Here is a 114,593-nt window from a genome sequence, read left to right as displayed (position 1 = left end):
CGCCGGATTCATGCCGGTCACCGCATCGTGTCGGATTGCGTGCGCGAACATCTGCCGCAGCAACGTCCGCAGCATCTTCGCCTTGGCGGGCCTATCCGCGGCGACGTCGGCGACGAACCGGTCGAGCCTCGACGGCGACGCCTCGCGCAATTCGAGGTCGCCGATGCCAGCGGTTATGATCGCGACGTACCGCCGGTACTCGGCGATCGACTGCGGCGACACCTTGCCCCTGGTCTCGACAGCCCGAATCCACTGGTCGGCCAACGTCCGCACCGACGACGACGGTTTGAGCCCGACACCACAGTCGTCGGCGACCCGCGTCGCCCGTTCGAGCACTGCCGCTTCGGCTTTCGCGCCCGACGGCCCGATTGACTGCACTACGCGCACCTGCCCATCACGGCAGCGGACCCGGCACCGTGCACGCCACTGGTCCTTGCCGATCTGCACGCGCGTGACCTTGCCCGGCACCCCGATCTCGAGTCGACGCCTACCCACGGTTCGAACCCTTCCGTCTGCGTTTGCGATCGGGCGGCAGCCGATCCGCCCGTAGCCGCTGCAGGAGTGGCGACACGGACTCGCGTAGCCATTCTTCGTCGGCGTTCTGTCCGCGAGCCTTCGGGCTGTTCGCGAATGCTGGCGGTGTGATCCCGGCAAGGTCGTCGTCGGTTGCGCCCGCGTACCGCAGTAGCTCGACTACCTCGAACATTCGCACCTTGGTCAGCAAAGCCACTGCGTTCGGGCGGAATGGGTCACTCGCGTCGCCGTCGGAGAGCCCGAGGCCGGCGATGCTGACGTTGGGAAGGTCGGCGCCCTCAGCGAGTGCTTGAATTGATGCGACTACTTCGTGGGCATCGACCCACTGCTGCCGTTCGGCCTCGTACTCGCTGATCAACTCGTCGAGGCCGTTCGCCTCGTCGCCGAGCCGTTCGAGCAGAGTCGAGGCAATGCCCTCGGTGTGGATGCCGACGAGATCGGGCGTGGTGTCCAGCGCTGCAGCGAGTGCGTCAGCCTCGGAGAATCGTAGCGGCCGATCGCCGTTCTCGACCCGCGACAGCGTGCCCTGTGACCAGTTCACGCCGGCTTCGCGCATGCGTTGCGACAGATCGCCTTGCGACACACCGAGTTGCGCTCGGCGTCGCTGTATCCATCTCCCGATATCAGCATCAATCACGAGCGTCACAGTATCGCAATATGCAAAGGGTTGTCACTAGAGTAATGCCAATATGTGTATGGTTGGCAATACTGTCAACCCATCGAAGAATGGAATACTTCAATGACCGCACAAGCCAGTACCACCGACGTGCTACTCACCGCGAAGACTGCCGCTCAGCGACTCAGCGTTGGAGTCCAGACACTCGCAAAGTGGCGTAGCGAGAAAAAGGGGCCGCGCTACGTCCTTCTCGGCCGCTCGATCCGGTATCGCACCAGCGATATCGACGAGTTCATCGAACGCAGCATCACCGAAACCGCCTGACAGTCAAGCCACACTCCGATGCCCGCGAACGACGAAGGCCGGCGACGTGTGCCGGCCCTCGAACGCCTCTCCAACAAAGGCGTCGCCGAGTCTATCCGCCCGACAGCCTGCGAGGAATGGCGAGCGATCCCCGGCTACGCCGGCGTCTACGAAGCGTCCAACCTCGGCCGTATCCGATCCCTCGACCGCACGATGGTCAGCACCAATGGACGCACGACACACCGGACCGGGCAACTGATCTCACCCGCCCGAGACAGCGCCGGCCACCTCGTCGTCAGCCTCTATGGACGCGACCACAGCAAGCGCAGTGCCCGCGTCCACAGGCTTGTCCTGGCTGCGTTCATTGGGCCGTGCCCGGCCGGTCACGAAGCACTGCACCGCAACTCCCGAGCCGACGACAACCGGCTCGTCAACCTCACGTGGGGCACACGCGTCGATCTCGGGAGGCTCACGGTCGAGAACGGACGGCACCCGCTGGCCAGTCGCGCGCACTGCGCCCACGGCCACCGCTACAGCCCCGACAACACCCGAATCGTCCAGCGCTCCAACGGTCGCACTGCCCGCGTCTGTCGTGCCTGCCGAACCATCCGCGACAGGAGACCCCAGTCATGAGCCCACGCGCAGAGCGCCGCAATCGGCCACGCGCCGAGATCGCCGACGACATGCGACGAGTCCGCGCACACCAAGACCAGCAGACCGACGGGGCCCAGCAAGCCCGCGAACGCCGCCCAGCCGAAAGAGCGACCACCATCGGTACCGAGGCCGCAACCACCACGCTCGAAGCACTCAAGATCGACCCCGATCCCGACCCCGAGGGCATACCGCTGCCCGACGAACCTGCCGACGAAGGCGGCCTCTCTGCGCATGGCCCGCGTCTCTCCACGCGCACGTCTTTCGCCGATAGGCTGCTCACGCTCTCATCGCTCGCGCGACTCCGCGCACCGACTCCGCTCGTCGATCGATTGCTCTACCGCGGAACGCTCGCCCAGCTATCGGGTCCAGCGGGCAGCTACAAATCGTTCCTCGCGATTGCTGTCGCCTGCTCTGTCGCCGCCGGCACAGACCTCGACGGACAACCGGCAGGCCAACCGGAGCACGTCATCTACGTCGCAGCCGAGGGCGCTGCAGGACTGCGTGCCCGCATCCTTGCGTGGTGTGAACACCACGGCGTCGACCCTGGCGTACTCGATCCGACACTCCATGTTCTGCCCGTACCGGTACAACTCGGCCACAGGACCACCGACGTAGCTGAGGCGGCTGCACTCGCAGAACACCTGCGCGCCGCGCTCGTCATCCTCGACACCCGATCGAAATGCACCCTAGGCATGGAAGAGAACAGCAACACCGAGCAGGCCAAAGCAGTAGACGCCGCCGAACAGATATGCGCCGGCAGCGGAGCAACAGTTCTCGCAATTCACCACACCGGTAGAACCGGCAGCACCCCGCGCGGAGCGACCGCATGGGACGGCGGTGTGTGGTCCGATCTGCGCATTGTGCGAGGCAAAGACCTCGCGGTCACGGTCTGCTGCGAAAAGCACAAAGACGCCCCGTCCGGCTGCTCACACCGCTACCAACTCATCGAGCATCAGGTATCCGAGACCGCTATGCCGCGCCAATCCGAGAACGCGCGAAGCACCCTCGTTTGTGTCTCACGAATGGGTGAGACTTCCGCCTCGGTGAATCAGTCCGACATTCTCATCTGTGACGCACTGCGTCAGCGTCCAGGTCTTACCGCGACCCAGCTTATCGAGGCAGCCAAGGTCCCGAAGGCGACCGTTCATCGTCGCCTAAAGGCGCTGGTAGAGGCCGGAACAGTGGTCAAGTCGGGAAACCGCCACTCGCTTACGTCGACCGCAGTAGCTCAGTGGAAAGTCTCATGAGTCTCACTTCGGTCTCACCCAAGTCTCACCCCACGGTCACCAGTCTCACCCACCACACACCCTTAGGGGGTGGGACTGAGACTCGGGAAGTGAGACGGACATGGTTGGTTACGTTTCTGCTCCGCTCGTACCTCGCTCCGTGCCGCCACGAATCACTCCGCTAACGCTCCGCGATTCACGCCGGACGAAATCGGTGACGGTAGCCCTCTCGCACGCGCCAGCACTCTCACCATGAGCCAAGAGGTTCGCGGAGGGAGGAACGACCGGAGCGGTTCTCGCGGCAGCGAAGCGAGGAACGAGCGGAGAAGAGAACCCGACCACCCGAGCAACGAGACGGGCCGGACGGACCAGGGAACACCCACAGATGGGCAACCCCCACCAGAGAGGAAACACCCCGACGATGACCACGAACCCCGGCGGCTACCCGCCACCCGACGACGAGGATGACGACCAAATTGGGCAACAGTTCCTCGACGACCTCCGCGCCCGCCTCGACAACGCCGGCGAATACGGGTCGATTCCGTGGCGCACCGAACGCGACGCCCAAATGCACCGACTCGCCTCGCTCGGTTGGGCCGACACTGATCTCGCCGCTTACTACCGAATCGGCCGCCCCGCAGTCCGCGCAGCGCTCGCCCGTCACACAACGAACCCCACACCCGATCGGGAGCCGTCCGGCCACCGGCACAGCTATCGGGTCCGCATCCCCGCCTATGCGATCGGTCTCACCGTCGACTACGAAGCGGCCCAACAACTGCACGCCCTCGCCACGGATCACGGACTTGTCGCCCACATCAGCCGCCGCGACCCGAGCGCGGCTCGCAGAACGTTGTAGACGCACGACGGCAGGCCCGGCCGCATAGCGAGACGAACCCGATCGGTGGGCCACACAGGCCGCGACAGCCCCTTTCCCAACAGAGCGGCACAACCCCACAAAAACGGACAACCCACGCGTGCAGACACGCTCGGCGAGGCACTCGACGCAGGCCGGTTCCTGGCCACCACCGACGCCTCACGCCCCTCCGCGCCGGGTCTGGGTGCCCCTCGACTCTGCCGCGAGTCAGATAGCCGGATCAGAATTTGATCACCAAATGAACCGGAATATCCACCAGCGTCATAGCCACCACACCCAGCCCAGCGCAGGGTGAGCGCCGGCGGCCGGCGCGCGGCCGCTTCGACGTGCCTCTGTGTCCGACGACGGTCGCCGTTCTCACGCAATTTTGCAGACCGCGTAGGGCTCGGCCGGCTGCGAGTGGCGCTGTCAGTCGTCGCCGGCCTCGGCCTCGACGTGCGCTTGTCGACGCCGCTCGGCCTCCCGTAGCTGCCATGCGTCGTACTCACGCCGGAACGCCTCACGATTCCCGGTCGCCCAGATCCCGCCTAGTACTCGCCGTCCGGCGTACGGGTTACCGGCACCAGGCCGCGACCGCTGACCCTCCCGGTAGACCTCTAGCGCCTCAGCTGGCGTCGGCAGCGGCTGCAACCAGCGGTCACGCTCTGCGTTGGTCACCCGTCGTCAGTCCTTGTCCCACTCCGTGTCGGGCATCCACGCCTCGCGATGCCCGGCACCGTGCTCGGCGACATGGCGCCGTCGGTTTCCCATCGCGGCCCGCAGGATCTCGGCGTCAGTCGACCAACATGCCGCGGTGACCATCGCCCACCGCGCCGACTCGACCTCAGACCGTCGGCGAATCGGCGGCGGTGTCCACCCGACCGAGAGCGTGGCATCGCCGTCGAGATCGTCGACCGTGAGAACCGTCGACCACTCCACAGCACTACCCGGCTCGATGAACGCCACGAACCCGATCCGCTCTGCGTCACTGCCCGGTCGGTGGACGTAGACGACCACCCGGTGCGCCGGACCGTCACCGAAGTTGCTCACGGTGCCCGAGAACCGCAAACCGCCCTGCGCTGGCGTGACCTCGCCGGCGAACTCCCAGTCGACCGTCGAACGGTTCCACCACGCACGCCCGACGACCCCGGCGAGCGACGCGAACGAGATGCCGGCAGCGATCCACGACGACAACGTGCCCCAATCCATGCCGGAACGGTAACGGCATCTGCACGCCCGACGCGCGACACCCTCGCAGTGTCCTGAGAATGTCCCGACGCGCGGTAGATGTCGCCGAATCCGGCCCGGTCATCGCGTCGTCTTGGATTTGCGTCCGGTCTGCTCGTCGCTCAGGTGAACCGGCAACACCCCGACGGACTCGGCGAACAGCGCGTCGCACGCGGTCGTGATGGCTTCCAGACATACTGACTGCCGCGCCGCTGCGCGTATCCGTTCGTCCTCCGAGGCTTTCCGATCGACGACGGTCGCCGTGTGCTTGCCGCGTGACGCCTCGACCGCGGCCGCTACCTTGCCGATGTGGGATCGTAGGGCAGGGTCGAGGATTTCGATTTGGGCGTGTAGCAGCGCCCGGTCTCGATCGGCGATCAATTCGCGTTGTCTCTGACCGTGTGACCGCCATCGCCATGATCGACACCTGTGCGAGAGCCGAGTGCGCCCGCGCCGCGACGATCAGGTCAGCAACGATCGTCCGCTGCCGATCCCGACGCGCCTCGGCCCGCTGCCCCACGAATACCTCGCGGGTACGGCCAGCGCTGATCAGCACGCCGACGAGCGTCGCGCCGGCGACCACGCATGAGCCAAGGACCGGCAGCCAGTTCTGCCACCACGGCGCACCGCCATCGAGGACGACGTGCAGCGTCATTCGCTCGCCGCCTGCTCGAACAGCGATGCACCAGATGGCGCCGGCACGTCACCGTCGACGTACGCGTGGACGCTCATCGCCGGACACGTCATGGCTTGTGGCCCACCAGACAGCGACCCTTCCGAACCATGCACCGCAACGCGTTGTAGTCCGACGTGCACGTACCCAACAGCTCGGCGTGATCGGACCAACTCCACTTCAACCACCGGGCTGCGCATAGTCCGGTAACGCTCTGTGCGCCCGCGAGTTTCAGTGCAGCCGCTGCCGACTGAATGCTCGCGCCGGTGGTCCACGTGTCATCGACAACAAGGACGTGCCTGCCGCGGACCGCACTCTGCCACTCCGACGGGACTGCGAACCGGTCACGGCGAGGTACATGCGAGCAGCCGGGCGAATATCCAGGGCCGAGGCTCAACAGAAATCGCTCCACACCCGCCTCAGGATTAGCAACCTGGCTTACGGCTCGGGCCAGGTTCCGAACGGGATGATCGCCCGACCGTCCGCGTGAGGACGGGACGTAGGTCACCGAGTCCCACAGGTGCCCAAGTTCCAGCCGAATACAGTCACCATGCAGCAGCGTGCCGACGTTGATGATTAGACGCAGGTTGTCCATCGAGCGGGGATCGGGAGGCGTGGCCTTGTACGACTGCATGAGGTGAACGCTCTGGTGGATGCCGGACGCGTGCTCTCCCTGCGCATAGGTGAACGTGAGCGTGTGGTCACACGTCGCGCCGTCGAGCGTCGCCCGCATTGTGCGGCACTGACCGCAAACTGAGCCAGCTGCAGGTGCCCGGCAGACGTCGCACGTTCCCGCATGACCAATCGCGTATACGTTTCGCAGGAACCCGCCGACCCTGCCCGTGACGACCGCGGATAGCTTGGCCGCAGTATCCGCATCAACCAACGGACGCCAAGAGTTCCGTGACCTGTTCGTCGAGTTCGACGACCTGCTCCACATGACGCAGTGCTTCGTCAGGTGTGCGAGCAACATGCACGCCTGGCTGGCCCACCAGCGCGGCTCCCCACGACGTTGCGAGTGCGACGGACTCGCTCAGCACCACCGCGCGGCCATGTGCGACGGCCTCGCGAGCCTGAATCCGCGTGCCGCTGTGCTCGCCAGCCTCCACGATCACGGTCGCGATACCGTAGGCGCTCATCACCGCGTTGCGAGCAGGAAATGACCACTTGGTCGGCGCGAAGCCGGGAACGAACTGCGACAGCAACATTCCGCGCTGTCCGATCTCGGACTGCAGGTCGCGGTTCGATCGCGGGTAGAAGTAGTCGAGGCCGTTCCCGAGAACGGCGACCGTCCGTCCGCCTGCGCGCAGTGCGGCTGTGTGGGCTGCCGTGTCGATGCCCTCGGCGAGTCCAGCGACGACGGTCAGTTCGTAATCGGTTAGCAATTGCGCGACCCGCTCGGCGAACTGCAGGCCGCGAGCACTCGCCCGGCGCGAACCCACTACGGACACTGCGCGATCATCGGCCGCGACCTCGCCTTGCGTGAACAGCAGCGGAGGCATCTGGCGAACCGATCGCACTTGCTCGGGATAGCTCGCATCGAACAACGTGTGCAGAGTGAACGGCCCCGCCTCCCACTCGCGCAGGGTGACGCGAGCCTCCGCGAGCAGCCTCTCGGCATCGGCGTTGTCGAACAGGCCCGTCGGGTAGTGACGCTCCCACACTGTCAGCGCATCGCCTGCCTCGATGATCTCGGCCGTAAGCTCGGGATACGAGAGCCCGGCCGGCCGCGACTGAACGAGAGCAACGAGTGCGACCCGCTGGTCGTCGGCGTGATCTGCAGTCAACGGGTCGCCTCCTGTCTGTTTCCTGCTGTTCCGGAATGTTCTCACCCGCCACTGACAGACAGATTACGACAGCGACGGTCAGTCTCGGGAGTTGACGGGCGATCGGACGGTTCCGACCCCGGTCACCGAATAGTCACCGTTTTCGGTGGATATCACCGGGTATCTCAGTCTATCGGCGTGATTGTCGAGTCAGCCGTCGCTGCAGCTGAGCGGGTCTCCCGAGCGCTATTGGGATAGCCCGCGATAGCCCCGCTCTCTAGCAGAAGGTTTGGGGTTCGAATCCCTACGGGCGCACAGACAGAAACCCGCCACCGGTTCACAGTGGCGGGTTTCTTCGTCTGCGCCTCACCCGAGCAGGATCAGCTCCCGTGTCGCGCGCGTCATCGCCACATACCGGTCGACCGCGCCTTCGATACCGTTCCCGAAGGACTCCGGATCGACGAGCACCACGAGGTCGAACTCGAGCCCCTTGGCGAGAGTCGGGGTCAGTGACCGGACCCGCGCCCGCCCCTCGAAGTGCGGTTCTCCGATCACACAGACCGTGCCCTCGGCGTGCTCGGCCAACCAGCGGTCCACCACGTCGGCGAGATCGGATCGGTGTCCGTGCCGGACGGGAATTCCCGTGCGTCGCACAGAGGTCGGGACGTTCGTGTCGGGTAGCGCGGCGCGGATGACGGGTTCCGCCTCGCTCATGATCTCCTCGGGTGTGCGGTAGTTGATCGTCAATCCGGCCATGGTGACGTCGCCGAACCCGACCCGTAGCAACCTCTCCGACCACGACTCGCCGAACCCGTGGCGGGCCTGCGCGCGGTCGCCGACCACTGTGAAGCTCTTCGACGGGCAGCGGTGCAGGAGCATCTGCCACTGCGCGTCGGTCAGCTCCTGCGCCTCGTCGACGACGATGTGCGCGAACGGGCCCGCCAGACGGTCCGGGGTGCCGTCATCGGCGACAACGCCGTCGTCGAGCGTGTTGCGCAGATCCTCGCCGCGGAGCATGGTCATCAGGCCCTCGCCGTCGTCGTGCACCTCGGCGGCGATGAGATCGTCGACCACCTGACTCATCCGCTCGTGTTCGGCGTCGAGGGTCGCTCGTCGCCGGCGTCTGCGAAGGGCGGCTTCGGGATCCCCGATCCGGCGTCGCGCGGCGTCGAGGAGCGGGAGGTCGGCATCGGTCCAGGCCTCGGGAACATCGCGCTGCAGCGTCCGCACCTGGGCCGGGGTCAGCCACGGGGCGCACCGGCGCAGGTATGCGGGCACCGACCACAGGTCGCCGACGACCTCTGCAGGTTGCAGAACCGGCCATGCGCGGTTGAACGCCGACGTGAGTTCCCGGTCGGCGGCCAGAGCACGACGCAGTGCCCCGAACGGGACGTCGTCGTCATGCTTTGCGGCGATGATCGAGACGAGTTCCTCCCACACCTCGTCACGGCCGTCGTTGTGCGGCGTACCCGGCTCGGGGACATCGAACGCCTCCGCCCACTCTGCTGCGGTGAGAGTGATCTCTGCCCAAGGGGTTTCGACGACGAACGGCGTCGTCGGTGGTTGCTCGTAGAACGCCACCGCCGGCTCGACGGCCTCGACCATCAGCGCCGACGACTTCAGTCGTGCGACGTCGTCATCGGGTTCCGTTCTCGCCGAGACGCCTTCGGCGACAAGGTCGGAGAGCGTGCAGGTCTGCATACTGTCCTCGCCGAGGCTCGGCAGCACATCGGCGACATAGGCGAGATACGGGCGGTGCGGGCCGACGACGAGGAGCCCTCCGCGATTGCCGGCGAGCCGGGGGTCGGCGTACACCAGATAGGCCGCCCGATGCAGGGCCACCACCGTCTTGCCCGTCCCGGGGCCGCCGTCCACGACCAGCGCGCCACGGGAACCGGCGCGGATGATCGCGTCCTGGTCGGCGGCGATCGTGCCCAGCACGTCCCGCATCCTCGGGGAACGGACGGCACCGAGGTCGGCGATGAACGCCGACTGGTCGTCGAGCGTGGCATGCCGCCCGAGGACCGCCGGGTCGTCGACGAACACCTCGTCCCAGTAATCGGTGACGCGTCCTCGCGTCCATCGGTAGCGGCGTCGACTCACCAGGCCCGCGGGGTCACGCAGCGTGGCGGCGAAGAACGGCGCAGCGAGGGGCGTACGCCAGTCGACGAGAAGGGTCGCGCCGTCGGAACCAGTCAGGCCGAGACGGCCGATGTAGAGCACGTCACCGTCGGCGCCGACGATACGACCGAGGCACGCCTCGAGGCTGAAGCGCTGCAGAGCGCGCACGCGGGACAGGGTCTGGTGGATCTCCAGATCACGGTCGAGCGCTCGTCGTCCTCCTCCGCCGTCGGACCGGCGGAGCGTCTCGATCCGGGTGTCGGCCTCGGCGACGGAGCGGGTGAGGCTCATGGCGATCGCCGCGAAGTGACGGTCGTCCTCGTGGGTGAGATCCGGGTCGGCTTTGGCGGACAGTCGGGACGGCAGGTTGAAGAGGCTGTTCGGTGTGTGGGCAGCAGGGGCGGACGACAGCGGCAAGTGGCCTCCGGTGGTTCCGATGGTGCGGTGCGCGTGGGGTCTTCGGGCAGGTGGGAAGGCGATTCTGCACCCTGAGGGGGGTCTTGCGGCAAGGCCCCGTCCACCGCTTATGGTGAAGAGGGAAGAACAACCCGCGGACGCCCCATCTGTTGCACAGCGTTTCCAGATATGTGAAAGTGTTTTCAGTTCACCTGGTGAACGACTTCGGTGGGGTCTGTCAGGGGGCTGCCGCCCCCATGTACTGGGGGTAGGGGCGGCAGCACGGCGTCGGTCGATCTGTGGACTCAGACCAGGCGAGTCCGGCATCTGCCTGCGACGATCCTCCGCATGGAATTGCTCATCCTCGTGCCGGCCGCCCTCTCCGCCCGCCTCGAGAGTCGTCTGTAGATCTCATTCGTTCAACCGGTTCCGGAACGCCTCGCCGGCCGCCCGACCTGCGATTGGGGACCTGGCGCGGTCAGGTGCATGGACACCCGCCGTAAGGTCGAAGACAGACGACACTTCGACCGGAGGCCGACGATGGGACAGCCGTACGGCGGGCCGAACCGCGACGCCCGCGATCCGCGGGACCGTGGCGACGACCCGTATGGGCAGACGCCGGTGTCTCCGCGGCTGTACCCGCCGCTCGGCTATGCCCCGGACGGTACGGCCCTCTTCACCCCCGGGCAGCCCACGAACACCGAACTCCGGATCGCCGAGCATGCCGCGCGCGAGGAGGCCCGTGCCGAGGCCGCATCGTCGGACGGGCCGGGCGACGAGTCGCGCATCACGAAGGTCTCGACGTCGTCGCTGATCGTGTGTCTCGGCCTCGTCGTGCTGGTGGCCGTCGCGATCGTCGGGTTCAGCGGGATGTTCCGTAACGAGCCCACCGAGCCGCCGCTCGCCGACCCGCCGACCACCATCGACACCGTCCCGCTCCCGCGCACCTTCGAACCGCCGCGGCTGACCCCGGACGGTCCCGGCCAGACCGCGCCCGGCGGCCCCGACGAGCGCGTCAACCCGCAGGACAAGCCGGTGACCTACGACGTCGCCATCGACGGCCAGGCCACCATCCTCTATGTCGATTCGATGGGTCTGCGCTCCGAGTTCGCGCCGTCCAATCCGTGGAGCGTCGAGTTCACCGGTGGGGACAACCCCCTGCGCCTCCTGGTGATCGCGGGGACCGGGAGCGGCGCCAAGTGTTCGATCACCGTCGACGGCAAGGTGGTCGTGGAGGACACGGTGACGGCGTCGTCTCCCCGACGCACCGCCTCCTGTATCGCCTGACCCGGCGGTGACCGGCGTCTCGATGGTGGTCCACCGGGTGAGGTGACCAGCCCGTCCGATGTGTGATCGGGCGGTCGGCTCGCTACCGTAGTCGTGTGAGTTCCCCGCAGACAGCCCCCGAGAGCGGGCGGTCCTCCGCCGCCACGGACGAGTTCAAGACAGTGCTGACGTGGCGTGGCGAGGACACCGATCGACTCGAACAGGTGCGCCTGGTCGTCTCCGGCGCACGCCTGAAGGCCTACGGCCGGATCATCGCCGCCGCGACCGACGACCACGAGGCGTTCTCCGCGTCGTACGAGTTGCAGACCACGGATACGGGTGTGACCAAGCGCCTCACCGTGCATCTGATCCGCGAGGACGGCGAGACCCAGTTCGGCATCACCCGCGACAACGAGGGAACCTGGCTGGTCCGCCGGCCCGACGGCGAGGTCATCCAGTCGGACTTCGAGGGAGCCGAGGACGTCGATCTCGCTCTCTCGCCCATGTTCAACGCCCTGCCGTTGCGCCGCCGCCGGCTCGCCCCGGCGGACGGCACCGTCGATGTGCCGGTGATGTACGTCTACCTGCCCAGCGGTGAGATGAAGCCGGCCACGATGTCCTACACCGCCACCGCCGACGGCATCGACCTGGTGTCCCCGCTGGCCACCACGACCATCACGCTCGACGACAACGGGTTCGTCACCGACTATCCGGGACTCGCCCGCCGGGTGTAGCCACCCGACCTCGTCGGAGCTCTAGCCCACCCAGACCCGGCCCTGGTGGGCCTGGCGGCGGAGTTCTTCCTGCCAGCCCGGCTCGCCGATCGCCACGCCGCTGATGGGCTCCGGGCTGCCCTCGTGCAGTCGCTCGTACGCCGACCGTGCGCGATGGCCGTCGTCGACCAGGATCTCCGCGGTCCCGTGATCACGCAGTTCGTCGCGTGCGGCGATCAGCCGGTCGATGGTCTCGCTGAGCACGTTCAGGACGGCGGTTCCGTTGGCCTCGATCATCGCCCGCTGCAGCGCGGGTGCGGTTCCGGCGACCCGGGTGCCGTCGCGGAAACTGCCGGCGGCCAGACGCAGGGCGAGGTCGCTCTCGCCGGCGCCCACCGCCGCGGTCGCGGCCGCGGTCAGGTGCGGCATGTGTGAGATCGCCGCGACGGCGCGGTCGTGCGCATCGGGCGCCACGGGCACCACCTGCGCACCCGCCAGCCGTGCGATCGACGCGACCGCCAGCCAGTCGTCGGCGTCGGTGTGATCGGTCGTCGTGACCGCCCACATCGCACCCCGGAACAGGGTCGGGTCGGTCGCCGACCAGCCGGATCGGCTCGTCCCGGCCATCGGATGCCCGCCGACGTAGCGAGCACCGGGATGCGCCCGCGCGATCACCTTCTCGACTTCCTGCTTGACGCTGATGACGTCGGTCAGCAGGACCCCCGGTGCGTGTTCGGAGATGTCCGACACGATGGGTTCGATGGTCGTCACCGGCGTCGCCAGCACGACCACCGCGTCCGTCTCGGCGGCGCGACGCAGTGTGGCGACGAGATCCGTCGACGCCCGGTACCCGTCGGCGGTCGCCGCGTCGACGGTCGCCGACGACCGGTTGTAGCCGAACGCGTCGTGCCCGGCGTCGTGCAGGACCCGTAACAGCGAGCCGCCGATCAGCCCCAGCCCCAGCACGCACACCGGCGTCGTGGGCGCGGAAGGTGAGGACGACGAGTCAGCAGTCACGCTGACAACGTTCCCATACCTCGATCACCGCCCACACCTTGATCTCACCAGTCCGGGACTTGGGACGAGCGGTGATAGCGGCTACGGTTTGCTGCATGGCCGGTGCCGGATTTGGGAAGTCGGGGTCGAACGCGCAGGACGTGGACGACGACATCGACGGTTTCGCCGTTGCGGTGGTGCGCGACGAGAGTGGCTGGAAAGTCACTGCGCTGAAGCCGTCTGCGCTCTCCGATCTCGAGGACGCCGAGCGACAACTGCTCGAGCTCCGTTCCGCCGGTGCGGTCTTCGGTCTGCTCGACGTCGACGACGAGTTCTTCATCGTCGTCCGTCCCGCGCCGGCGGGCGCGCGACTGCTGCTCTCCGACGCGACCGCGGCGATCGACTACGACGTCGCAGCCGATGTTCTCGACGCACTGAACCTCGACGTACCCGACATCGACCCGGATGAGCTCGACACCGTCGACCCGTGGGAGGAAGGTGACCTCGCGGTTCTCGCCGACCTGGGCTTGCCCGACGCGGTCATGAGCGTCATCGTCGGCGACACCGACCTCTACGCCGACGAACAGCTCGGCATGATCGCCGCCCGACTCGGCTTCGCCGACGAACTGGGCAAGGTTCTCGACTCGCTCGGCCACTGACCGGCGTCGACGCACGATGAGTGCCCCCGCCTGGGAGAACATGGTCCGCGCGGCGCTCGAAGCCGCGTCGTCGTCGGGAACCGACGACGTCCCGATCGGTGCCGTGGTCTTCGACCCCGAGGGTGTCGAACTCGCGCGCGCGGCCAACCGTCGCGAAGCCGACGGTGACCCGACCGCTCACGCCGAAGTGCTCGCCCTGCGCGCCGCCGCCCGGGCGTTCGGCGACGGGTGGCGACTCCCCGGCTGCACGATCGCGGTGACCGTCGAGCCGTGCACGATGTGTGCCGGCGCCATCACGCTGTCCCGCGTCGACGCGTTGGTGTTCGGGGCGTGGGAACCCAAGACCGGGGCCGTGGGGTCCCTGTGGGACGTCGTGCGCGACCCACGGCTCACGCACCGCCCCCAGGTGAAGGGCGGCGTCCTCGAGGCCGAGTGCCGGACGCTGATGGTCGATTTCTTCGCCTCGCGACGGGACCGCTGAACCGGGCCGTCGGGGGTGCGGGGACAAAAGATCGGTGAGATCTCAGGGTCACGACCGATGGTCGGTGCGGCGCTGCTCTGGCAGATTGGACACGAAGTCCTGACCCCGATCCTCGAGGAGTAGCCATGTCCGACCCGGCCGACAAGGTCACCGCAGCCTTCGACACCGCCAAGGCCAAGATCAACGAGTTGGCCGAGAGCGGCAAGGTGCAGGAGGCACTGGGCACCGCCCGCGACAAGATCGACGAGCTCGTCGAGAGCAAGCAGGTCCAGGATGCGCTCGGCACCGCGAAGGACAAGCTGAGCGAACTCGCCGAGAACGAGAAGGTCCAGGAGGTCGTCACCACGGCCAAGGACAAGTTCACCGAGGTGGCCCAGAAGTTCAACAACCGCTGATCCGCCCTCTGACCTGCGGTCCTGCAGGGCAGGGAGCGGCTGTGGCACGGTGGAACACAGGAGTCAGCTCCTGCATGGCGACGCTCGCGTCGAGCCACCGGCGCGTGATCGGTCGCCGAGTTCTTCCACCTCGGCCGGCATCCGGCCGCGCCGAACCTCATCGAGGAGGCTTCATGGGAACCACTGACGACGCCAAGAACAAAGCCGAAGAGCTGAAGGGCCGCGGCAAGGAAGCCGCCGGCAGCCTCACCGACGACCAGGATCTGAAGAACGAGGGCAAGGGCGATCAGGCCCAGGCCCAGGGTAAGCAGAAGATCGCCGACGCCGCCGACGCCGTGAAGGGCAAGGTCGACGACGTCAAGGACAAGCTGACCGGCAACTAGGCGGCCCGCTGCACCCGTTTTATCGCTCTGACCAGCTGATTTAAGACTCACCGCCCTGCTGCGGTACAGTCTTTCGCGGTGGCGTGTCCGAGCGGCCGAAGGTGCAGCACTCGAAATGCTGTGTGCGGTAACCCCGTACCGAGGGTTCAAATCCCTCCGCCACCGCCAGAGATGGCCCCCGTCGTGTAGACGGGGGCCATCTTGCTTCTCGGATGCTGTGTCGTCAGCTGCCGGCGATGTCGTCCCGCAGTGTCCGGAGGGCGTCTTCGGTCTCGGCGGCCCGGTCTGCGCCGACCGCCGTCTCCCATCGCACGCGGATCCGCTCGAAGGCTGCGCTCCCGATCGCGATCGCCTCCCGTCCTCGAGCGGTGATTCTCAGGCTCTTGCGGCGGGCGTCGTCCGCGTCGGCGGCGCGTTCGATGTAACCCAGGCCCTCGAGGGTCGTGATGGTCTTGGCGGCGGCCTGACGGGAGACGCCGAGGCGACGCGCCAGGGAAGCGGCGTTGCCCGCCCCGTTGTCGATGGCCTCCATGGCGAGCTCATTCGACACCGTGAGGCCCGCATGCCCGGCCTGCGTCAAGTCCTCGACGACCTCGCGCGTCATCGCCTCGAAGGTCTCGACCAGCATCCGCGCGAACTGCGCACCATGGGAAACATCCACGTCGCGAGGCTACTGCGCACCGCCTCTATTGACAACCTGGTTGTCATGCCCCTACTGTCATTTGACAACCAGGTTGACAATCATGAGGAGTGGTCATGAGTACCGACACGCGCAGTCCGATCAGGGCAACCGTTCCCGGCGTCGAACATCACCTCGCGCACGTGAACGGAACGGTGCTGCACTATGTTTCGGCGGGAAGTGGTGGTTCACCCGTGCTGCTGGTCCATGGCTTCCCGGAATCGTGGTGGACGTTCCATGAACTGATCCCGTTGCTGGCGGCGAACCATCGGGTCTTCGCCGTCGATCTCCGTGGCTTCGGGGATTCCGCGATCGCGGATGACGATTTCGACAGTGCGACGGCGGCAGAAGATCTGCATCAGCTCATCCGGCATCTCGATGTGGATTCGGTACACGTTCTGGGACAGGATATTTCAGGTGGCGCGGTCTATCGGCTCGCCACGGCGAATCCCGGTCTCGTGCGTACTCTGATCGCGGTCGAGATGGGACTGGCCGGGTTCGGCCTGGAGGGATTCGGGGACGTCACCCACGGTGGTTCGTGGCACATCGGCACGTTGGCCGCGCCGGGCATAGCCGACCTGCTCTTCGCCGGCCGGGAGCGGGAAGTTCTCGGGGAGTGGGCTTTTCCGACGATGACGACCGTCCCCGGGTCGATCGGCGAGGAGGATCTCGACGAGTTCGTCCGGGTGTACTCCCGACACGGTGGTTGGCGCGGGGCGGCGGGTCTGTACCGGTCCATGCTTGCCGAGGGCGACGAGTTCCGGAGGAGGGCTGCCGTGCCGCTGACCATGCCGATGCTCGCGGTCGGAACCTCCGGCGGAGCGTTCACCGCTCAGACGCTCGCCCAGATCTCGGACGGACCGCCGTCCGCGATCGAGTTCGACGGGGTCGGGCATCACGTCGCGCTCGAGGCCCCGGATCGTCTCGCCGCGGCGATCGGTGAGTTCCTGGACGGCGTCGAGCGTTGATGTCGGCGTCTGCGAAGACGTACGAATGGCCTCCCGCGGCGATGCGCGGGAGGCCACGTGTTCGGTGGAACTGCCGGTCAGCCCAGGCTGAACGGCTTGCCGTAGACGGTGATCGTCTGTGAGGCCCGTTCGGTGGAGACGCTGATCTTGGCGTAGGAGCGTGCCTGTGCGTAGCCGGCACAGCCGTTCACCATCATGGTCTCGTCGGTATAGGCCAATGTGCCTTTGCCGCCGGCGAAGTTGATCGAGGACGAATGTCCGGCCGCGCCGAAGGCGTCCTTGTACTCGCGGTCGGTGATCACATAGTTGACCGCCTGGCCCGGGCCCAGGGTCACTCCGGCGCCGGTCTCGGCGGTCATCGAGGTGCTCTGGAGGTCGTACTGCGGTGCCGAACCGCCCGACCTGCTGTTCGAGTTGCCGCCGAGCGTCAGCTGACAGCCGACGATGTAGCCCGAGCCGACACCGATCTGCGCGGACTTGTCGGAGGTGCTCACGACGTACTTGCCGGAGACCCAGGCGTTCCGGTGCAGGGGAGTACCGCCCAAGGACGGGTTGATGCGGGCCGATTCGTTGCTGCGGGTGATGGTCACCGCCGTACCGTCTTTCAGCTTCTTGGTGACGGTCTGTCCGGGAAGGCGGACGGTGGTGTCGGCGCTGGCCGGCGCACCCACCATCGCGGGACCGGCCGTCGCACAGGCGAGCGCCAATGCGGATGCGACGATGCGACGGACGCGCGGGCTACGGCACTTGCTGACGGTCATGGAGGCCTCGATTCGACGAGTCGGGTTGCGGAACAAATGTTTTGCGGTCATCCGATGGAGAAGGGCTTGCCATACAGGTTCACCTTCTGATGCACCTCGCCGGTGGTCTCGATGGTGGTGAACGCGCGCGCTTGCGCGTAACCGGCGCAATCCTGCACATCGATCTGCGCATTGTCGTAACCCAGGTGATAGGTACCCGGCTTCTCGATGTTCTTGGTGCCCAACGGAACGAACTTGACCTCGCCCGCCGCCAGCGGGACGGTGAGGGTTCCCGACACGGAAGGCGCGGTGGGTGTCAGGGAGCCGGACAGCCCGCCCTGCAGTCCCTTGACGTTCACCTGGCAGCCGACGATGTAGCCGGTCGACAGGGTGGCGGCCGCCCCGTTGGTCGCTGTCCCGTTGCTGCCCGGGAGCTCGGACTCGCCGGCCGCACCAGCGCTGGGGCCGGCCTTCGAGGGCTTGAGATGGGGTGCGTACAAGGTGATCTGGCCGCTCACCCAAGTGGTCCGCGAGGTGCCGTTGGCGGCCATCGACGGGGAGACCCGCGCGGTCTCCTCGGAACGGACGATGCGGATGCCGTCGCCGGAAGCGGTGCCGTTCGGCAATCGGGTGAAGGCGTCCGCGCCTGCGGCGGCGGCGCCGGCGAGCAGGGCGGTCGTCACCGAGCCGCCGACGACCGCGGATATCCCGATCGTCCTCAGGGATGGGTGTGTCATGTGCGTGTTCTCCTCATTCATCTCCCCGGATGGGGTTGTCGCATGCATCGAGAACTCATCGCAGTGGGATGGCCCGACAAACTGCGGCAGGATCGTGAACGTGGTGAACGTACCCTAAGAAGCTGATTAGTGAAAAGCTATGTAAGGGGTTGACACATATGGGCGTAGTGAAGGTAGCCTAACCTCCACAAGGTGTTGCGAGCACCTTCGGTGCCGGCCGTTGCGGATCGCCGCGGATTCCGTGAGAAGCGTTGTTGTGCAAGGGAAGTCGCGACACATGATGAGGATGTGTGGACAAGGCGGGTGAGCCGCTGTCGGTGCCGAGCGCGGCCCACGGCTCTCTGGACGATCTGCGCGAAGCCGTGTGGCCTCAGCCGAGTGCTTCGTCGAGCAGGTCCGCGAGCGTGGGCTCCTTCCGCAACCGTACGAGTTCCAGAACATCCTCGCGACTGGAACCCGGAGGCAACCAGAGGGATTCGACCGCTATCTGCAGGAGGCGATTCGTGGAGATCCGGGTGGGTCGTCGACCGAGTCGGACCAGAACGTCCGCAGCCGTACTCCGGGAGTCGCCGATCCTCGCCCGGCGCACGTCGAAGGAGCCGGGTCCGAAATCCAGGAACACCGGCGTGCCGGATTCCAGTCCGAGGGCGTCGGTGAAGCGTTTGATGGAACCCGAACGTGCCTGCACCGACGCCCACGTGAATGTCTGTGGGCCGAGGGGAGACTCGAGTGTCACCGGTGACCCGGGTCCGACGCCCAGGAGCCCGGCCAGCGCGCTGGGGATGTTGAATCCGGTTCCGCGGCACTGGGCAGCGGTGACGGCCGTCGCCCAATGCACCACCTCGCCGTCGCGGTAGAGCCCGCGCGTCCGACCTGGAGATCGACGGGGGCGGACCGCTCGCTCGCGCCGCGTGACGATGCCCTCGCGCGTCTGGTATTCGCCTGCGCCGGCATAGGACCGGATGCTCGCCGGACTGATGTCGTAGCGGTCCCGAATGGTCGCGATGATGTCCTCGATCGGCGCCGATCCGCCGCGTTCGGCCACGATGGCGCCGATCTGGACGCGCACCGGCTCGTACCGCGGGAGGTTCCATCGCTCGAGTCCGTAGCGGGTGCGGTCGGTCTTGACGATGCGGGCGTCGGACGCCAGCACATTGCGGATGCTCGCCTCGGCGCGCGGCAACGGCGCTGTCGCGTCGACGATCTCGTCGAAGCCCAGCGGTTCCCCGGCGGCTGCGAGCGCACCGGTGAAGAGATCACCGGTCGACGCCGTCGCGGAGACCGCATGGCCGGATGCCTTCCCGCGCAGGATCTCGAAGCCGGTGCGTCGCAACCAGCGTTCGGTCGCATCGGGTGAGAGTCGGAGACGCCCGGCGATCGGCGCCACGGGTGCGATCCCGTCGCCGGGCGTCGCCTCGGCCACTATCGCCCTGGTGGTCTCGGCGACGTTCCGGAGCGGTCCGCGGATGATCCAGTCCTCGGTGACCCGCAGGCCGGACGCGGCGGCGACCACCCGCCAGCACGGGACACCCGCATCACCGAACGGGGCGCCGGCGTCCGGGTGGTCGGTCATGAGCGCGGCGACGTCGGCGACCGGTGCTGCCCGACGGCCGATCGTCGCCGACAGTGCTGCCAGTGCCGGTGTCGCCTCGATGACTTCCACGAGCCGCTGCCGAACGGAGCGTTCCATCTGGGTGACCCGCTCGCGGGAGATCCCCAGGAGCTCTGCGACCTCGGCCTGGGTGCGTGGTGTGGCCGAGTAGGCGCGCTCGGTCAGGATCGCGCGCTCCCGCTCCGACAGCGAGGCCTCGAGATCGGCGATCGCGGTCATCGGTGGCTTCCTCGGCGGGCGGCGGCGGGAGTCGCGGGTGGGAACGGTGGCCCCCGTGCGGCGGAGCACCGTCAGAGTACCGATGTCGCCCTCCGCGGATGCGTCGCGAGCCCTGTCCTGAAGTCACACCAGTTTGTGCGCCGAGCACAAACGCCCCTCCCAAGTCTGGCCTCCGAGGCCGTTCCAGATCACCTTGCGGTTGCTTAGTGTTCTGGATCACACGCCGGAGCACAACTGCCCGGCCGGATCGCAACTGTATGGAGGGCCTACCCGTGACCAGTTCCTACTTCGCCTGGGACCTGACGACGCGTGGCGACGCACCGTGCGTTCGCGACGACGCGACCGCTCTCGACTATGTCAACTTCGCCGAGCGTGTCGAAGCCGCGGCCGAGCAGTTCGCCGCGCGAGGCGTCGGCCGGGGTGATGTGGTGGCGACCTTCCTGCCCAATCGGGTCGAACTGCTGATCACCCTGATGGCCGCCTGGCGGCTCGGTGCGATCGCCACCCCGGTGAATCCGGCCTTCACGCCCGACGAGGCCGAGTATCAGCTCGCGGATTCCGGCGCGCGCCTCGTGGTCGGGGTCACTGCGGGCGGGACCGATCCCGACCGCGGCTTCCTCCCCGTCGACGAGCTCGCCACGTCGCCGGATGCGGGCTGGCGACCGCCGGTCGCGCCGAGCTTCGACGACGACGCCCTGCTCATCTACACGTCCGGCTCGACCGGCCGGCCCAAGGGTGTGCGCCTCTGTCACGGAAATCTGAACTACATGGGATCGGCCATGGCGCAGCACTTCTCGCTGACCGAGCGGGATCATGCCCTCCTCGTGCTGCCCCTGTTCCACGTGAACGCCATCTGCGTCAGCTTCCTGGCGCCGATGCTCGTCGGTGGGCAGCTGAGCATCACCGGCAAGTTCTCGCCGAGCCGATTCTTCGACGACGTCGCGCGACTGAGGCCGACGTACTTCTCCGCTGTCCCGACCATCTACGCGCTCCTCGTCTCGCAGCCCGGTCTCACCCCGGCCGCGGTCGGTTCGCTGCGATTCGCGGTCTGCGGGGCGGCCCCGATCTCCAAGGAACTGCTCGACCGGGTCGAACAGGCCTTCGGCATCCCGATCGTCGAGGGTTACGGGCTGACCGAGGGGACGTGCGCGTCGGCCTGCAATCCGATCGAAGGGGTGCGGAAACTCGGCACGGTCGGGCCCGCGCTTCCCGGCCAGCACATCGCCATCGTCGACGCCGAAGGTGCCCAGGTGCCGGCCGGTGAGACCGGCGAGGTCGTCATCAGCGGACCGAATGTCATGCGCGGCTACCTGAATCGACCCGACGCCACCACCTCGACCATCGTCGACGGCCGGTTGCACACCGGTGACGTCGGCCGCCTCGACTCCGACGGTTACCTGACCCTCGTCGACCGGATCAAGGACATGATCATCCGCGGCGGCGAGAACATCTACCCGAAGGAGATCGAGAACGCACTCGCCACCCATCCCGACGTTCTCGAATGCGCCGTCGTCGGCGCTCCCGACGAGCTCTACGGTGAGCTGCCCGTCGCCTTCGTGGTCGCCTACCCGGACCGGGATCCATCTGCCGGCGAGCTCGCCGGCCATCTCGCCGATCGGCTCGCGAAGATCAAGCAGCCCAGTGTGATTCACGTTGTCGAAGCTTTGCCGCGGAACCCCGTCGGCAAGATCGACAAGCCAACCCTGCGCAGCGAGTTGCGCAGTCCCCAACCCATCTGAGACGACCCCGCAGACGATCCACACCTCGCAGCCGTGCCGGCCGGCGAGGCGACCCCCCGTGCGCTCGGCCGCCGAGGCGCCCGAGCGCAAGTCAACTACCACCAAAAGGAGTGCACCGCAATGGGACTCACCCAACCGGATTTCCCCCAAGTGGACCCGGAGACCTTTCTCCAGAGACCCTTCTTCGACCGAATCCGAACACTCGGGGCTCACTGGGCCGACTACGGATTCGGCACGCCGAAGATGGTCCACATCATCTATCTGGCGAAGGTCTTCGTCTTCTACGTCGGCGTGGGGATGACGCTCGCGACCGTGACATCCGGGCTCAACCCGCTGCACGTCTCCGAGTGGTGGAACCAACCCATCGTCTACCAGAAGGCGATCCTGTGGACGGTGCTGGTGGAGATCCTCGGCATCGGCGGCTCGTGGGGTCCGCTGGCCGGTCACTTCAAGCCGATGACCGGCGGCGTCCTGTATTGGCTGCGGCCCAAGACCATCCGGCTCCCACCGTGGCCCGGCAAGGTGCCGTTCACCAAGGGCGACTCACGGACCCCGTTCGACATCGCCGTCTACGCGCTCATCCTCGCGAACCTGGTTGTCGCGATCGTGCTCCCGGGTGTCACGTCGAGCTCGCTCGACGCCGCGATGGGTGACAACCAGGGCCTGGTGAACCCCATGCTCATGTACCCGCTGATCGCGCTGCTCGTCGTGATCGGTCTGCGCGACAAGGTCATCTTCATCGCCGGTCGTTCCGAGCAGTACCTCCCCGCCCTGATCTTCTTCGGGATTCTCCCGTTCGTGGACATGATCCTCGCGCTGAAGCTGCTCATCGTCTCGGTGTGGGTCGGTGCCGGTGTGTCGAAGATGGGCCACCACTTCTCGATGGTGATCCCGCCGATGCTGTCGAACACCCCGTGGCTGCCCAGCAAGGCCATCAAGCGTGCGCACTACCGCAACTTCCCCGAGGACATGCGCCCGTCGAAGCTGGCCGGCGGCGTCGGGCACGTGCTCGGCACCATCGTCGAGATCGTCACGCCGCTGGTGTTGCTCTTCTCCACCAACAAGACGCTCACCGTGGCCGCGGTCGTGCTGATGGTGTGCTTCCACATCTTCATCCTGTCGACGTTCCCGCTGGCGGTGCCCCTCGAATGGAACGTGCTGTTCGCCTACGCGTCGGTGTTCCTGTTCCTCGGCTTCCCGGCCTGGGACGGCTACGCCCTCACCGACACGTCGATGCCATGGGCGATGGTGCTGATCGCCGCAGCCCTCTGCTTCTTCCCGGTCCTGGGCAACCTGCGCCCCGACCTGGTTTCCTTCCTGCCGTCGATGCGTCAGTACGCCGGCAACTGGGCGTCGGCGACCTGGGCCTTCGCGCCGGGCGCCGAGGAGAAGCTCGACCAGCACGTCGTGCGACCTGCCAAGAACACCCGCACGCAGTTGCTCGCGTCGTACCCGCCGGAGGTCGCCGACGTGGTGATGCACCAGCTGCTGGCCTGGCGCTCGCTGCACAGCCAGGGCCGTGCGCTGTACTCGCTGATGATGCGCCATCTCGGTTCCGACATCGACACCTATACTCTGCGGGAGGCGGAGTTCTCCTGTAACTCGCTGGTGGCCTTCAACTTCGGTGACGGACACCTGCACGACGAGCGGCTCATCGCCGCACTCCAGCGGCGCTGCAACTTCGCGCCGGGCGAGTTCACCGTCGCCTGGATCGAGTCCCAGCCGATCCACAGGGGAACTCAGCGGTTCAAGGTGATCGACGCCGCACTCGGTGTCATCGAGACCGGCACCTACCGGGTCGTCGATGCGATCAACGAGCAGCCCTGGCTGCCGAACGGGCCGATCCCGTTCGAGGTCGACTGGACTCTCGACGTTGACGCTCGCCGTGCGGTCACCGATCCTGAGGTGGTGCGTGAACCGCGGATGCGCCGCAACGACAGCGGCGCGTCGCCTCTACCGGCGACAGATCAGGTGCAGCAGTGACCACTGCTGTCGTGGTCGGCGGCGGGCCCAACGGGCTCGCCGCCGCCCTTCACCTCGCCCGCAACGGGGTGCAGGTGCAGGTGCTGGAAGCCGGCGACACGGTCGGCGGTGGCGCACGGTCCGGCGAACTGACGGTCCCCGGTGTCATCCACGACCATTGTTCGGCGTTCCATCCTCTCGGTGTGGGGTCGCCGTTCTGGGCCGAGGTAGGACTCGAGAAGTACGGGCTGGTGTGGAAGTGGCCGGAGATCGACTGCGCCCACCCGCTCGATTCCGGGGACGCCGCACTGCTGTACCAGTCGATCGCCGAGACCGCCGCAGGTCTCGGCGACGACGGGGCCCGCTGGCGGTCGATGTTCGCCGACCTCGCCGAGAACTTCGACGATCTGGGCGAGGACCTGCTCCGGCCGATCGTCAACATTCCCGGACACCCGATCCGGCTGGCCGCCTTCGGCCCTCGCGCGGTGCTGCCGGCCACCGTGCTGGCCCGCTGGTTCCGCACCGAGCGGGCGCGAGCTCTCTACGGGGGGATCGCGGCGCACCTGTTCTCCCGCCTCGACCGGCCGTTGACCGCGTCGCTCGGCCTGATGATCGCCGCGAGCGGGCACCGATACGGATGGCCGGTCGCCGAGGGCGGTTCCGGCTCCATCATCGCGGCGGTGTCGGCCGCGCTGCTCGACGCGGGCGGCAAGATCGAGACGGGCGTCCGTGTCAGCTCCCGTGCCGACATCCCGCCCGCCGATCTCGTCCTGCTGGATCTGTCACCGGCTCAGGTCCTTTCGATCTACGGTGACGACATGCCCGCGCGGGTTCGCCGTTCCTACCGGCGATATCGCATCGGGTCGTCGGCGTTCAAGGTCGACTTCGCCATCGACGGCGACATCCCGTGGACCAATCCGGATTGTGTGCGGGCCGGAACCGTCCATCTCGGAGGCGGCTTCGACGAGGTCGCGTACACGGAGAAGCAACGCGCCACCGGGGTCATGCCGTCACGGCCCTTCGTGCTGCTCGGTCAGCAGTATGTCGCCGACCCCGGTCGCAGTGCGGGCGGTATCAATCCGATCTATGCCTACGCGCACGTCCCCAAGGGCTTCGACGGCGACGCCACCGACCGGATCGTCGCGCAGATCGAGAGATTCGCGCCGGGCTTCCGAGACCGCATCGTCGCCACGTCGAGCACGGGAACCGAGGGCCTGCACCAGGGCAATGCCAACTTCGCGGCCGGGGACATCATCGGCGGCGCCAACGACGGGCTGCAGATGGTCCTGCGACCCCGCCTTGCGATCGATCCGTATGCGACAGGTGTTCCGGGTGTGTACATCTGCTCGCAGGCCAGTCCGCCGGGAGCCGGTGTGCACGGGTTGTGCGGGTACAACGCCGCGGAGTCGGCGCTCCGTCATGTCCGGGTGGGTTCGACCCGATGACCGGTTCGGGTTCGTTTCGCTCGATGTCGACGGCCGCCGGTGACGCCGCGCGGGACCGGTTGGCCGGTGTACCGGCGGCCGCCGGGTCCGAACTTCTCGAACATGCGGCGCTGGTCGCGAAGATGTTGCGGGAGAGTGAATCCGAGATCGTCGCGGAACTGAGCTCGATGATGGCGCGCGAGATCGACCAGCTCGACATCGACCCCAAACTCGTCGAACTCCTCGAGGCCAGTGTCCACGGCAACGTGTCGACGATCATCCATGTCCTGGCCAACGACATCCCCGTCGAGCATCTCCAACCGACCACTGCGGCAGTGGAATACGCGTTGCGTCTGGCGCAACGGGATGTCCCGTCGAACTCCCTCGTCCGCGCGTACCACATGGGCCAGAACAGCGTGATGCGCAGCTGCTACCGGATGGTCGAGGAGCTCGACCTCGACGCCGACGACTCGATGGCCCTGACCCGGCACATCTCCGACGTACTCTTCGGCTACATCGACTGGATCACCCTGTACGTGTTCGAGGCGTACGAGGACGAGCGCCGCCGGTGGCTGGGCGTCGAGGGCAACGTCCAGTCGGCCGCCATCCACGCGTTCCTCGACGGCCTCGACGCCGACGACCGCGACTTCGAGAGCGAGACCGGCTACCGCCTGGACCGGCGACATCTCGCGTTGATCGTGTGGTCGGCCGACGACGATCCGCTCGAGTTGGGTGTACTCACCCACACCGCACGGGATCTGGCCGTTCAGATCGGTGGGGGCGGGGATCCGATCGTCACCGCCATCGACCGGTCGACCGTCTGGGCCTGGATCCCGTTGGCGGCTCGAGGTGGTGACGAGAGCGTCACGCGGGCGTCGGTACCGCCCGGGGTCCGGGTGGCGTGGGGACTCCCGGCCTCGGGTGCCCGCGGATTCCGGCGTACACACGAACAGGCCCGCGCCGCGTACTCGGTCGCGACGGCGCCGGGTAGCTCGGCCGGCCAGGTCGTCGGCTTCGGTGACCGGGGCGTGGCCGTCGTGTCACTGCTTGCACGAGAGCTGGATTCGACTCGGGCCTGGGTCCACGAGGTGTTGGGCGGGCTCGCCGAGGACACCCCGAACGCGGCCATGCTGCGGGAGACGCTGTCGGTGTACTTCGCTACAAAGGAGAGCCACCTCCACACCGCCGAACGGCTGAACCTGCACCGCAACACGGTGAAGTACCGGGTCGGCAAGGCGCTGGCCGAGGTACCGCGCGACCGCGATCGCCTCGACCTCGCCCTGGCGCTCACCGTCTGCGAGTTCCTCGGGCCCACGGTGCTCGACCGCTGACCGGCCGATCGTCGGTCAGTCACACGCGGTGGCTGCCGAGGCCTCCCGTAGCGGCGCGATCTCCTTCTCGATGCGTTCGGTGATAGCCACTCGTCGGTCGAGTGCGTCCTGGCCGATCGGAAGATGCAGGGGCAGTGGATCGTCCGACGACACGATCCGGTGGATGAACGCGGCGCCCTTGACCGGATCGCCGAGCTGGGAGTGGTTGGTCTCCTCGGCCCATTCGAGCGTCGCATGGGCGGGTGTACCGTCGTACGCCGCAACCTGATTCGCCGGCAGCTGCAGCGAGCTGGCGTCGAGGAAGTCGGTGCGGAACACACCGGGTTCGACGACGGTGCTCTGGATTCCGAACGCAGCCAGCTCACCGGCGAGGGATTCGCTGATGCCCGCGACCGCGAACTTGGTTGCCGAATAGAGTGCGACGCCCGGCTCGCCCTCGAGGCCGCCACGCGACCCGATGTGCACGAGTTTGCCGCGACCGGCGGCCCGCATCAGCGGTACGACCGCACGAGTGGCGTTCAGGAGCCCGAAGACGTTGACGTCGAACACCGACCTGGCCTCGGCATCGGTGACCTCTTCCACCGCGCCGAGGAGGCCGCGGCCGGCATTGTTGACCAGGACGTCGATGGCGCCGAAGCGCTCGACGGTCGACGCGACCGCGGTGTCGACCTGGTCGATGTCGGTGACGTCGAGGGGCACCGGGAGGACGTCGGGATGGTTGCGGACGTCGTCGGGGATGGAGTCGGTGTTGCGTGCACAGACGGCGACGCTGTCGCCGGCCCGAAGAGCGGCCCGTGCGATCTCGAGGCCCAGTCCGCGGCCCGCTCCGGTGATCATCCAGACAGACATGTTCGTGTGCTCACTTCCTGTTGGGGTGTGGTGAATCGCCGTCGAGGCGATGACACCCATCGTCGGCGACCCGCCACCATCGGTGAAGAGAGAGTTCTTCCTGGGACAAATTGGGCCACCCTGACCCTTTGACGCAGTTCGGCAGAGTCCGGAGGATGGGGACATGCCCGATCAGCTGGAACCGTCGCTCGCCGACTTTCTCCGCGCGGCCCGTGGCCGGTTGTCACCGGACGACGCCGGGATATCGGACGCGGGTCGTCGCCGGGTCGACGGTCTTCGTCGTGAAGAACTGGCAATGCTCGCCGGGGTGAGCGTCGACTACTACACGCGCCTGGAGCAGGGGCGGAGCAAGAGTGCGTCCCTCGAGGTTCTAGACGCCATCGCCGACGCCCTGCAGCTCGACGACAGCGAACGCACCCACCTGCACACGATCGCCCGGCGCGAACCGACCAGGAGGCGCCGTGCCGACAAGCCGCAACGCCTCCACGAGTCGACCCGGGAGTTGCTCGCCACCTTCGACACGGCGCTGCAACCGGCCTTCGTGCTCGGGCGCCGGCTGGATGTGCTGGGCCACAACCGACTTGCCGGCCTCCTCGTCGCCGACTTCGAGAACATGCCTGCGGCGGTACGCAATCAAGCCCGTTTCGTCTTCCTGGACCCGCATGCACGTGACCTGTACAGCGACTGGGACGGCGTGGCCGCGGATACCGCGGCCATGTTGCGCATGGACGCGGGCAAACATTCCGACGACCCGCGCCTCGGAGCGCTGGTGGGCGAACTGTCCATCCACAGTCCGGAATTCGTCAAGCTCTGGGCCCGTAACCGCGTGCACGAGCGGAGCGTCGGCACCAAGCGGTACCACCATCCGGTGGTGGGTGATCTGACCGTCGCCTATCAGGCCCTGACACCGGGCGACGATCCCGAGCAGACGATCTTCGTCTACCGGACCGAGCCGGGATCGGCGTCGCGGCATGCGTTGCAGCTTCTGTCCGGGATCGCCGACGTGCCGTCGGCTCTGCCTGCGACAGAGACTGCCGTCCGGCGCACTCCCGACGCGGGCGCCTGACCGGCGGTCCGGGTCGGCCAGGTCAGCCGATTGCGGTTTCGTGTTCCTGCGGGGCGGTTCGTCGTGCCGATCCGACGGGAGACAGCGCCAAGGCGATGGTGCCGGTCACGACCAGGTGCGACGGGATCTCGGCGTGCAGGGTGCGGCGGTGGCGGGACAGGTCGACAACGGTGATGTCGACCATCGACCGGTCCGAACCGGCCCCGGGGAACGCGACATCGAGAATCGACGAGTGCAACGGAAGAGCGGCGTCGATGGAGACGACCGCGCGTCCATGGGAGATGACCGCCGAAGTCATCCGGGTCACCAGCGTCGGATACCACTCCGCAGGCGCGCACGAGGACTGGCACATGGGGAGTCCGTCGGCGTCGAGGTAGAAGGCGACCTTGCGCCGCAGGGATTCCTCACGCAGTGAGAGCTCGCCGGCGAGGACGTCGTCGCCGGCGACACAGAGCTCGGCTCCCCAGGTGGCTGCATCGAAGATTCTGGTCACTTCTGACCCCTCTCGGCGAAGGCTGCTGTTCTCACAGTGTGACCGATGAAGGCTCGTTCCGCACGTCGACGCGGCGGAAAGATGTTCGACGACAGGGGGTTTCAGGATCGAATCCCGCGGGAGGGCGGCACGCCGGACCTGGCGTCGATACGACGCGCACGACGATCGGGTGCTCGGACCGCTGATCCCGGCGTGTGCCTTCGATCATGGCGCAACACTCCGGTCTGCGCATCTCGGACACGCCGTTCCCGGTCGTTCGGGTGAACGCCGATACCGGCCGGCAGGTAGGCGAAGGGGCGATGGCGGTCACCTTCGTCCACAGCCGGCTGGCGTCGACCTAGCCGGGCGAGTCCGCGTGGGTCCCGTCGGCACGCCACGTCACCGTCGTCGGGACCTCGTCGTCCCAGGGCTGCCGGGTGACGAGATCGGCGACGCGGACGTAGCCGCGTTCGAAGACGCCGGTCGCCGGATCGATCAGGCGGTACTCCTGGGTCTGACGATGGATGGGCTGGGCGTCGAGCAGAACGATCCGCACTTCGCCCGGCTCGAAATGACAACGCCGCTGCAGTGATTCGATCAGCTGCTCGTTGGAGAGGTGGCCGTCGCCGAAGTTCCAGCCCATCGCGGTGCTGCAGATCCGCTCACCATCGGTGAGCATGAACTGTTCCTCGGGGATTCCGTTCATGGCGCGATGAGCCAACGTGAAGAGCGCGCGACCGTGACTGTTGAAGGAGCGGAACGCATATCCCATGTAGAGCGGGATCTGCGCCGCTTCGGGACTGCCGTAGAACCGTTCGAGTTGGGCGGCCGGCATCGACGCGATGGCGACGACTCCCGCTTCGATCTTCGCCGACGCCGACGGTTTGATGCACCACAGCCCGGTGTCCCAGTTGCCCGCGTAGTACCGCATGCCGGGTAGGAAGGACACCTTGCGCGGCATCAGGTTTCCCACGATGACCGTCGTGGCGGAGACGGCGAACAGGACCACCGGCCAGGGGGATCGGAGATCGGTGAGCCCGACGCCGGGGTGTCCGACGAAGATCGCGAGGATGCCGAACATCATGAAGACGTTCCACTCCAGCGGCACACCCATCGGGATCGACGACAGGATGCCGAAGTGGAAGAGGATCATGATCGCGGCGGCGATCCCGCCGACCCAACCGCCGTGGGAGAAGAACAGCACGATCGGGACGAGCCCCTCCACCGCAGTGGAGAAGTGGGCGATCCAGCGGGAGCGGCGGCCGGGCCGCAGGTCGTCGGGAAAGCTCTCGAAGAACTTCCGTTTGATCTTCGGTGACCGCCAGATCGGGTTGTTGGACATCATCGTCGCGATGACGAAGGGGAAGTGCTTGTTCAGCTTCGACGTCGCCGCACCCAGCCAGATGCACAGGAACACGAGCTTGGCGCCGATGATCATGTCGACGCCGCCGAACAGGAACGTCACGGTGAGTGCGCCGTACACCTCGCCGCGTGCGGCCAGGAAGATGGTCTTGTCGCGTAGCCCGATCGCGGCGAGAAGTGCGAGGATCGTCCAGATCTGCCACGCGGGCAGGACACCGACGGTCGTGTCGAGGTCGGGGATGGCGCCGGACCCGGGGCTGAACAGGGCGATCAGCACGACGGCGATCAGCGCGGCGTAGAGCAACACGTCGACCGGGGTCCTGGTGTCGCCCGCGGTCAGTGGGATGCGCGGCCAGGGTGGTTGCCGGATTGTCTTGGGGCGCAGCCAGTAGAGGATCGACCCGAACGGTGGGAAGAAACGATTGTTCAACGGCCCGAACCCGCAGCCGAACCCCACGACCTCGAAGAGCATGGTGTACAGCACGATCTTCTGGAAGACGATCGGCTCGTTGTACCAACCGGCGACGTCGAAGAAGCCGTCGATACCCGGAGTCGTGATGACGACCGCCCATCCGACGAGGATGAACACGAGGATCTTGCCGACGTAGAACAGGTGCAATGCCACCGGGGTTCCGAACCCGACCTCGGCCCAATGCCGCGCCATCGGCCGGATCTTCTCCGCCCGTGTGCCCTGGCTCCAGGTCGGGAAATCGATGTCTGGCGTGGTCTGCTTCAGGAATCCCATCGTTGCCGAACGTAACAAACCAAGCGATTGCTTGGGGCGGGATCAGGTTTGGTTGCGGCCGGAGCAGGGACGGTCTCGGCGTCCTTCATTCGTGCGCGGCGTCGTAACGCTCCCTGCTGGCGTGGACCTCGTCCATGTGGTTTTCGGCCCAGTCCTTGATCGATGTGATGACCCCGTGCAATGACAGCCCGAGGCCGGTGAGCTCGTAGGTCACGGTCACCGGGACCGGCGGGGTGACCGTGCGGGTCAGCATGCCGTCGCGTTCCATCGAGCGCAGCGTCTGCGTCAGCATCTTCTGGCTGACCCCGGCAAGCCGGTGGCCGAGTTCGGAGTAGCGCATCGCGCGCGGGCCGCCCGGGCAGTCGTTTCCAATAGAGAGTTGCTCTCTCATGGTGGTTCATAGATGGGCCACACACAAGGAGGAGCACACCATGAACACATTTCGAGCAGCTGTCGTGATCACGCCGACCGGTCCCGATTCGATCGAGGTCGTCGACGTCCCGGTACGGGCGCCCGAGTACGGCCAGGTGCGCGTTGCTGTTGCCGCCGCCTCCGTCAATCCTGTCGATCTCGCGGTGTCGTCCGGGTTCTTCCACGAGGTGGGGGTGATCAGCGGCGACGCCGCCGTCGGTGTGGGGATGGACTTCGCGGGCACGGTCGTCGAGTCCGGAGCCGGCGTCGACCTCGAACCGGGCACTCGCGTGGCCGGGGTCCTGACCGGGTTCGGCAATGCGACCGGCGCCTACGCCGACGAGGTCGTGGTGCAGGTCGATGCAGTCGCAGTCGTGCCCGAACAGCTGGACCTCGTCGCCGCGTCGACCGTGGCCATCAACGCCCTCGCCGCCGAACAGATCCTCGACCTGCTCGGTGAACCGCGGCCCGGCGCCGACCGGCTGCTCGTCACCGGGGCTGCCGGTGTGGTCGGCGGGTACCTCCTCGTTCTGGGTCGACGGCGAGGGTGGGACGTCACCGGTCTGGCCCGGTCGACCGACGAGGAGTTCATCCGGGGTCTCGGTGCCGGCTTCCTCGATCAGCCGGAAGGCGGATGGCCTGCGGTCGTCGACGCCGCCGCGATGCACGAGGCAGCGCTTGCGCTCGTGCGCGACGGCGGACGGTGGGTCGGGGTGATGCCCGGTGGAGCGCCGGCCGCCGAGCGTGGGATCAGCGTCGACGTGGTCGACTCCCACGCCGACGACCGGCTCGGGTCGCTGCTGGAACTGGCAGCGGCCGGTGTCCTACCGATCCGGGTGGAAGGAACCTTCCCGCTCGACCGAGTTGCCGACGCACAGAAGGCCGCCGCCAAGCCGGGCGGCCGGGGCCGGTGGGTGATCACGCCGTGAGGATCGGGCCGGCGTGAGCCGCCGACCTATCCGCGAACGGGCGCCGCGGTCGGGTTCGAGTGGTTCACTGGATGCATGATGTTCGTCGCGATGGCCGTCTTCGTGGTGGTGGTCGCGGTGGCGCTCGTCCTGTTGATGTCGATGGCCGTCGGTGCGTTCTCGGCGATGTTCACCGGGATGAGGGACGACCGCTCGCGTCGACGCTCCGAGCGTGACCATACCCGGGTCGGGGCGTCGGAGGCCGTTGTGCGACCGTCGGCAGACCCGCTCGGACAGCTCGCCGGCGAGATGCGGTTGGCGCAGGCCCGACGCTGGGCGTCGTGCCAGGCGGTGCAGGGTCGTCTCCTGGAGCCGACCCGGCCCGACGACCCGGGAACCTCCGAACACCTCGACCTTGCTCTCGACATCTGGAATGGCGGCGACCGCCACGACCTCGAGCGACTCAAGACCGACCGTGTCGGACAGATCGTCTGGACGACGGCGATGGTCGCCGACAGCGTCAGCCGCCATCCGGCATGGAAGCTGGACTTCTTCGACCGGCATTCCGTGCGTGTCGACCTGGTCGGCGAGGTCACCGCGATCGCCACGGCGGCGGTCGGCCTACGCGATCAGCTCGCCATCCTCGGCGACGCGCCGGCGGGGCACCTCGGCGTCGACGACGAGGTGGTCGCCACGTTCGCGGAGAAGTCGCGGTTGCTGTCCGGGCGACTCGACGGCCTCGTCGAGCGTCTGGAGGCGTTCGCCGACTACGCGCAGATCGTCGCCCGCATCCAGCAACGTCAGGACAAGCAGGCCTGGCTCGACAGGGTCAGCGCCATAGACGAATTCGAGCACGTCGTCGATGCGGAGTGGGACCGCGCGGAGAGCGACCGCGTGCGCAACCTGGCCGACGAATCCGAGGTCCTCGCCTCGATCTACCTGGATGAGATTGCGCCGCTCGCGAAGTCGCTCAAGCGGAGGGACGCTGCGTAGGCCCCCGTTTCGTTCCCTGAGGAGCGCCGGAGCTTGCGGAGGGCGCGTGGCTTCGTTCCCTGAGGAGCGCCCGGAGCTTGCGGAGGCGCGTGACTTCGCTCCCTGAGGAGCGCCCGGAGCTTGCGGAGGCGCGTCACGAAGGGGCCGTCACCACCTGGAACAGCACTTCCTTCCGGACCTCGAATCCCAGTTGCTCGTAGAGCCGAATCGCGTTCACGTTGGTCGCGTCCGCGTGCAGGATCGGCGTCGCACCGCGTTCTCGAATGCCGTGTACGAGAGCGAGGACCAGTCGTGACGCCAGACCCTCGCCGCGGTGATCGGGGTCGGTGCACACCGCGCTGATCTCGGTGTATCGCGGAAGTGAGAGTCGTTCGCCACCCATCGCGATCAGTCGGCCGCCGCGTCGGATCCCGAGGTAGGTGCCCATCTCGATGGTGCGCGGACGGAACGGCCCGGGGCGCGTGCGTCGGACCAGTTCGGTCATCTCCGGGACGTCGGCGCCGGTCAGGCGAACAGCGGCATCGTCGGGCTTCGACGACACCGCGGCGTCGATCATCTGCACTCCCGGCAGATGCATCGTCGTCTCCCAGCCCGAGGGTGGAGTGTCGGCGACCACGGGGATGAACAGGGCGCCTCCCGGACCGACGAGCCGGGCGGCGTCCGACCAGTCATCGAGCGTCGGGTCGTCGGGCAGGGCCGCCATCGGGCAGACGTCGGGGTGGTACCGCAGGGCGGTACCGACGCATTCGGCGAACCGTGCGTGTGGGCTGGTGAGGGCAGCGCGGGCCGGGTTGTCGAGTGGTGAGGGGCCGGAACGTTCTGTCCCGCTCCCGGATTCGTCGACGCTTCCGACCACACGACGACGATACCCGGCGGCGGCGCCCGAGTTCGCGCGCGGTCGGGAAGGAAACGCGCACGCGGGAACCAGGCTGTGCAGGCCGGCCGGCCGGTCCGGGCCTTACGATCGGAGCGATCAACACGCTGGTCACGACGCGCCCCCGGGGCGCCCCCGGCGGGAGTCCGGGCAGAAGGAGCCGCACGTGGCGATGAGTGAGAGTGCCTCCACTGGCGTCGACCGCGAGGCGAGGCGAGATCTCAGCTTGATGCTCGTGCTGACGTTCGCGACCGGTGTGGTCGACGCCGGTGGCTTCCTCGGCTTCGACACCGTGTTCCTCGGAAATATGACCGGGAACGTCCTGATCCTCGGGATGGGCGCGGCCGGAGCCGACGGACTGCCGGTGTTCTCGCTGGCCCTCGCGCTCGTGGCGTTCATCGTCGGAGCCGGAATCGCCAGCCTGTTCCTACGTTCTGGCCGGCGCGGGTGGAGTCCGCGGATGACGGCCGTACTGGCGGTGTCGGCGTCGCTGGTCGCCGGCACCGCGGTGCTCGTCTGGGCGGAACCGAAGGCGCACGTGGCAGCGATGTTCGCGGTCGGGATGACGGCAGGCGCGATGGGCATGCAGGCCGCCGCCGCGCGCAACATCGGCGTCGCGGATGTGACCACCGTCGTGGTCACCTCGACGATCACCGCTTGGGCGATCGACATGTTCGCCCGCCCGAGTCGGGCGACGATCCTGAACCGCAGACTCGCGGCAATCGTGGCAATCCTGCTGGGCGCCTTGGTCGGTGCGCTGCTGATCAAGGTCGCATTGTGGGCGGTGTTCGCAGTGGCCGCAGGGGTCAGCGCCGTCGTGGTGGTGTGCGGGCCTGTGCTGGCGTCGGCGAGTGTCGACGGGGTGACGCGGGTGTGATCAGGTTGCGTTGTGTCCCGGCAACCGCGACACAACGCAATGTGATCTTTTCGGAAGCTCCCCGGGAGTGGGCATACGCCAAGAAACGGTCGGCGAACGCGCCGAAGCGCACCCGCCGACCGTCTTTCAGGTCCCGACCGGTCTATCGCCGAGCCCGAGGATTCCGGGAGTCAGTTCAGCACGATCTCCACCGGCACCGCGCTGCCGAGGGTGTGGCCGACGGGTGAACTGGCCTGGACCTTCGCGTGCAGTTCATCGAGCTTCTCGCGCGGGGCGTCGGAGTCGATGGTGACGTTCGCGGTGATCGAGCTGAAGCCCGCGTGTCCTTCGGCAAGCCCGAGGAAGACATGAAGATCCAGGTCGCCCTTGAGATCGATGCGGAGATCCTTGAGCTCGATGCCCGCGATGGTTGCGTTGGCGGCGTAGCCGACCGCGAGGCAGTTGCCGAGCGCACCGAGGAGCTGCTCGACCGGATTCGGTGCGGTGTCACCACCGCCGAGCGCGGCGGGTTCGTCGGAACCCACCGGCGAGAAGTTCCGCACGCGGGCCTCGGAAGCGAAGGCGCCGTTCCACTGGACGTGTGCCGCCCAGGTCGTCCGGGCTTTGGCGTCGTCGGCCTGGATGGCTTCGACGAGCTGACCGACAGCGGAGATGTCGACGTCGTTGAGGCGGGTTGCGGTCTCGGTCATGGTGCTCCTTCGCGAATGATGCTGTGGCATCGAACGTAATGAGCAACACGTTGTGCGACAGCGTTCAGCGTCATGCTGAGCCGAAGTCTTGGCGGGGGTCCGCGACCGGAGCATGATGGTCGCGCCTCGCCGGTCAGCAGTCGTTCGGTTCACCGATCTTCACGGCCGCATAGGCGCACCCGCGTCTGCGTATTCGTTTGGTTGGTTCGAACGAAGGAATCGAGGCTCGTTCGCGCGGTCACGACGCAGCTGTGTCGCGGGCTCGCGATAGCCTGCGGCAAGGCCGGCTACCGATGACGCGAGGTTGACCAGTGACGACTGACGACACCCCCAGTTCGAGCGTGCGAGAGCGGTGCCCGGCATGCCGTCGGTGATCCCGGAGAACCCGCGGTTCGCGGCGAGCAGCGAAGAAGTGGTCTTCAACGCGCTGAACGATCAACTCCTCGACGAGGATCTGCTGGTCGTCGGGCAGCGGGTCACCGATCACTCGAAGGACCACGAGATCGACTTCGTCGTCGCGATCGAGGGAGCAGGGATCGTGTGCGTCGAGGTCAAGGGCGGCCAGATATGGCACGACGGGGAGTCGTGGTGGCAGGAACGAGCAGGACAGGCAGCCAAACGCATAGACCCGGTGACGCAGGTCCGGGACGGCTGTTACGCGCTGCGCGACTTCGTCGAGTCCGATCCGCGCTGGACCCAGGGGCGTCTCCGCTGGGATCACGTGGTGGTCTTTCCGCATTCGGAGGTCGGCCCCGGATTCGCGCTGCCCGACTGCCCGCGGTGGAAGGTCGTCGATCGGACGCAACTCCATGAGCTCATGCCGCTGATCCGGAAAGTCCTGCTGCAGAGAGACGTCGACTGGCCGGGAGTCGACGCGGACGGCATCATCGCGCTGCGGATCGCACTCAGCGGTAGGGGCTTGCCGCAGCGAGACGTCGTCGCCCGTGCGCTGGAGAACGAGAGTGTCGCCGACTCGCTCACGTCGCATCAAGCGGTCATCCTCCGTGCGATTCATCAGCTGAACCGCGTCGAGGTCCGCGGCGGCGCCGGCAGCGGGAAGACGTTCCTCGCCGTCGAACAGGCACGGCGTCTCGCGAAGGGAGGTCAACGCGTCGCGCTCGTGTGCTACTCGCACGGCCTGGCATCGTTCCTCGAACGACTCACCGCCACTTGGAAACACAAGGAGCGGCCCGCATATGTCGGTGAGTTCCACGAACTGGGCATCAGGTGGGGTGCGCCGACCGGCCCCGACGAGCAGGAACGAACCCAGGCGGCGCAGGACTTCTGGGAACACACCCTCCCGCAGCAGATGTACGAACTCGCACAGCAACTCCCACCGGGCAAACGTTTCGACTCGATCGTCGTCGACGAGGCGCAGGACTTCGCCGACGACTGGTGGAAACCGATGCTGGCGTGCCTGCGTGACACCGAGTCCGGGGGCATCTACGTGTTCAGCGACGAGGCGCAACGTGTCTTCGCCCGGCAGGGTTCGCCACCGGTGGACTTGGTTCCGCTGGTTCTCGACCACAATCTGCGTAACACCAAACAGATCGCCGAGACGTTCAAACCGCTTGTGGGGCAGCGAATGCAGTTGCGCGGCGGCGACGGTCGGCGGGTGAAGTTCGTCGAGTGTGACGCCGACGAGGCGCTTGATGTCGCGGATGACCAGATCGATCCGCTGCTCGACGCCGGGTGGCGTCCCGAGGACATCGCCCTCCTGACGACCGGTAGTCGCCACGACGAGCAGAAGGCTCGACAAGCGGAGGGAAACAAGGAGTACTGGGCGTCGTTCTGGGACGGCGAACAGGTCTTCTACGGTCATGTGCTCGGGTTCAAGGGCCTGGAACGACGCGTCGTGGTCCTGGCCCTCAACGAGACCAAGGCGTGGGATCGCTCCCGGGAGCGTCTCTACGTCGGGCTGTCACGGGCGCGTGATGAACTGGTGGTCTGCGGTGACCCGGAGTTCGTGCGAGAGGTCGGGGGACCCCAGGTCGCGCGACAACTCGGCATCGCCGATGCGGGCACGTAGAAGTGACAACGGAAATGCGGAGAGACGAGATGGCAGCGGTGGACGACGTACTGGCGGAACTGGAGTCGTTGGGTACGGAACAGACGCGTAAGACCTACCGGCGGCACGGGGTCGGTGACAACCAGTACGGCGTCTTGTACTCCGCACTGGGGAAGATCGAGAAGCGGATCAAGGTCGATCACGAACTGGCTCTGGCCCTGTGGGACAGCGGCAATCACGATGCCCGTGTTCTCGCGGCGATGATCGCCGATCCCGGGCAGGCCGACCCGGCGCTGCTCGACGCGTGGGCGAACGACGTCGACAACTACACGCTCGGCGATGCGGTCTCGACGTTCGCGACGTCGACGCCGCTCGCGCAGGAGACAGCTGAGCGGTGGATCGAGTCCGATCGCGAGCTCGTCGCCGCGATGGGATGGAACATGCTCGGCACCATCGCGACGAAGGATCGAGACCTACCGGATTCCTACTTCGATCGATTGCTCTCGCGGATCGAAGTAGAACTCGCAGACAGTCAGAACCGGGTTCGGTACTCGATGAACAACGCGCTCATCGCCATCGGGTTGCGCAACGAGTCGCTGGAGCAGACGGCGGTCGCCGTGGCCGGACGACTCGGTACGGTCGTCGTCGACCACGGTCAGACCAACTGCAAAACGCCCGATGCGATCGCCTACATCGAGAAGACGAAAGCGCATCGGGCGCGTCGGAAGAAATAGGTCGGCGGGCCTGCCGCCGAACTACCAGGAGATCTCGATCTCGATCTCGGATTCCTCCTCGCCGCGCTCGAACTCGACCTTCAGCTTCACCTGTGGCGGGACGTCGATGCGCACGGTCTTGTTGTTCGCGACGTAGGACACCTCGTTGTGCCGTGCGATCGCGTCAGCGAGCGCGTGAAGCCGCTGTGCCGCGTCTTCGCGGGACAGCGTGGTCTTGGTCTCGTGCTCGAACAGTTCGTCACCCATGCGTTCATCTGATCGGATCGTGACTGATCGGTCAAGCACGACGCCGGACTAATCGCTCAGCGGTCGCAGGAACTCGCCGCTGACCCGCACGGCCGGCGCCGACGACCCGCCGCCGACGACGAGCGTCGCGAAGGCGAGGTCGCCGACGATGCCGGCGAACCAGCCGTGCGGGTTCTTGTTGTCGCCGTACTCTGCTGTGCCGGTCTTGCCGCCGAGATCCGGGATGTCCTGCAGCGCGGTCGCGGTACCGCGGGTCACGGTGTCGCGCATCATGCTTCGGAGTGCCCGAACCGCGTCGTCGGGAATCTGTTGCGGCTCGGTGTCGCCGGTGGTGCGTTGTCCCTCGACCAGTGTCGGGGTGACCGTTTCACCGCGCGCGAGACTCGCTTCGGCCAGCGCCAGACCGAACGGGCTGACGGTCACGGTGCCCTGACCGATGCCGTTCTCGACGCGAAGTGCGGGGGTGGTGGCGTTCGGTACGGAGCCGGTGACCGTGGTCAGCCCCGGAATCGTGTAGTCGGCGCCGATGCCGAACCGGCGGGCCATCGTGCTCAGTGCGTCGTCGGGGAGTTTGTTTGCGAGTGCACCCATGGTCGTGTTGCAGGACCGGGAGAAAGCTGTTGGCAGAGCCACGGTTCCGAGGTCGAAATCGTCCTCGTTGGGGATCGTTCTGCCTTCGATCGTGGTCCGTCCCGGGCACGGGACCTGTGATGTCGGCTGAACCGCGCCGGACTCCAGCGCTGCTGCGGTGGTGATGGTCTTGAAGGTCGAGCCCGGCGGGTACAAGCCGGTGAGGGAGACCGCACCGGACTTGTCGGCGGCGTCGTTCTGGGCGACGGCGACGATTCCGCCCGTCGAGGGTGAGATCGCGACGATCATCGCCGGTCGTCGTTCACCGTCGACGGCTTGTTGTGCCTGTGTCTGGATGTCCCGGTCTATCGAGGTGCGGACCGGAGCCGTGGCGCCGGGCTGCGCGGAGTCCACGAGATGCGTTGGTGTGCCGTCGCTGTCGACGATCTGGATGGACCAGCCGGCCGTGGTGTCGATCGCGGTACGCCAGATCTCCTCGAGTCCCGACATCGCGGGGGAGTGGAGTGCCTTGGTGGCGCTGAGGAGGGCCCCTTGCTCGGAGGTGGTGACGCCGGGGATCGCCTCGATGCCCCGTTGGACACGCTTGAGGTCGGATTCTCGCAGTCGGATGACGGTCTGGCGCGGTGAGTTGTTGCCGTCGAAGAGCTTGCGGATACCGGCCGCCGTCATCGACGGTTCGACCGGCCGCAGCGCCCGGGCCAGTTGTCCGGCCGAAGTGAGCTGTGCCCGTGCGAGATCGATCAACGTCACCGCCTGCCACGTCATCAGCGGACGTCCATTGGTGTCGAGGACGGGTGTGCGGTAGGCGCGGTCGTCGCTGTAGGAGAAGGACTGTCCGTCGCGGAGCTGCCGGTGCATCACGGAGGGTTGCCACCGCACGCGCCAGCCCGAATCCGTCTCGGTGAGCACGGCGGGCGTCTGATAGGCGGTGTTCTCGTTCCGGATCCGCCACTGGTGGTCGAGGGTTCCGGTGACCTTCTTGTCGTCGACGAGGTCGGCGGCAACCGCGAGCTTCGGGGTGGGGCCCATTCCGTCGAAGACGGATTTGATGGTGGTGCGCGCCGCCGTGGGATCGTCGGTGAGGCCGGCGGCGGCATCGACGTCGCCCCGCCCGAGGGCCTCCGCGAACGACTGCAGGGTGTCCTCCGGTGAATCCTCGGTCAGGAAACACCCGGACAACGTTCCGGCCAGCACAGCGAGAACACTCAGGACGACCATCCACCGACGCATGTGGCCAGACAACCGACCCGAGTCCCTCGGCGCAAAGTCACGACGCGCGATCACGCGATAGCGATGTGCTATCGGTCCAGTTCGTGGGGTTGGGCGAAGGTCATTCTTCGGGAACGCGGAGCTCCGTCACGACTGTCCGGGCCGCCTCGCCGATCGCCCGGTCCACGTGTGGCAATGCCGGATCGGATCGGGCACTCATGGTGAAGACCGCGACGGCGACCGGCAGTTCTCCGGGGAATTCGATGACGCCGATCTCGTTGCGGATCGCGACCAGGGTTCCGGTCTTGCCGGCGACGGTGACGCGCCGGAACGGGAAACCCGACGCCAGGCGTGAGGTGAAGACCTGACGCCGCATGGTGTCCCTGATGAACGCGCACATCTCGTTCGACGCGGCGCGGTCGGTCCAGACCGAGGTCAGCAGCGTCGTGCAATCCCGGGGTGTCGACGAACTCGAGTAGGCGGCATCGTAAGCGCTGATCGCCGTGTCGTCGTCCGGATCTGCGAGAGCGGCGAAAGCCTCTGCCACCGTGCTCGTTCCGGTCTCGCGCTGGAGTCGTTCATGCAGTTCGGCGACGCCGCCGACGATCCGCGTGTTCCTGAGTCCGAGATCGAGCAGGTCGTCCCGCACACGGTCGAGGCCGATCTCGTCGAGGAGAACATCGGCGGCGACGTTGTCGGAGACGGTCATCATCGAGGTGGCGAGGTCTCGACGGCTCAGCGTGACCGGATCGCGTAACGCGGCCAGTCCCGTCGGACCCTGTGCCCATTGCGTCGGATCGACGGTGATAGACGCGGCGAGGTCGATGTCGCGGCGATCCGCGCTGCGGCACAACGAGATCAGGACGGCGAGTTTGTAGACCGACGCCAGGACGACCGGTGCGTCGGCGTCGTAGGAGTGGCTGATCTGTGGCGAGCCGATCGTCGTCGCGTGTAGCCAGCCGGAACAGCCCGCATCGGCGAGGATCTCGGTGACGTCGCTGTCGACTTGTTCCCGCACATGGGCGGGCAGCTCACCTGAGTCGGGGTTCACCCGGTCGCCTTGCTGATCTTCCACAGTGCGGCCGTGGCCACGTCTGCGACCTCGCCGAGCGCGGACTCCCGGTAGACGACGCGGAGCCTCAGCGCGGTGGCGTCCCGTCCGATGGGCAGACACCGAACTGCGTCGAGTGCGGCGAAGCGATCCGGGTCAGCTGTCAGTCCGAAGGCTCGACCACCGGCGACGGCAGCCACCAGGTGCTCGGTGGACGAGACGGGCAGGACATGCGGATCGAGGCCGGACTCGCGGAGGCGGTCGATCAGCTGGTCATGTGCAGGCGGGTTCGCCGCGCGTGGCGGATGGCAGAAGTCCAGGCCCGCCAACTGGCGCAATCGGGGACGTGCCGCGGTGGTGACGGGATGGCCTGCGGGTACGACGACGTGGCGTCGGAACACGACGACCGGACCGGTGGTGAGAGTGCCGGTCACACAGGGCGCATCGACGATGGCCAGGTCGAGCGTGCCCGCGGACACCTGTTCGACCAGACTCACCGTGGTCGCGCTCACCATCTCCTGACCGGAAGCTATTTCGCCGAGGCGTTGTGCGACGGCGGCGACCGCTGCGGCACCGGCGAGAGGTACTGCACCCCAACGCAGTACTTCAGTGCCGTCGTGAAGGCGCCGGGCTTCGCCCAGGAACCGCGCCGCATCGTCGATGAGAAGGCGGGCGCGGGGCAACAGGTCCCGGCCGGCGTCGGTGAGCTCGGCGCCGCGGGAGGTGCGTCGGATGAGCTGGACCCCGAGCTCCTTCTCCAGGCGCCGCAGCCCCTGCGAGACCGGTGGCTGCGTCATCTCCAGCCGGGCCGCCGCGTCGCCGAAGTGGCCTTCTTCGGCGACGGCGACGAAGAATCGCAGGTGCCTGACGAGATCCACGGGTTCCAGGATGGCACGGGAGCGCCGACCCGCCCCGCAAACCCACCCCTAATCCGTATTCCCACCCGCTCGAATGGGGGTGGGAACACGGAAAAGGGGTGGGTTTGCGACTACTGGTGCGATGAAGATCGCCACTGACGATCCTCGGGTTCCAGGATGGTGCGGTGACCAACGGCCCCGCTGGCAACGTCCGAGCTGTAGACCTCGCCGCCGTGAACGGAAGTCACACGGGTTCGATCTGAACCGACTCGAGGTGCGGCAGAGTCGTCGGCTTGGTGTCTGTCACCCGTGCGTACTCCAGAAGAGAGAGCTTGCCGGCGGTGACGAACACCAGTAGTTCCCCCTGATAGTCCCCGTTCACAAATACGCGAGCCACCACATCGATGGGTCCGTCCTTGATGTCGGTGGGCTCGACGTCGTCGGAGGTTGCGAGCGACAGCTGAAGCGACGACGGGGAATCGTTCGTGTGCGCGGTCTCCAGCTGGCGCCCGAGCTGGTCTGCGATCTTGGGCGGCAGGACCGCGATCATCGCCTGGATCAGGTCGTGCTCGTTGGTGGACAACGGTCGGCCGGTGACATCCGACAACAGGGCGGGTTCAATCGGTCCATGCAACACCGGGTTGTTGTAGTGAGTGTAACTGTCCTTCAAAGACTTCGGCGGGGGTCTTCCAGCCGAGGGCCTTTCGGGGACGGTTGTTGAGGGTGTATGCGATGGCTTCGAGGTCGTTTGCAGACCACCGTGACAGGTCAGTTCCCTTCGGAAAATATTGGCGCAGCAGCCCATTAGTGTTCTCGTTGGACGGTCGCTGCCACGGTGAATGCGGATCGGCGAAGAACACCTGCGTTCCGGTATCCATCGCGAACTGGGCATGAGCGGACAGTTCCTTACCGCGATCCCACGTTAACGTCTTGCGCAACTGCTGCGGCAGCGCCGCTATCGACGCCGTCAGTGCCGCGTTCATCGCGATGGCGCCGTAGCCACCGAGTGCCGGCCCGTTCTTCACCGGCGGTTGCTCACCCCACCCTTGCAAGCGTGGGAGATGGACTAGAATCGTTGCGCGACTGCGCCGTTCGACAACAGTGCCGATAGCCGACCGACCCACACCGATGATGAGATCACCCTCCCAGTGGCCGGGGACAGCACGGTCGTGGGCCTCAGGCGGGCGCTGGCTGAGGACGACATCGGAGGTGACGTGACCCTGCGGCTTGTTGCGTGAGCGAGCACGGGGCTCCCGTAATGCCCGCCCGGTCCGCAGGCACGCCACCAACTCGCGTTTGAGCGCGCCACGGCCCTCGATGAACAGGGATTGATAGATTGCCTCATGACTGATGCGCATGGATTCATCATCGGGGAAATCGACCCGCAGGCGCTGGGAGATCTGCTCCGGACTCCATGCCAGAGACCACCGCCGGTCGGCCCGGTGCGGCTTGTTGAGCCCCTTCCACGGCGGCGGCGTGGGGCCGGCGACGATCGTGCCGTCGGGGCTACGGACAGTGCCCGCCAACCGCTCCTGCACGTACTCCCGCAACTCGACGTTGGCCACGAGTTTCGCTGTTTTCGGGCGCTTGGCGGCCTGCTCAGCTTTCCACTGCGCCACCGAGGCTCGATACTCACGTTTCCCACTCCTGGTAGCGGAGTTGCGGCGCAACTCACGCGAAATCGTTGCCGGACTGCGTCCGATCTGCCGAGCAATCTCTCTCACACCACACTGTTGGGCGCGGAGCAGCGCGATCTCTTCCCGTTCAGCGAACGACAGGTAACGACCCGCCGGCTCGTCCAGACTCAGTGGCGTCATTCCGCCAGCGTGGCGGAACCACCGCGACCCCACCGGCACCGACACGCCGACCGCCACCGACGCCTCCGCCGTGCTCATCCCCGTCGCGATCAACCCCCAAAACTGACGTTGCACCGCCCGCGACGGCTCGGGCCGGCCCGGCGAACGCATCGCCGGCCGCAACGCACGATCAGCTCGCCACTGCCGACGAACCCCCGTGGGCGCATCGCTGGTCTTCTTGCTCCAGTCTGCTGTAGCCAAAGCCAACACCTCCAAGATCAAGGTGTTGCGACGACAAGTTGAATTCACCCAGGGTGCCTTTCTTGGAGTGGGGCTACGGGATGTATGCGGTGCCGATCTTGAATACCCCGTTGACGTCATAGAATCCGTCCACCTTGGCCTCGGTGCCGTTGACGACACTGAGTGAGGTCGGTGGCCTCGCACTTCGGTCAGTGGATCAGACCGGGAAAGGGAGAGTCGGTTGGTGATGGAGTCTGATCCCGCGGTGCGCGGGGTCGCGACACGTGCGAGCGTCAGTTCCGCTGGAGGGACCGAAGTTCTGCCTTGAGATTGCGACGAGCACGCAACTCCCAGTTTTCGTATCCGAACTCGGTGTTGAAGATCCGTTCGAGGGTCAGGAAGTGCTCGAGCACCCGAGTCCGTCCAGCGCGGTAGACGCTGTCTTCGAATCTGGAATATTCATCTCGTACGTCGGCGCAGTATCTGGAGTATCGCGACGAATCGCTCGCCAGTATCGACAGGTCGGCGTCGCACAGAGCTGACGCGTTCAGGTCGGTCAGAGCAACGTCGTGACTGGCAGTCACACGAACCAGACGTGCGACTTCGGTCGCGCATGACCTACCCGCCAACATCGTCTCAGCCAGAACAGCAGATTGGTCCTCGTTGTCAGGAGCGCCTACTTCGTAGATCGCATCGTGGAACCAGGCAGCAAGAGTTACGGCTTCGCGGTCGAAACTGACACCTGCAGAACTGAACTCGTCCAGCGCGGTCAACACGGTGCGCAGATGGTCGAGATCATGATATTTGCGATGTGGTTCGCGCCATCTGGAGAGTAATTGCTCTCGTTCGGCCTCGGTCAGATAGGGAGTCTGCGTCACGCCGTCACTCATGAAACTCCCCCTTGGGGAGTCGGGGGCGTGCCGTCACCGGCCAGCCTTGATGGGGCGTCGTTATCGTCCAGTTGTCTGGCACTCGGCTGAAGTCCATCCAACGGCCGTGACCGAGATACAGGGAGTAGGCCTCTTCGTCGGGAAAGTTGCCCATTCGAATGTAAATGGTGAACCCAACGGTATCGCCAACGTACCAGGAGCGGTCCTCGGGGTCGGCCACGAAATCGATTCGCGTGGACAGTACCTGCTCAAGATCGATGACGGAGGATGCTCGGCTAACCAATTTAACTCCTTAGTCGTCAATTCGAGCTGAACTGACCGCGTCGATGAGGGCGGTCCAGGTGGAAACATCCTGGGAACTCGTGGTTCCAGTGCACTGCAGAAGATATGCAACATTCGCGCGCTGGTATAGTTCATATTTGTTTACTGAATACAGCCACTGTCCGGTTGGATCGCGAAAGCTCCCGGCCTGGATGGTGGCGCCCTGTGTTCGTGATGTGATCGGGTACCGGTCTGCACGTTGTTCGGTCCAATCGGGGAGTGATCGCGCCTCTACGAAAGCATGGTCGAACAAGTCATTGACATCAACCGTTGAATCGACGATGAACCTGGTCAATACGACGGCCACATTATCTCTGAAGGCGGCCTCCGTTCCTTGATATGCGGAGAACAGGGCAAACAACCCCAATCTGGAACCCGAGGGGTCGGGCCGGAACCTGGCAGGGTCGACGTCGAGGCGCACGTCGCCGGCGATGGTGCGTGGGTCCACTACGCGGGCGTGGGAGACCGCCATCCGGTGAAGGCGTTCGTAAAGGGACCACTCGTTACTCAATCGAACAAACCGGCTCTTCCTGATTGACGGTGCGTGGAACAGGTTCTTGCGACCACAAGATGTAGGGGTGAGCAAGATCGCGGGGTGTGGGCGGTGAGCCTGGAGATATAGGCGGGTCCTGTGGTGTGAGGATGAAAGCTCTCACACACCCACCCGGACACCAACAGGACCCACGTTGCAGCGTAGCGCTATTGCCGACACCATCTGCCGCACCATCGAGCTCGGGGTGACGATCACCGGTGCCGCCCTCGACGGCGAGGACCGCACCCACGTGTTCTGCCAGGTCCTGGAACCGAAGAACACATGTCCCGGATGCGGACAGCCGGGTCGGCTGCGTGACCACATCGATCGTGAGGTCGCTGATCTGCCGATCGTGGGGCATCCGACTCGGCTGCATATCGCGGTGCCGCGCCACCTGTGCGAGAACCCGGACTGTGCCACCACGATCTTTCGTGCCGACATCTCGACCATCGTGGCGCCACGGGCCCACGTCACCCGCCGCACCACCACGTGGATTCTGCGGGCGATGATCGTCGACAAGATGTCGGTCAAGGCGGTCGCCGCGGCGGTCGGGTTGGGTTGGAACACCGTCAACACGCTCGCACTCGAGGAGGCCCGCATGCTGGCGTCCGCACCGGCCCGCCTGGACGGTGTGCGGGTCCTTGGGGTCGATGAGCACAAGTGGAAACACGTTCGCGGCAAGGGGGATTCGAGTTTCGTGACCGTGCTCGTCGACCTGACACCGATCGTCGATGGTACCGGCCCGGCACGCTTGCTGGACATGGTCGCCGGCCGCTCCAAAGCCGCGTTGAAGGATTGGCTGACCGCGCGCGATCCTGCATTTCGTGACCGGATCAAGGTCGTCACCATGGACGGGTTCGCCGGGTATCGCACCGCGACCGCTGAAACCCTGGACAAGGCGCGTGCGGTGATGGATCCGTTTCATGTGGTGCACTTGGCCGCAGACAAGCTCACGGTGTGTCGTCAACGCGTGCAACAGGATACGTGCGGACACCGCGGCCGCACCGGGGACCCGCTCTACGGCATCCGCCGCCCTCTGCTCACCCGAATCGGCTTGTTGACCGACAAGCAGAAGACCCGCATCACCAACGGCCTCGAAGCGCGTGAGGAACATCTGGCGGTCGCGGTCACCTACGCCGTCTATCAAGACCTGATTGACGCCTACGGCCAACCGCACAAGCGTGACGGGAAGATCGCGATGTACAAGCTGCTCAAACGCATCCACACCGGCGTGCCGAAAGAACTCGCCGAACTTGCCCAACTCGGCCGTTCGTTGTGGGCCCGACGCAAAGAGATCCTGGCGTACTTCGACACCGGTGCCTCCAACGGCCCGGTCGAAGCGATCAACGGACGCTTGGAACACCTGCGCGGGATCGCGCTCGGCTTCCGCAACCTCAACCACTACATCTTGCGGTCACTCATCCACTCCGGCGGCCTGGCAGAACGCCTACACGCACTCTGAATCAGGAAGAGCCAGATAACTGTCTGGAGAATCGATCTGACGGTTCCGCCGTCGTCGATGGCAAAGTGATCCAGGAATGCATCGGCACGAATCTTTGCAAGCGCTTCTTTGATGGCCTCGATCTTCTGTGCCGCTGCGCGAGCCGCATTGGCGATAGCCGAGACCTGGTTACCATGGACGTCGAAATCGACTCGCGTGCGTCCTACTGATCGCTTGGCCGCGGCGGCAGAATCTCCGTCCCACGTAGAGAATGTGTCGAGATTCTTGAGGTTGGCAGACTGGGTGCTGCAGTGATCGGCCTGGTCTGCGCAGACGCTGAAGACAGCCTCGATGTCTGCGACGTTCCAGCGGTCGATATCGGATATGGAGATCACAGGTTCAATGGGCGGTGCCCGTCGCCTTCGTCATGGATGCGAGGCGAGACGGCTCCTCGAGGGTTCAGCACTGCGGCGGCTTCCGCGTCTTGTGCCTCATAGGTGTTGGCGGCCGAGATGAACCCCCGCCCCATGCTGGCCGAGTCGGGCCGTCACGGACTGAGCAGAAGCTTGCAGGGTCTCAAGCTTCTCGGCGAGCGCTTTGGCTGAGGCTCCCACCCAGCCGGTTTCGGCGGCCTCGGCCAACTGCCGAAAACCTCCGTCGAATGTGCCCGATGACTCGACGTGCCAACCACCTAGTCGGTGGCCTCCATACCTCAACTCGACGAGATCAACCGATACGTTGTCGCTCACACTTCCCCGAAGTCGACTGGTCACTACAGATCCAAGCCCGGAGTCTAGTAGGCGGCCGCAGTGGAGTCGGAGCCACTGCGACTCGCTGTGGATAAGTTGCGCAGCCGGAGGCGCGGGGCGACACCGACTGGTGTGCGGGTCAGCGGAGGAACGTCGCGGCAGCGTCGGCGAGGTCGAGCAGGGGTTGCGGGAAGATGCCCAGCACGACGGTCGCCAGGGTGCAGATCGCGATGCCTGTGGTGGTCAGGATGCTGGGCTTCACGACGTGCGGTGCGTCGCGGGTGGGGACGTCGTCGAAGAACATGGCGACGATGATGCGGATGTAGACGTAGGCGGCGATCGCGCTGCTGGTCACGCCGATCACCACCAGGATGCCGCCGCCGCTTCCGGCGACCGCGGCGAAGACGTCGAACTTGGCGATGAAACCGCTCGTCAGCGGGATGCCGGCGAAGGACAGCAGGTAGACCGCGAACATGGCGCCCACCAACGGGTATCGGCGGCCGAGGCCCGACCACTGGGTGAGGTCGGTGGCCTCGCGCCCGGACAGGTGTGGGTTGCGGACCGTCGCGGCGGTGCCGTGGATCGCGGCTGTTCGCGCCGACGTGCTGGTGTCCGAAGTTGTCGTGTCCGAAGTTGTCGTGTCCGAAGTTGTCGTGTCACAGTCGGGTTCGCGGATCACCGCCACCGTCGCGAAGGCGCCGAGAGTCGTGAACGCGTAGGCCGCCAGATAGAAGAGGGTGGCGCCGAGTCCCGCGTCGTCGAAGGCGATCATGCCGAGGAGGATGAAACCGGCATGCGCGATCGAGGAGTAGGCGAGCATCCGTTTGATGTCGTTCTGGGTCACGGCCATCACCGACGCGATGACCATCGACGCAATCGCCACCGCCCACAGAGCCGGCTCCCACTGATCGCGCAGCGCGCCGAAACCCACGTAGAGGACGCGCAGTAGCGCGCCGAATGCGGCGACCTTGGTCGCCGATGCCATGAACGCGGTGACCGGCGTCGGGGCGCCCTGGTACACGTCGGGTATCCACGCATGGAACGGCACCGCCCCGACCTTGAACAACAGGCCGACGGCGAGCATCGCCAACCCGATCAGCGCCAGCGTCGTGTCGCCGCCGGCGCCGGCCACATCGGTGAGCGACGCTCCGATCGTCGACAGGTTCAGCGATCCCGTCGCGCCGTAGACGAATGCCGCGCCGAACAGGAAGAACGCCGACGAGAAGGCGCCGAGCAGAAAGTACTTCAGCGACGCCTCCTGCGAGATCAGCCGACGACGCCGCGCCAGCCCGCACAGCAGGTAGAGCGGCAGCGAGAAGACCTCCAGCGCGATGAACATGGTGAGCAGATCACCGCACGCCGGGAACAGCATCATGCCGCCGACCGCCAGCAATGCCAGCGGGAACACCTCGGTCGTCACCGCGCCCGCGCGTGTGGCCTCGAACTCGGCGTCGGTGTTGGGCACCGACGCGCCCGACGGGGTGAACATGTCCGCATCGACACCTCGACTGCCGTTGAGACCTGTTCTGCCGGAATGCTCCTCACCTGCGCCGCCTCCTGCGAGCGTGCGCATGGTGACCGGTGCGACGACCCGTTCGAGTCGTCGTTCGGCCATGAACCCGACCGCGATGATCGCGATGATCAGCAGAAGTCCCTGCAGATACAGCGTCGGCCGGTCCAGGACGACGGCGCCCGACATCGCGAACTGTCCGTTGGCTCCGTCCTCCGTCTGTGCCACCGTCACCGTGGCCAGCGCGGCGAGGGCGACGACGAGCCCGCCCAGTGAGAGACCCAGTTGCAGTGTGTATCTGAGCCTTCGGGGAGCGAAGGCCTCGACCAGCACCCCGATCACCCCGGCACCGAACACGATCAGCATGGGGGACAGGGCCGCGAACTCGACGCTCGGCGTCTCGATCGCGGCGAGCGGCGTCGAACCCAGTGCAACGAGAGACGTGCTCATCGGTGGGCCTCCGCATCGGTGGTGGCGCCGTCAGGATCGTGGGGGGAACCGGAAGCGGGTCGGCCACCGCGGGTTCGGGATCGGTGACCCCGACGGTGGTGAGGGTGCTCTGGACCGCCGGATCGATCAGATCGATCATCGGTTTGGGATACACGCCCAGGGCGATGAGCAGAGCGAGGAGTGGTACGACGACGGCCAGTTCGCGGCCGGCCAGGTCGCGTATCGGCGACGATCGCTCGTCGTCGGGTTTCGTCGGCCCGCCCATCATCCGCTGATAGGTCCACAGGATGTAGACGGCGGAGAGCACCAGTGCGGAACAAGCGAGGACGGCGGCCGCCGGATAGCGCGTGAATGTGCCGATGAGGACCAGGAACTCGCTGATGAACGGGGCCAGCCCGGGGAGCGACAGGGTCGCCAGACCCGCGATGAGGAAGGTGCCGGCGAGTACCGGTGCGACCTTCTGGACACCGCCGTAGTCCGCGATCAGACGACTGCCGCGCCGCGACACCAGGAACCCGGCGATGAGGAACAGTGCGGCCGTGGAGAGTCCGTGGTTGACCATGTACAGCGTCGACCCGGTCTGCCCCTGGTCGGTCAACGCGAAGATGCCGAGGATGATGAAACCGAAGTGGGAGATGGACGTGTAGGCGATCAGGCGCATCACGTCGGTCTGCACGATGGCCAGGATGGCGCCGTAGACGATGCTCACGACCGCGAGCCCGCAGACCAGCGGCGCGAAGTACTGACTCGCATCGGGGAACAGTTGCAGGCAGAACCGCAGCATCGCGAAGGTCCCGACCTTGTCGATGACGGCCATCATCAGCACCGCCGACGTGGGGGTGGCGGCGACCGCGGCGTCGGGAAGCCACGAATGCAGTGGCCACAGTGGGGCTTTCACCGCGAACGCGAACATGAAACCGAGGAACAGCAGTTTCGCCAGGCCGGTGGTGTCATCGATCTGTCCACTCGACACCGCGGCCACGATGTCGCCCAGCGCGAAGGTCCCGCCGCCATCGGCCCCGACACCGTTCTGTGCGGACACCACATACAGGCCGATCACGGCCGCGAGCAGAAGCAGGCCGCCGAACAGGTTGTACAGCAGGAACTTCACCGCCGCGCCGGAGCGGTTGGGTCCGGTGCCGAAGCCGCCGATGAGGAAGTACATCGGGATGAGCATGGCCTCGAAGAAGATGTAGAAGAGCAGGATGTCCAGGGCCACGAAACTCATCAGCACCATCGCCTCGGTCGCGAGGAACAGTGCGAGGTAGATGTGCGGGCCCTTCTGCGCCCGTCCGCCCGAATGATCCAGCGACCCGGCGGGATCGGCGTCGTTCCAGCCGGCGAGCAGGAGCAAGGGCAGGAGTGCCGCGGTCAGCAGGATGAGGACCAGCCCGATCCCGTCCAGCCCCAACGCATATCGGGTGCCGAGTGCGGGAATCCAGCTCACGTCCTCGGTGAACTGGTATCGCTCGCCGGCGGGCTCGAAGCCGATCGCGAGACCGACGGCCAGGACGAGAACACCGATGGTGATCGCGAAGGCGAACCATCGCGCCACTGCGGGACGGCTCGCGGGGATCGCGAGGACGAGTGCCGCACCAACAGCGGGCGCGAGCCAGAGGATCGTCAACCAGGGGATGTTCACAGCACGTTCACCGCCATCACGAGTGCGACGATCAGGGTGGTCCCGGCGAACATCGACAGTGCGTAGGACCGCACATAGCCGTTCTGCCAACCGCGTATTCGACGCGACGTGCGGGTCACGGTCTCGCCGATCCCGCTCGTCAGACCGTCGACGCCGTCGGACTCCACCGCGACGAACCCGGCGGTGATCCGTTGGCCGGGTCGCATGAGGAGTTCTTCGTTGATCGCGTCGCCGTACAGGTCGCGTCGCGCTGCGACGGTCAGCACCGACACGTCCTCGGGCGCGACTACCGGCACCGGCCTGGTCGCGTACTGCCGGTAGGCGATCGCGACGCCGACGGCCACCACGACGAGGATGATCGCGGTCATCGCCCAGACCGGGATGAGGTGATGGGTCGTGTGCTCGCCGACGACCGGTTCCAGCCAGTGCTCCAGCGACCCGCCGATCGCCAGTAGTCCGCCGGAGGCGACCGACCCGAGCGCGATGAGGACCATCGGTCCGGTCATGACCCTCGGCGACTCATGCGGATGCGGCGCCGGAGCGTCTGTCCCGTCGTGCCAGCGCTTCTCACCGAAGAACGTCAGCAGCATCACGCGGGTCATGTAGAACGCGGTGATCCCCGCGCCGAGAAGCGCTGCACCACCGAGGACCAGACCCTTCGCACCACCGGCCCCGAACGCCGCCTCGATGATGTGGTCCTTGGAGTAGAAGCCCGCGAACGGGGGGACGCCGATGATCGCGAGATAGCCGACCCCGAACGTGACGAAGGTGATCGGCATCAGCTTGCGCAACCCGCCGTAGCGTCGCATGTCGGTCTCGTCGTCCACCCCGTGCATCACCGATCCCGCACCGAGGAACAGGCCGGCCTTGAAGAATCCGTGCGTGAGCAGGTGCAGGATGGCGAACGCGTAACCTGCCGGGCCCAGGCCGGCCGCGAGGACCATGTAGCCGATCTGGCTCATGGTCGACGCCGCGAGCGCCTTCTTGATGTCGTCCTTCGCGCAGCCGATGATCGCCCCGAACAGCAGCGTCACCGCGCCGACGACCACGACCCCGACCTGCGCGGTGGGGGCGAGGTCGAAGATGGGGCCCGACCGCACGATCAGGTACACCCCGGCGGTCACCATGGTCGCCGCGTGGATCAGCGCGGACACCGGGGTGGGGCCTTCCATGGCGTCGCCGAGCCACGACTGCAGCGGCACCTGTGCCGACTTGCCGCAGGCGGCGAGCAGGAGCATGAAACCCAGTGCGGTGAGAATGCCTTCGCCTGCCTGGGGCGCACCGTCGAAGACCGCGGTGAATGCCACCGACCCGAAGGTGGCGAACATGATCATCAGTGCGATGGCGAGTCCGATGTCGCCGACCCGGTTGACCACGAAGGCCTTCTTCGCGGCGGTCGCGGCGGACGGCTTGTACTGCCAGAAGCCGATCAGCAGATAGGACGCGAGGCCCACGCCCTCCCAGCCCAGGTACAGGCCGAGATAGTTGTCGGCGAGGACGAGGACGAGCATCGCCGCCAGAAACAGGTTGAGGTAGCCGAAGAATCGCCGGCGGTCGGGATCGTCGGCCATGTAGCCGATGGAGTAAACGTGGATCAGCGACCCGACACCGGTGATCAACAGGACGAAGCACATCGACAGCTGATCCAGGCGGAAACCGAAGTCCACCTGCAGTTCTCCGACCGGCACCCAGCTGAACAGGGTGTCGGTGACGCCGCGGTCGTCGGCCGGGCGGGACACCATCCCGGCGAACATCACGAGCCCGACCACGAACGACGCGATCGCCACCGCAGTGCCGAGTAGATGGCCCCAGCGATCGGTGCTCCGACCGCCGAGGAGAAGGACCACCGCACCGGCGAGCGGGAGCGCGGGGACCAACCAGAGCAGTGACGCGGTCAGTTCGGCGTTCACCAATCCTCCTCTACCGCTTCAGCAGATCCGCGTCGTCGACCGACGCCGAGCGGCGCGATCGGAAGATGGTCATGATGATGGCGAGGCCGACGACCACTTCGGCCGCGGCGACGACCATCGTGAAGAACGCGATCACCTGGCCGTCGAAGGACTGGTTCAGCCGGGCGAACGTGACGAAGGCCAGATTCGCGGCGTTGAGCATCAGCTCGATGCACATGAAGACGACGATCGCGTTGCGTCGCAGAAGGACTCCGGCAGCACCGATGGTGAACAGGAGTGCCGACAGGTAGAGGTAGTTCTCCGGGTTCATGCGGGCCCCCCGGGAGTCGCGTCCCCGGAACCCTTCTGGCCCCCTGAATTCTCCTGACTTTCCGAGTTCTTCAGGCGCAGCGTGCGCGCGGCCAGGATGGCGTTCACCGAGAGGTCGGAGGGGCTGCCGTCGGGGAGGCGGGCCGGGACGTCGACCGCGTTGTGCCGGGCGTAGACACCGGGACTCGGGAGCGGGGTGATGTTGACACCGGTGCGGAACCGGGCCTGCGACAGCTCTTTCTGGGTCAGGCGCGGACCGAACCGCTCCCGATGGGCGAGGACCATGGCGCCGAGGGTTGCGGCGATCAGCAGGGCGCCGGTGAGCTCGAAAGCCCACAGGTACCGGACGAAGATCAGTTCGGCGATGGCCTCGATGCCGTAATTGCTGTCGGTGGCCAGTGCGCCGGGAGCGGTCGCGCCCGTGGTGACCGCGATGGTGGCGTTGCCGATGCCGGCGATGAGGAGCACGCCGAACCCGAGCCCGATGATCGTCGCGGAGACGCGTTGTCCCCGCAGCGTCTCTTTCAGCGAGTCCGACGAGTCGACACCGATGAGCATGAGCACGAACAGGAACAGCATCATCACGGCGCCGGTGTAGACGACCACCTGCACGACGCCGAGGAACAGTGCGCCCTGCGCGACGTAGAACACCGCGAGCACGATCATCGTGGTGGCCAGGAAGATGGCCGAGTACACGGCCTTGGTGGCGAACACGACGCCGAGCGCACCGACCACGGCGACGACGCCGAGGACCCAGAACTGCACGGCTTCACCGGTCGACGTGCGGACCGCCTCCTCGGCGAGAAGCGCGGCCATCGGTCCGGGCGTCACGGTCGCGGCTCCCGCGCGCCCTCGCGAACCGTCGGTGTCGGGAGCGGCGTCACCCGGCCGTCGGAGGTGACCTCACCGCGGTAGTAGTTCTCCTCGGTGGATCCCGGCGCCATCGCATGCGGTGGTGGCTGGACACCGGCTTCCAACGGCGCCAGTAGGCGGTCCTTCTCGTAGATGAGGTCGGCGCGGTTGTCGTCGGCGAGCTCGTAGTCGTTGGTCATCGTCAGTGCACGGGTCGGGCACGCCTCGATGCAGAGTCCACAGCCGATGCAGCGCAGATAGTTGATCTGATAGACGCGGCCGTAGCGCTCGCCGGGCGAATACCGCTCGTCCGGGGTGTTGTCGGCGCCCTCGACGTAGATGGCGTCGGCGGGGCAGGCCCACGCACACAGCTCGCACCCGATGCATTTCTCCAGTCCGTCGGGATGCCGATTGAGTTGGTGCCGGCCGTGATAGCGAGGCGCGGTCGGCCGTTTCTCCTCGGGATACTGCTCGGTGATGCTCGGCTGGAACATGCCACCGAAGGTGACACGTAATCCACTGACTGGCTTGAGGAAATCAGGCATCGGTGGTCTCCCTGCTCGGCGTCTGATCGGCGGGAAGGGGCGGATCGGGATCGGTGCGGACCGGCTGCGATCTCGAATCCGTCGAGGGCATGGGTGGAACCGGGAACCCCCCGGCCATCGGGTCGAAGTCGGCGGGCCGCTCGGGTTCGGCGGTCTCCGGTACGTGCGGCACACGCATCATCCGCCAGATCGCGTAACCGATGAGCGCGGTCACCGCGAGACCGGCGCCCGCCGAGACGAGAGCCCGGACGAGTTCGGCGTTGTCACCGCCGATGGAGGCACGGATGATCGCCACGACCATCACCCAGGTGAGTGAGACCGGGATGAGCACCTTCCAGCCGAGGTTCATGAACTGGTCGTAACGCAACCGCGGCAGGCTGGTTCGGAGCCAGATGAACACGAACAGGAACGCCCAGACCTTGATGGTGAACCAGAGGACGGGCCACCAGCCGGAGTTCGCCCAGTCGAAGGCGCTCAGCGGCCACGGGGCCTGCCAGCCACCGAGGAACATCGTGGTGGCGAGCGCCGAGACCGTCACCATGTTGATGTACTCGGCCAGCATGAACATGGCGAACTTCAGCGACGAGTACTCGGTGTGGAAGCCGCCGACCAGCTCGCCCTCGGCCTCGGGCAGGTCGAACGGGGCACGGTTGGTCTCGCCGACCATCGAGATCGCGTAGATCACGAAGGACGGGAGCAACAGCAGGAAGTACCAGTGATGCTCCTGCGCCGCAACGATTCCGGAGGTCGACATCGTCCCGGCGTCGAGGAACACCGCCGCGAAGGTGAGGCCCATCGCGATCTCGTAGGAGATCACCTGAGCGGTGGACCGGAGCCCGCCGAGGAGGGGATAGGTCGAACCCGACGACCATCCGGCCAGCACGATGCCGTACACGCCGACCGACGTCACGGCGAGGACGTACAGCACCCCGACGGGCAGATCGGTGAGCTGCAACGGGGTTTCGTGGCCGAACACCGACACCATGGGACCGAACGGGATCACCGCGAACGCCATCACCGCCGGCACGACGGCGATGATCGGCGCGAGGAGGTAGATCACCTTGTCGACGCCGGTCGGGATGATGCCCTCCTTCAGCGCGAGTTTCACGCCGTCGGCGAGGCTCTGGAGGATTCCGCGGGGACCGACGCGGTTGGGTCCGATCCGGGTCTGCATGCGCGCCATGATCTTGCGCTCGAGCAGGATCGCGACCAGTGGGTTGACGACGAGGAACGCGAAGACCGCGACGGCCTTGACGATGATGAGCCAGATGGGGTCGTGGCCGAAGTCGGCGAGATCGGGGTAGTCGATGGCCAGGGTGTTCATCGGACACCTCCGGCGACGGTGGTCATTTCACGCCCCCGGCGACATCGGCGGCCGAGGCCGGTGACAAGGCGACCAGATCGCCCGCCTGCGCCCGGAGGTCCGCGTGGACGCGCGACCCGGCGGAGTTGAGCGGGACCCACACCACCCGATCGGGCATGTCGGCGTACTCGATGGGCAGCGCGATCTCCCCGTCGGCGGTGCTGATCCGGACCCGTCCACCGACCGCGACACCGGCTTCGGCGGCGGTCGTCGGTGACAGGCGCGCAACCGGAGGTCGTGCGGTCCCGGCGAGGTGTGGTTCGCCGTCTTGCAGGCGCCCCAGGTCGAGCAGCATGTGCCAGGTCGCCAGCACCGCCTGACCGGACGCCGCGGCGCGTCGCGGGCGTTCGTGGGCGACGACGGCCGGACGCTCACCCGACCACGCTCCGATACGGCGCAGGTCCAGGTGGATCGTCTGCGGTCCGTCGCAGCGCAGTTCGACGCCGAGACGCCGGCCGACGGCGTCCAGGACCCGATGGTCGGGGAGTTGCCCCGACTCGGTGAGCGCCGCGGTGAAGCTGCGCGGACGGCCCTCCCAGTCGACGAAGGCGCCCTCCTTCTCCGCCACCGTCGCGACCGGGAACACCACATCGGCGTGCGGGGTCACCGTCGAACGCCGTTGCTCGAGGCTCACGACGAACGGCGCGGCGGCGAGCGCTTCGTGCGCGGCCGCGGGATCGGGGAGATCGTCGAGGTCGACGCCGGCGACGACCAGCGACAGGCCGTGGTAGCGGGCCGCGTCGAGGATGCCGGTGGTGTCGCGGCCGGGCCGTGTCGGGATGCCGGTTCCCCAGACCGCCGAAACCGATTCGCGTGCAGCGCTGTCCGTGATCGATCGACCGCCCGGGAGCAGTCCGGCCATCGCGCCGACCTCGAGCGCGCCGCGCTCGCCGGCTCGTCGGGGAATCCAGGCGAGGCGTGCGCCGGTGCGGTCGGCGAGATCCACTGCCGCCTGCAGCCCGCCAGGTGCGGCGGCGAGTCGCTCGCCGACGACGATCACCGACCCCGGCTCGCGCAGATGGTCCGCGACCTCGTCGGATGCGAGGACGTCCGCCTCGGCGCCGGGCACGGTGGGGAACAGTCGTGCGTCGAGCTTCTGGGCGCCGCGACTTGCGTAGGGAGCCAGCGTCGCCACGCGCTGACGGCTCGTCCGCACCGCCCGTCTGAGCCGGAGGAAGACGATCGGTGACTCCTCTTCGGGTTCGAAGTCGACGAGAAGTACCGCCGGTGCCGCGGACAGGTCGGCATAAGTGGTGTCGAGACCGCGGCCGGCCACCCGAGCGGCGAGGAAGGACGCCTCTTCGGTGCTGTGTACGCGTGCACGGAAGTCGATGTCATCGGACTTCAGCACAGTACGGGCGAAACGTGAGTAGGCGTAGGCGTCTTCGACGGTGAGTCGTCCGCCTGCCAGTACGCCGACGTTGCCGATGGTCGTCGAGAGACCTTCGGCGGCAACCCGGATGGCATCGGCCCACGAGGTCTCGCGCAGCTCGCCGTGCCGGTCACGGACCAGCGGGGTGGTGAGACGGTCTGCCGCGATCGAATAGGCGAACGCCCACCGCCCCTTGTCGCAGTTCCACTCGGAGTTGACCTCGGGGTCGTCGCCGGCGAGTCGTCGGAGCACCTTGCCGCGCCGATGATCGGTGCGCTGGGCGCAACCGCTCGCGCAGTGCTCGCACACGCTCGGAGTCGAGACCAGATCGAAAGGTCGTGCACGGAAACGGTACTGGGCGCCGGTGAGAGCGCCGACCGGGCAGACCTGAACGGTGTTGCCGGAGAAGTACGAGTCGAAGGGCTCGTCGGCGTAGATGCTGACCTGTTGCAACGCACCGCGATCCGCGAACTCGATGAGCGGGTCGCCGGCGACCTGCGTGGAGAAACGTGTGCACCGGGCGCACAGCACGCACCGCTCCCGGTCGAGCAGGACCTCGGAGGACAACGGTACCGGCTTGGTGAACGTGCGTTTGGCGCCGTCGAACCGGGATTCGCTACGACCGGCCGACATGGCCTGGTTCTGCAGCGGGCACTCCCCGCCCTTGTCGCACACCGGGCAGTCGAGGGGATGGTTGATGAGCAGCAACTCCATCACCCCGCGCTGGGCATCCGCGGCGATCTCGGAACTGAGCTGCGTCCGGACGATCATCCCGTCGGTGGCCGTTGTCGTGCACGACGCGAGGGGCTTTCGTTGACCCTCCACCTCGACGAGACACTGGCGGCAGGCGCCGACCGGGTCGAGCAGCGGGTGATCGCAGAAGCGCGGGATGGTGATGCCGACCTGCTCGGCGGCACGGATCAGCAGGGTGCCCTTGGGAACCCGTAGTTCGTGACCGTCGATGGTGATGCCGACGAGGTTGTCGGCCTCGGTCGTCGGATCGCCGCCGTGGGTGAGGGTCATCGGACGCCTCCCGTCGGATCGGAACCCAGGACAGTCGACAGCGAGTGGTCGAACGGGCAACCGTGATCGAGGTGAGCCAGGTACTCATCGCGGAAGTACTGCAGCGAGGACACGATCGGGCTGCCCGCACCATCGCCGAGTGCACAGAATGACTTCCCGACGACGCTGTTGGTGACGTCGGCAAGGGTGTCGAGGTCGGCGGCGGTGCCGCCCTCGTGTTCCAGCCGGTGAAGCAGTTGGACCAGCCAGTACGTGCCCTCCCGGCACGGCGTGCACTTTCCACACGATTCGTGTGCGTAGAACTCGGTCCAGCGCAGCACCGCGCCGACGACGCACGTCGTCTCGTCGAAGATCTGGAGGGCCTTGGTACCCAGCATCGATCCCGCGGCACCGACACCCTCGTAATCCAGTGGGACGTCGAGGTGCTCCGGCGTCAGCAGCGGCGTCGAGGATCCGCCGGGCGTCCAGAACTTCAGTTCGTGGCCGGCTCGGACGCCGCCGGCCCGTTCGAGGAGTCGGCGCAGGGTGATGCCCAGCGGGGCCTCGTACTGGCCTGGGTGTGTGACATGACCGGACAGCGAGTACAGGGTGAATCCGGGCGACTTCTCGGTGCCCATCGAACGGAACCAGTCGACCCCGTTCCGGAGGATGGATGGCACGCTCGCAATTGATTCGACGTTGTTGACCACGGTCGGACTGGCGTACAGGCCGGCGACCGCCGGAAACGGGGGGCGGAGGCGTGGCTGTCCGCGACGACCCTCGAGCGAGTCGAGCAGCGCCGTCTCCTCGCCGCAGATGTAGGCGCCCGCACCGGCGTGTACCACGAGTTCGAGGTCGAAGCCAGATCCCAGGATGTCGGTACCGAGATAGCCTGCGGCGTAAGCCTCGTCGACCGCGGTGCGCAGACGGCGAAGAACGGATGCGACCTCCCCGCGGACGTAGATGAACGCATGGTGCGCGCGGATCGCATATGCCGCGATGACGACGCCCTCGATCAGGGTGTGCGGCGTCGCGAGCATGAGGGGAATGTCCTTGCAGGTGCCGGGCTCGGATTCGTCGGCGTTGACCACGAGGTAGTGGGGAACCGACGGCTCGGCATCGGGGGACTTCTCCTGGGGGATGAACGACCACTTCATCCCGACCGGGAATCCCGCACCACCGCGGCCCCGGAGGCCGGAGGCCTTGACCATCTCGATGACGTCGTCGGGCGGGGTGTCCAGTGCGGCGCGCAGGCCGCGGTAACCGTTGTGGCGCAGGTAATTCGTGAGGGACCAGGACTCGGGTTCGTCCCAGTGGCGGGACAGCACCGGGGTTTCCGGCGGATCGGGTTCGGGTGGTTCGGGGGTTTCGACGCGGCTCCTCGCTGCGCTCGGTGCCGGCTCAACCGGCGGGGGTGGCTTCGCTGCGCTCGGTGCCGGCTCAACCGGCGGGGGTGGCTTCGCTGCGCTCGGTGCCGGCTCAACCGGCGGGGACGGCTTCGCTGCGCTCGGTGCCGGCTCAACCGGCGGGGGTGGCTTCGCTGCGCTCGGTGCCGGCTCAACCGGCGGTGGTGGCGTTGTGGTCGCTACACCGGCGAGTTCGAGTTCGGTATGGCGGAAGGAACACACACTCCCGGTGCCGCGGGCGGGTTCGACGGTGACGCCGGCGCGGAGGTCCTCGATGAGTTCGATCGTCGACTCCGGTGTCTGGTTGTCGAAGAACTCCCAGTTCACCATCACCACGGGCGCGAAATCGCAGGCCGCATTGCATTCGACGTGCTCGACCGTGATGCGCTGGTCGGAGGTGGTGTCCCCGGGCCGTACGCCGAGGTGGTCGCAGACCGCGCGGAGGATGTCATCGCCGCCGAGGGTCGCGCACAGCGTGTTGGTGCACACCCCGACGAGGTATTCGCCGGTCGGCGACCGACGGTACATCGAGTAGAAGGTCGCGACCGAGGCGACCTGGGCGGCGGTCAGATCGAGTTGCCCCGCACAGAATTCGACGCCGGCCCGGGTGATGTAGCCGTCCTCGGACTGCACCAGGTGGAGCAGCGGAAGAAGCGCGGACCGCGCCTGGGGATAGCGTGCGATGATCGGCACCGCCTGCTCGGCGAGGCGGTCGGCGACGTCGGCCGGGTACGCCGACGGTCCGCCGAAGGTGATGGTCGGCGACGGCGCGCACTGTGCGGGCGCCGCGTCTTCGGCGGGCGGAGAAGTGGACAGGTCCACGAATACGGGATCGGTCATCGGTCCACGCCTCCCATCACCGGGTCGATACTGGCCACGGCGGTGATCACGTCGGCGACCATGCCGCCTTCGCACATCGCCGCCACCGCTTGCAGATTCGTGAACGACGGATCGCGGAAGTGGACGCGATACGGTCGGGTGCCCCCATCGCTGACGATGTGGACGCCGAGCTCGCCACGCGGGGACTCGACCGCGACGTAACACTGCCCGGCCGGCACCCGCATGCCCTCGGTCACGAGCTTGAAATGATGGATCAGCGCCTCCATCGAGGACCCCATGATCCGGGCGATGTGTTCGGGGGAGTTGCCGAGGCCGTCGGGGCCGAGCGCGAGATCCGCCGGCCAGGCCAGCTTGCGGTCCGCGACCATGACCGGTCCGGGCCGCAGCCTCTCGAGGCACTGTTCGACGATGCGGAGCGACTCCCGCATCTCCTTGACGCGGATCAGATAGCGGCCGTAGGAGTCGCAGGTGTCGGTGGTGATGACGTCGAAGTCGTAGTTCTCATAACCGCAGTACGGCTGCGACTTTCGCAGGTCATGCGGATAACCCGTCGACCGCAGCACCGGGCCGGTGATGCCGAGTGCCATGCAGCCGGTCAGATCGAGGTATCCGACGCTCTGGGTGCGGGCCTTCCAGATGTAGTTGTCGTTCAGCAGATCTCCGAGCTCGTCGAGCCGCCCCGGTAGCTCCGCGATGACCTTTGCGACCTGCTCGGCCCCGTCGGAAGGCAGGTCCTGTGCCACCCCGCCCGGCCGGATGTAGGCATGGTTCATGCGCAACCCGGTGATCAGTTCGAAGAGGTCGAGGATCAGTTCGCGCTCCCGGAACCCGAGGAACATGGCGGTGACGGCGCCGAGTTCCATCCCGCCGGTGGCCAATGCCACGAGGTGGCTGCTGATGCGGTTCAGTTCCATCAGCATGACGCGGATGACGGTGGCACGCTCCGGGATGTCGTCGGTGATCCCGAGGAGCTTCTCGACACCCAGGCAGTACGCGGTCTCGTTGAAGAACGGTGACAGGTAGTCCATCCGGGTCACGAAGGTGACACCCTGCATCCAGTTCCGGTATTCGAGGTTCTTTTCGATCCCGGTGTGCAGGTAGCCGATTCCGCAGCGTGCCTCGGTGACCGTCTCGCCCTCGATCTCCAGGATGAGGCGCAGCACCCCGTGGGTGGACGGGTGCTGGGGTCCCATGTTGACGACGATGCGCTCGTCGCCCGGCTGCTGTTCGGCGCGGGTGCGGACGTCGGAGACGATGGAATCCCAGTCCTGCCCCGAGACGGTGTACATGCGCGGGGGTGTCTCCCCGCGCGGCGCCGTGGAGCGGGGCTTCGCCGATCCGGTGGTTGTGTCGGGCATCAGCTGTACGACCTCCTCCGGTCTGGTGGGTCGACGCGGGTTCCCTTGTACTCGACGGGAACTCCGCCGAGCGGATAGTCCTTCCGCTGGGGATGTCCCTCCCAGTCGTCGGGCATCTCGATGCGTGTCAGCGAGCGGTGTCCGTCGAAGACGATGCCGAAGAAGTCGTACGTCTCGCGTTCATGCCAGTCATTGGTCGGATAGATGTCGCAGAGACTCGGGATGTGCGGATCGGTGTCGGGGGCCGACACCTCCAGGCGTACGCGACGATTGTGCGTCAGAGAGGCGAGGGGATAGACGGCGTGCAGTTCCCGGCCGGTGTCACCGGGATAGTGGACCCCGTTGACGCCCAGACACAATTCGAATCGCAGTCCAGGGGCGTTTCGAAGGGTCAGTGCGACGGCGGGCAGATGCTCCCGCACGACGTGGACGGTCATCTCGTCGCAGAAGATGACGACCTTCTCGACCGCTGCGTCGTAGGTGTCGCCGAGTTCGTCGGCGAGGAGATCGGCGATCTCGTCGAAATAGCTGCCGTAGGGGCGTGTCGAGCTCGGTGGCAGGGTGATCGGATCGATCAGGCCCCCGTAGCCGGAGGTGTCTCCCGTGCCGGGCGCGCCGAACAGTCCGTGGCGGACGCCGATGACCTCGGGGTCAGGGGGTTTCGGGTCGGGCATACCGAGATCGGTCATCGCAGCAACCCCTTCATCTCGATGGTCGGAGTCGACTGCAGCGCAGCGCGTTCCGCCGCCCAGATGGCCTCCTCGCGGTTGATCCCGAGGGGCATCTCCTGGATCTTCTCGTGCAGCATGAGGATCGCGTTCAGCAGCATCTCGGGACGGGGCGGGCAGCCGGGGAGGTAGATGTCGACGGGTACGACGTGGTCCACGCCCTGGACGATCGCGTAGTTGTTGAACATCCCGCCCGACGATGCGCAGACACCCATCGCGAGAACCCATTTGGGTTCGACCATCTGGTCGTAGATCTGCCGGAGGACGGGCGCCATCTTCTGGCTCACGCGGCCGGCGACGATCATCAGGTCCGCCTGCCGGGGAGACGCGCGGAAGGCCTCCATACCGAACCGGGCGAGGTCGTAGCGCCCCGACGTCGTGGACATCATCTCGATCGCGCAACAGGCGAGTCCGAAGGTCGCGGGCCACAGCGAACCCTTCCGCATGAATCCCGCGAGTTCCTCGACAGTGCTCAGCAGGAAACCGCTGGGGAGTCGTTCCTCGAGTCCCATCACTGACCTCCTTGCCGGCTTCTGATCGGGTGAAAAGTCCTCAGTCCCAGCTCAGTCCGCCGCGACGCCATTCGTAGGCGTAGGCGACCGAGACGTTGACGATGAACAGGAGCATGGCCGCCAGGCCGAACCAGCCGAAGGCGTCGAAGGCGACGGCCCAGGGGTAGAGGAAGACGATCTCGATGTCGAAGATGATGAACAGCATCGCGGTGAGGTAGTACTTCACCGGCACCCGCTGGATGGAACCGCTGAAGGTGGGGCCATTGCCTCCGCGTCGGGAGGCGGGGGTCAGCAGGCTCTGCCCCACCGGTTCGATGCCACACTCGTACGCCTCGAGTTTGGCGCGGTTGTACCGTTTCGGGCCGATCGCGACGCCGATGAAGACGCTGAAAACGGCAAACGCCACGCCGATTGCCCCGAGGATCATGATCGGGACGTAGGCGTTCAAAGCGTGGACTCCTCCTCGCTTGTGCGGCCGGAAACCCCTGCTCAGTGGCGCCGGCTCGGCGATTGTCCTGACCGTGCCGGCGGTTCGGTCAGAACCTCTCGACACGGTTGTGAGCTACACCACAAGCCTAGGTGTTCGTTCCGTGGGAGTCACCCGTTTCCCTCAGTTCGGCGTTTCTCGAGCATCTCGACGAAAGCCTGCGACAGGCCGATCGGATCGACCGGAAGAGTGGCGACGGCATCGGCCCGCGACCATTCGGCGAGCCAGCGGTCGTCGGCGCGGCCGAGCAGCACGAGGACCGGCGGACTGGGGTCGAGTTCGTCCTTCATCTGCTTGGCGATGCCCATTCCACCCGCCGGCGATGCCTCGCCGTCGGCGATCACCGCGTCGACCACGCCGGCGTCGAGCTGCGCGAAGACCATTGGTGCGGTGGCGACTTCGGTGAAGCTCAGTTCGGGAACGTCCTGGGACGGCCGGGAACCGAGTGCGCCGATGACCTGGGCCCGGGTCTCGGAATCGTCGGAGTAGACCAGCACGCGCAGCGACCGGGCAGCCTGGGTGGGGGTCACGCGTGCGATGCTACCGCCGTTCGCCGCCGGGTTTGGGTGACTTCGCGTGCGCGCCGGCGGCCGGTGTCGCCGAATGCGTGGGTCCGACCGCGCCGGACGGGGCGGTCAGTGCTCGGTCGAGAACCCGACGCGCCGACGGTGGACCTCGAGCGCGAATGTCACGAGCTGGTCGATGAGGTCGGCGTAGGGCACCCCGGTGGCCTCCCACAGCTTCGGGTACATCGAGCCGGGGGTGAAGCCGGGGATGGTGTTGACCTCGTTGAGCAGCCAGCCGCGACCGTCTGCCTCGTAGAAGAAGTCGACCCGTGCCATGCCGGTGCATCGCATCGCGGTGAACGTACGCGCGGCGAGCTCCCTGACCTCGGCGATCGCGTCGTCGGGCAGCACCGCCGGGATGACGAGCCTGGCGGCGCCGGTGACGTACTTGTCCTCGTAGTCGTAGAACTCGCTGCCGGGTTCGATCTCGCCGGGCACCGAGGTCTCCGGTGCCGTGTCGCCGAGAACGGCGACCTCGATCTCGCGACCCGTGACGTTCTCCTCGATGATCACCACGTTGTCGTAACGGAGGGCCAGGTTGATGGCGGAGTCCAGCTCGCGCTCGTCGTGCGCCTTGGTGATCCCGACCGATGATCCGAGGTTCGCGGGCTTCACGAAGACCGGCAGGCCCAGTTCCTCGACGGCCCGCGAGACGATCGTGTCCGGGTCGTCGACGCCGTCGCGGAACTCGATCCAACGGCACTGCGGGATACCGGCCTGCGCGGCGACGATCTTCGCCATCGCCTTGTCCATGCACACCGCCGACGAGAGGACGCCGGCGCCGACGTACGGCAGCTTGAACAGCTCGAGCATGCCCTGGATGGTGCCGTCCTCGCCGTGCGGGCCGTGCAGCAGCGGCAGCACGACGGTGATCGCCTCGTCGGCGTGACCACGGAGTTCGGTCAGCGGGTCGACGACGGTGCCGGCCACCTCGAGCGCGTCCGGTAGCGGAGTGCCGTCGGCGATCGCGGCGCTGGCCTTGTCGTTGCGCAGCCAGGTGCCGTCTTTGGCGATGCCGATGGGAACCAGATCGTATTTGGCCTGGTCGGCGGCGGCCAGCACGTGCGCGGCTGTGACCCGGGACACATCGTGTTCGGCGGAGACCCCACCGTAGAGAACCACCAGACGCAGGAGCCGCGAAGACATGCATGTCACGATACGGCCCCGGGCAATCGAGTTCTCGCGGTGGAGTGGCGGCTTGTGGGTTTCGACACGGCTCAACCAGCGAGAGCACACGGCTCCTCGTTGCGCTCGTCGCCTGCTCAACCAGCGAGAGGACACGGCTCCTCGCTGCGCTCGTCGTTGCTCAACCCATTTCTGCCGGCCGAGTGGCGACGACCGAGCGGAGCGAGGACGCCGCGTATCGAGGTCAGCACCGAGGCGGCTCGGGAAGCCGGAGACCGGCCGTCGGCTAGCGTGAGATCGTGCATTTCTTGGCGAGTGAGGTCGCAGCGGCGGTCGGTGGCGAGTTGATCGGTCCCGACGTGGAGATCGACGGGGCGAGCATCGACTCGCGCAACGTCCGTCCGGGGCAGCTCTTCGTGCCGATCGTCGCCGAACGGGACGGCCACGACTTCATCCCGGCAGCCCTCGAGGGCGGCGCACCCGCCTACTTCACCTCTCGGGACGAGGTCGTGCGCGGCACCGCCATCCGGGTCCCCGACACCGCGCTCGCGCTCGCCGACCTCGGCCGGGCGGTTCGTCGCCGCATCCCCGACCGCGTCGTCGGTATCACCGGTTCGGTCGGCAAGACGTCCACCAAGGACCTGCTCGCCGGAGTCCTGCAAACCACCTACCGAACCGCGGCGAGTGAGAAGTCCTTCAACAACGAGCTGGGACTGCCGCTGACACTCGCCGGCGCCGCCGACGACGTCGAGGCCGTCGTCCTCGAGATGGGCGCCCGGGGGATCGGCCACATCGACCTGCTGTGCTCCATCGCGAGCCCGACTGTCGGCGTGATCACCCGCGTCGAGGGTGTCCACCTGGAGCTGTTCGGGGACATCGAATCGGTGGCCCGCGCGAAGGGCGAGCTGATCGAGTCCCTCCCGACCGACGGGATCGCCGTGCTCAACGCGGATCACCGTTATGTCGCGGCGATGGCCGACCGGACCTCGGCGCGGGTGTTGCGGTACGGACTGTCGTCGGATGCCGACGTGTACGCGTCCGCCATCGTCGTCGACGACGAGCTGCGGGCATCCTTCCGACTGCACACCCCGTGGGGTTCCACCGACGTGCGCCTGGGGGCGCGGGGTGAACACCAGGTTCCCAACGCGCTCGCTGCCGCGGCTGCCGGTGGTGGACTCGGTGTGGCGATCGAGGACATCGCGAACGGGATGTCAGCAGCGGAGTTGTCCGGTCTGCGAATGGAACTCGCCAAGGCCAGGGACGGGGCGATCGTGCTCAACGACGCCTACAACGCGAATCCGACGTCGATGTCTGCGGCGCTGAAGTCACTCGCTGCGCTACCGGTGCGACGGCGCGTCGCCGTGCTCGGCACGATGGCCGAACTCGGCTCGGATTCTCCTGCGCAGCATCTCGCGATCGCGCTGGAGGCACACGAGTTGGGCATCGAGGTCATCGCGGTCGACGAGCCGAACTACGGTGACACCGCGCGTCATGCCTCCGGAGTCGACGAGGCGGTCGCCGCACTCGGTGATCTCGCCGACGGAGATGCGCTGCTGGTCAAGGGAAGTCGCGTCGCCGCGCTGGAGCGGGTGGCACAGGCCCTGCTGGCCTGAACCTGCTCCGGTCAGCGTTCTCCTCGCACGAGCGACGAATCCCTCGATCCGGCGGCTTCGTTCTCCGCGGCCGCGCGGGCACGATACTCGCTCGGCCCGAGTCCGAGTTCGGCGCGGAAGCGGTTGCGCATCGTGGGACTCGATGGGAAGCCGGACATCCTCGCCACCTCGGAGACCGCCAGATCGGGACGTGTCCGGAGGAGCTCGCCGGCGGTTTTGAGTCTCCGGTCGGCGATGCGGGCCGCCAGCGAGTCCTCGGTGTCCTCGAAGTGCCGGTACAGCTGTCGCCGACTGATGTGCAGGTAGCGAGCGATCGTGTTCGGCGTGAACGACGGGTCGCGGTGGTTCCGTTCGATGAGGTCGGAGACGGCCTCACGCACGAAGAGGGCGTTGTCGGTGATCTGTCGATTGTCGTAGTCGAGCTGTCCGAGTGCCGCGCGAACCAGTTCGATGGCCGCCATCTCGGTGTCCGGGTCCGGCTCGGAGACACCGACCGCGGTGTCCGAGGCGAACTGCAGGATGAACGACGCGGTGGCGCGCGCCAGCAGTGTGTGGGAGGCGACCGGCCGGCGTGCCTGTTCGGCGACACGGCGCTGGGTGCCGAGGAGCTCGAGCGGGATCACCAGTCCGGCCGGGTCGTTGATCTCGAAGGTCCGCTCGAGATACGGCGATGCATTGCTGACAAAGGCCAATTGGCCGGGGCCGTAGGCGAAGTCGCGCGACCCCTGGCGGATGATGTGCCGGCCCTCCATGGTGTGCACCCCGATCACCAGGTCGTCGGAGGGTTGCTCGCCGATGAGGCGCGGGTTCCGCGACACCTGCATCGGTGTGTGCAGGCTGCAGAACGTGCCGATCATCGACAGCTGCCGCACGTACATCAGCGAGTCGAAGGAACCGGGATCCTCGGAGTGCACCTCGACGTGCTGCCCGAAGTGGCGGATGCCGTCGGGGCCGCTCAGGCGAATCGGTTCGGGTTGGATGACGCTGCGGTGAACGCCGACTCGGTGCTCCCACGTCTCGATCACCGTCGACGGCAGCGGCGCCGACGAGGCGTCATCCCGGAACACCTCGGTCATGGCCGACGCCTCGGTGCCGGAGCGCCCTCGCCGGGGTCGGGGGAGTGGCGTTGTGTGCGCGTCGCGGTCATGCCGACTCACCCGAGGTGCTGCGGTCCCATGCCGGAAGGACCACGAAGGACGCCAGGAAGAAGCAGATCGCACCGATGAAGGTCCCGGAGTTCGCCAGCGTGGCGTCGGCGGTCACGCCGGCCTGGGAGATGTAGGCGCCGACTGCCGCCACACCGAATGCGATACAACCGACGAGATTGATCATGACCGACCACCAGCTGCGGGAGCTCGGGTCGAAGAGGCGGTTCGCATGCCGGTAGCCGCGGACTGCCAGGAACCCGCTCAGGAGGAAGGCGATGGATCCGCCCGCGTCCGGTGACCAGACGAAATCGCGTTGCGAAACAACGGAATGCGCGGTGAGTGCCGCGGTGGTGCTCACGTTGAACAGTACGGTGCCCAGGGACTGTGTCGATGCCGCGAGCCAATCAGCCCGCACCATTACGCCGTTGCCGTAGTCGACACGGGTTGTCACGGGGCCGCTCAATATCAGCTGGATCAGGCCGGCTGCGGTGAAGAACCATGCTCCGATGAAGCAGCAGAGATTGACGGCCGACGCTCCGGCCCAGTTGCCGAAACCGGGCGCCGCGCTCACCGCGAAGAGTGCGGACCCGATCATGAAGCCCCAACACTGTTTGTTCAGTGTCGGGATGAAGATCGTGCTGCGCCTGGGGGATGACGCGGCAATGCTCATTTTCTACCTGTCTGTGTATGCGACGATGCGTCCCCGGCCTGGAAGGGGAATCCAGGCCGGGGACACGTCGGAATCGCGTGATCTAGACGATCAGTGGTGGAAGTGCGACCGGTCGCCTTCGGCCGGCATGGGGCCCTCGAGACGATCGAGGAAGTCGACCTCGGTCTGGATGTCCGCGATCAGGGCGCGGGCGAGGTCGTGGCTCAGTCCGGCACGGACCACGATGCGCTGGACCGTCAGCTCGGCGAGGTCGTCGGCCATCGGGTAGGCGGGAACCAGCCAGCCCTTCATGCGCAGGCGGTCCGACAGGTCGTACAGGTTCCAGTTGTCGGTATGACCCGACTTCAGGCGCCATGCGAAGACCGGGATGGTGTCACCCTTGCTGACGAGCTCGAAGGCGTCGATCTTGGCGATCTGCGACGACAGCCACTGTGCGACGTCGAGCGAGCCCTGCTGGACCTGGGTGTAGCCGTCGCGGCCGAGACGCAGGAACTGGTAGTACTGCAGCAGCACCTGGGCGCCGGGACGCGAAAAGTTCAGCGCGAGGGTGGGCATGTCGCCACCGAGGTAGCTGCAGTGGAAGACCATGCTCTCCGGCAGGGCCTCGGTGTCGCGCCACACGATCCAGCCGACGCCCGGGTAGACGAGTCCGAACTTGTGTCCGGAGGTGTTGATCGAGGCGACGCGCTCGACGCGGAAGTCCCACTCGAGATCGGGCTGGCAGAACGGTGCGATCATCGCGCCGGAGGCGCCGTCGACGTGGATCTTCACATCCAGGCCGGTGTTGGCCTGGATCTCGTCGAGCTTGGCGGCGATCTGCTTCACCGGCTCGTACATACCGGTGTAGGTCTGGCCCATGATGGCGACGACGCCGATGGTGTTCTCGTCGACGTACTTCTCCAGCTCATGGCCGTCGAGGACCATGTGGTCAGGGCTGATCGGGACCCAGCGGGGCTCGACCTCGAAGTAGTTGCAGAACTTCTCCCAGCACACCTGAACGGCGGTCGAGAGGACCAGGTTGGGGGTCTCGGTGGACTTGCCCTCGGCCTTGCGGCGAGCCTGCCAGTGGCGCTTGAGTGCCAGGCCGCCGAGCATGCAGGCCTCCGACGAACCGATGGTCGAGGTGCCGATGGCGTTGTCGACGTCCGGGTTGTGCCACAGGTCGGCGAGGATCTTCCAGCAGCGGTCCTCGATGGCGGCCGTCTGCGGGTACTCGTCCTTGTCGATCATGTTCTTGTCGACGGTCTCCGAATACAGCTTCTTCGCCTCGTCGTCCATCCAGGTCGACACGAAGGTCGCGAGATTCAGGCGCGCATTTCCGTCGAGCATCGCCTCGTCGTGGACGATCTGGTAGGCGGTCTCCGGCAGCAGCATGTCGTCGCTGAGCGCGAACTTGGGGAGTTCGGTGGCCTCGCCGGCACGGGAGAAGACCGTGCGCAGGGTCATGGAGTCGCCGATGTTGGTCGTGGTGCGGGCGTGGGAGTTCGATTTGGGTGTCATGTGTATTCCTCCTGGTGTTCAGATGCTAAGGCGCTCAATGCCGAAAAGGGGGCGGTTGAAGCGATCCGCTCGGGGCAGGCGAGGACTCGCGGGGGCTTGGCTGTCTCGACCTCCCTAGACTTCCACCGGCGGGTACAGGCGATCCATGGTGTATTGCCGGTTTCGTCGGGCCGCCCACGACGAGATGAGCAGACAGCCCAACGTGATACCGCTGAGGACACCGATGGCGAGCCACAGTCGGTAGTCGATGCCGCCGACGGTGAGTTGTCGAAGGCCTTCCACCGTGTAGGTCATCGGGTCGACGTAGTGGATGTACTGGAACGGTGTGGCCGTGGTCGGTACGGGATAGATACCACCCGCGGAGACCAGCTGGACCATCAGGAATGCCAGTGTCACAACACGTCCGACGGCGACGTCGAACACGGCGTTGAACATCTGGATCATCGCCATGAAGGTCGCGACCACCAGCAACAAGTACACGAAGGTCCATATCGGGTACTCGGCGCGCAGTCCGACGGCGAAGGTGACCACCGTGTACAGGACGGTCGCCTGGATGAAGCCGATGGCGAAAGCGGGTGCGTACGAGGCCAACACGACGCGCAGCGATGAGAAGCCCTGCACGATCGGACGGGACTGCAACGGCGTCAGCAACATCCAGGTGATGATGCCGCCGACGAACAGGGCCAGGGACATGAAGAACGGGGCGAAGCCGGTACCGAAGGTCGGGGCCTCGTGCGTGTAGTCCTCCTGCAACTCGACCGGCTGCGCCAGGGTGGAGGCGATCGCCTTCTTCTGCTCGCCGGTCCAGGACGGGATGGCCTTGACGCCTTCGTCCAGGCCCGACGCGAGTTCCTCCGAACCGGCGGCCAACTGCTCGGTGCCGCTTGCCAATTCGTCGGCACCCGCGCTCAGCTCACCGAGTCCGGTGCTGAGTTCGGCTGAGCCGCTCTTCAATTCGTTGGCGGCACCGCGTGCGGCCAGGATGTCGTTGCGCAGGCCGCCGTCCTCGACGAGGGTGAGGCCGAGGCGGAGGGGGCTGTTCGGGTTGCCGAGCTGCTGCGAGAGCAGGTTGGCGTCGGTGTTCAGCTGGGTGAGCTGGTTGTTCGCGTCCGGTCCGAGCCCGCTGGTGCGCAGGAACTGTTGTGCCGGCGCGAGGGCGTCGGCGAGACCACGCATCGCGGGATCCGAGGACGCGGCGAGCTGGGCGATGACCGACTCCAGACGATTGCTGGCCTGCGACTGCTGATTCGCCGCGGTCGTCAGTTCGTTCGACGCCGCTCCGGCGTTGCGGGCCAGGCGATCCGCGGCCGCGTTCACCTGGGCGGCGGTGACACCGGTCTGATCCCCGTTGCCGATCGCCGCCAGCAGCGGGTCGGTCGCGCGGAGCACGGCGGAATCGAGTTCACCGAGACCGCTCGCGAGTTCGGCGGCACCGTTCTTCGCGGTCACGAGGTTGGTGGCGATCTCCTGGGCACCGGTGTTGGCGGTCTTGAGGCCGGCGGCCAGTTCGTCCGCGCCGTCAGCCGCCTGGGTCAGTTTGGGGGTGAGGTCCCCGACCTCGTTGAGGACGATCTCGAAGGTCTGTGCGCCCACCTGCGCGCTGACCTTGTTGACGACCTGCTGCGCGGCGTCCTGACCGATGATCGTCGCCAGGTAGTTGTTGGCGTCGTTGTAGGTGAAGATCAGCGGCGCCGAACGCGGCTTGTCGCTCGTCGGCGATGCGATCGCGGAGCTGAAGTCGGCGGGCAGGGTGATCGAGAAGTAGTACTTGCCATGTGCGACACCGTCGGCCGCCTCGGCGGCGGAGACCTGGTGCAGATCGAGCTGCTTGGAGTCGATCAGGCCCGTGGCGACCTGGGCGCCGGCGTTGAGCTTCTGGCCTTCGACGACCGCCCCGGTGTCCTCGTTCACGAGGGCGACCGGGATCTTGTCGGCCGCGGCGAACGGATTCCAGAACGCCCACAGGTACATCGCGCCGTACAGGAGCGGCATGATCATGATGACCACGAGCGCCAGTCGGGGCATCCGGCCCCGGTAGTAACGCTTGATGTCGCTGCCCGGCGAGAGTGCGGCAAACATGTTCTCTACGTCCGATCTTCGTGCTCGAGGCCGACGAACTGGCCATCTGTGAGGTTGTCGACGGGGATGACGTCACGGACACCGCCGGCCGGTGACACCGCGTTGATGTCGGCGGTGATCACGGTCTGGTTGCGGCCCAGGTCGACCAAGCGGTCCATGAGGTGAACCTGGTTCTCGCGCCGGGTCAGGTTGTCGACCCCGCCGACGACCAGCAGCGGCGGACGTCGCAAGTTGCCCACCGCGATCCGGAAGAGTGCGGCGGTCAGCTCGGGGAGTTCCTCGACGAACGATTCCATCGCCGGAAGGGGGTATGGGCCGAAGACGGGTCGGCAGATGCGCTCGAGATCCTCCTCGCGCGCGGGCTTGACCCACTTGTACCAAGGCGCCGACCATCGGATCTGCTCGGTGATGACGTCGCTGACGCGGATGGTCTGTTCGATCTCGTCGATCTCGTCGATCCATGCCACGGCTGCGTTCTCGAACAGGTGGTGGGCATCGTTCGCGCGGTCGAAGGCGACCAGCTCGCCCTTCGTCGGCTTCATGCGACCGGCCAGCGTCAGCAGGAGTGCGGTACGACCACGGCCTTCCGGTCCGGCGAGGACCGAGACTCCGCCGGTCCGGACCCGGAGGTCGACCGGACCGTAGATGTGACCCCACGAAGCATCCACGGAGAGTCCGTGGGCTTCGATCAGGGCCGCGTCAGAGGGGGTGCCGCCAGGCTCCGGGGCGTCACGCATCGCTGCCGCCCGATCCGAAGACCACATCGTCCAACTTTCTGTTGTGGGTCGGCATAACCGACTTGCCTGCCGCACCGACAAAGAAGGCGCGACAGGCTGGGGTGAAATCAGAGGTTGCAGAAGATCCGCTCGGCGTCGGCCTCGGTGAGCGGGTGTGTGCCGTCGATCAGTCCTTCGGGCGTCCGGTCGAATACCCGAACATCTCGGATGATTGTGCGACCGTGAACAGTCACTTTGCTGGACATAGATGGAAACTTAGCCCACGCATATCAGGCATTTCAACGCGAACGCGCAGGTGGCCGGAGGTTATCGTGGCACGAAATTCGCCCCGAAACCTGTAACGGCGCCGGGGTTCGGTTCTTACTGCGTGCTACGTCTCAGAGCAGCACGTTTGGGTGATCGGGGGTAATCCTCATGAGGTGACGGCAATCCTCTGGACTGCGGTTTTGCAGTCCCCTTTCTGAGGGAAGGAAGCGGTCACGTCGAGGCCATCCGGCAAGACGGCACGATATTACTGTTACCAGCGGGTAACGCTAAACTCGGAGCTAACTTATCGTCGTCGCGACGACACCAGAGTGCCTTACGCGAGTCGTCGGATGTATATCGGTGGCACATTTTGGCCACTGGAGTCGTTCGTCACCGAAGGTCGGTCGGATTGTGCTGTCAGAATCTTTTCCATGACTGACCTCACTCACGCTCATGCTGTGTCGCTGGCCACCGTGCCGAATCTCCGGGACCTCGGCGGGTGGGCGACCGCCGACGGACGCCGGGTTCGGTCGGGTCTGGTGTTCCGGTCCACCGAGCTGCACCGCCTGGCGGGTGACGACCTGACGAAGTTCGACGCGCTGGGGATCACCGCCGTCTTCGACCTGCGCACGGTTGCCGAGCGTTCGGCCGCGCCGGACCCCGATCTGCCCGGTGTCGCGGAGGTGCCGCTGGATGTGCTGGCCGATTCGTCGACCGCGATGCCGGCCCGACTCAACGAGGTGGTCGCCGACCCGGCAGCGGTGGCGGAAGCCAGTGAGGTGCTCGGGGGTGGCAAGGCGGCGGAACTGATGGAGGGCACCTATCGGCAGATCGTGAGCCTGCCCAGCGCCCATGCGGCGTACCACCGGCTGTTCACCGCACTTGCGGAGCCCGCGCAGCCGGGTGCGGCGCTGTTCCATTGCACGACCGGCAAGGATCGGACCGGCTGGGCGGCCGCAACGTTCCTCACCGTGCTCGGCGTCGGCCGGGACGAGGTGTTCGACGACTACCTCCTGACGAACGACGAGCTCATCCCGGCATTGCACCCCGTCTTCGCTGCGTTCCAGGCGGCCGGCGGTGACCCCGACGTGTTGAAGCCGGTCCTCGGCGTCCAGCGGAACTACCTCGAGGGGGCGTTCGAAGAGATGACCGCACAGTTCGGCGACATCGAGGGTTACTTCCGCGACGGACTCGGGCTGGATCCTGCTGTACCGGAACAACTCCGGAAGCGTTACCTGGATCAGTGAGAGGAGTCCGGGCCGGCGCTGTGATCAGATGTGCTTCTCGGCGTTGGCCCGGATGACCTCCCGCAGATAGACGGCGAGCCCGGGTGCCTGTTCGTCGTAGTGCGCGGTGAAACGCGGGTCGGAGACGTACATGTCGGCGAGCCCGACGTGCATCTCGTGCGAGCAGTCGTAGAACCGGCCGATCTGCGCACGATGTTCCTCGGCGAGAGCGTCGGCCTCCGCAGATCCGGGTGTCACCTCCCGGAGCATCGCGTCGGCGAGGCGTCGTTCGAGATCATCGGTCTCGGCCTTGATGCGCTGCCAGTCCTCCTTCGAGAACCCGGCGGCGCGCTTCTGGCTCTCCCGCCACGCGTCGGTCTCGCCCCACCGCTCCTCGGCTTCCGCGGCGTACTGCTCACCGCGCCAGTCGTCGCCGAAGATCTCGGACTGCTCGGACGCGGACAATCGGATCCCCTGCTTCTTCGTCGTCATCATCTCCTCCACCGCTGCGACCATCCGGTGCAAGCGATCGATCCGCTCGGTGAGCAGCGCATGCTGCGCCCGGAGCTGATGCAGTTCGTCGGCATCGGGATCGTCGAGCAGGGTCGCTATCCGCTCGAGTGAGAAGCCCAACTCGCGGTGGGTCAGGACACGGTAGAGCCGTTCGACGTCGGCGTCGTCGTAGACGCGGTAACCGGCTGCCGTACGGCGTGACGGTGTCACCAACCCGATCTGGTCGTAGTGGTGCAGCGTGCGGACGCTGACCCCGACCATTTCCGCCACGACGCCCACGGTCAGGTCGGGACGACCATCGCGGTGCGGGAAGTGCTTCTCTTCACTCACATGAGCAACCTTGGGGTCTGACGTCGCGTGAGGGTCAAGCGAGTTCGGGTCAGGGGGCGAAACCGATGACCGTCGTGTCCTTCTGGCAGGCGGCGAGCACGCCCTGCAACTGCGACGGCCCACATGTCCAGCCGGAGACCGACTGCTGGGAGCCGGTGACGATCTTGGGGCCGTACGCGTCGCCGACCGACTTCGCCTGGTCGCAGTCGACGTCGCCGGCCAGGATCAGCACACGCAGTGCGCCGTCGGGGCCGGGAATGGTCCCGCAGGTGCTGCCGGGGCCGCTCTGGCCGGAATCGCCCGCATCGGCACTCTGTGTGACGGAATCGGCGCGGGTCGATGCGGGCTTGCGGCCCGCGACGACGGGCGCGGAGGTCGACGGGGCGTCGGCTGGTTGCTCCGCCGAGGCCGCCGCGCTGTTCGCGGAGGTGTCGGTGACGTCCTGCTCGGCACCGCACGCGGACAGCGTGAGCAGGGCCAACGACAGTCCGACTGCGGTGGCGGCGACCCTGGTCCCGTGGACGACGACGCGGCGCGTTCTGCACGACATGGCCCCCACCGTATCGAATCCCGAAACGTCCGACCGAGAAGGTCGTCGGGGCGGCCGACGGGACCGACGCCGCTGCCGCCGGTTTGGGCGGAGGGTGCCGACCTGGGAGGATGCACCGGTGAGCAGTACCGGAACCGAAGTCGCCGACCCCGCCTACACCGTCGGCACCACCCTCCCCGGCACCCGCGGCCGCACGGGGGTGATCACCACCCCGCACGGGCCGATCCAGACCCCCGCCTTCGTGCCGGTGGGCACCAAGGCGACGGTGAAGACCGTCCTGCCCGAGTCGGTCGCCGCGCTGGGTGCGCAGGCCGTCCTCGCGAATGCCTATCACCTGTACCTGCAGCCGGGGCCGGAGATCATCGACCGGGCCGGTGGGCTCGGCGCCTTCATGAACTGGCCGGGCCCCACCTACACCGACAGCGGTGGATTCCAGGTCATGTCGCTCGGCGCCGGCTTCAAGAAGGTCATCGCCATGGAGGTCGGCAACCCCGACGACGAGCTCACCGCGAACGGCAAGGAACGGCTCTCGCGCGTCGACGACGACGGCGTGACGTTCAAGTCGCACCTCGACGGCTCGGCGCACCGATTCACCCCCGAGGTGTCGATGCAGATCCAGCACCAGTTGGGCGCCGACATCATCTTCGCCTTCGACGAGCTCACCACGCTGATGAACACCCGTGCGTACCAGGAGAACTCGCTGGAGCGCACCCGGCTCTGGGCCATCCGGTGCCTGGCCGAGCACAATCGCCTGAGCATCGAACGTGCGCATCGTCCCCAACAGTCGCTGTGGGGGGTGATCCAGGGCGCCCAGTACGAGGACCTGCGGCGCAAGGCGTCACGCGACCTCGTCGCGCTGAGTGAAGCCGATCGCGAGGCGGGTGGAAAGGGTTTCGGCGGCTACGGCATCGGCGGCGCGCTCGAGAAGCACAACCTGGGCACCATCGTCGGCTGGGTCAACGACGAACTGCCGGAGGACGAGCCGAAGCATCTGCTGGGCATCAGCGAGCCCGACGACATCTTCACGGCCATCGAGAACGGTGTCGACACCTTCGACTGCGTGTCGCCGACGCGCGTTGCCCGCAACGGCGCCATCTACTCGTTCGACGGCCGCTACAACATCACGAACGCCAAGTACCGCAACGATTTCGGGCAGCTCGATCCCGAGATCGACAACTACACCTCGCAGTACAGCCGCGCCTACCTCCATCACCTGTTCAAGGCGAAGGAGGGCCTCGGCCCGACGCTGGCGACCCTGCACAACGTGTCGTTCATCGTCACGCTCGTCGACCGTGCGCGTCAGGCCATCGAGAACGGCACCTACGTCGAGTATCGCGATGAGTTCCTGCGTCGCTACTACGGCTCGACGCGGGACTGAAACCGGTCCGCGCGGTGCGGCTGTGGGTCGCGTCACGGAACCGTGGGTGACGGCCGGTCGTTGAGAGTGCACCGCAACCAGGTTGCGCACAACCCCGAACACTCGGCACCCTGTAGGGGTAAACGAGTACCAGCGAGAGAGACGATGAGACGCGCAAAGCGCCGAAAACGCCGACGACACCCGTCCGCACCCTGTTCTGAACCGAGTTCGGAACACGCAGTCCGCTGCGAGATCTTCCCCGACGCCCCGGGCGTCGACTCTGATCGGATGGCGCCGTGCTGACCGTTCTGGGAATCTTCCTGGGGATCCTCGTGGTCCTCGCGATCACGGCCGTGACCGGCTATTTCGTGGCCCAGGAATTCGGCTACATGGCGGTCGACCGGTCCCGCCTGAAGGCCCGCGCCGAATCCGGTGACGCCGCCGCGAAGCGCGCACTCTCCGTCACCCGCCGCACCTCGTTCATGCTGTCGGGAGCACAGCTCGGCATCACCGTCACCGGCCTGCTCGTCGGTTACGTCGCCGAACCGTTGATCGGCTCCGGGGTCGGCGACCTGCTGAACAACGTCGGCATCCCGGTGGGCGTCGGTGTCGCGATCGGCACCGTCATCGCGATCCTGTTCTCGACCGTCGTGCAGATGGTGTTCGGCGAACTGTTCCCCAAGAACCTCGCGATCGCGCGGCCGGAACCGGTCGCGTTGTGGCTCGCCCGGTCGACCACCATCTACCTCGCCCTGTTCGGCTGGCTGATCGCGTTGTTCGACAAGGCGTCGAACCTGCTGCTGCGCGCCCTGCGCATCGAGCCGGTCCACGACGTCGAGCACTCGGCGTCGGTCCGCGACCTCGAACACATCGTCGCGGAGTCGCGCGATGCGGGTGAGCTCCCCGAGGATCTCTCCGTGCTGCTCGACCGCGTGCTCGAGTTCCCCACACGCACAGCCGAACACGCGATGATCCCGCGGCCGCACACCGATCTGGTCGACGCCGCTCTGCCCGCGTCGGAGGTGCTCGCCCTGATGAGCACCGGACACACGCGGTATCCCGTGAGCGCCGGCACCGACGACGAGGTGCGCGGCGTGATCCACCTCCACGATCTGCTCGAGTGGTCTCATGCACTGAAAACGGAACCCGCGAAGGCCGATCTGTCCGCCACCGCGGGTGACCTGTGTCGGCGCGCGGTCGTGGTCCCCTCGACGCTGCCGTTGCCGGAAGTGCTCGAGAACCTCGCTTCCGCAAACGAGGAGATGGCCATCGTCATCGACGAATACGGCGGCTTCGCCGGGGTCGTGACCGCCGAGGACATCGCCGAGGAACTGGTCGGCGAGATCGACGACGAACACGATCCCGAGACGGTCGCGGCGATCGCGGAGACCGCCGACGGCTGGCGCGTCCGAGGCGACGCCCATGTCGACGAGGTCTCCCGTGCGATCGGCTGGGAACTGCCCGAAGGCGACTACGAGACGATCGCCGGACTGGTGATCGCGGAGTTCGTCGGGTTGCCCGACGTCGGGCAGACCGTGACGATCCCCATCGACCCCGACCCCGCCACGCTGCTCGACGACGACGAAGCGCCACCACGCGTCGTGAACGCGACCGTGCTCGAGGTGGAGAAGCGCGTGCCGGCCCTGGTGTCGATGTCGCTCGGAAGTGAATTGAGCACCGACGCAGCAGGATCGGATGACGGACGGGAGGCCGACAATGGATAACCCGTGGATCATCGTGGTGATCACCGTTGCGCTGATCGCAGCCAGCGCGTTCTTCGTCGCCGTCGAGTTCGCGTTGATCGCGGCCCGTCGCCACCGATTGGAAGACGAGGCCGCGACGAGCGGCAGCGCCCGGGCGGCCCTGCGCAGCGCGTCGGAGCTCTCGGTGCTGCTCGCGGGGTCGCAGCTCGGCATCACCGTCTGCACGCTTGCCCTGGGCTCGGTCACGAAACCTGCTGTGCACCACTGGCTCACGCCGCTGTTCGTGGGCTGGGGCCTGCCCTACTGGTCCGCCGACGTCGTCGGTTTCGTGCTCGCGCTCGTCATCGTGACCTTCCTACATCTGGTGGTCGGCGAGATGGCGCCGAAGTCGTGGGCGATCGCGCACCCGGAGCGGTCGGCGATCGTGCTGGCCCTGCCGATGCGTGCGTTCATGTGGTTCACCCGGCCGGTCATCGTGCAGCTCAACCATCTGGCCAACTGGTGTCTGCGACGCGTGGGCGTCGAACCGGTGGACCAGGTCGCGACAGGCCAGGACAGCGACGCGCTGCGTCACCTGGTGGAGCATTCGGCAACGGTGGGCACGCTCGACGAGCGGTATCACGCGCATCTCACGAGCGCGCTGGAACTGGAGTCGCTGACGCTCGCCGACGTGGTGACCCCCAATGACGCCCTGGGCGCGGTGCTGCCGACGGCCGGTGCCGACGAGATCCAGACCGCCGGGCGGGTCTCGGGTCACCTGCGCCTGCTGGTGCGTGACGCCGATCGCGGGCCCGTGCACGGCGTCGTGCATGTGCGTGACAGTCTGCGCGCCGAGCCGGGCGCCACAGCAGCCGATCTCATGCGCCCGGTACTGCGGCTCGAGTCCGGACAGCCGGTCTACGAGGCTCTCGCGGCCATGCGGGAACGCCGGGCACACCTCGCACTCGTGACCGACGAGGGACGGGCGATCGGGCTGATCAGCATCAACGACCTGCTGCAGCGGTTGCTGGCGACGACGGCGTAGCTCCTCAGGGCGCTGAGGCCTGAGCTGCCTGATCCGATGGAATCGGCGCGGCCAAGGGGTTCCGCGTCCTTCGTAGGTTCTGGAGTTCGCGTCCACGAGAGCGACGTTCGAGGGCATTCTGCCCTCGGACACCGCTGAGCGGGACGCGAGTTCTCGCGCACCGGTCCGTTGGAAAGGGCGGGCGCCGGCGGACGCGTCCACGTGAGCGTTGTCGGAGGGCGTATTGCCCTTGCCGGCTCCTGAGATGGATGTGTTTTTCGGCCCTGCCCGGCTCGCAGGGCAGCATTCACCTCTGGCAGCCCAGTGCACGGACAAGGGGCGCTGGTGTGACGAGCCCGTCGCGTGTGACGTGTGATCCGTGGAGCCCGTTGCCTGCTCACCCAACCGCCGGTCGAGTTGAGGTTCGGCAGCCGGGGCTCCGGACGCTCCTCAGGGCGCGGACCCTTTCGACCTCACGACGGCCGGTTCACCGGCCACGGGTACTTGAGGTGCGAGAAGGCACAAGCCGCCGGGCTGAGCAGCGACGAAGGAGCGTATCGAAGTCGACTAGCCTCGAAGGGCCTGGTGAGGAGCGTCGCGGTCTGAGCGTTCAGGGTGCGGAGGTCCACTCCGCGGCACCCAGCAACCAGGGTTCGCGGGGGAGCGCGTCGGGGTCGAAACGGCTCGCGAGCGTCGAGAGGTCGACGGATTCGTCGCGTCCGGCCAGGGCCAGCGACCGTGCGATGTGCGAGAGCACGGTGGCTGCCGAGATGCCCTCCGCTGCCAGGGCGGCCAGGGTGACCGCGCCGTCGCGTTTGGAGAGACGGACGCCGTCGGGGTTGAGCACCATCGCGACGTGCGCGTAGGTCGGCGGCGTCTCGCCGAGGAGCGTGGCGAGGTAGGCCTGGCGCGGAGCCGAGGACAGCAGATCGTCGCCGCGGACGACCTGGTCGACACCCTGCGCGGCATCGTCGACGACGACGGCCAGGTTGTATGCGGGGGTGCCGTCGTTGCGCTGGATGACGAAGTCGTCGACTGCCCCGGTGTAGGTGCCGTGGAGCAGGTCGGTGACGGTGAACTCGGTGGTGTCGGCGAGGATTCGGATCGCGGGCGGCCGGCCGGCGGCGATCTTTTCGGCGCGCTCGGATTCGGTCAGGTTGCGGCAGGTGCCGGGGTAGGCGCCCGGCGGCGTGTGCGGAGCGGACGGGGCCTCGAGGATCTCCCGGCGCGTGCAGAAACATTCGAAGGTGCGCCCGGCGTCCCGGAGATGGTCGATGACGGCACGGTAGATGTCGCGTCGCTCGGTCTGATGGACGACAGGGGTCTCCCAGTCGATGCCGAGCGAGGCGAGATCGTCGAGTTGCCGGGCGTCGGCGCCGGCGACGGCGCGGTCGAGATCCTCCATGCGGATGAGGAATCGACGGCCCGTCGTACGGGCGAACAGCCAGGCCAGCACGGCCGTTCGCAGATTGCCGACGTGGAGGTCGCCCGACGGGGACGGCGCGTACCGGCCCGCTGCGTGCTGTGTCGACATCGCGTCGAGGTTACCGCGTCGGTTCGACGACCCGCGATGAGATCCGGCGTCGCCGATGGTCTGTCTCTGCGGTGCGGCCGACGGCCGCGCGACGCCGGATGGCGCGGGATCGTTGCCAGCGCCCGGAGAGGTGAGGAACAGTGAAGCCATGGATCTTCCGGTCATGCCGCCCGTAGCCCCGATGCTGGCCAAGGCGGTCACCGCCGTGCCGCCACAGCCCGACGGCGGTACGGCCTGGTCCTATGAACCGAAGTGGGATGGTTTCCGGGCGCTGATCTTCCGCGACGGCGACGAGGTGTCCATCGGTTCCCGCGGCGGGAAGGACCTGGCCCGGTACTTCCCGGAGATCGTCGCCGCGGCGAAGGCGGAGTTGCCCGACAAGGTCGTCCTCGACGGCGAGATCGGGTTGCCCGCACTCATCGGTGAGACCCATCGACTCGACTGGGATTCGCTGGCCCAGCGAATCCACCCCGCCGAGTCCCGGGTCAACATGCTCGCGGAGAAGACACCGGCGATCTTCATCGGCTTCGACGCCCTCGCCCTGGAGACGACGTCGGTGAAGGACGAGCCGTTCGAGGTACGGCGCGAGGCGTTGCTACGCGCCGTCGGGCCGGGCGGGCGGGATCGGCGGATGCACGTCAGCCGGGTGACCCGCGATCCGGCGATCGCCGAGGACTGGTTCTCCGCCTTCGAAGGGGCGGGGCTCGACGGGGTCGTCGCCAAGCGGCTCGACGGGGTGTACGTCGAGAACAAACGCGAGATGCTGAAGGTCAAGCACAAGCGGACCGCGGACTGTGTCATCTTCGGGTATCGAATCCACAAGTCGGGCAAGGGGATCGGCTCGATGCTGCTCGGGCTCTACGGCGACGACGGTGAACTGCGCATGGTCGGTGGAGCGGGGGCCTTCTCCGATGCCAAACGTGTTGAGCTGCAGGAGATGTTCGAGCCGATGCGACTCCACCCGGAGAAGCCGTCGCCGGGTGAACCCACACGGTGGCGCTCGGAGAAATCGGGGGAGTGGATTCCGATCCGCCCCGAACTCGTCGCGGAGTTCGCCTACGACCAGATGGAGAACCAGCGCTTCCGGCACACGGTGAAGTTCCTGCGCTGGCGGCCGGACCGCGACCCGGAGAGTTGTGGCTACGACCAGCTCGAGGTCCCGCTCACCTACGACCTGCACGACGTCCTCGAAGGAGAATGACCCGATGCCCTCACGTTCTCCCGCAGAAGAACTCGACGTCGACGGGGTCGCCGTCCGACTCAGCAACCCGGACAAGATCTATTTCCCCGAACTCGGCGAGAACGGTGGCCGCAAGCGAGATCTCGTTGGGTACTACCGGACTCTCGCGCTCGGCGTCGACGACAGCGGTGACGGCCCCCTGATGCGCGCGACCCGCGACCGGCCGACGTTCCTCCAGCGCTTTCCCGACGGCGTCGAGGGTGATGAGATCTACCAGAAGCACATCGCCAAGAAGCGTCCCGAGCATGTGCAATCCACGCCGATCGTGTTCCCGTCCAAGCGGACCGGGGACGCGATCCGCCCGACGGTACCGGCGGACCTGGTGTGGGCGGCGAACCTGGGTACCGTCACTTTCCACACCTGGCCGACGATCCACCCGGACAACGACCACCCCGATCAGCTACGCATCGATCTGGACCCACAACCCGGCACCACGTTCGAAGATGTTCGGCGCGTGGCGATCGACGGGTTGAAACCGCTTCTCGACGAACTCGGCTTCACCGGCTTCGTGAAGACGTCGGGTGGTCGCGGCATTCACGTGTACGTCCCTATCGAACCCCTCTGGGACTTCATCGCCACCCGACGGTGCGTCATCGCCGTCGCGCGTGAACTCGAGCGCCGCGACCCGGACCACGTCACCACCTCGTGGTGGAAAGAGGAACGCGGGGAACGGATCTTCATCGACTTCAACCAGAACGCCCGCGACCGCACGATGGCCTCGCCCTACTCGGTACGACGCAGCGCGACGGGCCGCGTGTCGACGCCGGTGACATGGGACGAACTCGCCGACGTCGATCCCGACGACTGCACGATGGCGACGGTTCCGAAGCTCCTCGAGAATCGCGGCGATCCGTGGGCCGACATCGCCGATCATCGTCGCGGCATCGAGAAGCTGCTCGAGATGGTGCAGGAGGACGACGCAAACGGATTGGCCGACATGCCCTATCCGCCCAGCTACCCGAAGATGCCCGGCGAACCGCCGCGTGTGCAACCCAGCAAGAAGGTGGCCGAACACTGGGACGAGAAGGGCAACCGGATCGAGGACTGAAGTCCCGTCTTGCTGCCTGAGGCGTGAGGAGCGGTAGCGACGGGCCACGAAGGCCTGGCGAGTCGACGTCCCAAGGCCCTTCGTGGCTCGCTCCGCTCGCACCTCAGGGAGCGGTTGGGTCGCGATTGTGCTTTGCCTACCGAGCCAACGCCTCGGTCGCCCACTCTGCGAAGGTCTGCCAGCCGACGTCGGGGAACCGGCGGTGCAGTTCGGCGATGTCGACCTCGTAACCGCGGTCGCCGAGGAAGGCGAACATCGCACTCATGTCGGCCGACGGGATGCGTTCGGGGTCGTAGGATTCGGCGCTCACGCTGGTACCGAGGATGTCGCCGACCATGCGTGCCATCTCGGCGGGCGTCGGCTGGTCGGACGCGATGTCGATGCGCTGGCCGGTGTGGGCACCCGGGTCCCGGAACAGGGTCGCGACGAATCGGCCGAGGTCGCGTCGCGAGAGTTGTTGCAGCGGTTTGTCCGCGGGAATCGCGATCGGCATGACGCCGGCGGCGAGGGCGTCGGCGCCGGCGAGCAGGTTGTCGTAGAAGTAGGCCGGCCCGACGACCGTGTGCGGGATGTCGGAGGCGGCGAGCATCTGTTCGACCTCGAACTTCGAGTCGAAGTGCGGGACGCCGGTGTCGCGATCGGCAGAGGCCACCGACGAGAAGACCAGGTAGGGGAGTGACGCCGCGGTCGCGGCCTCGAGCAGTGCGGTGCCCTGGGCGACCTCGGCATCGACGCCGGACTCGAACGGCGTCGTCAACGCGAACGCACCCGCCGCGCCGGTGAACGCATCGGTGAGTCCGACGCCACTGACGATGTCACCGACAGCGAGTTCGACGCCGCGGTCCGCCAGCGTCGCCGCCTTCGACGACACCGCGTCGCGGACGACCGCGCGTACCGCGAAACCGGCGTCGAGCAGCGCGTCGAGCACGGCGCCGCCCTGTCCGCCGGTGGCTCCGATCACTACGATGGGAGAGGTATCGGCCATGACCCGACCCTAGTGCGGGCCGAGCGTCTGGCAAGCGGGTTTGGGTGTGGGAGTCCGCGGCGGCTATCATCTCGACGTTGGAGGATTCGCCTAGTGGCCTATGGCGCTCGCCTGGAACGCGGGTTGGGTTAACAGCCCTCAGGGGTTCGAATCCCCTATCCTCCGCCACCGAAGGTCCGCGGCGCACTCCCCGTAAGGGGGGTCGCACCGCGGACCTTCGTCGTATCGCCGGTGCCGAACCCCCGCGGGGCCTGCAGAGATGTGGACGCCGACCCGTCGTGACGACCCGGTGTCACCCCGCCGTGAACCCTCGCTACACTGGACGACGGATCCCGCGCGGCGTGCATCCTGTGAACTCCCCCAGGGCCGGAAGGCAGCAAGGGTCAACGGGCTCTCTCGGGTGCGCGGGGTCCCCTATATCCCAGATTCAAATTTCAGGTCTGCGGCGTCGGACACCCGCACCGGCGTCGTGCCGCGGAAGGTCCAGACGTTGAATTTCCACTCGATGAGTGCCGACCAACTACGTGACACCCAGACGGACCTGAAGAAGCGATACGACGAGTTGGCCGCTCTGGGCCTCGAGCTCGATCTCACCCGCGGCAAGCCCGCTCCCGAACAGCTCGATCTCTCCAATGCGCTGCTGTCCCTGCCCGGCGACGAGTACCGCGACGGCAAGGGCACCGACACCCGTAACTACGGCGGCCTCAACGGCCTGCCCGAGTTGCGTGAGATCTTCGGTGAGCTGCTCGCCGTCGATCCGGAGAACCTGATCGCGTTCGGCAACTCGAGCCTCGAGCTCATGCACGACCTCACCGTCTTCGGTCTGCTGCACGGCACCACCGACTCCGACGAGCCATGGGGTCGTCAGAAGATCAAGTTCCTGTGCCCGTCGCCCGGATACGACCGGCACTTCGCGATCACCGAGAGCTTCGGCATCGAGATGATCCCGGTGCCGATGCTTCCCGACGGCCCGGACGTGCGTCTGTGCGCCGAACTCGTCGCCGGCGACCCGAGTATCAAGGGCCTGTGGGCGGTACCCACCTACTCCAACCCGACCGGCGTCACGTTCTCCGAAGAGGTGACCCGCGGTCTGCTCGAGATGCCGGCCGCTCCCGACTTCCGCATCTACTGGGACAACGCCTACGCGGTGCACACCCTGGTGGAGGCCCCGCCCGCCCCGCTGCGCGTCCTCGAGATGGCTGCCGAGGCCGGTCATCCGAACCGCGTCTACGTGCTCGGCTCGACGTCGAAGATCACCTTCGCCGGAGGCGGCGTGTCGTTCTTCGGGGCGTCGGACGAGAACATCGCCTGGTTCAGCAAGTACCTCGGCTTCAAGACCATCGGCCCGGACAAGGTCAACCAGCTGCGTCACCTCAAGTTCTTCGGCGACGCCGATGGCGTGCGTGCGCACATGGCCCGCCACCGCGAGATCCTGGCGCCGAAGTTCAAGTTGGTGCTCGATATCCTCGAAGATCGGCTGGCCGACTCGAAGGTCGCCTCGTGGTCAGAGCCCGAGGGCGGCTACTTCATCAGTCTCGACGTCGTCGACGGCGCGGCCCGACGCACCATCGAACTGGCCAAGCAGGCCGGGATCGCGTTGACCGCCGCCGGTTCGGCGTTCCCGTACAAGACGGATCCGCACGACCGGAACATTCGTCTCGCGCCGACCTTCCCCGACACCGACGACCTGCGTGCCGCGATGGACGGGGTGGCCACGTGCGTGCTCCTCGCCTCGGCGGAGACCCTGCTGGCGGAGCGTGGCTGACGCGCGCGTCTCGCCGACACGCCGTTCCGAAACGCTGTCCCAGCGTTAGATAGGTCTCATTCGACGGCGAGTGGGCAGGTATGTGCCGATCGATATGCCACTCTTGTAAATCGTGAATCTGCCCAGGCCGGTTCTTCTCGCATCCGGGTTCGCCATCGTGGGGGTCATCGCTCTGGCACTCCAGGATGTCGTCGTGCCCTGGGGCGCCCAGTTCTGGGGTCTGCTGAACAATCAGATCGATCTGGCCGTCTACCGGCAGGGCGCTCAGGCCGTCACCGAAGGCGCGGATCTCTACGACGTCAAGATGATCGGCGACCTCGACTACACGTATTCGCCGTTCTCGGCGTTGCTCTTCACGCCGCTCGCGTGGATCTCCTTCGACGTCGCGCGATGGCTGTGGACCGCGGGGATCGTGGTCGCGCTCTATCTGGTGGTCATGCTGAGTTTCCGCAGCCTCGGTCGGCCGGTCACGTGGCCGCTGCGGGTGATCGCGATGTCGCTGGTCGCGGTGGCGATGCTGCTCGAACCCGTGCGCACGACCATCTGGTACGGCCAGATCAACGTCTTCCTGATGCTGCTGATCCTCGCCGATCTCACCCGCCCCGACACCAGCAGGACGAAGGGCATCGGTGCCGGCATCGCGGCGGGGATCAAGCTGACGCCGCTGATCTTCGCCGGCTATTACGCCGTGCAACGCAATTGGCGTGCCTTCTTCGGGGTCATCGGCGGATTCGTCATGACGGTGGCCATCGGGTTCATCGTCCTTCCTCGTGACTCCTGGGCCTACTGGACCGGCAAGCTGTTCGACTCCGAACGCGTCGGCTCGGCCCAGTTGCGCGGAAACCAGTCGATCCGGGGGATGCTCGCGAACCATCTCGACACCGACGATCCGTCGACCCTCCTGTGGGCCGCGCTGGTGCTGACCGCGCTCGTCGCCGGTTTCGCGGTCGCCACCTACGCCCACCGCAAGGGTCAGGAACTGGTGGCGATCAGCATCGTCGGCATGACCGCGTGTGTGGTGTCGCCGATGTCGTGGGGCCATCACTGGGTCTGGTTCGTGCCGATCGTGGTGGTCGGCGTCCACCTGGCCCTCGACGCGCGACGAGCCCAGGTCCAACGCGGACTCGCGGCCGCGTGCGCGGCGGCCCTGGTGCTGCTCGCGTTCGCCTGGCCGACGCATGTCCCGTCGCTCGTGCCCGACGCCCACTACACCGGCCTGTATGTGAAGACCCGGGTCGTCTGGCTGAACTGGTTCACCGTCAGCCCGTACCTGTGGGCGTATCTCGGGATCCTGATCGCGACGGTCGTCGCGCTGCGGGTGTTCGGTTCGCGGACGGCGGCCCCGTCCGACCCTGCGGCCGTCATCGCTCCGGGGGTCGCAGCATCCGTCATCGCCGACGGCGGGCTGCCCAGCGAGCAGGCCGGCAGCGGCAGCTCCCGGGCCGTCGAACCGTCGCTGCGGACCGAGGACGTGCGGGTGACCCTGTCCGATGAGTTGGCCGCCGACTTGGCCGATGACCTGGTCGGAACCGCCGGTGAGCCGTTGGGTGACGCGCCCGAGACAGGGGCCTCGCCCGCAGTGTGAGGCAGGCGCATCCGATGTCACGGCTCGCCGGTACTCTCGACGCGTGGCTCTGTATCGCACCTATCGCCCGGCTACCTTCGCCGACGTCGTGGGGCAGGAGCACGTCACCGATCCGTTGAGCCGTGCCCTGGACTCGGGGCGCATCAACCACGCGTACCTCTTCTCGGGTCCGCGCGGGTGTGGCAAGACGTCGTCGGCGCGAATCCTGGCGCGGTCGTTGAACTGTGCCGAGGGTCCCACCTCGCGTCCGTGCGGCACCTGCTCGTCGTGTGTGGCGCTGGCTCCCGGTGGTCCCGGCAACCTCGACGTCATCGAACTCGACGCGGCCAGCCATGGCGGTGTCGACGACACCCGCGAGCTGCGCGACCGCGCGTTCTATGCGCCGGCCGAGTCGCGCTATCGCGTGTTCATCGTCGACGAGGCGCACATGGTGACCAACGCCGGCTTCAACGCGCTGCTCAAGATCGTCGAGGAACCGCCGGAGCACCTCATCTTCGTGTTCGCGACCACCGAACCGGAGAAGGTGCTGCCGACGATCCGTTCGCGCACACACCACTACCCGTTCCGTCTGCTCGCTCCGCCCGTGATGCGCGGACTGCTGGAGAAGATCTGTGAGCGCGAGGGTGTCACCGTGTCACCCGAGGTCTACCCACTGGTCATCCGTGCCGGCGGTGGTTCGCCGCGTGACTCGCTGTCGATCCTCGATCAGCTCCTCGCCGGTGCCGACGATCAGGGCGTCGCCTACGAGCGCGCACTCGCGTTGCTCGGTGTCACCGACGTCGCCCTCATCGACACCGCCGTCGACGCACTGGCGTCGGCCGACGGTGCGGCATTGTTCGGTGCCGTCGAGAAGGTCGTCGACGCCGGTCACGATCCGCGCCGCTTCGCCGTGGACCTCCTCGAACGGCTCCGCGACCTTATTCTGTTGCAGGCCGTTCCCGATGCCGCCGACCGCGGCCTGGTCGAGGCTCCGGGCGATCAGCTCGCACGCATGCAGGGGCAGATCGAGACCCTCGGCCCCGCCGCGTTGACGCGCTTCGCCGAGATCGTGCACGACGCCCTCGGCGAGATGCGCGGGACCACGTCGCCGCGACTCCTCCTCGAGGTGATGTGCGCGCGCATGTTGCTGCCCGCCGTCTCGAACGACGACGCCGCCCTCTTGCAGCGACTCGAGCGTCTGGAATCGGGGATCGGCACCACCTCGATCCCGGTCCCGTCGAAACCCGCTGAGCCAGAACCAGAACCGAAGTTCGTGCGTCCGTCGCAGCGCAAGGCGATGGAAGAGGCGAAGGCGGCCGAGGAGGCCCGTCGTGCCGCGGCCGAGGAAGCGGAGGCCGACGCCGCCGTCGTCGCACCCACGCCCCCGGAACCGACGCCCGCGGCGCCGATGCCGTCAGCGCCGACACCAACTGCGCCGGAGCCTGTCGCGCCGGCACCCGAGCCTGTGGCCGCTGAACCTGTGGCCGCCGAGCCGGTTGCGCTGTTGACCGAGGTCGAGGACACCACCGACGACGCGGACATGCTCGAGGAGCTGAGTGTCGAGGAGCCTGCGCTCGACGCCCTTCCCGACCCGGATGCGCTCGATCTCGGGGACCTCGAGACCGGGGACCTCGAGACCGGGGACCTCGAGACCGGGGACCTCGAGACCGGGGACCTCGAGACCGGGGACACCGGAGCCCTGGACGCCGAGGCGCCGACGCTCGATCTCCCCGTCGCCGCAGTCGAGACGCCGCCCGAGGCGGAGGCGACAGCACCGCCGTCGCCGGAACCCGTGCGGCCGCCCGTCCGGAACGACGCCACCACCCAGAAGGTCCGGAACGGCGGCACCCCGACCGCGCCGGAACCGCCGTTGCGCGCGCCGGTGGCCCAGCCGACTCCGGAACCGGCCCCCGAGCCCGCACAGTCGGCACACTTCGACGACATCCCGTTGCCGGACGAACCGGTCGACGAGTACTCGGTTCCGCCTCCCGACGCGATGCCGGTCCGGGCCAAGGCGCCTGAGCCGAAACCGGAATCGGAGCCCGAACCCGTTCCCTCCGGCGGACTCGACGCCGACGAGGTCCGCAAGCGCTATCCGGAGATCCGGGCAGCGGTGCGGGAGCGTTCGAAGAGTCTCGAACCGATGTTGTCGGCGGCGGTCATCGCAGATCTCGAGGGCACCACTGTTGTCCTGGGGCACCCCGTCGAGGTGCTCGTCGGACGACTCTCGGCACCCCATGCGGTGACGATCATCCGCGAGGCGCTGTCCGAGGTCTTCGGCACACCGCTCGACGTGCGCACCGTGCATCAGGCCCCGGGCACTGCGGTCGCGCCGTCGTCGGCCGGCGGCGGGCAGCCGACGAAACCGCAGGCCAAGCCCCGGCAGTCGTACTCGCGGCCGAGTCGTGCCCGGGATCAGTCGGTGGCCACGGCCCCCGCACCCGAGCCGGTGGCCGAACCGGAGGAGCCCGAGCCGCCACGTGCGGACGAGGACATCCCCGACGAGGAGCGCGCCGAGATGGTTGCAGATGCAAGGACCGGAGCTCCCGAACAGCGTCTCGACCCCGATCTGGTGGCCCTCGAGTTGCTCAAGTCGGAACTCGGGGCACGGCCGATCGAGTGACCGTCAGGCCTGAGCGTCAGTTCCCGCGTGCAGTTCAGGCGGACGTCCCCGTGCACTGAGGGACCCGAGCCCCAGAACGACGAAGCCCCGCCGGTGATCGGGCGGGGCCTCGTCGGGTCGAGAAGGCTCAGGCGTTCCACCAGGGACGCAGCGGCACCTGGTGGCCACCACGGTCGTCGAGCTTCGTCGCGAGGACGTGATGGAGCTGGATGATGTTGCGGTCGAAGCCGATCCGGCAGCCCGCCATGTACAGGCCCCACAGGCGGGCGGTGCCTTCGCCGACCTCGGCGACGGCCTCGTCCCAGTGATCGACGAGGTTGATGTTCCAGTCGCGCAGGGTCATCGCGTAGTGCTCGCGGAAGTTCTCCTCGTGGATCACCTCCATGCCGCCGATGTCCTGGAGCTTGGAGATGATCTTGCCCGAACCGGTGAGCTCGCCGTCGGGGAACACGTAGCGGTCGATGAACGAACCGGCCTTGCTGCGGCTCGCGTTGTCGGGCCGGGTGATGCAGTGGTTCAGCAGCATTCCGCCCGGGCGCAGCTTGTCTCGCATGAAGCCGAAGTAGGCCGGGTAATTGCTGACGCCGATGTGCTCGGTGAGACCGATGGAGGACACCGCGTCGAAGCCGGACTCGGTGACGTCGCGGTAGTCGCTGTGGCGCACCTCGGCGAAGTCGGTGAGCCCCTCGTCGACGATGGCCTTCTGCGCCCATTCGGCCTGCTCGGCCGAGAGGGTCGCGCCGATGGCGTGCACGCCGCGCTTGGCGGCATAACGGACCATTCCGCCCCAGCCGCAACCGATGTCGAGCAGGCGGTCACCCGGCTTGAGGCGCAGCTTCTCGAAGATGAGTCGGTACTTGTTGTCCTGCGCGGTCTCCAGCGACGCGTCGCGGTCCGGGTAGACCGCACACGTGTAGGTCATCGACGGGCCGAGGACCCACTCGTAGAAGGTGTTCGAGACGTCGTAGTGGTAGTGGATGACCTCGGCGTCGCGAGCCTTGCTGTGGCGCAGGCCTTCGGCGAAACGACGCCAGCGCGGCACGGCCTCCTGCGGCGGCGGGGCGATCGGCTTGAAGTGCTCGATGCCGAGCGACCGCGCGATCTGAGCCAGGGCCAGCGGCGACGGACGGTGGAAGGCCAGATCGCTGGCGAGAGCCTTCAGCGCCGGGTAGGGATCACCGGGGTGCGCACCGATGAGTTCGAGATCGCCGGCGATGTAGGCGCGGGCCAGGCCGAGGTCGCCGGGGGCCGTGACCAGGTAGGTGGTACCGCGCGGCGTCTTCAGGTTGAGGCCGTACTTCGCGTCGGCCGGGCCGGCGCTGCTGCCGTCGTAGGCCGAGATCCGGATCGACAGGTTGCCGCCCAGGAGCGTCTCGAAGATCTCGGAGAGGGACATCTTGCCCACATGTGAATCCGCACCCGTCGGTGCGTCCTTGAATGTCGTCATTGGCGTTTCACCGCTTTCGCATAGAGGTCCAGGAGGCGGCCGCGGGGGTCGTACCGCTTCTTGAGGAGCCGATAACTCTCACCGCCGTAGAGTTCGTCGAACTCTTCCGGCTCGTAGAAACTCTCCGAGTACAGCGACTTGTGGCCGTCGAGTTCGGCGACCTTGCGTTCGATGATCTTGTTGGTGTGCCCGGGATCGCCCGGGGTGACCGGCACGGCCGACCAGAAGCCGACGTTGACGTAGGTGCGTTGCGGTTCGAGCGGGTAGAGCGGCCAGGGGCGGACCGGATCGCTGCCGGGCAGGGCCGGTTCGCGTAGGCGCAGCGGGCACAACCAGATCGGCTCGATCGGGATGTTCGCCAGGAACCACTCGACATAGTCGGTGGTTCGCTCGATCGGGACCTCGATGTCCTGTACGACGCGTTCGCCCGCCGGTAGACCCTTACGGGCGTTGAGGCGGTCGCCGATCTCGTAGCGCTGGTCGAGGCCGATGAGCTTCCAGTAGAAGCTGCTGCGCAGGTAGCGCTTCGGCCACCAGCGGCGGATCTTCGGGTTCTGCGCACCGAAAGCGCGTGAGCACCAGAACCAGTCGGTGTCCCATCGCCACAGGTAGTCGTGGATGGTGAGCCGATCGGTGGTCTTGTTCTGGACCGACCGGTAGTAGATGTCCATCCCGGTGTAGTCGCTGACCGGGCCGTCCTCGTCCGTCTGGCGTCCGAGGGTGAGGTAGGATTCGTTGGCGGAGAACACGACTCCGTCGAGGTAGTCGACCCGCTCGCCGTCGTGGGTCTGGTCGGTGACGATGGTCTCCATCGCCGCCTGCAGCTCGGCGATCGACGTGAACCGCACGTGACGCAACGCGACGTAGGGCTTCACCGGCTCCAGCTCGATCCGCAGCCGCACCGAATATCCCAACGTGCCATAAGAATTGGGGAAGCCGAAGAAAAGGTCGGCGTGCTCGTTGGTGGGCGTCGCGGTGATGATCTCGCCGTCGCCGGTCAGGATGTCGATCTCGGAGACGGACTCGTGCGGGAGGCCGGACCGGAACGAGGTGCTCTCGATGCCGAGGCCGGTGACGGCGCCACCCAGGGTGATCGTCTTGAGTTGCGGGACCACCAGGGGTGCCAGGCCATGGGGAAGGGTCGCCGCGACGAGGTTCTCGTAGGTGCACATCCCGGCGACGTCGGCGGTGCGGGCGTCGGGGTCGACCGAGATCACCCGGTCGAGTCCGGAGACGTCCAGTCCGGGATGTGGATTGGCTGCGCGCTTGCGGAAGAGGTTCGACGTCTTCTTCGCAAGGCGCACGGTCGCGTTCGGAGGGATGGCACGATAGCTGGCCAGCAGGGTGGACACCCCCTGGTCAAATGCCTGTCCCCCCATCTCCAAGCCAGAGCTCACCCGGATAGCCTAGGACTTGATCAGTTCGCCCGCCAATCGTTTCGTCCCGAGGAGTGTCCATCGTGGGTCAGGTTTCCGCATCGCAATCGATCGACATCGCCGCTGCTCCGGACGCGGTCGTCGGAGCTCTCGCCGACTACGACGATGTACGTCCGGCGATCCTCCCGGCGCAGTACCGCGACTACAAGGTCATCAGCGGCGGCAACGGCGACGGCACTGTCGTGCACTGGATTCTGCAGGCCACCGAGAAGCGGCAGCGCGACGTCCAGGCGACCGTCAGCGTCACCCCGGACACCGTCACCGAGCGCGACGCCAACTCGACCATGGTGACGACCTACACGGTCGCGTCGTCGGGCAGCGGTTCGCGCGTCACCACGACCACCACCTGGAAGGGTGCCGGCGGCATCGGCGGCTTCTTCGAGAAGACCTTCGCGCCCAAGGGGCTCAACCGCATTCAGGCCGAGGTGCTCGGCAACCTCAAGAAGCGTCTCGAGAGCTGACCCCGCGCAGGAGGGGCCGGGCCCGACCCTCGCCTCTCCCGATCCGGGACGGCGTCGACTCGACGCGGGTGGTGTTGCGGTCGGGGCCCGAATCCACCGTCGGCGATGCACTGCTCGCGTCGCCAAGCCTCGCGGGTCTCGGAATCGAGGAGTTGCACGCGCGTGCCTCGTCCGGCGAGATCGTCGACGCCGACGGTCGACCCGTCGACCTCGACGCGCCGTCGCGGATGAACGTCTCGCTCTACCTGTACCGCGACCTCCCCGACGAGGTCCCGATTCCCTTCGACGTCCCGGTGCTCTACCGCGACGACAACATCGTCGTCGTGGACAAGCCGCACTTCCTGGCCACCATGCCGCGGGGTCGTCATGTGACGCAGACCGCGCTGGTACGACTCCGGCGGGAACTGGGCAGCGACACGATCTCGCCGGCCCACCGGCTCGACCGGCTCACCGCCGGCGTCCTGCTGTTCACGCTGCGCCCGGAGGTGCGATCGGCGTACCAGCAGCTGTTCGCAACACGTACCGCGCGCAAGGAGTACCGCGCGCTGGCGCCGGTCGACGAGACCCTCGCCGAGACCGTCACAGTGCGCGACCGGATCGAGAAAACCGCCGGTGACCTGCGGGCACGCGTCGTCGACGGCCCGGTCAACGCCATCAGCGACATCACCCTCGTCGAGCGGACCGCGCAGGGCGGCGTGTACCGCCTGGTCCCGCACACCGGGCGCACCCACCAGCTGCGACTGCACATGTCGTCGCTGGGCGTCCCCATCGTCGACGACCCGCTGTATCCCGACGTCCGCCCGGAGCTGGCCGAACGGCCTGACCACGGGGACTTCACCTCGCCCCTGCGGCTCGTCGCGCACGTCCTGGAGTTCACGGACCCGCTCGACGGGACGGAACGCCGGTTCACCAGCCGGCGTTCGGTGCTGCCCTGAAAAGCGCCCGTGGAACGGCCTCCTGGAGGGCGCTTCGCAGGGGCGTATTTCAGCGGCGGACCTCGATGGGGTCGGCGGAGGGGAACTACCCTGGCCAGCGTGACGATCCGAGCGTCGTATGAACGACACCCCGACCTGGGATGCGAGGCCGTCGTGTTCATCGACGACGAGTCGCTGGCGTGTTTCCAGATCCAGCGCGATCTCACCGGTGGGCCGCGCGCCGACGAGTACTGCGTCACCACCGGCGCGAGTGCGCCGATCTACGGCGGAATCGTCGAATGGCGGCGCGTCGAGGACCGCTTGGAGTTCGCACTGACCCGTCGGGCGAGCCGCCTGTTCGGCGACGAGGTCCTGTCCTTCGAGATCAGCCCGGTCGACGAGGCGACCATCGACGACATCGCCGCGCATGTCGATCGATTGTTGCGCTGACCCGGGGGCTACCCTGGACGGCGTGACGCAACCTTTCGATCCCAGCGCATTGTTCGGCGGCGGCCAGGGCGGCGAGAACCCGATGGCGGGCCTGCTGGCCCAGGCGCAGCAGATGCAGGAGAAGCTCCTGTCCGCACAGAACGAGATCGCCGCGGCGGAGATCGTCGGAAGCGCGGGCAACGGCCTGGTCACCGTGACCGGCAACGGCACCGGCGAGGTGACCGCGGTGTCCATCGATCCCAAGGTCGTCGACGCCGACGATGTGGAGACCCTGCAGGATCTGCTGCTGGGTGCGCTCGCCGATCTCGCGGAGAAGCGTGAGCAGCTCACGAGCGAGAAGATGGGCCCGCTGGCCGGCGGTCTGGGCGGCGGCATCCCCGGGCTCGGCGGCTGATCGCGCCCGCCGCGCGATCCTTTCCACGACACCAGAGAACCCGGGCACGCGATGTATGAAGGACCGATCCAGGATCTGATCGACGAGCTGGCCAAGCAGCCGGGGCTCGGTCCGAAAGGTGCACAGCGGATCGCATTCCACCTGCTCGCCGGGGAGAAGTCCGACATCGACCGGCTGATCGCCGCACTCGGGCGTGTCCGCGACGACGTCGTGTTCTGCGCCGAATGCGGCAACGTGTCGGCGAATCGCCTGTGCCGGATCTGCTCCGACTCCCGTCGTGACGCCACCAAGATCTGCGTCGTCGAAGAACCCAAGGACGTGCACGCGATCGAGCGGACCAAGGAGTTCACCGGTCGCTACCACGTGCTCGGCGGTGCGCTGGACCCGTTGTCGGGAATCGGACCCGACCAGCTCCGTATTCGTGAGCTGCTGCGTCGGCTCGCGAATCAGGACGACGGCGTCGATGTCAGCGAGGTGATCGTCGCGACCGACCCCAACACCGAGGGCGAGGCCACCGCCACCTACCTGCAGCGCATGCTCAAGGACTTCCCCGGGCTGTCGGTGACACGTCTGGCGTCGGGTCTGCCGATGGGCGGCGACATCGAGTTCGCCGACGAACTGACCCTCGGCCGAGCCCTCTCCGGGCGCCGGATTCTCGCCTGAGGACCGTACGCGGGCGATCTTCGTGAGCCCGGCTAAGGTCGGGGAGTGATATCGCTGAAGCGGGGGCGTCAACGAGTCCGGGTGATCGCTGCGGGGATGGCCGCGGTCGCCATCGTCGGCTTGGTGAGCACGGCACCGGCCGTGCCTCCGGCCGCGGCTGCGGAAACCGAGTTGGAATGGACGTCGTGTCCCGCCGTCCACGGTGTTCCGGCGAGCGTCCGCTGTGCCGCGGTCGAGGTCCCGCTGGATCACGCCAAGCCGAACGGGCCGACCATCGAGCTCCTCGTGAGTCGCATTCCCGCGCGCGATCCGTCGCAACGGCGCGGTGTCCTGATGGGCAACCCGGGAGGCCCCGGCGGTGATGCCATCGCGATGTTCAGTCAGTTGCGTGTCCCGGACGAGGTGCGCGATCAGTGGGATCTCGTGGCCGTACAACCTCGCGGGCTGGTGTCGGGTACGCCGCTCAGATGCGATCCGATCACCGGTGAGGAACCCGAGATCTTCACCGCGGCAGGAAAACTCAACCGGGAACGGTGCGCGCGCCGCAGCCCCGGTCTGGGGCCGACCCTGACCACGGAGAACACCGCGCGCGACATAGACGTCGTCCGTCGGGCGCTGGGTGAGTCCAAGGTCAGTCTGTACGGGATCTCGTATGGGACGCTGCTCTTCGCGACCTACGCCACGCTGTTCCCGCAGCGGGTGGACCGCATCGTGCTCGATTCAGGCTTCGACCCCGGCGTCGTGTGGAACGCTCTCCTGGACGCGCAGACGCCTGGCTACAAGGCCCGCGTCCACGCGATGATGGCCTGGATCGCCCGTCACGATCGCGTCTACCATCTCGGTACCACTCCGCTTGCCGTGTACCGGAAGTGGAGCAACCGGATCAGCGCCGAGGCGGGCGTCCCGCCGTCACTGGTCGCACCGCCGGCGCAGGTCGGGGACGTTCCGCCGGGTCTCCGCGCCGTCGCCGACCAGTACATCGCCGGCACCGACCTGACCGCCGACGTGCGTGCACGGTTCGAGAACTTCGTCGCGACGCTGCTGACACCCGGTTCGGTGCAGGCGAATTCGGGACTCCTGATCCTGACACGTGCGTTCGCGCCCGATCGGAACCTCTGGCCGGTCATCGCGATGATGACTGCCGGTACCGCGCGGAAGTTCGCCGAGCCCTCACCCGCGGTCCTCGAAGCCGCGACGGTCTCACAGGACATGCAGGGGACCGTCCTGTGCAACGAGAACCGGGTGCCGGCCGATCCGTCGATGAGTCTCCCGGCGTTCATCACCGGTTACGTCACCGCCGACCCGTTCGAGGCGCCGGGATTCGTCTATCGGTCGGGTATGGCCTGTGCGGGAGCAGCCCCGGTCACCCGCCCGATCCAGATCCGGAACCGGGGTCTCGCCGTACGTCCGTTGCAGATCCAGAGCCTCGGTGATCCCCAGACGCCGTACCGCGGAAGCCTGGTGATGCGGCGGCAGATGGACAGCCACCTGATCACCGTCGCCGGCGGCGACCATGGCCAGCTCGGACGGGGAAACCGGCCTCTCGACGCCGCGATCGCCGAGTATCTGCGGACCGGCCGGACCTCGGTGACCCGGGTCCCCGAGGCGCCGATCACCGCGTCGTTGACCCGATTCCCGCCGAGTCTGACCGTCGGGGCGACCGCTTGGTGACGGCGCCGGACCGCGTGTCGGTCGAGGTCGGTGCTCGCGTCACCGAACTCGCCGGGCAACTCGATTCGGGGATCGTCGCGATCGACGGACCCTCGGGTGCGGGGAAATCGACGGTCGCCGACCTGCTGGTCGCCCGGTTGCGTGAGCGTGGGGTCGGCGTGACGCTGGTCCGCACCGACGACTTCGCGACCTGGGACGATCCGGTCGCGTGGTGGCCCGAACTCGAGGCCGATGTGCTGCATTCCTTCGTCCGACGGCGGGACTACCGGTATCGGCCCCGGGTGTGGCGCGACGGTGCCGCGACGCCGGGTCCCCAGGTGTGGATCGAATGGCAGCCACTGCTGATCATCGAAGGGGTGTCCGCCGCGCGACGTCGGATCGCCGACCGGTTGGCCCACGCGCTGTGGCTCGACGGCGGGACCGAGTCCGAGCGTCTGGAGCGGGCGGTGGCGCGGGATGGTGAAGAGGAGCGGGTTCACCTCCGGCAGTGGCAGGAGTTCGAGCGCGGCTGGTTCGCCGTGGACCGCACACGCGAGCGGTGCGTCGTACTGGACTAGTTGCCCGTCCGCAGCTCGCGGTTACTGTCGGATATGGCCACCCGACGGCGATTCCGTGATCTCGCGGAGCTCGATGCGCACCTGATCGACTGTCGTGCATGCCCTCGGCTCGTCGAGTGGCGCGAACAGGTGGCACGCGAGAAGCGGCGGGCGTTCGCCGACCAGGAGTACTGGGGCCGCCCGGTTCCCGGCATCGGGCCGGCCGACGCGCGGCTGCTGATCGTGGGTCTCGCACCTGCCGCGCACGGCGGCAACCGGACCGGGCGGATGTTCACCGGAGACCAGAGCGGGGACTTCCTGTTCTCCGCCATGTATCTCGCCGGCCTGGTGAGTCAACCCCACTCGGTGTCGATGGACGACGGTCTCGAATTGTTCGACACCCGGATCACCGCACCCGTGCACTGTGCTCCGCCACAGAACAAGCCGACTGTCGAGGAACGGGACCGGTGCTCGTACTGGTTGCACGGCGAGCTCGAATTACTCGCTCCGACAGTGCGTTCGGTGATCACGCTCGGCGCATTCGGCTGGCAGTCGACGCTTCGCACGTTCGGCGCGCTCGGCTGGACGGTTCCACGTCCGGCGCCCAAGTTCGCGCACGGCGCGTCGACCATCCTGACCCGCGGCGATGCGACGCTCGAGGTGTTCGGGTGCTATCACGTGAGTCAGCACAACACCTTCACCGGACGGCTGACCGTCGAGATGCTGGTCGATGTGCTGAGGGCGGCGGCGGCTTCGGCGGGAGTGCGTCGGCCGGGGGAGTGAGGTTTCGTGGTTTCGACACGGCTCCTCGCTGCGCTCGGTGCCGGCTCAACCGGCGGTGGGGGTTCTCGCTGCGCTCGGTGCCGGCTCAACCGGCGGTGGGGGTTCTCGCTGCGCTCGGTGCCGGCTCAACCGGCGGAGGGGGTCCTTGCTGCGCTCGGCGCCGGCTCACCGGCGGTGGGCTGCTCCTACCGCCGACGCCCGGCCGCGAGGCGTTCCTTGCGCAACCGGGTGACCTCCGGGAGGTCCAGCGGCGCAAGCGATTCGACGCCCATCGCGGTTGCAAGGAGGTAATCGGCGAGCTCCGGATTGCGAGCCAGCGCCGGACCGTGCATGTAGGTGCCGAGCACGCTGCCCTGCACGACGCCCTCGGTGCCGTCGCCGACACCGTTGCCGACGCCGTGCTTCACACGACCGAGCGGCTTGGCGTCAGCGCCCAATGTTGTTCCGCCGCGATGGTTCTCGAAGCCGGTGAGCGGTTGGGTGAGGGCGGCGAGGGTCGGTTCGGTGACCAGTTCGCCGATGCTGCGCTTCTCCTGCGGCGCGGTGGCCAGGTCGAACAGCGAGATGCCGTCGACGCGTTCACCTGCCGAGGTCTCGTACCAGTGTCCGAGCACCTGGATGGCTGCGCAGATCGCCAGGACGGGGCGTCCCGCCGCGGCGGCCTGCTGGAGACCCGGGTAACGGGTCAGGTGCCGGGTGGCCAGTCGCTGCGCGTAATCCTCTGCGCCACCGAGGGTGTAGACGTCGAGGGAGTCCGGAACCGGGTCGTCGAGCGTGATGTGCACGACCTCGGCGTCGATGCCGCGCATGATGGCGCGGCGCTTGAGGACGAGCGCGTTGCCGCTGTCGCCGTAGGTGCCCATGACGTCGGGCAGGACCAGCCCGATGCGCAGCGTCGACTCGCTCACTGTTCGCCCTTCCGTGCGCGTGCCGCGCGTTCCATGGCGATCCCCAGATCGCGGAACGCGGTGTAGTTGGCGAGCACCTCGACGCGTCCCGGCGGGCAGGAGGCGATGGCGGCCATCGGATCGGGGATCGTGGTGTGTTCGGCTCCCGCATAGAGGAGACGTACTGAGAGATCTGCGGCGCGCTCGCCGGCCGCGACCACCTGCATCGTCTCGAAGGCCTCGAATCGCACATCCCAGAGCCAGGAGAGGTCCTCGCCGTCGGGAACCTGGCCGTTGACCGCGATGACCAGACCGTCGGCGTCTTGGTCGATCATCGACAACGCCTCCTGCCATCCGGCCGGGTTCTTGGCGAGAAGCGTACGGACGGAATGATTTCCGACCTGGTGGACGCCGTAGCGTCCGGCGACCTCGCCGACGGTCCCCACCGCGGCGACGGCTTTGGCCGGGTCGGCGCCCATCGCGACGGCGGCGGCCACCGCCTGGGTCGCGTTGCCGCGGTTCGCCCGCCCGGGGACGGCGAGACTCAGAGGAGCGGAGAAGCCTCCGGGGCCGTAGATGTTCTCGTCGTCGAACCACCAGTCGGGGGTGGGGCGTCGGAAGTTCTCGTCGCCGGTCGACCGCCATCCGTCCTCGGACCGCACGATCGGCTCGCCGGTGCGGGGACAGCTCACCGAGTCGCCGACCCAGCTCGCGCCGGCGGCCACCCACACCACGTGGGGGGCGTCGAATGCCGCGGAGGTCACCAGGACGTCGTCGCAGTTGGCGATGACGGTGGTCGAGGGGTGCCGGGCGATGCCCTCGCGGAGCCTGCGCTCGATCATGTTGATCTCGCCGACCCGGTCGAGCTGGTCGCGCGACAGGTTCAGCAGGACCAGCACCTCGGGGTCCACCGCATCGCTGACGTGCGGCACGTGCAGTTCGTCGACCTCGAGAGCACACAACCGGGCGGTGCGACTGAGCGTGAGGGTCGCGATGATGCCGGCGTCCATGTTGGCGCCGTCGGCCTGCGTGGCGACCTCGCCGAGCTCGGCCATCGCCGCGGCGGTCATCCGCGTCGTCGTCGACTTGCCGTTGGTGCCGGTGATGATCGCGGTGTGTTTGCCGGCGGCGAGGCGTCGCATGATGTCGGGATCGATCTTGGCGGCGACGAGACCGCCGATCATCGAACCCTTGCCGCGCCCCGCGGTGCGCGACGCCCAGCGAGCCGCCGCGGCGGCGGCCAGCGCGACCGAGGTGCGGGCAGGCACGCGTGTGCTCCGGCGAGATGCGGATCCGGCAGACGATGGACGGTCGGGCATGGCCACGAGTGTTCCACAGGGCGGATGTCCGGGTTGCTCGTGCCGACCGTCGAACAGCAAGTAGGCTCGGCGACTGTGAGCCGCGACACCTATCTGCGTCTGTCCCTGCCCGCGCGTATCCAGCGTGGCGTCCTGCTCGCCGCGGCGAGGATTCCCGAAACCGCACTGGCGGTCCTCGGCCGGCGGGCGCCGGTCAACTCCGACGGTGAGCGGGTGGCCCCGGAGTTCGTTGCTGTCGGTTGGGCCACCGACCATGTCCCCGGCTCGGACCCGTTCGCCGGCGAGGTCGACCAGTCGCGGGCCCAGACGGACGAACTCGGCGCCGCGATGGCCGAGAACCTACCGCCGATGGCGGTGGAGGAAGACCTGGTCATCGATGGTCCGGCGGGCCCGATCCCGGCGACGCGCTATCGGTCGTCGATCGACTCGGACGGGGTCATCGTCTACTTCCACGGTGGTGGTTTCGTCACCGGCAGTCGCATCAGTCACGACACGTTCGTGCGCCGGCTCGCTCACGGAACCGGACTCGACGTCCTCTCGGTCGAGTACCGGCTCGCGCCGGAGAATCCGTTCCCGGCGGGTGTCGACGACGCGGTCGCCGCCTGGCATTTCGCCGTCGACATGGCGCCACGGTGGGGCGTCGATCCCGAGCGCATCGTGGTCGCCGGTGACAGCGCGGGCGGGAATCTGGCGACCGTGGTGGCCCGACTCGTCCGCGACGAGCCGATCACTCCGATCTTCCAGTTGCTGATATACCCGGTCACCGATGCCACCGCGGAGACCCCGTCGCGTCGTGAGTTCGCGTCCGGGTACTTCCTGAGCCTGGACGGGATCCACTGGTTCAACGACCGCTACGTGCCCGACGTCGAACAGCGCACCGACCCGCGGTGTTCGCCGCTGCTCGCCGAGGACCTCAGCGGGCTCGCGCCGGCGCACGTCATCGTCGCCGGATTCGACCCGCTGCGCGACGAGGGCCTCGCCTACGCGAAGCGGCTCGAGGAAGCGGGAGTTCCCGTCTCGCTGCGACGTGAGGGGACGTTGATCCACGGGTTCATCAACATGACCCTCATCAGCCCCGGCGCCCGCGCCGCGGTCGACCGGATGTGTGCCGAGGTCCGGCGAGCGCTCGACGAGGCGCCGCCGTCGGGCCGGGAGTCGATCGCCGGCTAACGGTCGGGGGTACCCGCACCGACGCCGGCGAGGTCGGCTGTCCTGCTCGGGGTCGGTGTCCCGGCGGCTGCACGACGCCGCATGCGTGACCGCGGACGCGCCATCACACCGGCCGCGCAGCCTGCGACGACGATCACGGCACCGACGATCTCGCCCGCGGTCGGGACCTCGCCGAGGAAGGCGAACGATGCGCTGATGCCGACGACGGGCACGAGCAGCGACATCGGCGACACCCGGCTCGCGTCGTTGCGGCTCAGGAGCATCGTCCACAGGCCCGCGCCGATGAGGGTGCCGAAGACCGACAGGTAGGCGAGTCCGCCGAGGGCACGTAGGCCGGTCTCGGTGCCGATCGTCATGAGTGAGTCGATGCCCGCGGCCGGACCCTCGATGATCAGGCTCGCCAGGTACAGCGGTGGAGTAGCGACGACGGACATCCACAGCGTCATGCGGAACGAATCGTCGGGCTGCGCCAGACGGCCACCGATGTTGCCGATGGCCCAGCTGAGGCCACCGAGGATGGTGAGCCCGATGGGGAGGAGCGCGGCGACGCCGACGTCGCTGCCGGTGGCCCGGTCGAAGGCGATCAGACCCATGCCGCCGACGGCGACCACCAGGCCCACGACCTGGGCGACCGTCATCCGTTCCCGCAGGAACAGCACGCCGAGGACCACGGTGAACGGAGCAGACGTCTGCAGCACCAGCGAGGCGAGCCCGGCCGGCATGCCCAGGCTCATCGCGAGGAACAGGAACATGAACTGCACGGTTCCGAAACCCGCCACATACAGCAGGAACCACTTCAGGCGGACTTTCGGGAAACGCACGAACAGGATGACCGGGATCGCCATGACCGCGAAGCGCAGAGCAGCGAGGAAGAACGGCGGGAAGTGTTCGAGACTGAAGTGGATCGCGACGAAGTTCAGTCCCCACAAGAACACGACACAGAGGGCGAGCAATCGATCACGAGTGGACATGCACACTATCGTCCGAGGCCGCGCGATGAAGGACAATCGAATTTAAACGGAAGGATTGTTCAGATTTACTGAACGATTCCGCGTGTGTGCGTCAGCGGGTCACTGCTGTGCGGCGGCGACCTTCGCCCGGACGTCGTCCATGTCGAGTGCCTCGACCGCGCCGATGAGTTCCTCGAGCTGTGCGGCCGGGAGCGCGCCGGGCTGATTGAAGACCAGAATGCCGTCGCGGAAGGCCATCAGCGTCGGGATCGACTGGATGCCAAGGCTTCCGGCGAGCTGCTGCTCCGCCTCGGTGTCGATCTTGCCGAAGAAGATGTCGGAGTGGGCCTCGGAGGCCTTCTCGAACACGGGGCCGAACATGCGGCACGGGCCGCACCAGCTCGCCCAGAAATCGAGCAGCACGATGCCATCGGCCTCGATGGTGGGTTGGAAGGTTTCGAGGGTTACGTCTTGTGTTGCCATGGTCTCAACAACCGTTTCGGGGCCGGAGACATTCCGCAGGTGATGTGCGACGCAAGCGTCACAAACGAAGTCGCGTGCGACTTCGATCGGGGGCCGCGATATCGACCGATGTCGTATGGCCGGGTTGACGTCGCACGCGACCTCATTTCGATCCTGAGCAGCAGGCCTGATGACCAGTATGTCGGTACCTTGACCCCATGGAGGTCCGGAGGCTGCGGTTGCTGCGTGAGTTCGCCGATCGTGAGTCCATCGGTGCGGTCGCCGACGCGATGCACATGACGCCTTCGGCGGTGTCGCAGCAGCTCAAGGTCCTCGCCGACGAGGCCGGCGTGCCGTTGTTCGAGCCCGACGGGCGGCGGATCCGGTTGACCGAGGCGGGCCGCGCGCTGGTGCTGCGTGCCGACGAGGTGATCGCGGCAGTCGATCGGGCCCAGGAGGAGATGGCGTCGTATCGGTCGGGCAAGGCCCGGGTGCGGCTGGCGATGTTCCCGTCCGGTTCGACGCTGCTGCTGCCGACGGTCCTCGATCGCGCCGCCGAGTCGGGGATCGAGGTGCACGCCTTCCATCTCGACGTCGGATACCCCGATGCCGCACCGGCTCTCGCGGACTTCGACATCGTCGTGACCCATCGGGACGAACGGACACCCGCGGTCAATCAGTCGCGCGTGCGGGTCGCCGAACTGATGCGCGAGCCGGTCGATGTCATCGTGCCCGTCGACAGTCCGCTCGCCGAGGCCGACGAGGTGGTCGTGTCCGAGCTCGCCGAACACGATTGGATCAGTGTCGAGGGCGGCTTCCCGGTCGACGATGTGCTGCAGTCCATTTCGGCGGTCACAGGGGTGGCGCCACGGGTCACGCAGCGCATGCTGGACTTCACCACCATCGAGGCCCTCGTCGCCGGCGGTCACGGGATCGCATTGATGCCGCGGTTCGCGGTTCGGCATCCGGGCGTGAAGCGACTGGAACTCAAGGGTGTTCGCGCGGCGCGCGTGTACGAGGCACTGGCGCGGCCGCGCTCCCGGACCGCGGTTGCACAGGTCGTCGAGCTGCTGATGGCCGCGGGCGCCGATCACGGTCGGTGACACCGACAGTGCCGATCACGGTCGGTGACCGACGAAGGCCGGTGGCCCACGCTTCTCGCGTGAGCCACCGGCCTTCGTTCGTGCTGTGGGATCAGACGCCCAGGCTCTTGCCGACGATGTCCTTCATGATCTCGGTGGTGCCACCGAAGATCGTCTGGATGCGGGCATCGGTGTAGGCGCGGGCCACACGGTACTCGTTCATGTAGCCGTAGCCGCCGTGCAGCTGCAGGCAGCTGTCGATGACGCGCTTGGCGAGCTCGGTGCACCACCACTTGTTCTTGGAGGCATCGACGGCGTTCAGCTCACCGTCGAGCACGCCCTGGAGGCAGCGGTCGATGTAGACCTCGGCGATGTCCAGCTCGGTGGCCATCTCGGCGAGCGTGAAACGGTTCGCCTGGAAGGTGCCGATCGGGCGGCCGAATGCCTTGCGGTCCTTGGTGTACTGCAGGGTCTCGTCGAAGATCGCGCGAGCGCCGGCGATGGCGCCGATGCCGATCGACAGCCGCTCGGACGGCAGGTTCTGCATGAGGTGGTAGAAGCCCATGCCTTCCTGGCCGAGCAGGTTCTCGACCGGGACGCGCACGTTGTTGAAGTGCAGCTCGGCGGTGTCCTGCGCCTTGAGGCCCATCTTGTCGAGCTTGCGACCGCGCTCGAAGCCCTCCATGCCGCGCTCGACGACGAGGAGCGAGAACGCCTTGTGGCCGGCCTCGGGGTCCGGGTTGGTGCGGCACACGACGACCACGAGGTCGGAGTTGATGCCCGACGAGATGAAGGTCTTGTTGCCGTTGAGGACGTAGTGGTCGCCCTCGAGTTTGGCCGAGGTCTTGATACCGGCGAGGTCGGAGCCGGCGCCCGGCTCGGTCATCGCGACGGCGAGGATCGTCTCACCGGTGGCGATGCCCGGCATCCAGCGCTTCTTCTGCTCGTCGTTGGCCAGGTGGACGAAGTACGGTGCGACGACGTCGTTCTGGAGGCTGAGCCCGGGAGCCGCACCGTCGAACTTGGCGAACTCCTCGACGACGACCGCGTTGAAGCGGAAGTCGTCCATCGCGCCACCGCCGCCGTACTCCTCCGGGATGTTGAAGCCCAGGAGGCCTGCGTCGCCGGCCTTCTTGAAGATCTCACGATCGACCTGGCCGGCCTTGGTCCACTCGTCGTTGTAGGGGAGGCATTCGCGGTTCAGGAACTGGCGCGCGGTTTCGCGCAGGGCCTCGTGCTCGGCTTCGAAGATGGTGCGTTTCATGGCTTTTCTCCCTTGTCGTGAGTCTGGAATCGGTCGTGAGTCTGGATCGTCGGGTCAGTCGTTGTCGGCGTTCCGCGCACCCACGACCCGCAGTGAGATCAGGGCGTACGACGCCGCGACCTCGGCGGGTGTGCGTGCACCCGACGGGCGGTACCAGGTGGTGACCGCCTGGCAGGCGCCGAACAGGTAGCGGAGGACGTCTTTGACGTCCTCGTCGAACCGGAACTCGCCCGATTCCCGGCCCGCCTCGATGACGTCGGCGAGCATGTTCTCGGTCTCGGTCCGCATCGCGATGTACGGTTCGCGCCGCGGGTCCTCCGGATCGAGATGACGGAATTCGCTTGCGACGCTGGCCAGCTCGAGATCGCTGGTCATGTGCAGGACGATGGACTCGATCGCGTTCGACAGTTTCTCGCTCGGCGTGCGGCCCTCCTCGATCGCTGCGCCGACCCAGGCGAGGACCGAGGTCATCGCCGCTTCGAGCAGCTCCACGAGGATGCCGAGCTTGTTGTCGTGGTGGTAGTACAGCGTCGGCAGGGAGACCCCGGCCCGCGACGCGATGTCGCGGATCGAGGTCCCGTGAAACCCGCGCTCGTAGAACGCGCGCTTCGCCGCGTCGAGGGTGGCCGGCAGCGGCACGTTGTCGCGCCGCCGCCAGTCCAGCCCCTCGGTGTCGATCGTGAACCGTTTGGCAGCAGCGGCTTTGGCCGCCTCAGACACGTTCGATGATGGTGGCGTTGGCCATGCCGGCACCCTCGCACATGGTCTGCAGGCCGTAGCGACCGCCGGTGGCCTCGAGGTGGTTGACCAGGGTGCTCAGCAGGCGGGTACCCGAGGAGCCGAGTGCGTGCCCCAGGGAGATCGCGCCACCGCGCGGGTTCAGCTTGGCCGGATCGGCACCGAACTCGTGGGCCCAGGCCATCGGCACCGACGCGAACGCCTCGTTGACCTCATAGGCGTCGATCTCGTCGATCGACAGACCCGAACGTTCCAGGATCTTGTGGGTCGCGGGGATCGGGGCGGTCAGCATGAAGATCGGATCGTCGCCGGCGACCGAGAACGAGTGGAAGCGGGCGCGCGGGGTCAGTCCCAGCTTCGACGCCATCGTGTCGCTCATGATCAGCGCCGCCGACGCGCCGTCTGTGAGCGGCGAGGAGTTGCCCGGCGTGATGTGCCAGTTGATCTCGGGGAACCGCTTCGCCAGATCCTCGTTGTAGAACGACGGCTTGAGACCAGACAGTCCCTCGGCGGTGGTGGAGGCGCGCACCGTCTCGTCGACCTTGTGCGTGAAGATCGCGCCCTCGGCGTCGGCCACGTCGATCGGCAGGATCTCGCGGTCGAAGAAGCCGTCGGCCGCGGCGGCCGCGGCGCGCTGATGCGACTGGGCGGCGAATGCGTCGAGGGCGTCACGATCGAACTTCCACTTGGCGGCGACGAGCTCGGCCGAAATGCCCTGGTTGACAAGACCTTCGGGTAGCGAGCCTCGATGCTCGGTCCGTACGGGCTGCGGCCGGCGGTGGAGAATCCCATCGGGACGCGGCTCATCGACTCGACACCGGCGGCGATGGCGATGTCGTAGGCGCCGGCGATGATGCCCTGCGCGGCGAAGTGGGCGGCCTGCTGGCTCGACCCGCACTGACGGTCGACGGTCGTCGCCGGGACGGACTCGGGGAAACCGGCCGACAGCAGTGCCGAACGCGAGATGTTGAGTGCCTGCTCGCCGGCCTGTCCGACGCAGCCGCCGATCACGTCGTCGACGAGAGCCGGGTCGAAGTCGTTGCGCTCGACGAGCGAACGCAGCACGTGGGCGAGCAGTTCGACCGGCTTGGTCTCGGACAGGGCGCCGCCCGGCTTGCCCTTTCCGGAGGCGAGGCGGACTACGTCGACGATGACGGCTTCTGGCATGAAGGTTCCTCCCGGGTGTGGTGTCGCGACCGCGTGCGGGATCAGCATGGCCCACGTCACTTTATCTAACGATCGTTATACCGGTGTAGCACGCGGCGTGCGGGCGAAGCAACAGGCTCGGCGAGATTCGGCAGAACGCAGATGCCCTCGCCCGGGTCCATCCGGGCGAGGGCATCGACGGGTCAGGGCGTCAGATCGCGCCCTTGTCCGTGTCGCCTGCGGGAACGGCGGAGAACGTCTTCACGTCGAGCGGACCGGCCAGCAGCGGGCCGATGGCCTTGCCGAGCTCGGTGAGTGCCGGCGCGCTGCCGTGCGTGGACAGTGCCTCGAACGACTCCCAACGCTCGATCATCACCAGATCGGTCGAATCGCCCGTGGCTTCGTGCAGTGCGTACTTCCCGCAACCGGGCTCGCCGTGCACCTGGGGGATGGCGGCCAGCACCGCATCGCGGACGGCCTGCTCCTCGCCGGGCTTGGGCGAGATGGTGGCGACGACGATCACTTCGGACATGAATGGGCTCCTAGAGGTGGGGGATGTTGTCGTGACGTTAGGGGAGCGTCGTCGGTTCGTGTGGCGGTTTCGCCGACCCCGGTTCCGCTGTCGGTGTCCACTCGCCCGGCCGGCGCCGGCGTTCTCCCGGCCCGCCTGTGGTGAGCCGATGCGGCCTCTGCGGCGAAATGAGACGGACAACACAGTTGAGGGTTCGATGTGACTACGCATGATGTCGGATTTCGCCCGTGTCGCACGGCCGGCCTTGTCGGGAACGCGCAGGCCAGGCCGGTGAGAACCGAAAAACGGTGCGGCCAAGGCGGTTCGAACGTGTGGGCGGTCACATCTACTCGGCGGTCAGTTTCCGCCGCCGAATGTTCTGTCACGCGACTTAGCTGGCTTGCCCGGCCGAATCCCCGCTCCCTATGCTTTGTGCGTTCGGTCACATTTCGTACCGGGGAAGTGTCATAGCGCGGGGTGACGGGGTGGTCGTGAGCACTGCGAGCATCGGGTTCGGTCGTTCGGGGCCCGTCACCTACGTGCTCGGATCGGTCCGGACGTTCGGGCGCCTGGTCCGGATGACGACGAGGTCGTCGGCGATCGCCGTCGCGGAGATCGCGACCGGCCGATTCCCGCTGCGCGAGAGCCTGGTTCAAGGTTGGTTCTTCGTCTCGGTCTCGCTCTGGCCGGCGATCCTGATCTCCATCCCGATGGGAGTGGTGATCGCGGTCCAGATCGGCAGCGTCGCGTCGAACGTCGGCGCCAACTCGATGGCCGGCGCAGTCGGCGGCATGGGCGTCATGCAGCAGATCGCGCCGCTGGCCACGGCAGTCCTCGTCGGCGGTGCGGGTGGTTCCGCCATCGCCTCGGACCTGGGCGCGAGGACGATCCGCGACGAGATCGATGCTCTTCGCACGATGGGCATCGACCCGCATCAGCGCCTCGTCGCCCCTCGCCTGGTGGCCATGTCCGTGGTCGCGCCGGCGCTCTCGGTGCTCGTGATCCTGATGAGCATCCTGTCGAGTTTCGCCGTCGCCGCCATCGGACAGGGCGTCGCGCCCGGCTCGTACTGGTTGTCGTTCGGCAGCTTCGCGTCGATCACCGACCTGCTCATCTGCCTCGGCAAGGCGGTGATCTTCGGTTTCGTCGTGGCGGCCATCGCCTGTCATCGGGGACTCGAGGCGAAGGGCGGTCCCAAGGGCGTTGCAGATCACCACCGCCGACGAGTCCGGTCCGGCGCCGCTCCAGGCTCTGCTGAAGGGCGCCGACCAGGAGATGGCCGGTCTCGGTCCGGCGATCAACGCGCAACTGCGTGAGCTCGGCAGTCTGATGGAGTCGCCGGACACGTTCATGCGCGACTTCGGCACACTCATCGAGAACAGTTCGGAACTCACCGAATTCGTGGCTGCGGACTGGGAGAACGTCGCCACGACGATCAAGATCTTCGGTCCCGGCCTGTCCCTCATCGAGTACATGCTCGGCCTGGTGAAGATGATCGTCGAGAAGCTCGCCAACGCACTCGACCCGCTCGACCGGTTGTTCAATCAGAACTTCCCGTTGTTCATGGACGTTCTCAACGCCTCGGTGCCGATCGTCAGCATGGTGCGCACCAAGACCGAGGAGTCGCCCGAACTGCTGCAACGGATTCCCGCGATCCTGACCATGTTGCATGCGATGCTCGAGGGTCCCGGCCGTGGCGTCGGCGTGGACTATCGAGCACCCAGGGCCCAGGTGGTCAGCACCGATGCCGGCGGGATGTGTGAGCTGCTCAGAAAGATTCCGGGCAGCCGCTGTGAGGCCGCGTCGTCGAAGATGATCACCGTGCCGCTGCCGCAGCTCTTTCTCGCCGACCTGGGAGGGCATCGATGAACCGCCCGTCGCCTCGACGCCTGACCGGGTTGCTCGCGATGATCGTCGCCGCGGTCGTGCTGTGCGCCGGGTGCTCGTTCAACCCGAGCAACTACGTCATGCCGGGCACGGGAGTCGGTGGCCCGACCTACCGGATCGACCTCGAATTCGCCTCGCTGCTCAGCCTTCCCGCCGGTGCGGAGGTCCGGAGCAACGGCGCGAAGGTCGGTTCGATGCGATCGATCACGCTGAGCGACGAGTCGGCGGTCGCGCACATCGAGGTGAGCTCCGACGTCGAACTGCCGCGCGGCACGCGCGCCGAACTCCGGCAGACCTCGGTGCTCGGCGACATCTACATCGCGCTGATCCCGCCGGCCGAGGTGGGACCGGTCAGCCTGGCCGACGGCGACGTCATCGGGCTCGCCGACACCGACCGCGGCCCGCAGATCGAGGACGTGCTGGCGCGGATGGCCGACTTCGTCAACGCGGGCAGCATGACCCGCCTGCAGGACGCCATCGCCGAACTCAACAAGACCCTGCCGAACGACGTCGCCGAGCTTCGCGGAGTGGCCGAATTCGGTTCGGCCGCACTGAACGAGACCGCCTCCAACATGGCCGCCCTCGACCGGACCCTGGACGCCACCGCCCGTCTGACCGGGCGGCTCGACGAGATGCGCGACCAGCTCGGGTTCATGTTCTCCGACCACGCGCGCAGCCGGTTGGAGCGGGTCCCGCAGTTCATGACCGCCGTGCTCAACGTCGTGATCGACGTCAACACGCTCACCACCGGCCTCGAATGGCTGATCCCGCGTCTCCCGCACGTGCGGGCCAATCTGGAACAGATCGCGCCGCTGATCCGTGAACCGTCGCCGAGCGCGCACCAACTCAACGGAAACGCGGCCACCGCGGTGTCGTTGACGAAGACAAGCTGGTCCCGTTCCTGTTGGGCCCCAACGTGAACATCAAGCAGGTCAGCATCGCGAAACAGGATGTCAGCGCCAACGCCTTCATGCTGCTCAAGATGGTGGGTGCCGTGCGATGAGCCGTATACCGAGCTGGGCGTCGGCGATGGCGCTCGTCCTGACGACGGTACTGGGCGTCGGCTATCTCGTCGTCGGTGTGCTGGCGGTCGACCCGACCCGGACGCACACGAGCATCACCGTCGACCTGACCGATTCCTCCGGCCTCACAGCGGGTTCCGACGTCGTCTACCGCGGGGTGAACATCGGGCAGGTCGACGAGGTGACCGGCCGTCCGGGTGGAGTCCAGGTGCGACTCACCTACGACGCCGACTACCGCATCCCGGTGGAGACCGACCTCAAGGTCGAGCAGTTGTCGTCGCTGGGCGAACCGGTCTTCGCGTTCATGCCGAACTCCGACACCGGTCCTTTCCTGGAGAACGACGCACACCTGACGCAGACGGTGGAGGTACCGACCTCGGTGGCGCAGCTGCTCGGCGACTCGTCGGAGATGCTGGAACAGGTGGAACCGGAACGCGTGACGCGCCTGATCGACACGTTCTCGCAGTCGGTGACCGGCGTCGAGTCGACTGTGACTCCTGCTGTCCGACGCGGTGCAGACCTGCTCCTCATGACACTCACCTCGCGCCAGGGGCACCTCGACGCGCTGACCGATCACATGACCGACATTCTCTCCAAGACAGACGAACTCAAGCAGGCGATGGTCTCGGCACCGCCGCAGCTCGACAAGTTCGGCGAGTCGCTCGGTGTCTCGTACGAATACCTGTTCTTCGCCTCCCGGAAGCTGAGGGGACGCGAGGTCATGGGGTCGTGGCGCGAGGAACAGCAGCAACTCGTCGAGGTGCTGGAGAAGCTCTCCCCCGATCTTCTCGCGCTCGGGGGTGCCCTGCGTCCGATCACGCAGGCGTCCGGTCCGCTCGTCGGGATGATCGACCTGGCCGACCTCCTCGACCACGCCATCCATTCCCTTCCCGGCGACCGATTGCGCGTCACCCTGACCGCTCCGGGATCATGATCCGAGAACCGCAAGCAGTGCAAGGAGTACCGATGAGCCAGCACGACGACACCGCCGCAGGCACCGACCACGCCGAGGGCACGTCCGCCGTCACTGCATCATCGGCGGTGGCCCTCGACGAGGCGAAGCCCAAGAAGAACAAGAGCGAGAAGGACAAGGCCGGCAAGAAGAGCGCGTCGGCCAAGAACAAGTCGGCCCAGAACGGCAAGAAGAAGAGCGGAAAGGGCAAGTCGGGCAAGAAGTCCGAGGCCGCGCCAGTCACACGTCGCCCGCTCATCGCGGTCTCGGCGGTGGCCGCGATCGCCGTCGTTCTCGCAGCCGTCTTCGGAATCCTCTGGGCCACCGATGGTTCCGCCGACGAGCTCGCTGCAGTCAACACCAAGATCGCGACCGACGCCGAGGCGGAGAAGGTGGCCGGCGACTACGCGCTCAACGTGTCGAAGGTCGACTACCAGGACATCGACGCGTGGC

Annotated in this window: 108 protein-coding genes, 2 tRNA genes, 1 other RNA gene and 3 pseudogenes (2 of these 114 running past the window's edge); 52 read left to right on the top strand and 62 right to left on the bottom strand. The window is 67.0% G+C overall.

Annotated features, from left to right (window positions below):
• Positions 1-495, bottom strand: partial view of a tyrosine-type recombinase/integrase gene (locus BLU62_RS22390; RefSeq protein ID WP_074852131.1) — the 5' portion only. The gene continues 738 nt to the left of window position 1, outside the view; 495 of the gene's 1,233 nt are visible here — the first part of the coding sequence; the start codon lies at positions 493-495; its stop codon lies beyond the left edge, outside the window.
• Positions 488-1,171: a helix-turn-helix domain-containing protein gene (locus BLU62_RS22385; RefSeq protein ID WP_159441577.1), complete on the bottom strand. Its 684-nt coding sequence runs from the start codon at positions 1,169-1,171 to the stop codon at positions 488-490. Before BLU62_RS22385 ends, BLU62_RS22390 begins: the two co-directional genes overlap by 8 nt.
• Before the next feature lie 102 nt (positions 1,172-1,273).
• Here BLU62_RS22385 and BLU62_RS22380 point away from each other — a divergent pair, with 102 nt between their 5' ends.
• The 4 genes from BLU62_RS22380 to BLU62_RS22365 all read left to right on the top strand — a co-directional run bounded on the left by BLU62_RS22380 (position 1,274) and on the right by BLU62_RS22365 (position 4,189).
• Positions 1,274-1,474 (top strand): helix-turn-helix transcriptional regulator, encoded by a 201-nt coding sequence (locus tag BLU62_RS22380; protein WP_074852129.1) that lies wholly within the window; start codon positions 1,274-1,276, stop codon positions 1,472-1,474.
• Between the two features lie 18 nt (positions 1,475-1,492).
• On the top strand, positions 1,493-2,086 hold the full coding sequence (locus BLU62_RS22375) for an NUMOD4 domain-containing protein (RefSeq protein WP_074852128.1): 594 nt from the start codon (positions 1,493-1,495) through the stop codon (positions 2,084-2,086).
• Positions 2,083-3,354: an AAA family ATPase gene (locus BLU62_RS22370; RefSeq protein ID WP_074852127.1), complete on the top strand. Its 1,272-nt coding sequence runs from the start codon at positions 2,083-2,085 to the stop codon at positions 3,352-3,354. The genes BLU62_RS22375 and BLU62_RS22370 overlap by 4 nt, the downstream gene beginning before the upstream one ends.
• Before the next feature lie 400 nt (positions 3,355-3,754).
• Positions 3,755-4,189 (top strand): hypothetical protein, encoded by a 435-nt coding sequence (locus BLU62_RS22365; RefSeq protein WP_074852126.1) that lies wholly within the window; start codon positions 3,755-3,757, stop codon positions 4,187-4,189.
• A 426-nt stretch (positions 4,190-4,615) separates the two neighbouring features.
• Here the strand turns inward: BLU62_RS22365 and BLU62_RS32585 are convergent, their stop codons facing one another.
• The 3 genes from BLU62_RS32585 to BLU62_RS22355 all read right to left on the bottom strand — a co-directional run bounded on the left by BLU62_RS32585 (position 4,616) and on the right by BLU62_RS22355 (position 5,794).
• Entirely contained in the window at positions 4,616-4,864 is a 249-nt protein-coding gene (locus BLU62_RS32585) for a ribosome modulation factor (protein WP_139180063.1), read from the bottom strand.
• A 6-nt stretch (positions 4,865-4,870) separates the two neighbouring features.
• Positions 4,871-5,395 (bottom strand): hypothetical protein, encoded by a 525-nt coding sequence (locus BLU62_RS22360; protein ID WP_074852125.1) that lies wholly within the window; start codon positions 5,393-5,395, stop codon positions 4,871-4,873.
• A gap of 99 nt (positions 5,396-5,494) precedes the next feature.
• Complete coding sequence (locus BLU62_RS22355) at positions 5,495-5,794, bottom strand: hypothetical protein (protein WP_074852124.1); 300 nt, start codon at positions 5,792-5,794, stop codon at positions 5,495-5,497.
• Between the two features lie 61 nt (positions 5,795-5,855).
• Here BLU62_RS22355 and BLU62_RS32960 point away from each other — a divergent pair, with 61 nt between their 5' ends.
• Positions 5,856-6,002 carry a hypothetical protein gene (locus BLU62_RS32960; protein WP_159441576.1) on the top strand — a complete coding sequence of 49 codons (147 nt, stop codon included), beginning with the start codon at positions 5,856-5,858 and terminating at the stop codon, positions 6,000-6,002.
• Positions 6,003-6,964: 962 nt separating this feature from the next.
• Here BLU62_RS32960 and BLU62_RS22345 read toward each other — a convergent pair.
• A complete protein-coding gene (locus tag BLU62_RS22345; protein WP_074852122.1) occupies positions 6,965-7,873 on the bottom strand; it encodes a DNA-processing protein DprA in 909 nt (302 codons plus the stop codon).
• 345 nt (positions 7,874-8,218) lie between these two features.
• A complete protein-coding gene (helR, locus tag BLU62_RS22340; protein WP_074852121.1) occupies positions 8,219-10,390 on the bottom strand; it encodes an RNA polymerase recycling motor ATPase HelR in 2,172 nt (723 codons plus the stop codon).
• Between the two features lie 519 nt (positions 10,391-10,909).
• On the opposite strand from helR, the gene BLU62_RS22335 reads away from it, so the two are divergent.
• Both BLU62_RS22335 and BLU62_RS22330 read left to right on the top strand, forming a co-directional pair.
• Entirely contained in the window at positions 10,910-11,656 is a 747-nt protein-coding gene (locus BLU62_RS22335) for a hypothetical protein (protein WP_074852120.1), read from the top strand.
• Positions 11,657-11,718: 62 nt separating this feature from the next.
• Complete coding sequence (locus BLU62_RS22330; RefSeq protein WP_074852119.1) at positions 11,719-12,369, top strand: putative glycolipid-binding domain-containing protein; 651 nt, start codon at positions 11,719-11,721, stop codon at positions 12,367-12,369.
• Between the two features lie 21 nt (positions 12,370-12,390).
• Here BLU62_RS22330 and BLU62_RS22325 read toward each other — a convergent pair whose 3' ends face one another.
• The gene (locus BLU62_RS22325) at positions 12,391-13,365 is read right to left on the bottom strand and encodes a prephenate dehydrogenase (protein WP_074852118.1); all 975 of its coding nucleotides are present in this window, start codon (positions 13,363-13,365) and stop codon (positions 12,391-12,393) included.
• A 95-nt stretch (positions 13,366-13,460) separates the two neighbouring features.
• On the opposite strand from BLU62_RS22325, the gene BLU62_RS22320 reads away from it, so the two are divergent.
• The 5 genes from BLU62_RS22320 (at position 13,461) to BLU62_RS22300 (ending at position 15,430) form a co-directional block, all read left to right on the top strand.
• Positions 13,461-14,003, top strand: a complete 543-nt coding sequence (locus tag BLU62_RS22320; RefSeq protein ID WP_074852117.1) for a tRNA adenosine deaminase-associated protein — start codon at positions 13,461-13,463, stop codon at positions 14,001-14,003.
• A 16-nt stretch (positions 14,004-14,019) separates the two neighbouring features.
• Positions 14,020-14,484 (top strand): nucleoside deaminase, encoded by a 465-nt coding sequence (locus tag BLU62_RS22315; RefSeq protein ID WP_208863657.1) that lies wholly within the window; start codon positions 14,020-14,022, stop codon positions 14,482-14,484.
• Positions 14,485-14,609: 125 nt separating this feature from the next.
• Complete coding sequence (locus tag BLU62_RS22310) at positions 14,610-14,879, top strand: hypothetical protein (RefSeq protein WP_074852116.1); 270 nt, start codon at positions 14,610-14,612, stop codon at positions 14,877-14,879.
• 173 nt (positions 14,880-15,052) lie between these two features.
• Positions 15,053-15,262 (top strand): CsbD family protein, encoded by a 210-nt coding sequence (locus BLU62_RS22305; protein ID WP_074852115.1) that lies wholly within the window; start codon positions 15,053-15,055, stop codon positions 15,260-15,262.
• 77 nt (positions 15,263-15,339) lie between these two features.
• A tRNA-Ser gene (locus tag BLU62_RS22300) sits at positions 15,340-15,430 on the top strand.
• Between the two features lie 55 nt (positions 15,431-15,485).
• Here the strand turns inward: BLU62_RS22300 and BLU62_RS22295 are convergent.
• Positions 15,486-15,923, bottom strand: a complete 438-nt coding sequence (locus tag BLU62_RS22295; RefSeq protein WP_074852114.1) for a MarR family transcriptional regulator — start codon at positions 15,921-15,923, stop codon at positions 15,486-15,488.
• A 95-nt stretch (positions 15,924-16,018) separates the two neighbouring features.
• Between BLU62_RS22295 and BLU62_RS22290 the strand changes: the two genes are divergently transcribed.
• Positions 16,019-16,909, top strand: a complete 891-nt coding sequence (locus BLU62_RS22290) for an alpha/beta fold hydrolase (protein WP_074853136.1) — start codon at positions 16,019-16,021, stop codon at positions 16,907-16,909.
• A 77-nt stretch (positions 16,910-16,986) separates the two neighbouring features.
• Here the strand turns inward: BLU62_RS22290 and BLU62_RS22285 are convergent, their stop codons facing one another.
• The 3 genes from BLU62_RS22285 to BLU62_RS22275 form a co-directional block, all read right to left on the bottom strand.
• On the bottom strand, positions 16,987-17,721 hold the full coding sequence (locus tag BLU62_RS22285) for an MspA family porin (protein WP_244278287.1): 735 nt from the start codon (positions 17,719-17,721) through the stop codon (positions 16,987-16,989).
• Positions 17,718-18,386 carry an MspA family porin gene (locus BLU62_RS22280; RefSeq protein WP_074853134.1) on the bottom strand — a complete coding sequence of 223 codons (669 nt, stop codon included), beginning with the start codon at positions 18,384-18,386 and terminating at the stop codon, positions 17,718-17,720. The genes BLU62_RS22285 and BLU62_RS22280 overlap by 4 nt, the downstream gene beginning before the upstream one ends.
• Before the next feature lie 370 nt (positions 18,387-18,756).
• A complete protein-coding gene (locus BLU62_RS22275; protein WP_074852112.1) occupies positions 18,757-20,217 on the bottom strand; it encodes a sigma factor-like helix-turn-helix DNA-binding protein in 1,461 nt (486 codons plus the stop codon).
• Positions 20,218-20,489: 272 nt separating this feature from the next.
• On the opposite strand from BLU62_RS22275, the gene BLU62_RS22270 reads away from it, so the two are divergent.
• The 4 genes from BLU62_RS22270 to BLU62_RS22255 all read left to right on the top strand — a co-directional run bounded on the left by BLU62_RS22270 (position 20,490) and on the right by BLU62_RS22255 (position 26,673).
• Complete coding sequence (locus tag BLU62_RS22270) at positions 20,490-21,956, top strand: class I adenylate-forming enzyme family protein (protein WP_084811862.1); 1,467 nt, start codon at positions 20,490-20,492, stop codon at positions 21,954-21,956.
• Between the two features lie 120 nt (positions 21,957-22,076).
• Positions 22,077-23,939 carry a DUF3556 domain-containing protein gene (locus tag BLU62_RS22265; protein ID WP_074852110.1) on the top strand — a complete coding sequence of 621 codons (1,863 nt, stop codon included), beginning with the start codon at positions 22,077-22,079 and terminating at the stop codon, positions 23,937-23,939.
• A complete protein-coding gene (locus tag BLU62_RS22260) occupies positions 23,936-25,363 on the top strand; it encodes a phytoene desaturase family protein (protein WP_074852109.1) in 1,428 nt (475 codons plus the stop codon). The genes BLU62_RS22265 and BLU62_RS22260 overlap by 4 nt, the downstream gene beginning before the upstream one ends.
• Positions 25,360-26,673, top strand: a complete 1,314-nt coding sequence (locus BLU62_RS22255; protein ID WP_099047877.1) for a PucR family transcriptional regulator — start codon at positions 25,360-25,362, stop codon at positions 26,671-26,673. Before BLU62_RS22260 ends, BLU62_RS22255 begins: the two co-directional genes overlap by 4 nt.
• A gap of 15 nt (positions 26,674-26,688) precedes the next feature.
• On the opposite strand, the gene BLU62_RS22250 is transcribed toward BLU62_RS22255, so the two are convergent.
• Positions 26,689-27,522, bottom strand: a complete 834-nt coding sequence (locus BLU62_RS22250; protein WP_074853129.1) for an SDR family NAD(P)-dependent oxidoreductase — start codon at positions 27,520-27,522, stop codon at positions 26,689-26,691.
• 163 nt (positions 27,523-27,685) lie between these two features.
• Between BLU62_RS22250 and BLU62_RS22245 the strand changes: the two genes are divergently transcribed.
• A complete protein-coding gene (locus BLU62_RS22245; protein WP_074852108.1) occupies positions 27,686-28,588 on the top strand; it encodes a helix-turn-helix transcriptional regulator in 903 nt (300 codons plus the stop codon).
• Positions 28,589-28,610: 22 nt separating this feature from the next.
• On the opposite strand, the gene BLU62_RS22240 is transcribed toward BLU62_RS22245, so the two are convergent.
• Complete coding sequence (locus BLU62_RS22240; RefSeq protein ID WP_074852107.1) at positions 28,611-29,081, bottom strand: hypothetical protein; 471 nt, start codon at positions 29,079-29,081, stop codon at positions 28,611-28,613.
• 194 nt (positions 29,082-29,275) lie between these two features.
• On the opposite strand from BLU62_RS22240, the gene BLU62_RS32955 reads away from it, so the two are divergent.
• Positions 29,276-29,422, top strand: coding sequence for a hypothetical protein (locus BLU62_RS32955; protein ID WP_159441575.1), 147 nt, complete (start codon positions 29,276-29,278; stop codon positions 29,420-29,422).
• Here the strand turns inward: BLU62_RS32955 and BLU62_RS22235 are convergent.
• Positions 29,419-31,167, bottom strand: coding sequence for a DUF3556 domain-containing protein (locus tag BLU62_RS22235; RefSeq protein WP_074852106.1), 1,749 nt, complete (start codon positions 31,165-31,167; stop codon positions 29,419-29,421). The genes BLU62_RS32955 and BLU62_RS22235 overlap by 4 nt on opposite strands.
• 85 nt (positions 31,168-31,252) lie before the next feature.
• Positions 31,253-31,537 (bottom strand): annotated as a pseudogene (locus BLU62_RS22230) (winged helix-turn-helix transcriptional regulator); the annotation flags it as partial.
• A gap of 61 nt (positions 31,538-31,598) precedes the next feature.
• Here BLU62_RS22230 and BLU62_RS22225 point away from each other — a divergent pair.
• Positions 31,599-32,507, top strand: coding sequence for an alcohol dehydrogenase catalytic domain-containing protein (locus BLU62_RS22225; RefSeq protein WP_074852105.1), 909 nt, complete (start codon positions 31,599-31,601; stop codon positions 32,505-32,507).
• A 75-nt stretch (positions 32,508-32,582) separates the two neighbouring features.
• Positions 32,583-33,479: a hypothetical protein gene (locus tag BLU62_RS22220; RefSeq protein ID WP_074852104.1), complete on the top strand. Its 897-nt coding sequence runs from the start codon at positions 32,583-32,585 to the stop codon at positions 33,477-33,479.
• Positions 33,480-33,612: 133 nt separating this feature from the next.
• Here BLU62_RS22220 and BLU62_RS22215 read toward each other — a convergent pair whose 3' ends face one another.
• Positions 33,613-34,335, bottom strand: coding sequence for a GNAT family N-acetyltransferase (locus tag BLU62_RS22215; RefSeq protein ID WP_074852103.1), 723 nt, complete (start codon positions 34,333-34,335; stop codon positions 33,613-33,615).
• A 190-nt stretch (positions 34,336-34,525) separates the two neighbouring features.
• Here BLU62_RS22215 and BLU62_RS22210 point away from each other — a divergent pair, with 190 nt between their 5' ends.
• The gene (locus BLU62_RS22210) at positions 34,526-35,230 is read left to right on the top strand and encodes a DUF1275 family protein (protein WP_074853128.1); all 705 of its coding nucleotides are present in this window, start codon (positions 34,526-34,528) and stop codon (positions 35,228-35,230) included.
• 170 nt (positions 35,231-35,400) lie between these two features.
• Here BLU62_RS22210 and BLU62_RS22205 read toward each other — a convergent pair whose 3' ends face one another.
• A complete protein-coding gene (locus tag BLU62_RS22205) occupies positions 35,401-35,919 on the bottom strand; it encodes an OsmC family protein (RefSeq protein WP_074852102.1) in 519 nt (172 codons plus the stop codon).
• 361 nt (positions 35,920-36,280) lie between these two features.
• On the opposite strand from BLU62_RS22205, the gene BLU62_RS22200 reads away from it, so the two are divergent.
• Both BLU62_RS22200 and BLU62_RS22195 read left to right on the top strand, forming a co-directional pair.
• Positions 36,281-37,948 (top strand): nuclease-related domain-containing DEAD/DEAH box helicase, encoded by a 1,668-nt coding sequence (locus tag BLU62_RS22200; RefSeq protein WP_074853127.1) that lies wholly within the window; start codon positions 36,281-36,283, stop codon positions 37,946-37,948.
• 29 nt (positions 37,949-37,977) lie between these two features.
• On the top strand, positions 37,978-38,661 hold the full coding sequence (locus BLU62_RS22195) for a DNA alkylation repair protein (protein ID WP_074852101.1): 684 nt from the start codon (positions 37,978-37,980) through the stop codon (positions 38,659-38,661).
• 21 nt (positions 38,662-38,682) lie between these two features.
• Here the strand turns inward: BLU62_RS22195 and BLU62_RS22190 are convergent, their stop codons facing one another.
• The 8 genes from BLU62_RS22190 to BLU62_RS22150 all read right to left on the bottom strand — a co-directional run bounded on the left by BLU62_RS22190 (position 38,683) and on the right by BLU62_RS22150 (position 46,334).
• Positions 38,683-38,907, bottom strand: a complete 225-nt coding sequence (locus BLU62_RS22190; protein WP_074852100.1) for an amphi-Trp domain-containing protein — start codon at positions 38,905-38,907, stop codon at positions 38,683-38,685.
• A gap of 48 nt (positions 38,908-38,955) precedes the next feature.
• Positions 38,956-40,728, bottom strand: coding sequence for a penicillin-binding transpeptidase domain-containing protein (locus tag BLU62_RS22185; RefSeq protein ID WP_074852099.1), 1,773 nt, complete (start codon positions 40,726-40,728; stop codon positions 38,956-38,958).
• 100 nt (positions 40,729-40,828) lie between these two features.
• Entirely contained in the window at positions 40,829-41,758 is a 930-nt protein-coding gene (locus BLU62_RS22180; RefSeq protein WP_074852098.1) for a serine hydrolase, read from the bottom strand.
• The gene (locus tag BLU62_RS22175) at positions 41,755-42,636 is read right to left on the bottom strand and encodes a LysR family transcriptional regulator (protein ID WP_074852097.1); all 882 of its coding nucleotides are present in this window, start codon (positions 42,634-42,636) and stop codon (positions 41,755-41,757) included. Before BLU62_RS22175 ends, BLU62_RS22180 begins: the two co-directional genes overlap by 4 nt.
• Positions 42,637-42,859: 223 nt before the next feature.
• The gene (locus BLU62_RS22170; RefSeq protein WP_139180062.1) at positions 42,860-43,252 is read right to left on the bottom strand and encodes a hypothetical protein; all 393 of its coding nucleotides are present in this window, start codon (positions 43,250-43,252) and stop codon (positions 42,860-42,862) included.
• Positions 43,233-44,582, bottom strand: a complete 1,350-nt coding sequence (locus BLU62_RS22165) for an IS30 family transposase (RefSeq protein ID WP_425284598.1) — start codon at positions 44,580-44,582, stop codon at positions 43,233-43,235. Before BLU62_RS22165 ends, BLU62_RS22170 begins: the two co-directional genes overlap by 20 nt.
• Positions 44,583-44,944: 362 nt before the next feature.
• A complete protein-coding gene (locus tag BLU62_RS22160; RefSeq protein ID WP_074852095.1) occupies positions 44,945-45,541 on the bottom strand; it encodes an HD domain-containing protein in 597 nt (198 codons plus the stop codon).
• Positions 45,542-45,833: 292 nt separating this feature from the next.
• Positions 45,834-46,334, bottom strand: coding sequence for an LpqN/LpqT family lipoprotein (locus tag BLU62_RS22150; protein ID WP_074852093.1), 501 nt, complete (start codon positions 46,332-46,334; stop codon positions 45,834-45,836).
• A gap of 214 nt (positions 46,335-46,548) precedes the next feature.
• Here BLU62_RS22150 and BLU62_RS22145 point away from each other — a divergent pair, with 214 nt between their 5' ends.
• A complete protein-coding gene (locus BLU62_RS22145; protein WP_074852092.1) occupies positions 46,549-47,856 on the top strand; it encodes an ISL3 family transposase in 1,308 nt (435 codons plus the stop codon).
• On the opposite strand, the gene BLU62_RS22140 is transcribed toward BLU62_RS22145, so the two are convergent.
• The 16 genes and pseudogenes from BLU62_RS22140 to BLU62_RS22065 form a co-directional block, all read right to left on the bottom strand.
• On the bottom strand, positions 47,796-48,230 hold the full coding sequence (locus BLU62_RS22140; RefSeq protein WP_208863656.1) for a hypothetical protein: 435 nt from the start codon (positions 48,228-48,230) through the stop codon (positions 47,796-47,798). The two genes, BLU62_RS22145 and BLU62_RS22140, sit on opposite strands and share 61 nt — an antisense overlap.
• A gap of 493 nt (positions 48,231-48,723) precedes the next feature.
• Positions 48,724-50,544 (bottom strand): NADH-quinone oxidoreductase subunit NuoN, encoded by a 1,821-nt coding sequence (gene nuoN / locus BLU62_RS22135; RefSeq protein ID WP_074852091.1) that lies wholly within the window; start codon positions 50,542-50,544, stop codon positions 48,724-48,726.
• Positions 50,541-52,186: pseudogene (locus tag BLU62_RS22130) on the bottom strand (NADH-quinone oxidoreductase subunit M). The gene nuoN and the pseudogene BLU62_RS22130 overlap by 4 nt, the downstream one beginning before the upstream one ends.
• Positions 52,183-54,096: an NADH-quinone oxidoreductase subunit L gene (nuoL, locus tag BLU62_RS22125; protein WP_074852090.1), complete on the bottom strand. Its 1,914-nt coding sequence runs from the start codon at positions 54,094-54,096 to the stop codon at positions 52,183-52,185. Before nuoL ends, BLU62_RS22130 begins: the two are co-directional and overlap by 4 nt.
• Before the next feature lie 10 nt (positions 54,097-54,106).
• The gene (gene nuoK, locus BLU62_RS22120) at positions 54,107-54,406 is read right to left on the bottom strand and encodes an NADH-quinone oxidoreductase subunit NuoK (RefSeq protein ID WP_074852089.1); all 300 of its coding nucleotides are present in this window, start codon (positions 54,404-54,406) and stop codon (positions 54,107-54,109) included.
• The gene (locus BLU62_RS22115; protein ID WP_074853124.1) at positions 54,403-55,221 is read right to left on the bottom strand and encodes an NADH-quinone oxidoreductase subunit J; all 819 of its coding nucleotides are present in this window, start codon (positions 55,219-55,221) and stop codon (positions 54,403-54,405) included. The genes nuoK and BLU62_RS22115 overlap by 4 nt, the downstream gene beginning before the upstream one ends.
• 11 nt (positions 55,222-55,232) lie before the next feature.
• Positions 55,233-55,802 (bottom strand): NADH-quinone oxidoreductase subunit NuoI, encoded by a 570-nt coding sequence (gene nuoI / locus BLU62_RS22110; RefSeq protein WP_074852088.1) that lies wholly within the window; start codon positions 55,800-55,802, stop codon positions 55,233-55,235.
• Entirely contained in the window at positions 55,795-57,126 is a 1,332-nt protein-coding gene (nuoH, locus tag BLU62_RS22105) for an NADH-quinone oxidoreductase subunit NuoH (protein WP_074852087.1), read from the bottom strand. Before nuoH ends, nuoI begins: the two co-directional genes overlap by 8 nt.
• Before the next feature lie 22 nt (positions 57,127-57,148).
• Positions 57,149-59,560: an NADH-quinone oxidoreductase subunit G gene (locus tag BLU62_RS22100; protein WP_074852086.1), complete on the bottom strand. Its 2,412-nt coding sequence runs from the start codon at positions 59,558-59,560 to the stop codon at positions 57,149-57,151.
• Positions 59,557-61,785 carry an NADH-quinone oxidoreductase subunit NuoF gene (gene nuoF, locus BLU62_RS22095; RefSeq protein ID WP_074852085.1) on the bottom strand — a complete coding sequence of 743 codons (2,229 nt, stop codon included), beginning with the start codon at positions 61,783-61,785 and terminating at the stop codon, positions 59,557-59,559. The genes BLU62_RS22100 and nuoF overlap by 4 nt, the downstream gene beginning before the upstream one ends.
• A complete protein-coding gene (gene nuoD, locus BLU62_RS22090) occupies positions 61,782-63,074 on the bottom strand; it encodes an NADH dehydrogenase (quinone) subunit D (RefSeq protein WP_084811930.1) in 1,293 nt (430 codons plus the stop codon). Before nuoD ends, nuoF begins: the two co-directional genes overlap by 4 nt.
• Before the next feature lie 68 nt (positions 63,075-63,142).
• Complete coding sequence (locus BLU62_RS22085; protein WP_074852083.1) at positions 63,143-63,832, bottom strand: NADH-quinone oxidoreductase subunit C; 690 nt, start codon at positions 63,830-63,832, stop codon at positions 63,143-63,145.
• On the bottom strand, positions 63,829-64,383 hold the full coding sequence (locus tag BLU62_RS22080) for a NuoB/complex I 20 kDa subunit family protein (protein WP_074852082.1): 555 nt from the start codon (positions 64,381-64,383) through the stop codon (positions 63,829-63,831). Before BLU62_RS22080 ends, BLU62_RS22085 begins: the two co-directional genes overlap by 4 nt.
• Positions 64,384-64,423: 40 nt before the next feature.
• Positions 64,424-64,831: an NADH-quinone oxidoreductase subunit A gene (locus BLU62_RS22075; RefSeq protein ID WP_074852081.1), complete on the bottom strand. Its 408-nt coding sequence runs from the start codon at positions 64,829-64,831 to the stop codon at positions 64,424-64,426.
• A 149-nt stretch (positions 64,832-64,980) separates the two neighbouring features.
• Positions 64,981-65,400: a hypothetical protein gene (locus BLU62_RS22070; protein ID WP_074852080.1), complete on the bottom strand. Its 420-nt coding sequence runs from the start codon at positions 65,398-65,400 to the stop codon at positions 64,981-64,983.
• A gap of 105 nt (positions 65,401-65,505) precedes the next feature.
• Entirely contained in the window at positions 65,506-66,582 is a 1,077-nt protein-coding gene (locus BLU62_RS22065; protein WP_074852079.1) for a D-alanine--D-alanine ligase family protein, read from the bottom strand.
• A 278-nt stretch (positions 66,583-66,860) separates the two neighbouring features.
• Between BLU62_RS22065 and BLU62_RS22060 the strand changes: the two genes are divergently transcribed.
• Positions 66,861-68,174 (top strand): UDP-N-acetylmuramoyl-tripeptide--D-alanyl-D-alanine ligase, encoded by a 1,314-nt coding sequence (locus BLU62_RS22060; protein WP_074852078.1) that lies wholly within the window; start codon positions 66,861-66,863, stop codon positions 68,172-68,174.
• An 11-nt stretch (positions 68,175-68,185) separates the two neighbouring features.
• Here the strand turns inward: BLU62_RS22060 and BLU62_RS22055 are convergent, their stop codons facing one another.
• From BLU62_RS22055 to BLU62_RS32950, 6 genes are all read right to left on the bottom strand, one after another.
• Complete coding sequence (locus tag BLU62_RS22055; protein WP_074852077.1) at positions 68,186-69,250, bottom strand: AraC family transcriptional regulator; 1,065 nt, start codon at positions 69,248-69,250, stop codon at positions 68,186-68,188.
• Between the two features lie 67 nt (positions 69,251-69,317).
• Positions 69,318-69,992, bottom strand: a complete 675-nt coding sequence (locus tag BLU62_RS22050) for a hypothetical protein (protein WP_074852076.1) — start codon at positions 69,990-69,992, stop codon at positions 69,318-69,320.
• Positions 69,993-70,082: 90 nt separating this feature from the next.
• Positions 70,083-71,492, bottom strand: coding sequence for a glutamate decarboxylase (gene gad, locus BLU62_RS22045; RefSeq protein ID WP_074852075.1), 1,410 nt, complete (start codon positions 71,490-71,492; stop codon positions 70,083-70,085).
• A 114-nt stretch (positions 71,493-71,606) separates the two neighbouring features.
• The gene (locus BLU62_RS22040) at positions 71,607-73,571 is read right to left on the bottom strand and encodes a YhgE/Pip family protein (protein WP_074852074.1); all 1,965 of its coding nucleotides are present in this window, start codon (positions 73,569-73,571) and stop codon (positions 71,607-71,609) included.
• Between the two features lie 5 nt (positions 73,572-73,576).
• Positions 73,577-74,308 carry an ATP-binding cassette domain-containing protein gene (locus BLU62_RS22035; RefSeq protein ID WP_074852073.1) on the bottom strand — a complete coding sequence of 244 codons (732 nt, stop codon included), beginning with the start codon at positions 74,306-74,308 and terminating at the stop codon, positions 73,577-73,579.
• Positions 74,309-74,415: 107 nt separating this feature from the next.
• On the bottom strand, positions 74,416-74,553 hold the full coding sequence (locus BLU62_RS32950; protein WP_159441574.1) for a hypothetical protein: 138 nt from the start codon (positions 74,551-74,553) through the stop codon (positions 74,416-74,418).
• 432 nt (positions 74,554-74,985) lie between these two features.
• On the opposite strand from BLU62_RS32950, the gene BLU62_RS22030 reads away from it, so the two are divergent.
• Entirely contained in the window at positions 74,986-75,801 is an 816-nt protein-coding gene (locus tag BLU62_RS22030; protein WP_074852072.1) for a tyrosine-protein phosphatase, read from the top strand.
• Between the two features lie 24 nt (positions 75,802-75,825).
• Here BLU62_RS22030 and BLU62_RS22025 read toward each other — a convergent pair whose 3' ends face one another.
• A complete protein-coding gene (locus tag BLU62_RS22025) occupies positions 75,826-76,623 on the bottom strand; it encodes a MerR family transcriptional regulator (RefSeq protein WP_074852071.1) in 798 nt (265 codons plus the stop codon).
• A gap of 49 nt (positions 76,624-76,672) precedes the next feature.
• Positions 76,673-77,173, bottom strand: a complete 501-nt coding sequence (locus tag BLU62_RS22020; RefSeq protein WP_084811858.1) for a hypothetical protein — start codon at positions 77,171-77,173, stop codon at positions 76,673-76,675.
• Between the two features lie 118 nt (positions 77,174-77,291).
• Between BLU62_RS22020 and tgt the strand changes: the two genes are divergently transcribed.
• The 3 genes from tgt (at position 77,292) to BLU62_RS22005 (ending at position 81,257) form a co-directional block, all read left to right on the top strand.
• Positions 77,292-78,551 (top strand): tRNA guanosine(34) transglycosylase Tgt, encoded by a 1,260-nt coding sequence (tgt, locus tag BLU62_RS22015; RefSeq protein WP_074853120.1) that lies wholly within the window; start codon positions 77,292-77,294, stop codon positions 78,549-78,551.
• A gap of 275 nt (positions 78,552-78,826) precedes the next feature.
• On the top strand, positions 78,827-80,254 hold the full coding sequence (locus BLU62_RS22010; protein WP_074852070.1) for a hemolysin family protein: 1,428 nt from the start codon (positions 78,827-78,829) through the stop codon (positions 80,252-80,254).
• Positions 80,247-81,257 (top strand): hemolysin family protein, encoded by a 1,011-nt coding sequence (locus tag BLU62_RS22005; RefSeq protein ID WP_074852069.1) that lies wholly within the window; start codon positions 80,247-80,249, stop codon positions 81,255-81,257. Before BLU62_RS22010 ends, BLU62_RS22005 begins: the two co-directional genes overlap by 8 nt.
• Before the next feature lie 589 nt (positions 81,258-81,846).
• Here the strand turns inward: BLU62_RS22005 and gluQRS are convergent.
• On the bottom strand, positions 81,847-82,770 hold the full coding sequence (gene gluQRS, locus BLU62_RS22000) for a tRNA glutamyl-Q(34) synthetase GluQRS (RefSeq protein WP_074853118.1): 924 nt from the start codon (positions 82,768-82,770) through the stop codon (positions 81,847-81,849).
• A gap of 148 nt (positions 82,771-82,918) precedes the next feature.
• On the opposite strand from gluQRS, the gene BLU62_RS21995 reads away from it, so the two are divergent.
• Both BLU62_RS21995 and BLU62_RS21990 read left to right on the top strand, forming a co-directional pair.
• Entirely contained in the window at positions 82,919-83,971 is a 1,053-nt protein-coding gene (locus tag BLU62_RS21995) for an ATP-dependent DNA ligase (RefSeq protein WP_074852068.1), read from the top strand.
• 4 nt (positions 83,972-83,975) lie between these two features.
• On the top strand, positions 83,976-85,058 hold the full coding sequence (locus BLU62_RS21990; protein ID WP_074852067.1) for a DNA polymerase domain-containing protein: 1,083 nt from the start codon (positions 83,976-83,978) through the stop codon (positions 85,056-85,058).
• A gap of 136 nt (positions 85,059-85,194) precedes the next feature.
• On the opposite strand, the gene BLU62_RS21985 is transcribed toward BLU62_RS21990, so the two are convergent.
• A complete protein-coding gene (locus BLU62_RS21985; RefSeq protein ID WP_074852066.1) occupies positions 85,195-86,043 on the bottom strand; it encodes an NmrA family NAD(P)-binding protein in 849 nt (282 codons plus the stop codon).
• Positions 86,044-86,122: 79 nt separating this feature from the next.
• On the opposite strand from BLU62_RS21985, the gene BLU62_RS21980 reads away from it, so the two are divergent.
• The 5 genes from BLU62_RS21980 to BLU62_RS21960 all read left to right on the top strand — a co-directional run bounded on the left by BLU62_RS21980 (position 86,123) and on the right by BLU62_RS21960 (position 91,995).
• Positions 86,123-86,211, top strand: a tRNA-Ser gene (locus BLU62_RS21980).
• Positions 86,212-86,367: 156 nt separating this feature from the next.
• Positions 86,368-86,462, top strand: an RNA gene (gene ffs / locus BLU62_RS21975) — signal recognition particle sRNA small type.
• A gap of 71 nt (positions 86,463-86,533) precedes the next feature.
• A complete protein-coding gene (locus BLU62_RS21970) occupies positions 86,534-87,808 on the top strand; it encodes an aspartate aminotransferase type Ic (protein ID WP_074853116.1) in 1,275 nt (424 codons plus the stop codon).
• A gap of 112 nt (positions 87,809-87,920) precedes the next feature.
• Positions 87,921-89,393 carry a glycosyltransferase 87 family protein gene (locus BLU62_RS21965; protein WP_074852065.1) on the top strand — a complete coding sequence of 491 codons (1,473 nt, stop codon included), beginning with the start codon at positions 87,921-87,923 and terminating at the stop codon, positions 89,391-89,393.
• Positions 89,394-89,436: 43 nt separating this feature from the next.
• A complete protein-coding gene (locus tag BLU62_RS21960) occupies positions 89,437-91,995 on the top strand; it encodes a DNA polymerase III subunit gamma and tau (protein WP_074852064.1) in 2,559 nt (852 codons plus the stop codon).
• A 127-nt stretch (positions 91,996-92,122) separates the two neighbouring features.
• Here the strand turns inward: BLU62_RS21960 and BLU62_RS21955 are convergent, their stop codons facing one another.
• Together BLU62_RS21955 and BLU62_RS21950 are read right to left on the bottom strand one after the other, a co-directional pair.
• Positions 92,123-93,442 carry a class I SAM-dependent methyltransferase gene (locus BLU62_RS21955; RefSeq protein WP_074852063.1) on the bottom strand — a complete coding sequence of 440 codons (1,320 nt, stop codon included), beginning with the start codon at positions 93,440-93,442 and terminating at the stop codon, positions 92,123-92,125.
• The gene (locus BLU62_RS21950; RefSeq protein WP_074852062.1) at positions 93,439-94,821 is read right to left on the bottom strand and encodes an FAD-binding oxidoreductase; all 1,383 of its coding nucleotides are present in this window, start codon (positions 94,819-94,821) and stop codon (positions 93,439-93,441) included. The genes BLU62_RS21955 and BLU62_RS21950 overlap by 4 nt, the downstream gene beginning before the upstream one ends.
• An 80-nt stretch (positions 94,822-94,901) precedes the next feature.
• Here BLU62_RS21950 and BLU62_RS21945 point away from each other — a divergent pair, with 80 nt between their 5' ends.
• From BLU62_RS21945 to BLU62_RS21910, 8 genes are all read left to right on the top strand, one after another.
• On the top strand, positions 94,902-95,339 hold the full coding sequence (locus tag BLU62_RS21945) for an SRPBCC family protein (protein WP_074853114.1): 438 nt from the start codon (positions 94,902-94,904) through the stop codon (positions 95,337-95,339).
• A 68-nt stretch (positions 95,340-95,407) separates the two neighbouring features.
• Positions 95,408-96,274 (top strand): pseudouridine synthase, encoded by an 867-nt coding sequence (locus BLU62_RS21940; RefSeq protein ID WP_074852061.1) that lies wholly within the window; start codon positions 95,408-95,410, stop codon positions 96,272-96,274.
• Positions 96,275-96,373: 99 nt separating this feature from the next.
• Positions 96,374-96,703: a hypothetical protein gene (locus tag BLU62_RS21935; RefSeq protein WP_074852060.1), complete on the top strand. Its 330-nt coding sequence runs from the start codon at positions 96,374-96,376 to the stop codon at positions 96,701-96,703.
• Positions 96,681-97,097, top strand: coding sequence for a YbaB/EbfC family nucleoid-associated protein (locus BLU62_RS21930; protein WP_208863655.1), 417 nt, complete (start codon positions 96,681-96,683; stop codon positions 97,095-97,097). The genes BLU62_RS21935 and BLU62_RS21930 overlap by 23 nt, the downstream gene beginning before the upstream one ends.
• Positions 97,098-97,148: 51 nt before the next feature.
• Positions 97,149-97,760 (top strand): recombination mediator RecR, encoded by a 612-nt coding sequence (gene recR / locus BLU62_RS21925; protein ID WP_074852058.1) that lies wholly within the window; start codon positions 97,149-97,151, stop codon positions 97,758-97,760.
• A 96-nt stretch (positions 97,761-97,856) separates the two neighbouring features.
• A complete protein-coding gene (locus BLU62_RS21920; RefSeq protein WP_074852057.1) occupies positions 97,857-99,431 on the top strand; it encodes an alpha/beta fold hydrolase in 1,575 nt (524 codons plus the stop codon).
• Positions 99,428-99,988: a uridine kinase family protein gene (locus BLU62_RS21915; protein ID WP_074852056.1), complete on the top strand. Its 561-nt coding sequence runs from the start codon at positions 99,428-99,430 to the stop codon at positions 99,986-99,988. Before BLU62_RS21920 ends, BLU62_RS21915 begins: the two co-directional genes overlap by 4 nt.
• A gap of 33 nt (positions 99,989-100,021) precedes the next feature.
• A complete protein-coding gene (locus BLU62_RS21910) occupies positions 100,022-100,750 on the top strand; it encodes a uracil-DNA glycosylase (protein WP_074852055.1) in 729 nt (242 codons plus the stop codon).
• A gap of 185 nt (positions 100,751-100,935) precedes the next feature.
• Here the strand turns inward: BLU62_RS21910 and BLU62_RS21905 are convergent, their stop codons facing one another.
• Complete coding sequence (locus BLU62_RS21905; RefSeq protein WP_074852054.1) at positions 100,936-101,658, bottom strand: type 1 glutamine amidotransferase; 723 nt, start codon at positions 101,656-101,658, stop codon at positions 100,936-100,938.
• A complete protein-coding gene (locus BLU62_RS21900; protein ID WP_074852053.1) occupies positions 101,655-102,956 on the bottom strand; it encodes a MurT ligase domain-containing protein in 1,302 nt (433 codons plus the stop codon). Before BLU62_RS21900 ends, BLU62_RS21905 begins: the two co-directional genes overlap by 4 nt.
• Positions 102,957-103,031: 75 nt before the next feature.
• Between BLU62_RS21900 and BLU62_RS21895 the strand changes: the two genes are divergently transcribed.
• Positions 103,032-104,126, top strand: a complete 1,095-nt coding sequence (locus tag BLU62_RS21895; RefSeq protein ID WP_074853112.1) for an alpha/beta hydrolase — start codon at positions 103,032-103,034, stop codon at positions 104,124-104,126.
• Here BLU62_RS21895 and BLU62_RS21890 read toward each other — a convergent pair.
• Together BLU62_RS21890 and trxA are read right to left on the bottom strand one after the other, a co-directional pair.
• On the bottom strand, positions 104,123-105,097 hold the full coding sequence (locus BLU62_RS21890) for an EamA family transporter (RefSeq protein ID WP_074852052.1): 975 nt from the start codon (positions 105,095-105,097) through the stop codon (positions 104,123-104,125). The genes BLU62_RS21895 and BLU62_RS21890 overlap by 4 nt on opposite strands.
• 99 nt (positions 105,098-105,196) lie before the next feature.
• Positions 105,197-105,559, bottom strand: a complete 363-nt coding sequence (trxA, locus tag BLU62_RS21885; RefSeq protein ID WP_005199050.1) for a thioredoxin — start codon at positions 105,557-105,559, stop codon at positions 105,197-105,199.
• A 197-nt stretch (positions 105,560-105,756) separates the two neighbouring features.
• On the opposite strand from trxA, the gene BLU62_RS21880 reads away from it, so the two are divergent.
• Positions 105,757-106,641, top strand: a complete 885-nt coding sequence (locus tag BLU62_RS21880; protein WP_074852051.1) for a LysR family transcriptional regulator — start codon at positions 105,757-105,759, stop codon at positions 106,639-106,641.
• Positions 106,642-106,732: 91 nt separating this feature from the next.
• On the opposite strand, the gene BLU62_RS21875 is transcribed toward BLU62_RS21880, so the two are convergent.
• The 4 genes and pseudogenes from BLU62_RS21875 to BLU62_RS21860 form a co-directional block, all read right to left on the bottom strand.
• A complete protein-coding gene (locus BLU62_RS21875; RefSeq protein ID WP_074852050.1) occupies positions 106,733-107,884 on the bottom strand; it encodes an acyl-CoA dehydrogenase family protein in 1,152 nt (383 codons plus the stop codon).
• Positions 107,885-107,938: 54 nt separating this feature from the next.
• Positions 107,939-108,604, bottom strand: coding sequence for a TetR/AcrR family transcriptional regulator (locus tag BLU62_RS21870; RefSeq protein WP_074852049.1), 666 nt, complete (start codon positions 108,602-108,604; stop codon positions 107,939-107,941).
• Positions 108,597-109,789, bottom strand: a pseudogene (locus BLU62_RS21865) (thiolase family protein). Before BLU62_RS21865 ends, BLU62_RS21870 begins: the two are co-directional and overlap by 8 nt.
• A 190-nt stretch (positions 109,790-109,979) precedes the next feature.
• Positions 109,980-110,300, bottom strand: a complete 321-nt coding sequence (locus BLU62_RS21860; protein ID WP_055476271.1) for a putative quinol monooxygenase — start codon at positions 110,298-110,300, stop codon at positions 109,980-109,982.
• Between the two features lie 470 nt (positions 110,301-110,770).
• Between BLU62_RS21860 and BLU62_RS21855 the strand changes: the two genes are divergently transcribed.
• From BLU62_RS21855 to BLU62_RS21835, 5 genes are all read left to right on the top strand, one after another.
• Positions 110,771-111,595, top strand: coding sequence for an MlaE family ABC transporter permease (locus BLU62_RS21855; protein WP_244278286.1), 825 nt, complete (start codon positions 110,771-110,773; stop codon positions 111,593-111,595).
• Positions 111,555-112,148, top strand: coding sequence for a hypothetical protein (locus BLU62_RS21850; RefSeq protein WP_074852048.1), 594 nt, complete (start codon positions 111,555-111,557; stop codon positions 112,146-112,148). The genes BLU62_RS21855 and BLU62_RS21850 overlap by 41 nt, the downstream gene beginning before the upstream one ends.
• Positions 112,145-113,086 (top strand): MlaD family protein, encoded by a 942-nt coding sequence (locus BLU62_RS21845; protein WP_244278285.1) that lies wholly within the window; start codon positions 112,145-112,147, stop codon positions 113,084-113,086. Before BLU62_RS21850 ends, BLU62_RS21845 begins: the two co-directional genes overlap by 4 nt.
• 79 nt (positions 113,087-113,165) lie before the next feature.
• Positions 113,166-114,122, top strand: a complete 957-nt coding sequence (locus BLU62_RS21840) for an MlaD family protein (protein ID WP_074852047.1) — start codon at positions 113,166-113,168, stop codon at positions 114,120-114,122.
• A 32-nt stretch (positions 114,123-114,154) separates the two neighbouring features.
• A protein-coding gene (locus tag BLU62_RS21835; RefSeq protein WP_074852046.1) for a hypothetical protein crosses the window boundary here: on the top strand, positions 114,155-114,593 show its 5' portion. Its footprint extends 311 nt past the window's final position; only the first 439 of its 750 coding nucleotides appear in the window; it begins with the start codon at positions 114,155-114,157; its stop codon lies beyond the right edge, outside the window.

This window comes from Gordonia westfalica (genome assembly GCF_900105725.1).
Lineage (GTDB): Bacteria > Actinomycetota > Actinomycetes > Mycobacteriales > Mycobacteriaceae > Gordonia > Gordonia westfalica.
This window is presented reverse-complemented; position numbering and strand designations above follow the sequence as displayed.

Coding starts and splice junctions, on each gene's coding strand:
- BLU62_RS22250 (WP_074853129.1), bottom strand. CDS start 27,522: ATGTCTGTCTGGATGATCACCGGAGCGGGCCGCGGACTGGGCCTCGAG.
- BLU62_RS22245 (WP_074852108.1), top strand. CDS start 27,686: ATGCCCGATCAGCTGGAACCGTCGCTCGCCGACTTTCTCCGCGCGGCC.
- BLU62_RS22265 (WP_074852110.1), top strand. CDS start 22,077: ATGGGACTCACCCAACCGGATTTCCCCCAAGTGGACCCGGAGACCTTT.
- BLU62_RS22235 (WP_074852106.1), bottom strand. CDS start 31,167: ATGGGATTCCTGAAGCAGACCACGCCAGACATCGATTTCCCGACCTGG.
- BLU62_RS22160 (WP_074852095.1), bottom strand. CDS start 45,541: ATGAGTGACGGCGTGACGCAGACTCCCTATCTGACCGAGGCCGAACGA.
- BLU62_RS22360 (WP_074852125.1), bottom strand. CDS start 5,395: ATGGATTGGGGCACGTTGTCGTCGTGGATCGCTGCCGGCATCTCGTTC.
- nuoF (WP_074852085.1), bottom strand. CDS start 61,785: ATGACCGATCCCGTATTCGTGGACCTGTCCACTTCTCCGCCCGCCGAA.
- BLU62_RS22380 (WP_074852129.1), top strand. CDS start 1,274: ATGACCGCACAAGCCAGTACCACCGACGTGCTACTCACCGCGAAGACT.
- BLU62_RS21900 (WP_074852053.1), bottom strand. CDS start 102,956: ATGCCCGACCGTCCATCGTCTGCCGGATCCGCATCTCGCCGGAGCACA.
- BLU62_RS21930 (WP_208863655.1), top strand. CDS start 96,681: ATGTCGATCGATTGTTGCGCTGACCCGGGGGCTACCCTGGACGGCGTG.
- nuoH (WP_074852087.1), bottom strand. CDS start 57,126: ATGAACACCCTGGCCATCGACTACCCCGATCTCGCCGACTTCGGCCAC.
- BLU62_RS22255 (WP_099047877.1), top strand. CDS start 25,360: ATGACCGGTTCGGGTTCGTTTCGCTCGATGTCGACGGCCGCCGGTGAC.
- BLU62_RS22065 (WP_074852079.1), bottom strand. CDS start 66,582: ATGTCTTCGCGGCTCCTGCGTCTGGTGGTTCTCTACGGTGGGGTCTCC.
- BLU62_RS22315 (WP_208863657.1), top strand. CDS start 14,020: ATGAGTGCCCCCGCCTGGGAGAACATGGTCCGCGCGGCGCTCGAAGCC.
- BLU62_RS22115 (WP_074853124.1), bottom strand. CDS start 55,221: ATGGCCGCGCTTCTCGCCGAGGAGGCGGTCCGCACGTCGACCGGTGAA.
- BLU62_RS22305 (WP_074852115.1), top strand. CDS start 15,053: ATGGGAACCACTGACGACGCCAAGAACAAAGCCGAAGAGCTGAAGGGC.
- BLU62_RS21910 (WP_074852055.1), top strand. CDS start 100,022: ATGGCCACCCGACGGCGATTCCGTGATCTCGCGGAGCTCGATGCGCAC.
- BLU62_RS22085 (WP_074852083.1), bottom strand. CDS start 63,832: ATGACCGATCTCGGTATGCCCGACCCGAAACCCCCTGACCCCGAGGTC.
- BLU62_RS22100 (WP_074852086.1), bottom strand. CDS start 59,560: ATGACCCTCACCCACGGCGGCGATCCGACGACCGAGGCCGACAACCTC.
- BLU62_RS21995 (WP_074852068.1), top strand. CDS start 82,919: ATGGATCTTCCGGTCATGCCGCCCGTAGCCCCGATGCTGGCCAAGGCG.
- BLU62_RS22280 (WP_074853134.1), bottom strand. CDS start 18,386: ATGACACACCCATCCCTGAGGACGATCGGGATATCCGCGGTCGTCGGC.
- nuoD (WP_084811930.1), bottom strand. CDS start 63,074: ATGTACACCGTCTCGGGGCAGGACTGGGATTCCATCGTCTCCGACGTC.
- trxA (WP_005199050.1), bottom strand. CDS start 105,559: ATGGCAACACAAGACGTAACCCTCGAAACCTTCCAACCCACCATCGAG.
- BLU62_RS22165 (WP_425284598.1), bottom strand. CDS start 44,582: ATGCGTTCGCCGGGCCGGCCCGAGCCGTCGCGGGCGGTGCAACGTCAG.
- BLU62_RS22020 (WP_084811858.1), bottom strand. CDS start 77,173: ATGTCGTGCAGAACGCGCCGCGTCGTCGTCCACGGGACCAGGGTCGCC.
- BLU62_RS21845 (WP_244278285.1), top strand. CDS start 112,145: ATGAACCGCCCGTCGCCTCGACGCCTGACCGGGTTGCTCGCGATGATC.
- BLU62_RS22050 (WP_074852076.1), bottom strand. CDS start 69,992: ATGAGCATTGCCGCGTCATCCCCCAGGCGCAGCACGATCTTCATCCCG.
- BLU62_RS21890 (WP_074852052.1), bottom strand. CDS start 105,097: ATGTCCACTCGTGATCGATTGCTCGCCCTCTGTGTCGTGTTCTTGTGG.
- BLU62_RS22335 (WP_074852120.1), top strand. CDS start 10,910: ATGGGACAGCCGTACGGCGGGCCGAACCGCGACGCCCGCGATCCGCGG.
- BLU62_RS22375 (WP_074852128.1), top strand. CDS start 1,493: ATGCCCGCGAACGACGAAGGCCGGCGACGTGTGCCGGCCCTCGAACGC.
- BLU62_RS22365 (WP_074852126.1), top strand. CDS start 3,755: ATGACCACGAACCCCGGCGGCTACCCGCCACCCGACGACGAGGATGAC.
- BLU62_RS21985 (WP_074852066.1), bottom strand. CDS start 86,043: ATGGCCGATACCTCTCCCATCGTAGTGATCGGAGCCACCGGCGGACAG.
- BLU62_RS21955 (WP_074852063.1), bottom strand. CDS start 93,442: ATGACGACATTCAAGGACGCACCGACGGGTGCGGATTCACATGTGGGC.
- recR (WP_074852058.1), top strand. CDS start 97,149: ATGTATGAAGGACCGATCCAGGATCTGATCGACGAGCTGGCCAAGCAG.
- BLU62_RS22040 (WP_074852074.1), bottom strand. CDS start 73,571: ATGTTTGCCGCACTCTCGCCGGGCAGCGACATCAAGCGTTACTACCGG.
- BLU62_RS21920 (WP_074852057.1), top strand. CDS start 97,857: ATGGCCGCGGTCGCCATCGTCGGCTTGGTGAGCACGGCACCGGCCGTG.
- BLU62_RS22225 (WP_074852105.1), top strand. CDS start 31,599: ATGAACACATTTCGAGCAGCTGTCGTGATCACGCCGACCGGTCCCGAT.
- BLU62_RS32950 (WP_159441574.1), bottom strand. CDS start 74,553: ATGTCCAGCAAAGTGACTGTTCACGGTCGCACAATCATCCGAGATGTT.
- BLU62_RS22185 (WP_074852099.1), bottom strand. CDS start 40,728: ATGCGTCGGTGGATGGTCGTCCTGAGTGTTCTCGCTGTGCTGGCCGGA.
- BLU62_RS22030 (WP_074852072.1), top strand. CDS start 74,986: ATGACTGACCTCACTCACGCTCATGCTGTGTCGCTGGCCACCGTGCCG.
- BLU62_RS22035 (WP_074852073.1), bottom strand. CDS start 74,308: ATGCGTGACGCCCCGGAGCCTGGCGGCACCCCCTCTGACGCGGCCCTG.
- BLU62_RS22220 (WP_074852104.1), top strand. CDS start 32,583: ATGATGTTCGTCGCGATGGCCGTCTTCGTGGTGGTGGTCGCGGTGGCG.
- BLU62_RS22285 (WP_244278287.1), bottom strand. CDS start 17,721: ATGACCGCAAAACATTTGTTCCGCAACCCGACTCGTCGAATCGAGGCC.
- BLU62_RS22275 (WP_074852112.1), bottom strand. CDS start 20,217: ATGACCGCGATCGCCGATCTCGAGGCCTCGCTGTCGGAGCGGGAGCGC.
- BLU62_RS21950 (WP_074852062.1), bottom strand. CDS start 94,821: ATGGGGGGACAGGCATTTGACCAGGGGGTGTCCACCCTGCTGGCCAGC.
- BLU62_RS22210 (WP_074853128.1), top strand. CDS start 34,526: ATGAGTGAGAGTGCCTCCACTGGCGTCGACCGCGAGGCGAGGCGAGAT.
- BLU62_RS22370 (WP_074852127.1), top strand. CDS start 2,083: ATGAGCCCACGCGCAGAGCGCCGCAATCGGCCACGCGCCGAGATCGCC.
- BLU62_RS21840 (WP_074852047.1), top strand. CDS start 113,166: ATGAGCCGTATACCGAGCTGGGCGTCGGCGATGGCGCTCGTCCTGACG.
- BLU62_RS22200 (WP_074853127.1), top strand. CDS start 36,281: ATGCCGTCGGTGATCCCGGAGAACCCGCGGTTCGCGGCGAGCAGCGAA.
- BLU62_RS22190 (WP_074852100.1), bottom strand. CDS start 38,907: ATGGGTGACGAACTGTTCGAGCACGAGACCAAGACCACGCTGTCCCGC.
- BLU62_RS22290 (WP_074853136.1), top strand. CDS start 16,019: ATGAGTACCGACACGCGCAGTCCGATCAGGGCAACCGTTCCCGGCGTC.
- nuoI (WP_074852088.1), bottom strand. CDS start 55,802: ATGCCTGATTTCCTCAAGCCAGTCAGTGGATTACGTGTCACCTTCGGT.
- BLU62_RS21875 (WP_074852050.1), bottom strand. CDS start 107,884: ATGAAACGCACCATCTTCGAAGCCGAGCACGAGGCCCTGCGCGAAACC.
- gad (WP_074852075.1), bottom strand. CDS start 71,492: ATGACACCCAAATCGAACTCCCACGCCCGCACCACGACCAACATCGGC.
- BLU62_RS21860 (WP_055476271.1), bottom strand. CDS start 110,300: ATGTCCGAAGTGATCGTCGTCGCCACCATCTCGCCCAAGCCCGGCGAG.
- BLU62_RS22195 (WP_074852101.1), top strand. CDS start 37,978: ATGGCAGCGGTGGACGACGTACTGGCGGAACTGGAGTCGTTGGGTACG.
- BLU62_RS22005 (WP_074852069.1), top strand. CDS start 80,247: ATGGATAACCCGTGGATCATCGTGGTGATCACCGTTGCGCTGATCGCA.
- nuoN (WP_074852091.1), bottom strand. CDS start 50,544: ATGAGCACGTCTCTCGTTGCACTGGGTTCGACGCCGCTCGCCGCGATC.
- nuoK (WP_074852089.1), bottom strand. CDS start 54,406: ATGAACCCGGAGAACTACCTCTACCTGTCGGCACTCCTGTTCACCATC.
- BLU62_RS22080 (WP_074852082.1), bottom strand. CDS start 64,383: ATGGGACTCGAGGAACGACTCCCCAGCGGTTTCCTGCTGAGCACTGTC.
- BLU62_RS22320 (WP_074852117.1), top strand. CDS start 13,461: ATGGCCGGTGCCGGATTTGGGAAGTCGGGGTCGAACGCGCAGGACGTG.
- BLU62_RS22150 (WP_074852093.1), bottom strand. CDS start 46,334: ATGGCGGTCTCCCACGCCCGCGTAGTGGACCCACGCACCATCGCCGGC.
- BLU62_RS22310 (WP_074852116.1), top strand. CDS start 14,610: ATGTCCGACCCGGCCGACAAGGTCACCGCAGCCTTCGACACCGCCAAG.
- BLU62_RS21880 (WP_074852051.1), top strand. CDS start 105,757: ATGGAGGTCCGGAGGCTGCGGTTGCTGCGTGAGTTCGCCGATCGTGAG.
- BLU62_RS21990 (WP_074852067.1), top strand. CDS start 83,976: ATGCCCTCACGTTCTCCCGCAGAAGAACTCGACGTCGACGGGGTCGCC.
- gluQRS (WP_074853118.1), bottom strand. CDS start 82,770: ATGTCGACACAGCACGCAGCGGGCCGGTACGCGCCGTCCCCGTCGGGC.
- BLU62_RS22055 (WP_074852077.1), bottom strand. CDS start 69,250: ATGACCGAGGTGTTCCGGGATGACGCCTCGTCGGCGCCGCTGCCGTCG.
- BLU62_RS21850 (WP_074852048.1), top strand. CDS start 111,555: ATGGCCGGTCTCGGTCCGGCGATCAACGCGCAACTGCGTGAGCTCGGC.
- BLU62_RS22205 (WP_074852102.1), bottom strand. CDS start 35,919: ATGACCGAGACCGCAACCCGCCTCAACGACGTCGACATCTCCGCTGTC.